Source organism: Polyangiaceae bacterium (assembly GCA_016715885.1).
Classification (GTDB): domain Bacteria; phylum Myxococcota_A; class Polyangia; order Polyangiales; family Polyangiaceae; genus Polyangium.
The window spans coordinates 922,745-1,004,212 of sequence record JADJXL010000015.1 but is presented as its reverse complement, the minus strand read 5'-3'; the positions used below and the strand labels follow the sequence as shown (position 1 = coordinate 1,004,212).

The window sequence follows — 81,468 nt, the reverse complement described above, 5'->3', positions numbered from 1 at the left end:
CGACGCACCTGAAATCACGGTTGTCGCGCTGACATGTCGCCCTTAGCCCAACTTCCGCAGTTGGCCAAGCCCGTCGTCGTCAGAATCGTGCTCACCGAACGCTGATTCCACGGAACAATGTGGGCCAGGCATGTGGCCTGAGCTGTTGTGCGCGAGTGATGCGTCGCCGATTTGGGAAGACCTTTGTCACCGGCCCTTCCAAACCATGCGTGTAGTGCCAACCGATGGATTTGCGCGGTTTTACGGAAGGACCATGATTGCAGCAAGAGATCCTGATGTATCTACGTCGCTCGCTGGTCAAGAAAACGGAACCACCCACACCTATTGGCGATTGGTTCGGTCCGTTCGTCGCAATGGCAGAGTCGTTCAACAGACGGTCGCGCAGCTGGAATCTCGATGCGCGGGAGCCGAGCGGCCGCGAAGGAGTTGGGCGCTCGAATGACGGGCGGCGCGAATCAAATGGAGTTATGGGAAGATAATCCCTTCCGCAAACCTTTGAAGATTCGAGCGGGATCTTGTTCGCCCCGAACGCAGTCGATTTCGGCGATGTGTGGCTCGGATGGACGCTCTGGAAGGCATTGCAACTGGATATGTTGTGCGCGTCGCATGCCCGAAGGGAAAGAGTCCGTCGCATGGTCCACGATGGCGGCGGTTTTGGTCATTGCACGACTGTGCGAGCCATCCAGCGAATTGCACATCGCCGAGGATTGGTATCGCAAAACGGCGCTCGAAGACATTCTCGATTTACCAGTGGAGCGGGTCAACGATGACCGGCTGTATCGCGCGCTCGACGAGCTTTTTTGCCGCACAAAGAAGCTTCATCGAGAAACATTTGCGCAAGCGACTCGGCGAATTGTTCTCGATTGAATATGATCTGCTGTTGTACGATGACGAGCACATATTCGAGGGGCTTGCGGAGAAAAACGAGCCTCGCCAAGCGCGGACACAGTCGCGATCACCGCTCGGATTGCAAGCAGGTTTGCATCGCGCCCGTCGTCACGCGTGAAGGACTTCCGCTTGGCTACGAGGTTTTCCCGGGAAACCGTAGCGACATGACGACGGTCAAAGAAATCGTCGAGAGCATGGAACGAAGATTTGGCATCGCGCAACGCGTATGGGCCGCGGATCGCGGGATGGGCAGCGAAGCGAATGAAATGGCTTGAATCAACGGGCAGACGGTATTTGATTGGCACGCCCAAAGCAGCGATGAAATCTGACGTGAGGCGATTTTGGATTCGGCGGGCTGGACGGCACCGTGACGGATTGAAGTTAAGCTGTGCTCGAAGGGATCCGAGACATTTGTATTGTGCCGGTCCGCAGATCGAGCGAAGAAGGAATCGGCGATGCACGACCGATTTGCGAAACGGATCGAAGATGGTCTCGAACGAATCGAGCGGCGGCCCGAAAGCGAGCCAAAAAGCCCGTGGATCGAAGCACGCTCGAACGCCAAATTGGGCGGCTTCGGCGGCAATGAACGCGCGGCCGGCCGCTATCGAATACAAATCGTTTACGATCCAACCAGGGCCGGAGGATTGAAACTTCAGAAAGCGCTGCACGACTGAATGAATGGGCCCGCGAAAGCGAGGGATGTTGTGCTGCGCACCAACGTAAACAATTGGTCGGCGCAAGAAATATGGCACACGTACATTCAATTGACGCAAGCGGAAGCCGCATTCGCATTCATAAAAACGACCTCTCGATTCGACCGATATGGCATCAGAAAGCCGAGCGAGTACAGGCGCACATTCTCGTGTGCTTTCTGGCGTATGCATTATGGAAAACGCTGGAACAGTGGCAGAAACGTGCAGGATTGGGCAACAGTCCGCGCACGATTCTCGAGGAGCTTCATCGCATTCAATGCGCGGACGTCATCATCCCCATCGCAGGAGAAGCCGGGCGCGAACTGCGGATTCGTTGCATCGTCCGTCCCGAGCCTGAACAGGCAGCCCTGCTCGACCGCCCGGGCTACGCCTACCCGAGCGCATCCGGACCCCACGCGTCGCGTAGATTTGTAGTGCCAACTTTGGGCCGTAAGTGCTTGAAATTATTGATTCGCCCTGGCCCAACTGCGGAAGTTGGGCTAGGTCCGGACGTAGGCCGAGGTGTCGGCGCGCACGTGCCTCCATTTGGCGACGGAGTGCCATGTGTCGCGACGACGCGCCCCTGACTTCGACGGAGTGCCAGGTGTCGCGACGACATGCCGCCCTAAGTCCGGAACTTAGGGCCGAGGTGTCGCGACGACGCGTCGGCCTCGAAGCTTTCGGCGGAGTGCCAGGTGTCGCGACGCCATGCGGGCCAGCGCGGACTTAGGGGCATTGTCGTCGATTTGAGATGCGAAATTTGGAGATTGTGGGCGCACTGTGTTACCGTCGTTGCACGATCGAAGGAGGTCGAAGTGAGAAAGTATCGAGTCAAAGCGGCATCGGATATCCGCATTACGTATGGGGTCGAACTTTGCGAAGGGCTGCGGATTTCCGGAGACGGATGGGTATGCGCCGTCGTTCGGAGGTGCTCAACAACGGAGCTCGATGCGGCGCACAATGCGCGGCGGGGCTTGCGCAAGCCGATGTTGCAAAAAGCGAGCGGCTTTCCGGTTTGCGCATTACAACACGGATCAGACGATTCGGATGATTCACGGGGCGGTGGGGATCGGGGATGGTGGACGCAAGAATGGTCCCATTGCGAAGCTTTGTTCCCCGAGGGTCTCGGGCCGGTGGTGGCGCCGTACGGATGCGGCAAATCCCGCCGACGGTGAAGCTCGTCGACGATATGAAGCGATGCAAGGTGCCTGGGAGCGAGGCATTCATAGCGGAGTGGCTACCGAAATTGAGATAGCGCTCGACCAGCTGCCAACGACGGCGAATGCGTATAGCCGCGCGGGCCAGGCGTACCTGGAGGCATTCGCGGACGAGGGTGCATTGGGGGGCGAGCATTACCATGCGGTGGACAAATTGATGGGCCTCGTGCGCGCGGTATTTCCGGAAACGACCGCGTGCGACAGGATTGGTGTTCCCGGTGATGGACGACGATAACGACAGCGACGACGGCGAAGGCGAGGGGGAGGGCGAGGCGTAGAGGCGTGGCATCGATGGTCCTCGCGGCCCTGGCTGGAGTGAAACCAATCGCATGGTCGTGAGGATGCGGGGGGGACGACCCGCTCGGCGCTAGTTGGACGCATGGTCGAGGGATTCCCGGCGAAGAAAGACTTCGCGCCCGAGCAATCGAATCTCGTCAATGGGCCTGCTCGAGACCACGATTTCTGTCGTCACTGTTACGAGACGGCCTTGCATAGCTAAAAACTCGAACTCGATGTCCTCGATCTCTTCACGATCCTCCGCATTGTCTTTCTTGAGCAGGAAGTAAGGAATAGGGATGCATATAAATCAATCGGCGGCTAGGAAACGTCGCGCCCACGGAGTCAAAGCGAACGCATCTTCGAGTGGTTCACCTTGACCGCCCAGTATTCTATCTGATCCCGATGCAATCCAAGGTGCGCCCGAACTGTTTCCACGAGCTTGGCCCACGCTCTCGAGCCGCGTTCTTCATCTTGCTGCACAAGATCATTCACGACATCTAGTGCCAGTTGTATCAGAACACGTCGCTCCGTGTTACCATAAGCGGGGTTTCCATATGCAGCCAGGTATCGATATAGGTGAGCTTCGCTGCGAAATTCCTCCGATAACTCATAAGCCCAGTCCTGCGTGTAGGAATCGCCCTGGGGCAACCCCAAGTCTTTGCAGATTCGCCGAATCGCGTTCGCTTCATGCTGTGCCATGACCTGCTCTCCTCTTGCTCAGTTTGGGTGGGCGGAACTAAAGGGGAATGCAGAGTCCCAAGTCAGTTCGGCAGGTATCGCCGGAGTTCGTCTACCGCACTCGATTCTAAACGATTTCTTTGACACGCCGAGGCAACTTGCCTTGCGACTCGTCGTAGTTGCTTACTGAAATCCTGGAGGCTGACCAGCTCCTCATGGACAACGCCGCCGCCGGTCCGATCTTCGATGCATCGTATCTGCACGTCATCTCCGTCTTGCCGTGTCAGCGTCAGCCAATAGGGGCCATCCATGAAGTAAAGATTGACCTCACGCTCGAAGCCCCGTTCGAGCTTCGCGAGCGCTTCGAGTCACCACGTAGTCACGACCACCGGGAAATCGCTCCATCCTTCTTCGGGAAATTGAGTGCCACCGAAATCGATGTACAAGATACCCGTTATCGAGCCCATCTTACTTTGGTGGAGGGGTTGCGTCGAAGATGATTTGCATGGGGTACTTGCGGAATCTTGACCCGGCGGCATCCATGATTTGCACGCGGGCAATCGGCGAGGGGTGGTGAGGTTTATGGTGACAGATTGTAGCTACCAGAAAATTCAAGATGATGCGGACGAGTCGTCGAGGTCGTCGTCTGCCTCCTCTTCAGAATCGTTTTCGTCGTCGCCGACGATCCCAATTCCGACGAGAACACCATCTGTGTCGAAATCGAACACCACATAGGGTCCTTTGTAGGCCCCCATAAGATCCACCAACGTGACGTTCTTCGCGTTTCGTAGAACTCCTGGATGTGTCGGCAGTTTTAGATACGCCGTCGTTGGACCAGTGATTTGAAGCTCGAATTTCTTCGTAGTCACAGCAGCATCCTTTTTCATACCTAAGGCGTCGGAATGACAGGCGTTCCTTTCCTCAACCCATTTTAGAACGGTTTGGAGAGTTAGCTTTCGACCAGATTGCCGGTAGACGACTGCACCACCTTTGCCAAAACCTGGAACGATAAGATGCCCGGCAGCATCTTTGACTGTTCCTGCCGGGAGACCGTTTTTCCTCGATAGCTTGGCCGAATACTTGCAATGCCTCCCGAGCTTCCTGGCCGATTCAAACCCGGCACGTTCTATGGCACGAGGTGCTGCATGAGCCATCTTGGGATCTTACAACCCGCAGGCCTGGCGCCCTAGCGACGGCCCCGACCGCCATATCATCCAACGGCCCAGGCGTCAAGATCGTCGCTGCCGTCAGGATCGCCTCAACGACCAGATTTTGCCGGGCGCGACTCCTGTCATTGCCCGCCTCCCCGCCAATCCGCGGCCGAAGCATAATCGTTTGGCGTTCTGGGCCAAACGCATGCCGCAAGTCACGTGCGAGGCCAGGGTCGTCCTCGATGATGAACGTCCTTCGGCCAGCGGCAGGATCGCCGGCCACGAGCTGATCGAATGTTGTAATGGGCGTGGAATAGCCAAGCTCGATATCCGGCGGATATACCCTAAATGGATCGTCCGTTCCCGGACCCGACGGATGTGGCGTTTCAATGACAGGTATTTTGATCACGTCACCATTGCCCGTCGTTCCGACATCGGTTGTCGGCTCTCCAGCACCCACGTCCGCCGCTTGTGACGGTGGCGCAGGTCGCGGTGTTGGTGCCGGCAATTGGTCGAATGTGATGTGAATGCCGAGCTGCCCTGTCTCTTCGACGCGCCACAATCGCCGCGCTTCTTCCTCGGTAAACCCGCTCGGATCCACGAATGTCAGCGGATTGTTGCGCACGTACGTATACGCCCCAAAGCTTTGCCCATTGTACACGTTCGCAATGATCGGATCCGTCGTCGTGAATCGCCCAATGCGTGGGTCGTATACTCTTCCCTTCATGTTCACGAGGCCAAATTCGTCGGCCTCCTCGTGCCCCGTAAATCCCTTTTTCGTTTTGCTCGTGAATGCTATCGGCGCTCCGCCCCAGTCCGGACTTCTACGCGCGCCGAATGCATCGTAGCTGCGCCGCTCATCGATGGCGCCATTCTCTTTCGTGGTCGTCTCGATCGACCCAATGTGATCGACATGCAGGTAGCGCGTTCCCGGTTCTTGGCCGCCGCGCGTCACAATGGCAATCGTGCGCTCCGGCGAATGCACGTGGTAACGATGCTCGATGCCGCTGGCGGTTTTCACCTGCTCGTAAAGGTCGTCGAAGTAAATGGTCTCCGTCGTCGACGTCGTTTTGCGGATTCGTTGCTGATCGCCGTCGTATCCAAACGTCGTCGCCTTTGCGCCTTGCGTGATCGTCGTCGGCAAATCGAACGGTGTATACGTAATGGCAACGCCTCCTGGCCGAGTGATTTGATTGCCGACCGCATCATGGTAGAAGTTATCGCCTGCCGCATTCGTAACGGCATGCGGATGCGTGGGATCAGTATACGACAGAATGCCCACGTCGCTTTTTGATACGAGGTTCCCATTGGGCGCATAGCCGTACGACGTGTCGCACGGTGCATTCGGGTTCTCGACGAGCCCGAAGTGCGCACACGTGAGCCGATTCAGCCCATCATACTGGAACCGCTCCGTCGTGTTTTGCGCTTGCAACGCATCCGTGCGGCTCTTCAAATTGAGCCGCTCATCCCACGCGTAAGCCAATTGCTGAATGGTCGCTGCACCCTTCGTCGTGGTGATGCTCTTCAGGGCGCCTTTCTCATGGTCGTATCCACGCGCCGTCGTCACGCCATTACCAAACAGCTCCCCCTTGTACCGGCCGGCTTGGTCGACGTCCGTCAACTGCCAATACGCATCGTTCGTATACGTGTCGCGCACGCCAATGCGATGACCGTGTTTGTCGTGCTCATACGTTACGCCGAACGGCAACGCGCCAAGCGGCTGCGGATATTGGAGCGCTTTTGGCCTCCCAACGTCGTCGTACGTCATTCGCGCCGTAAACGACTCTCCCGCAACGGAGAGCGTCATCCCTTCGAGCTGCCCTCGCTTCGAATAAGCGTACGTCTTGATTCCGTCGGGACTTTCGAGCATGCGCAACTGGCCAATTCCATTCGGCGCTGTATCCCACGTCCACGTCGTCGTCAAGCTTTTTCCCGCGTGCGTATCCGTGCGCGTTTGCACGCGCCCAAGTGCGTCCACGCCAAACGTGATCACGCGCCCGAGCGCATCTGTGGACGCGAGCAGGTCACCGAATCCATCGTTGACGAACATCGTCGTGCCGCGATCTCGGTCATCTCGATGAAGAAACCATCATACGAGGTCGTGGTCGTCGCGTTCCACGGTGTCGTATGTCGAGTCTCGCGCCCCAACGCATCGAATTCATATTCATCGAAGAGCAATTGCGCATCCGGCGTACCTTCGGCGATCGGGACCGAACGCTTTGCAATCTGACCGCTCAGACGATCGTATTCGATGAGCTGCATCTGCCGAGGCGTTTTCCCTCGGGTGCAGGCCGTGCGCATACGTGCGCATGGCGCGCCCAAGGCTGTCGAAAACGGTTTCGTCGTCCGCGCCGCCCGCCGTCGTCGTGCGCTGCTTCATGCGCCACTCGCCGCCGATGTTTTCACGGCTCAACGCTATCGTCGTTTGCGATCCATCCGGGCGTTTCTCGACTTCCAACCTGCCAAGGCCGTCGAATTGCCATTCGGTGACCAATTCATTCGGATCGATCACTTTTTGCAGCGCACCGAATCGCGCATCATGCTCCACCGTCGTTTCATGCTCAAGCGCATTGATGTGCTTGATCGGGAATACGCCTTCGTCATCGTAAACGGTCATTGATTCGCGATGATGACCGAATGCATCGTCCGCATCCACGGCTCGTAACGTTGCCGAACTTGTCGCGCTCATACACAACAGTCAGCTTCGTATCATCGATGCCGTCGCTGCTCGACGTGGATTCCGTTTCCACTTCGCCGTATGCATTCGTCGTGCGCGTGATTGTTCTGCATTGCGTCGCGCCCGTAGCCGAGCTGCATTCCTCTTGCCATTGCGGTTGCCCAAGAATCCACCGGGAGACATCATTCTTGACGGTGCGCGTGATATGCGTCGTCAGGTCGACGCCCACTGTGGATACGTCCACCTCGAGCACGTTGCCGAATTCGTCAAAGGCCGGTACATCCACGGTCGTATCGCGCAGCATCGTCGCGTTTTCATTGGCGGCCACGCCCTCAGCATATGCTTCGAGCGAACCTGCTCCAGAAAAAGCGCCTTGCATGCGGCGCGTATGGCGTTTCGTGGGCAGCGCGAAATACGTGCGCCCGTCATTCGTGGGAACGACGTCTGCGACAATATCGACGAAAGCCATTTCTACACGGCTCGGATTCGGCTCGTTTGGCAACGCCGGAGCCCACCGCCATTGTGATCTCACCTGCCCCGCAAACGGATACACCTTGCGCTCGCCGACGCTGACAAATGTCTCGTTGTCGTAAAACGTCGCCGTCGTCGCGCCGGTATCCAGGTCCGTCAGGATGCGCGCGCCGAATCCAAGGAAGCCGTAGCCTCGACGATCGTATCGTCCATCGCGATAACGCAAGCCAAACCGCCGCTGCCCACCTTGTCCGTCGTTGAGTGCATATTCGCGCACGACACGCCTGGAGCCCACCGCGCAATGCCGCGGGTATGCGCAGTCATTCGCCTGGTCCCCATGCGACAAATACAGATACGACTCCTTCTTCGGATCGTTCCTGGTGCCGTTCGTTTTCCATTCGTCCGTCAAGTGCCCATACTTGATGGACACATTCGGAATGAAGCCCGGATCCTCGGGGTCATGCTCGTTCATGCCATCGGAAAACCCCACGAGCACATCCGGGTCGGCTGCACGGTTCTTGAAAAGGTGCAACTCATTCCCCAGAAAGATCGCTACATCAGGGCACCATCACCATTTACATCGCCAATGCGTGGACCGTGCGGGTCCGCCAGCGTAATCGCATCGCCGAGCACAGGCTCGAATGGAATACCCGACTCGATCCGCTCGAAGGTGAACCCATTCGATCCGTGCGTTGCACGGAGAATCACCCAGCGCGGAATGTCGGGGCTGATGGCATCGACGAGCGGCATCAAAAGATCGCTTTGCCCATTCTGGTCGAAATCAGCGACGACCGCCAAATGGAAATAGGTGGTCTGCGGAATGAGCCCATCCCATTCGAGAGTATTTGCCGCCTTGTCTGCAAAACCTTTGCCCGTGTTGATCCACGTCCACAGTCGTCCCGAAGGATCGCCGGACGTTATGGCATCGGGCAACGCATCTCCATTGACGTCAACGAACAACGTGCGACCACCATTCGGAGGTACACGCAAACTCGTATCGTGCGATTCCCACGTCCCATCACTGTTACGGCAAAACACGTAATAGTTCGGTGCTCGTTGAAATGGCACTCCGCCTTGTTCAATCATTCCGGGCATGACCAAGTCCACGGTCCCGCTTCTGTCGATATCGACCGTGTGCATTTCGAGGTTGCACGGGTATCCGTTCAGCTCGTCGATTGCCGTGCCGATTTGTGCAAACCCACCAGGGCGCCATGCGTGCACATTCCACACGGATTGAGGCGCGTTTATTCCATGATCCGTGCATTGAATCAGATCCGATACGCCGTCGCCGTCGACATCGGCCAAATGCACCGCTCCTGAAGCGCCACGCAATTGCTTTGGCGCAGGGCCCAATGGAAACGGCCTTTGAATGCCCGTGTCGACTTCTTCGAATGTGCCGTCCGATTTCGATAAGAAGACGATGTGGTTGTTCCGATTGCCGTACACATCGTGCAAAAGGACATCCGCTTTCCCATCGCCATTGTGATCGATCGCCGTGCCGACCTCTGGTTGAAGGAGTCCCGGATCCGATGGTTCCGTGGGATCCTGTTGAAACGACCATTCTTGCAAGAACGCCACTTTTGTCGCCGCAAAGCCACCGCCTTGATTGCGTGCAACTCGCCATTCCGTGATCGGATTCGTCGGCGTCGACAGCGTCGTTGTATCGGGCACGAGAAAATCGTACATCCCATCGCCCGTGAAATCAGCCAGCATATAACTCGCGCGCCGCGACAGCGGCGCCGCTATCGTCGTCGCAACCTCCTCGAACCCCGTTTCAACCTTCGCATATTGAAACCTCGTCGGCGGTTTGCACGCTCCATTCGCACCGCATTCTTCGACCGACGTAAGCAGCGTCCGACCCGTCGTTTCGCTTTGCACATAATCAAAGCATATCGACGCACGAGATCGTCGTTCAGCAGCATCTGCGCTTCCTCGAGCTGTAGCGATTGCTGAAACTCCATTCCGGCCGAATACACCGTGCGTGCGTCTTCCTTGGCGGCATACACGAGCGCAACTGCACGTGTCGGCTCCATTCCGTCAAACGAGGTGTAGCGTATCTCGTCGAGCGCATACTCCGCGGTGTAGCCGTCTGCCTCCGCAAAGCAATACCCGTACGTCATTGCATTTCCGCGAGCATCGCGCATTTCGTTCGCGAGCCACGCACGCACGGCGCCCCCGAGCGCACACGGCCGGCTTCCTTTGGTTTTGCCATACTCGACGACATGCCCCGATGGCAAAAACGCCTCGAAGTAACGCGAGCCATCCTCGGCTTGATGGCCAATGATTTTCACGTGCGTATCAGGCCACGTGCGGTATTCAATGGCGTTTGCACTTTGCGAAACGACGACGAGCCGCTTGCCATCCATGCACAACGCATCATCCGCGTCGTACTGCACGGTGCGAAGTTCGCCGTCGATGGCCATCGTCTTCGGACAGCGCGTAATGGCACTGGTGCCCGACAACGAAAAGCCAATTCCGAGCACGCCGTCACCACCAGCACTGCTATAAGATAACTGCAAATTTGGCTCGACGCCGGTTCGCCCAGGCACGGAAACGAGCGGCATGGATAACGTTGTGTCACCCGTGTCGCTCACTCCGAATGATACCGACGTCGCCCCGGGGACGATCGTCTTCGATGCGATCGGCCGGGCTACCGGGAGCAATGGATGCTGGGGGATGCAAGCATGATTCTGGCTTATCGAAGGCGCATCCGTCGGATCACACGAGCATCCTGCTTGGGCGACAACACACGCAAGAAAGAGCCACAACGGGACCATTGATTGCGAAATACGCTGCATCTTGGATGCGAAAAACCAATGGACGAATGTCAATGCCGCCATACGCGCCCGTCCCCTCCGGCAACCGAGAGGATCGCGTTTGTAAGAACGAACCTAGCCTTGCAATATATGTGTCGGACAACCCGACCCGAGGGCAGGTATGCGCCCCGTGGAAAAAGCCGTCAAGTGCAGGCCGGACAGGATTTGTCCTATGTAGGGCCCCCGCTCATGCGCGTGTCGATTCCGTGGCGGTTACGCCTCTGTGGCCATTCAACAAGTCGACGTGAACATCGGCTGAAGCGTCAGCGCTTCCGCTCAATCACCCGCGTATACACCTCACGCTTGCTGCGTCCCGACACGAGCGCCACTTCATCCGCTACGTCCCGCGGTCGCCGCCCTCGTCCAAGCTCCGCATCGATGAGCCGATCCATTTCCTCGTCGCTCATCACCGGCGTGTCCACATTTTCCCGCGGCCCGAGCACGATCGTCACTTCGCCCAACATCTCGCGATCCCGCGTCAACTGCGCAAGTTCGCCCAAAGACCCACGGACAAACTCCTCGTGCACCTTGGTCAGTTCACGCGCGACGACCGCTCGACGATCGGGCATGATCCGCGCCAAGTCGGCGAGCGTCTCCGCCGTTCGCTCGGGCGATTCGAAGAGCACCACGACCTCCGGCGTCGAGCGCACCGTTTCGAGCGCTTCGCGACGGTCGACTCCTTTGCGCGGCAAAAAGCCCAAAAATCGAAACGCTCCCCCGGACAAACCCGACGCGACGAGCGCCGCGAGCACGGCCGATGGACCTGGAATGGGCACGATGCGCACGCCCGCGTCCGCAGCAGCTCGCACGAGATCCGTGCCGGGATCACTCACGACAGGCGTGCCGGCATCCGTGACGAGCGCGATGTGTTCGCCTGAAGCGAGACGCTCGATCACACGCGCAACGTCGCTTGCCGATGCGTGCGCATCGAGCCTGTCGATGGGTTTGCTCAAGCCAAGATGCGTGAGCAAGCCGCGCGTGCGGCGCGTGTCCTCCGCAGCGACGCGCGACACACGCGACAGCGTTTCGACCGCGCGTGAGCTGAGATCGCCAAGGTTGCCAATGGGCGTCGCCACCACGTAAAGCACGCCCGCGGTGACCTCGGCGTTCACGCGTCAGCCTTCGAGGCCCACGGCGTCACCAAGCTCTTCCTTGAGGTACGCGCGCAGCTTCGATGCAAGGCGCGCTTCGAGCTGCCTCACGCGTTCACGCGACACCCCGAACTCGTCGCCAAGCTCTTGCAACGTGACGGGTTCGTCCGCGGACATGCGTTTGTCGAAGATGATGACGTCTTTGCCCGTGAGCGTTTTGCGGAACGTGTCGAGCCGCTCGCGAACCATGCGATCCATCTCTTGCGATTCGAACGCCGCGTCGGGACCACTCGCGGACGAAGGCATGAGATCGATGCGTGAAACCGCACGACCTTCGCTGTCCCCTACGGGCGCATCGAGCGACGCTTCACCACTCGACAGGCGCCGATCCATGTCGACGACTTCGCTTTCGTCGACGGACAAACGCTTGGCAATTTCGGCCGCCGTCGGCTCGATGCCCATCGCGGCGAGCTTGGCTTTTTCCTTGTTGAGGTTGAAGAAAAGCTTGCGCTGCGCTTGGGTCGTTCCGAGTTTTACCAGGCGCCAGTTGTTCAGGATGAACCGCAAAATGTACGCGCGTATCCACCACGCCGCGTACGAGCTGAGCTTGACGCCGCGGTACGGATCGTAGCGTTTGACCGCCTGCATCAGCCCGATGTTGCCCTCTTGGATGAGGTCCATGATGTTCTTGTAGGCACGGCGATACTCGTATGCGAGCTTCACGACGAGGCGCAGGTTTGCCGTGACGAGCCGCGCTGCGGTCTTGACGTCTTGCGTTTCGACGTAGTGCCGCGTCAGCTTTTGCTCTTCTTCGGGCGTGAGCAGCGAATGGCGTTGAACTTCGCGAAGATAGGCTTGGAGAGGATCGGTGCGTGAGAGCGCGACATCGCTGCTGCGCGATGCAGTGATGGGCCGTGGTGCGACGACTTCGACATCGCCCACGTCCTCTGCACCGAGCTCCAGGTCGCCATCGACGATTTCTCCCGCGACTTCGATGACGTCGGGTTCGCCTTCGGACTTGTCGGCATCGTCCTCGTGAGCCTCCGCCGGCGCGGGCGCAGGTTCGGCCCGCGGCGCGGCTTTTGCCGTGGCAGCCTCGGCCTTTGCTGCGGCCCGTTTGCCTCGACCATCCGTCCCGTCCGCCGCTGCTTTCTTCGTTTTCGTGCGCGGCTCGCTCTTCTTCGTGGGCACCCGATTTACCTCTCGCAAACTTTCTTAGTACACGTTCACCCTCGCGCGCTAGCTGACCGTTCGCGAGGCCGCAGGAACGTGCTAGAGCGCTCCGTTCGTGAGCACGTCCGCGCCGCCTCCTGCCCCCCTTTCTGCCCAGCGCACGATCAGGCCCTGGTACCTGATCCTGGCCATGGTCAGCTCGTGGCTCGTCGGTGTCCGAGGCTTGTCGGATTCCTTCTCCACGCTGCTTTTCCTGCGGGAAAACAACTTGCCGGACATCCAGCCGCTCGTTCGAGGTCTCAGCGAATCGAGCGAACCTCTGGAAGCTCTGGGATACTTGCTCAATGCCGCGCACATGAGAGCGCTCGGTGAAGCGGCAAAAGTCGCCTTTCCGCTCACCGTGGGCAAACTCATCTTGTCGGTCCTGCTCGTCATCACGAGTGCGATGGCGATGAGTGGTCGTCCAGGTTCGCGCATGCTCGCAATCCAAGCGCACCTGGCCTACGCCGCGCTCGCGTCCGCGACGTTTTGGCTCTTGCGCGAGACTCGATACGCAGTCGTCGACGTCATGGGCAGCGTGCATCACCTCTTGCCCAAGCTGCTAGCGTCCGAGCCGCCTCAGACCGTGCAGCTCATGTCGGCGATGTTGAGCAAGTCGGCGATGCTGTGGCTGAGCCGAGTTTCGTTTGCACTCTTCGGCGTCGGAGCGCTCGTCCTTGGTGCACTTGCGCTCATGACGACGCGAACGAAAGCGTTCTTCGATGCGGTCGCAGCGGCGACCGAGGATGCCGAGGAGCCGTGAGCGAAATGCTTGGCAAGGTGCGGGTTTTACCGGACGATTTAGCCAATCAGATTGCAGCGGGTGAAGTCGTCGAACGTCCTGCGAGCGTCGTCAAAGAGCTCGTCGAAAACGCGCTCGATGCACGTGCGCGTCGCGTGCGCGTGGACATCGAAGGGGGCGGCGTGGTGCTCGTGCGCGTATCGGACGACGGCGATGGTATGCCGCGCGCCGATGCGCAGCTTGCGATCGTGCGACATGCGACGAGCAAGATTCAATCGATCGATGATCTTCGTGCGATTCAAAGCTTCGGGTTTCGAGGTGAAGCGCTTCCGAGCATCGCGAGCGTGAGTCGTTTTTCGCTTCGCACACGCACGCGAGCCGATGTCGAAGGAACGCTCGTACGCATTGAAGGAGGCGGCGTCGCGGAGGTATCGCCGTGCGGCGTGGCCGTCGGAACGAGCGTCGAGGTGCGGGATTTGTTTTACAACGTGCCGGCGCGGCGCAAGTTTTTGCGCGCGGTGAGCACCGAAAGCGCGCACGTGACGGATGTCGTGGAAGCCGCAGCGCTATGCCGTCCCGAGGTCACGTTCGTCCTTTCGCGCGACGGGCGCGTTGCGCGTGAATGGCTGCGCGCTGAAAGTCGCGAAGAGCGGGCGCGAGACGTATTTGACGACGAACCACTCGCCACGTGCATGGGCGAACGAGGGCCTCTTTCGGTGGAGGCATTTCTGTCGCGCCCCGAACGGGCTCGCGCAGGTGCGACGCGGTTGCTTTTTTTCGTCAATGGTCGTCCCGTCAAAGATCGCACTTTGGCGCGTATGGTTGCCAATGCTTATGGCAGCGTGCTCGATGCAGGTCGATATCCCGTGGGTGTCGTCCATATCGATTTGCCGCCGGATTACGTGGACGTGAACGTGCATCCGCAAAAAGCCGAGGTGCGTTTTGCGGATAGTAGAGCCATTCAAGACGCGCTCTACCAAATCATTGCGCTCCCGCTCGCTCGCGCATTCGGTTTGCCCGCGCCCGGAGCGCATGCGTGGTCGATGTATCAAAAAGGGCGCGAAGCTCGGGTGGAAGCAGCGCAATTGGCAGCGGCGGAAAAATTGGCCAATCCATTGGATTTACCGCCGCCCGTGAAACACGAGCCCTTGCCGGTGGGATCGACGGTACCGCTACCGTTCGGCGAGCGAAAGCAGCGCCCCGCCGAGGAAAAACCCAAAGGTTCGACGAATTGGAACGGCTCGGGCCGGGAGGTTGTGGATAAACCCAAGACCGATTCCAATGGTATTTCCGGACAACCTGCACGAGCGCTCGCCACGGTTTCTTCCGAACCCGATCCTTGGGGGCTCGTCGCCGACGTCCCCGGACCATTTTCATCGGCCACAACCAAAACGACGGAAACCGCTGCGCCTGCGCCGATCCCCGCAGCCGAAATGCCAGCAAAACCCATTTCTTATGCAGCCGCGCTCGAACGTCAAACGACGGATAGACCGGCCGCATTCGGCGCGCTTTCGTTCGTCGCCCAAATGCGTCTCACGTTTTTGGTGTGCGAAGGACCCGATGGTATGTACGTGATCGATCAGCACGCGGCGGCCGAACGAGTCACCTTCGACAGATTGCGCAAAGCCTATGAAACGCGAGCTGTGGCATCGCAGCGGCTGCTCATTCCGGAAATGGTGACCATTACGGCGGACGAAGCGGCCATCATCGAAGAGGCGCAAGACGATATCGTTCGCACGGGGCTCGACGTATCCCTGCGAGGCCCACGCGAAGCTGCGATCATTGCGGTGCCGCAAATTCTCGCGGGCCGAGCTTCTCCAGTCGTGCTTTTGCGAGATTTATTGGCCGAGCTTTCGCGCGTGGGCGAACGCGCATTTTCCGGTGCAGTCGACTTGGCGCTCGCCACGATGGCTTGTCATGGTTCGGTTCGTGCAGGCGATCCACTTGCGCCCGAAGAAGCGCAGGCCCTGTTACACTCGCTCGATGACGTCGACTTTGCAGGTCATTGTCCTCACGGTCGTCCGGTCGTCATGAAGATCCGTTGGTCGGAGCTCGAACAAAAAGTAGGGCGCCGGTAGCCTCGTTCGTGATTCTTCTTACTGCGTGCATCCGACTGCGGATATTGCAGCATCACGTGCGAAATCCGCAGTCGTGAATGGCGAAGCGATTCATTTTTGCGAATGAACGGCGTAGAATGGCATGTGTGGGGCAGTGGCACGCGGTGTGCTGCTCGACTCGGTCGACCTTTTCATCGAGGAGAACACCATGCGCCTTTCTCGTCTTGCGCTCACCGCGCCCGGCTTTTGTTTGCTGACGTTCGCACTTCTTGCACCGGCCTGTTCGTCGAATAACACCAATCAGCAGCCCTCGGGATCGGGGGGTGGTGCTGGCGAGGGTGGGTCGGGTGGATCGGCAGGTAATGGTGGCACGGGTGGGGGTTCGGACGCGTGTTGGCAGGCGCAAACGCTGCTCGATGTGACGAAGGCGCCGGGAGCTGGCGCGAATTACGACAAGCCCTCGCTATCTGGAGCGTGCACGGCCACGCATTTCGTCGTCGACACCAACGGAATGCCGCATTATCAATTCGTACCGATTACGCCAAATCCGCTGGTCGTGACGAATCAGCATTACGAAATTGTGCTCGAGCCGCAGATGGCGGCGACGACGACGGACCTTCCGCTTTTGGGGACGGTGGCTTTTGCGGTCAATGGTATGCCGATATTCGGGCCGAACGAAGGGGCCCAGCCGGCGGCCGAAGCGTACGGCGATCCTATTTACAATGGCATCATGGATCCGTGTTTGGGTCATACGGCGGACCGGTATCATTACCATTCGATGCTCGAAAAGTGCCTCACGCAATCGGGGCTCGTGAGTGAGCCGTGGACGAATGCCGATCCTGATGCGACGAAAGCATCGCCCGTTCTTGGGTGGGCGCTCGATGGTTTCCCCATTTATGGTTCGCGCGAATGTGCCGATACGGGGTGCAGTTCAATCGTGACCGTCAAGAGCGGGTATGCGCAGACGGGCAATCCGAAGACGAATGCGTGGGACGCGTACACGTGGAGCGAGCATCCAGGGGACAATGCGTACCTCGACGAATGTAATGGTCACACGGGGCCCGATGGCAAATACCATTATCACGTCACGGAGCAATTCCCGTATGTTTTGGGCTGTTTCCGTGGAACGCCCAATGGTGCGGGCATGGGGATGCCGGGCGGCGACGGTGGAATGCAAATGGGTCCGAAGGCGTGCATGAACGCCGCGGATTGCATGTTGAGCGACTGCCCGCAAGGGTCGATGGGTTGCACGTGCGGACAAACCCCGATGGGGATGCTCTGCATTCCAACGTGCCAAACCAATGCGGATTGTCCTCCGGGCCCAATGGGTATGCAGCTTTCCTGCCAAAACGGCGTGTGCGGACCGTGATGGTGTAGCCATGCTCGAGGATCACGCCATGCTGCGCCAATGGATGTCTCGGCTATTGCCAACGATAGGATTTGCCTTCGCGTTGCTCGCCACGCCGCATTGCGCGATACGAGAGCCGAACGGGGAAATTCCTTCGAATGCGATCGAGACGGCGGAACATGGCGTGGTCCTCTCGGCGGCGACGTGGACGTTGGGGTACGATACAGAGGGCGTCGAATTCGACTCGAATGGCGGTTTTTCGGTTACGACGAACCTTGGTTATCGCGTGCACGTCGATGCGGGGCACCTCGTTTTGCATCGCGTGGCGCTCGTGCCTTGCCCGTCGGAACCTATTGAAACAACTTCGTTTTTCGGATTGTCGATAACTTCGGCATTCGCGCACGAGGAAGAAACCGACCCGTCGTCGATGGAGACGCTTGCCATTTCGGACATGGTGCAGCCGAAAGCCAATGAAATTGGGGCGAATGCATTCGAACCTGCGCGTTATTGCCAAGTCTATTGGCTCGTCGCACGCGGCATGGAGGGTGCAGTGGCGAAGGGTGGGTTCGACATGTCGAATCGAAGTGTTTTTTTCGCGGGGACGTGGGAGCGTGGCGGCGCGAGTGGCCCGCTGCTCGTCGATACGTGGTGGCCAGCCGGAGTTTTCGTCAACCTACAATCCATCGCTGAGCCAAACGTATTCGAAGCCGCTGCCGCGGAACCGTCCGTGCATTTCACATGGATTGGTATCGACGTGGCGCTTGGCACGATCTTCGACGATATCGAATTCGAGGTGGATTCGGATGCGATCATTGCCGACACGATTTTGGACAACATCATCCTGGACGCCAAAATGACGGTCGATTTGCAATCTCCCTGATGCCACCATGTACCGCAAGTCCTCGTCCTCTGAAAAACGCGCCCTCGAGCACCCGCCCGACGGGGTCGTCACGCCACCACGACAGAAGAATTACGCTCGTCACGGCATTCTCGCGACTGCGCTCCTCCTTGGCCTGACGCTCGTATTGACCACCTGGTTTGCCTGGCGCGATGCCGAAGCATTGACGGACACGGTGAGCGAAGGGCAAAGCGAGCTGTATTTGCGAGCGTTTCACGATTTCAGCAGCAATCGCCGACCGGAACACGCATTCCAAGCGGTCCTCGATACGTATTCGGAAAGTGGTCTTCGAGGTGCCGGGCGATTCGATGCGGAAGGCACATTCGAGGTGATGGCGGGGGAATTTCGTGAGCCATTGCCGAAAGCGCTCGGTCGGCCACATGGTAGAATGCTCGCACGCATTGGCAATCTTTATCGCATCATCGTGCACTTGCCGCCCGGAGGGCCGCCGCCGACACGCGGACGACCCGATGGGTTTCGGCCTCCAAGGTCTCCGCCGCCGCATAAGCGTTTTCCTCCGCCGCCGGGATTCGACGGCAATCCGCCGCCTGGAGATGGACCGCCATTCGACGGGGAACCTGGCATGGCGCCCTTCTTTGCGATGGCGTTCGAATTCGAGCCGCTTCTTGCCACGGGTCTCACGCAGCGCGCTCGAATCACGTTTTTCTTGTCGACCGGCGTGGCCGCATTGCTTGCTTTGGCTGCCGTCGTGCTTTGGCGAAGGGCCGAACGCGAAGAGGCCCTCGGGACGCGCCTGGCACAAGCCGAACGGCTTGCATCGCTCGGGACGATGAGCGCGGTGCTTGCACACGAAATCAAAAATCCTTTGGCTTCGCTCAAGGGCAATGCGCAGCTTTTAGCTGAATCGTTATCGCCGGAAAGTCGATCCCGTTCGCAAGCCGACCGCGTCGTCGAAGCGGCATTGCGGCTTCAGGGGCTCGTGCAAAACTTGCTCGACTTTGCGCGTGGAGGTCCGATTGAACGTGCCGAAGTGGATCCGGCGGAGCTATTGTTTCTCGCCGCCGAAGATGCTGCACCTGCCATAGCGCTCGAATTGGATGATGCGCCTCCGATGTGGTCGCTCGATGCCATTCGCATGCGTCAGGTGCTCGAAAATTTGCTGCGAAATGCATTGCAGGCGTCCAAACAGGGAATGGTCAAGGCCCGGGTGTGCGTCGATTCGGACAACCTCGTGTACGTGGTCGAGGACGATGGACCGGGGTTTCCAGTGGAAGATTTGGAGAGTGTATTCGAACCGTTTTTTACGACGAAATCGCGGGGGGTGGGGCTTGGTCTTGCCGTCGCCCGTCGAATCGTTTCCATGCACGGTGGTACGATAAGCGCGAGAAACAAAACCGAAGGCGGGGCCGAGCTCAAAATATCGATTCCGCGAATGCGAACCAGAGAGGAAAGTGCCAATGGCGCGGATTCTCGTAGTGGATGACGAAGAGGGGCTGCGTGAGTTCTTGTCCGATACGCTCGAAGCTGCGGGGCACACGGTGGAGCGAGCTGCGGACGGAGAAATGGCGTATCGCATCCTTGGTTCTCGAGCATTTCATGTGCTCGTGACGGACCTCAAAATGCCAGGCATCGACGGCATGGAGCTCGTGCGTCGCACGCGTCGCGAGCAGCCCGAAATGGAGGTCGTCGTGCTCACGGCGCACGGTTCCGTTGCGGGCGCGGTCGAGGCCATGAAACTCGGGGCGTTCGATTACCTGGAAAAACCAATCCCCAGCCCGGCTGCGCTTCGATTGGTCGTCGACCGAGCGCTCGAACGGCGTGGTCTTCATGCGATCGAGGAGCACGTAGCCGAAGCATCCGCTCCCCCACGGCTCGGTTATGGGTCTCGCGTCATGCAAGAGGTCGAAACGGCGCTCCGAAAAGTGGCTCCGACGGACGCGACCGTGCTGCTCCTTGGCGAAAGCGGCACGGGTAAAGAAGTCGCCGCGCGATTCCTGCATGCGCACAGCAAGCGGGCCAAAGGACCGTTTGTCGCGGTCAATTGCGCCACGCTTTCGGAACAATTGCTCGAAAGCGAATTATTTGGGCACGAAAAGGGAGCGTTCTCCGGGGCGATTGCGAAAAAACGGGGCAAACTCGAGCTTGCGGAGGGGGGAACGTTTTTCTTGGACGAAATTGGCGAAATGAAGCTCGAGCTCCAAACGAAGCTTTTGCGCGTATTGCAGGAGCGGCGATTCGAACGTGTCGGCGGGACGTGCTCGATCGATGCAGACGCCCGCTTCATTGCCGCGACGAATCGTGATTTGATGAGCGAAATCCACACGGGGCGATTTCGTGAGGATCTCTATCATCGTTTGGCGGTTTTTCCGGTACGCATGCCACCTTTGCGCGAGCGACCCGAGGACGTATCGCATTTGGCCGACGTGCTCCTTGCGCGCATTGCGCGCGATCTCGGGCGCCCAGGTCTGTCGCTCGACGAGCGCGCGCGTGGGGCCATCGTTGCCGCAGATTTTCCAGGCAACGTACGAGAATTGCGCAATGCGCTCGAACGCGCCGCGATTCTCGCCGAATCCACGAAGCTCACGCTGGACGACATCACACGGGTGCTCCATGGTCCGAGCCATGAAAAGCCTGCGCCGGTCGCAACGGATGCTCCAACCATGGAGGAGGCGGAGCAAACCGCGATTCGCCGAGCGCTCGCACAATGCGGTGGGAATCGGAAAAAGGCCGCCGAGCATTTGGGAATTGGGTTACGAACGCTTTACGAGAAGTTGAAAAAGTACGGCATAAGATGACCCGAGCACGGGTCGTTCGCGACACGTGCCTTGTCAAAGCCCGCCGCATCGGGCATTCTGCGCGACTGTTACCCGCTCGCCATCGGAGAACAACGTGCAAAACAAGCGGTTTGGTAGCGACAAGGCCGGTCTCGAAACACGTTTCGACGCGCAAAAAATTGCCTTTTCACCCATCGTATTTCAAGCCACGCGCCTCTTGCTGAAGACTGGCTTGCTGGACATGGTCGAGGATTGCGGCACCGTGGGTATGACTGCAGCCGAAGCAGCCCAAAAGTCAGGTTTGTCGGTATATGCGGCGACCATCTTGCTCGAATGCGGTCTCTCCGCGGATTTGTTCAAGTACGAGCAGGATCGATTCGTCATTACGCCGCTCGGTGCGTTCATTCGGCGCGACGACATGACGGCAATCAACATGGACTTCGTGCATGAAATGTGTTTTTTGGGCATGCATGCGCTCGAAGAATCACTCGAGCAAGGCAAACCTTCGGGATTGCGCGTATTCGGGCAATGGAGCACGGTGTACGAAGCGCTTGCACACTTGCCGGAGCCTGTCAAAACCGCGTGGCTCAGGTTCGACCATTTTTATTCAGATGCTGCATTCCCCGCAGCGAGCCGCATTGTTTTCGAGCAAGACCCGCGCAATTTGCTAGACATTGGTTGCAATACGGGCAAATGGGCCATGCGGTGTCTGGCGCACTCCCCCGACATTCGGGTTTCGCTCGTGGACCTGCCGGGGCAAATCGAAATGGCAATGGCGAATCTTCGCTCGAAAGGCTTGGAATCTCGCGCAACGCCCTGCCCCACCGACGTGCTCGATCCGAACGCTGAATTTCCGGGCGGATTCGATGCCGTGTGGATGAGCCAATTCCTCGTGTGTTTTTCCGAAGAGCAGGTGAAGTCCATTCTCACGCGAGCGGCGCGGGCCTTGGGTGCTGGTGGGCGTCTTTGGATCTTGGACACCTTTTGGGATCGCCAGCGATTCGATGCGGCAGCCTATTGCCTCATCAATACGTCGCCTTACTTCACGGCCATCGCCAATGGCAATAGTCGCATGTACCGATTCGAGGACATCTTGGCCATTGCCCAAAGCGCTGGTTTCGAGCTGCAATCCGCACACGACAACCTGGGCATCTACCATTCCCTTCTCGAGTTCGTGCCGCGCATGTGAACGATGCGCCGCGGCAGCATTCGTCCCCAATGCGCAAGTATCGATGGACGAGCGCTGCGAGCGCGCGTATAACGCGAACATGCGTCGCCAAGCTCGACTTCTGTTCGCTGCCATTCTCGTTGCCGGATGTAGCTCGCCAGCGCCAGCACTGGTATCGGCGCCGGCGCCTCGCCCGGCGGAGCGCGCCCCGATCACGTCGGACATGGTGGCCGTACCGGTCAAGAAAGGGCCACCAGTGGCCCCCGTGCGCGATGTTCGAGACGTGTATTTCGGCAAGGAGGTTTTCGATCCCTATCGGTGGATGGAAACCGATTCCGATGAATATACCACCTGGATGAAGGGGCAGGCCGACTTTGCACGCAGTGCCATCGACGAGCTTGGAACGCGCAATGCTTGGTTCGATCGAATCACGGCGCTCGACAATGCTGCAGCTCGAGTTCGCGGGGTCGTGCGACGCGGCGGCATGGTTTTCTCGCTCGAAGCCGAACCGGGGCAGGACATCTACGCGGTTTATGTGCGAACGAACCTCGATGCGCCCAAGCGGATGCTCATCGATCCGACGAAATTCGTCACGGATGGCAAGACCGTGGCGATTGATTATTGGGTTCCGTCGCCAAGCGGCTCGCTCGTTGCATTCGGGATTTCCCAGAGCGGCTCGGAAATGGCCGTCTTGCACGTCATTGAAACAAAAACGGGCAAGGTTTTACCGGACGTCATCGATCGTGCTCGCTACGCAGGCCCATCGTGGCTCGACGAAAAGTCGTTCTTTTACAAGCGCGATCGGAAACTCCCGGCGGATGCGCCAGCGACCGAAAGATTCACGAAAGCGCGCGTGTATCATCACGTGCTCGGGACCGATCCCGAAAAAGACGTGGCGCTTTTCGGTCACGGCGTCGTTGCGGGTATCGATGTCGGTGACGAAGCGTTTCCCAATGTAGGTGTTTACGAAGGCAGCCCTTATGCGTTCGCCACGCTCTACCACGGGGTGCAGCCGGACATGACGCTTTACGTGGCGCCAAAGAAATCGCTCGCTGGGGCGAAAACACCCTGGAAAAAAGTCTTCGATCCTCGCGATGAAGTTACGGATTTCGATGCGAAGGGCAATCACCTCTATCTCATCACCCATAAAAATGCTCCACGCTCGAAGCTACTCCGCATCGATCTGGGCAAGCCTGATTTGGCGAAAGCCGAAACGATCATTGCCGAAAGCGAAGCCATCATCAAAGGCACGGGGCTGGCCAAGGAAGCGCTATACGTAAGGAAGCTCGAGGCGGGTATTGGAAAACTTTATCGCGTACCATTCGACACGAACAAACCCGAACCTGTCGAAACAGGTCTTGCGGGAACCGTGGCTGGATTGTCGACGAACGAAAATATCCCCGGTGCGCTCGTGCGCATCGAAGCGTGGACGGCTTCCCCCAAACTCGTGGCTTTTGATCCTGCAAAGAAAAAAGCCGACCCGACGAACATCATTCCTCCGTCGCCGGTGGTTTTCGAAAGCATCGTGGCGACGGAGGTAAAGGCGAAAAGCGCCGACGGAACGACGGTGCCGCTATCGATCATTCATCGAAGGGATTTGTCACGGGACGGGACAAACCCCACGTACTTGAATGGGTATGCTTCGTACGGTAACGTATATGGCCCCTATTTCGAACCCACGGACTTCGCGTGGCTCGAAAGAGGTCACATCATGGCCGTCTGTCATGCTCGTGGAGGTGGGGAATACGGCGAGGATTGGCATCGTGGCGGAAAGCTCGCTACGAAAATCAATACGGTCCTCGATTTCATTGCTTGTGCCGAATACCTCGTGCAGGAAAAATACACCTCGCCAGCTCATTTGGCGGGTCAAGGCACGAGCGCGGGGGGCATTTTGATTGGTGGTGCCGTGGTGCGTCGTCCGGATTTGTTCGGCGCTGCCGTCATGCGCGTGGGTATGGTCAATGCGCTACGTTTCGAGCAAATCCCCATCGGGCCATTCAATACGAGCGAATTCGGCACGGTCGCGACGAAAGAAGGTTTTGATATGCTCTGGAACATCGACGCATACCATGCCGTCGTGAAAGGCAAAGCGTATCCTGCCGTATTGCTCACGACGGGAATTACGGACCCGCGTGTTTCTCCTTGGCAAATGGCAAAAATGGCGGCACGATTGCAAGCATCCACGTCGAGCGACAAACCGGTGCTCTTGCGGGTCGATTTCGGCAGCGGCCATGGCATAGGCACCACGAAAAAACAGCGCGCCGAAGAGCTTGCCGACACGTATGCATTCTTGGAATGGCAGATAGGAAAGAAGTGACTCAAACGATTCAGCCACCGGCATCGCCGACCTTCTCCGCATTCGCGGATGCGCTCGCCATTGCGCGATACCACATCATGCTCGTGGCGATGACCGCATGCGTCGTCTTCGGATGGCTCATGACGGGCCGCTATCTGCCGCTCCTTGCGCTCGTGGTGGGCCTCGACTGGTTCCTCATCAACCTGATGAACCGCATTACTGATATCGACGAAGACTTGAAGAACGGAATTCGTGGCACCGAACGAGTCGCCCGGCAAAAGCGTTTGCTCACGATGAGCGCTGCCCTGCTCATGGGCGGCTCGTTCATTGCAACGCACCTCGTTTGGCCGGCGCTCACGCCTTATCGAATTGCCGTGCAGCTCATCGGGTTGGGTTACAATTACAACATCGTACCAACGCCGAAGGGTTTGTCTCGTTTCAAGGGAATTTACTTTCTCAAAAACTTCGGTTCGTCGGTGCTGTTCGTCTTGACGTGCTTTGTTTATCCGCTCGTGACGAACGCCGATGCTCGAATCATGCCTTGGAGCGGGATTGTTTTTCTTGCGCTCTTTTTCGTGCCATTCGAATTGACGTACGAAATTCTTTACGATTTGCGTGATCTCGAAGGGGACAAGCAGGAGGGAATACCAACCTATCCGGTCGTTCACGGTCCCGAACGAGCCCGCCAAATCATCGATTTTTTGTTATGGGGATCCGCGACGATGCTCGTTATCGGCATTGGCTCGGGAGCGCTGGGCGTCCGCGAAGGACTGATGCTCGTTGCACCATTCACACAATTTATATTTTATCGCCCGCGTTATCGGCGCGGATTGACTTCACACGATTGCATCGTGCTCACGCACCTTGGCACGGCACAGCTCGTCCTTTACCTCGTGGGTACCGCCATATGGCTCTGGGCAGGAATGCCGGCGAATATTTATTTGTGAATCAATTCGCAAGGGCCGGCTTTCTCGTCGAGATATCGGTTGCCGCAAAGTACGGTATCGCCACGACCGCGGTATGAATCCATAGTGGAACATCCGTGGGAGCCGTCGAAACGAGCAGTGCAAAAAAGAGACTCGCTGCAACCATGCGCGGCAACGCCACGGACATGGGAATGGCCCCGCCGCGGCGTTTTGCGAGAATGACCAGGGCGAGGACGCCGGCACCTATGACGACGAGCCCCCACAGAGACGCATCGCCGAGAGGCTTTCTCTGCGCCCATCGAAAAAAGCCCCACCAGGTCAATTGAATGATTGCGTGCGCCATGAGCGGCGCTGCGATAATCGTGGCAATGGCGCGCTCGAGACGCGCTTTTTCTCCGAACGTGAACCGGCCCGAAAGTGCAAGATCTGCCCCGATTGCAAAATAACCCCAGCCGAGGATTCCAATGATCGGCACCCCAAGATGCCCTTGCTCGGCCCATGACCAGAATCCTGCACGCACGGCAATGACTTCCACGAGCGACGCGTCGAATGCAACGATGGCGAATACGACGAGCGGTCGCAGCCGCGTAATGGAAGGCCAAACCGATGCTGCGACATCGCGCGCCGATAAAATGACGAGCGGCCAGATGAGCGGCACGAGTATCGGCACGCGATCAAGCCGCAAATGCCAATGGGTCGCATAATGATAAAAGTCGTATATAACGACGCAGGTTTCTTCACCCATCCATCCGGCAACCGCCAATGCGCCATAATCCGTGAGCAAATCGGGCATTGGCCGATGACGTGCCATGAAGGCCAGCGTGAGTAGCACGACGACGACACAAGCAACTTCGAAGACAGGCAGAGGCACGAGGGCTAGGTTATCACAAGCGGGCGGACATTTCTGCTAGGTTCGTCTTTCCCTATCAAGCCTTTTCGCCGCGATCCGCTTCAGGGTAATACGACCGACCCGCAATCGTCACAAGCCCCTCGGCAGGCTCGGACACCTCCGCCGTATCGGTCGGAAGCGGCGCCGGGGAATTCACTCGCAGGAGCGTTTGGACGGTGTCCGTCGGATTGTCGTAGCGGCGCGGAAATTCATGCGGCCAATGAAAGGCGGTTCCTCGCGGAACGGGCCGCCCTTGGAGCAACAAACCTCCACCCAATATCATTTCGTGCTCCGACACGATTCGATGCACGTGCGTCGGAATGCTTGCCCCAGACTTCAGCCGAATGCGACAAATGCTCAAATTGGGTCGATCCGCATCCATTCCTGGGACGCGAACGATTGGCCCCTCGTGAATCACATCCACCCAGCCAAACGGTTTTTCCTCTACGCGATAATGCATCTCGGATGCCCGGCGCGTCACTTCGAGCGCCGGGATGGCTTGTCCTGGCAATGCGCGTGGTTTTTCTAGACGCACCGTGACTGCTTGTACTTGCGCGCGATGCGTATCCCGTGTGGGCGGCGCGAGCAGGTATCGCGCAAGCGCATTGGCGGCATGCTCGAGCATCCGGAAGCGGCAGCTTTGCAAAAGAAAGTACACCTCGCCGGCGATGCGCGCATAATCCACGGTACCTTCGATGCCTGCGTCCGCCGTCGCCGGTCGCGTATCCAGGTACAGGAACAGCTCGATGAGCAGCGGTTGAGGTTCCTCGCGCTCGTGCCGGTACACGCCGACGATGCAATCGATCGACATGCTGGAAAGCGAAATGCAATCCAGCGGTCGGCCCTTGTCATCGAGAAGCTGCTTTTGGCTCATGGCTCGAGAGGCAGGACAAACGTAACAGCCCGAGCGGCATCTCGCCAGCGGCAAAACGACCGAGCGTTTACGGCGTCGGCCACACGACCCCTCGCGCTCGGAGGTCTGCCACGGTGTCGCTCAACGTTTCAATCGCGTCGCGCGGCGAGAAATCGATCTCTCGCACGGCTTTGCTCGCATCGAGGTACCAATAATGTTGCGCCATTTCGGCGCTCACTCGGTCGAGCGGGCTTTCCGTTTTCAGCTTCCGAGCAACCCGATCCATGATTTCCGCACCTGCCTGCGCGAGCAGCAAACTCTTGGGCGCTTTCATCGTGGGAGCATCGACACCGGAGACTCGAGCGAGCATTCCAAAGAAAACATCGAACGTCAGGTTTTTCGCGCCAAGCAAATAACGCTCGCCGGGACGTCCCTTGGTCATCGCGGCCGCCATCGTGATCGCGGCATCACGCGCATCGACGAAGGACAAACCGCCCGCAGGAACCATTGGCACGCGCTGCTCGATGAATTTGACGACATCGCCCGTGGACGAGCCCATGACGTCACCTGGTCCAAGAAGCAGCGATGGATTGATCGAAACGACTTCGATGCCTTTGCCATTTTGCTCGAGCGCAGCGCGTTCGGCATACAGCTTCGACCGATAATACGGCCAGCGTACGAGAATGCCCTGGGGCACCGGCGCCATCTCGTCGATGATTTTCGGTTCCGTACTGACGGCAACCGTGCCGCTCGTGCTTGCCAAAACGAATCGCTTTGCGCCTGCTGTGCGCGCCGCATCGAGCACTACTTTGGTGCCATCGACGTGCACTCGAAAAAGCGCATCGGCATCTTCGGGTTTTCGGGAAACTCGTCCGGCGCAATGAAAAACGCCTTCACAACCAATCACCGCTTTACGCACGGCATCGGCTGATAAAACGTCCCCCAGCTCGACGGAAACGGCCTTCGGTAAGTCCGTAGGCTGCTTGCGGCAGAGCGCAACGACGTCATGGCCACTCGCGAGCAAAACGTCGATCAGGTGACGACCCAGAAAACCCGTGGCACCGGTGACGAGGTAGCGGCTCATGCCAGATCAAATACCTTTTGGAAGGTTTGTAGCAGAGAGATGTCGTTCGACTTGACTTGTCCCGACATGAACTCCATTGGACTCGGTGTGTACGCCTCGCGAACGATTTTCATGAAGATATCGGGCGAGGTCTTCAGGACGCAATCGGCCTGGCCCGCACCCTCGGGTTTGCCCATGCGCGCTTCGCATTTCGCGGATTCTACGCGAAGCGTCCACTTCGCCTCGTTTTCGTTCCCAAGCGTGAAGTAATACGTCACCGGCGAAGTTACGCGACCTGGGACGAACTTGGTTTCGAGCTCCCGGAAAAGCACCACGAGCGGGTGTTCCTGCTTGGGCAACGCATCCTCGATCTGATTCAAATTGCGAATGTCGAGAACTTTGCCCTCCTTCAGCAAAACGACCGCTTGCCTCGCGAGCTCTGCGACTTTGCGCGACGCAACCGCTGTTTTCATGCCCGCCGTCAGACGCCGCAATTCGCCAACTTCGAGCGGCGGACCAATTCGCGCCACGATGTCGCGCCTTTTCAATACGGCATTCCCCTTCGGCAATGCTTCGTACGTGCCGCCCAGCCAAATCGGCAATATGTCGACCTCGTGATGCAGCGCCAAATGCCCAATGGCTGCACCGAATTCGTGGATTTGCCCATCGGTGCTGCGAGTTCCCTCGGGGAAAATGAGAATCGTCGATCCGCGATCGAGCAAGTCTCCTGCTTGACGGAGAGCCTGGCGCAGTCCTCCTTTGCGATCGAACGGCGCAAGATTCGTCAAATTCTCGAAATATGCTCGACGCCACTTGCCAGATTCGAAGAAATAATCCTGCGCAGCAAGAGAGACGAGATCCGAGCCGTACGGGCCCAGGGCATACTTGACAAACCCCATGTCGAGGTGGCTTGCGTGGTTCGACGCGACAATTGTATTACGATTGTGCGGAATGAAGGCCCTGCCCGTCACCTTCGGCCGCATGACGCGGTCATAAAATCCCTCTTGCGCCTTGCCCATGAAGCCCTTGACGAGGTCTGCGATGGGCTTCGGAATCTTGATCGATTCCTCCTCGTTTTCGGCCGGCTCCGCCCCCTGGATCTCGTGCGCTGCTTGCCCGCCGAGCTCCACGACGAGCGCCTCGACGTCCGCCACGGTATCGCATCGACCGAGTTTGTCCGTGTCGAGCGCTCGGCCTACCTGCGCTTCGAGCGCCGCGGCGAGCTCCATTGCCATGAGCGAATCGAAACGCAGGTCCGCGCGCAAATTCATCGTCGGAGATAGCTCGGCGGCCTTCTTGTTCGCAATCGTCGCAATCGCATGACGTACGGACGCATTACCGCTGCCTGTCGCACCGGACGCCGCCGGGGTCGCCGATGCATTCGCCAATCGCGCGAGAACGGTTTTGACTTCGTTTCGCTTGACCTTGCGCGTCGCCGTGCGCGGCAAGTCGTGATCCCACAGGTGCACGACCGACGGTTGCGCGGCTTTCGGCAAAGATTGAAATGCATCACGCAATGCTTTCATTGCCCGCTCGTGACGCTCGGCGCGCGATGGCGACGGCTTCTTGTCCGTGTCGTCCGACCCTTCCGATTCATCGCGCTCGGGTACGGCGAGACAGGCAACTCGCTCGCCGCCTTGTCCATCGTCGATGCCCACGATCGCCAATTCGCGGACATGCGGCGTGCCTCCAAGCATATTCTCGACGTCGTCCGGATACACGTTTTCGCCGCTGGTCGTAACAATGACGTCTTTTTTGCGACCGACGATGACGAGTTGCCCGCGCTTGTCGAATTTTCCGAGGTCGCCCGTGTGAAGCCAACCATCGGCGTCGATCGTGGCCGCGGTGGCTTCTTCATTGCCGGCATATCCGAGCATTACGTTCGGGCCGCGAGCGTGAATTTCGCCGACACCATTCGCATCCGGATTGGCAATTTTGATTTCGACGTTCGGAATGGGTTTGCCCACGGTGCCGGGACGCAACTTGGGCGACGCTTTCGCAACCGTGAGCACCGGCGCCGCTTCCGTCAAACCATATCCTTCACTGAGCGGCAAACCGAGGCCCCGGAATACGTTGGCCGTATCCTTCGGCAGCGCAGCCCCGCCAGAAATGAGATAACGCACGTTGCCACCGAGCGCATCGTGCACCGAGCCGAAGAACATACGGCCGAGGTTCATGCCGGCCTTGTCACCGAGCATTCGGTTGAGCTCGAGGCCCCAATCGAAAACGGCTGCTGCGGCTGGTCCTTGCTCCTTTACACGCGCGACGATGCGCCGTTCGAGCAATTGCCAAAGGGCGGGAACACCCACCATGGCGGTAATGCGGCCCTGCTGCAATCCCTTGGATACTCGCTCGCCGCTCAATTCCCCGACGTAAATGATTCGCGTCCCGCGTGAGAGCGGCAAGAGCATGCCGCACGTGAATTCGAAGGTGTGATGCAGCGGCAACACACTCAGCGCTCGATCGTGCTGCGCGAGCGGGAAAATGGGACCGAGCGCTGCGACGAGAGCCGTGAAGTTATCGTGCGACAACATGACGCCTTTCGGATCACCCGTCGTGCCGCTCGTATAAATGATGCTCGCAATGTCGCTGCCATTGATTTGGAGGTCCGGCGCCGTGAGCGACGCAGGCGCATCGGGGTCGGCAAATGTCGCAAGGTCGTACACCGTCAATTCCGGATGCAGTGCCCGCGCCCCGCGTCCACCCTTTGCTTCGACCGTAGCATCCCAAAGCGCCACTTTCGCGCCCGACGAGCGCACGATGTTACCAATTTGACGAGCCTCGAGCGCCGGATCGATGGGAACTGCAATGGCACCAGCGCGCAGAATGCCGAAGTAAGCAACGGGCCATGCTGGTTGATTGTCGCCGGAAAGAATGACTTTATCGCCGGGACGAACCCCAATGGCCGCAAGGCGAGCTGCCGTTTCCAGCATTCCATCGCGGAGCTCGCGGTACGTCGTGCGCGTAAGCCCCTCGTCCGTGAGCAGTTGCAATGCCACGGCGTGATCATGCCGCTCGGCAGCCTCGTCGATGATATCGATGAGCGTGTCGTATTTGCGCAGGGCCTTGAGCTCTTTGCGTTGTTTTTCGTCGATGAGCGGAAAAACCCACTTTTCGAGGCCCGGAATGTGAATTTCCCACATCCATTTGCGCCAATCGAGCTTTTCGGGTTCCCAGAAAAACTTTTCACGTTCCTCGGGGGGCATGCGTGCAATGGCGGCACGCGTGTTCGCACACGAAAACACCCAGTCTGCTTCGGCCGTAAATGGCAAGAAGAGATCAATCACGTCGCCGAGCTTGTCTTCGTTACGCGCGGCGCTTTCGAGCGCTTCGGAGACGGGTTTCAGCAAGGGTCTCACGGGTCCTGCGGCCACTTTCCCGAGGACGCCGCTGGCCGTACGCATTGCGTTCGCGATAGCGTGCGCGCCGCGCGACTGATATTGCTTTTTGGTCAAACCGATGGTGTCGAAGTGCGCTTTGACGTGATCGAGAAGCGCGCTCTTCTTGCCGTCCCGCACGAGCTGGCGCTTGTAGAGACTGATGAGCTCGTAATAACGATTCATCTTGCACGCATTCGTGTCGGTCGTGCCGTATTGGTATACGGGTGCGGCTTTACCCTCGAGCAATTCGCAAAGCGACGCGATCATGCCGCTCGTGACCATATCGCAAGGAATGATGTCGAGGTGCACGCGGGGATCGCCGGGTAATTGCACTTGACCCGAAATGGCCATGTAAATGAATGGGGCGCTCGTATTGACGCCCTCGTTCCATCCCGGCACCGGATACATGCTCGACGATTCGATGACGGCGGGCCTTACGATCGTAAAAGGTACGCCGCTCGCTGCGAGCACCTGTTCGCCGATGCTTTTCGTGTACGTGTAGATGTTGGTCCAGCCCCAGAAGTGCGCGCGCTCGGTGCCCGCTTCGATGAGTTGCCGTTCGATGAAGCGGCGTTTTACCTTGGCAAGCTCGTCTTCGAGCGCTTTGCCGCGACATGGTTCCTGTCGCGCCTGAAGGTTGGCCTTGGCTTCGTCGAGAAACGCGCTTTGGCGGAATGCGTCTCCACCGCGATGGCGTGCCTGCTTGATGAGGTCGAGGCATTCGTCGATTTCGCGCTGCGGATCCCAATGCGAACGATCGAGCGTGCGCTTTTCGATGCCCGCACCGAACCACGTTTCCCCCTGGGCACGCGGAAATGGCACTTCACGCGGATCGACTTCTTCGATGAGCCCCTCGCGATAGCCTGCAACATAGCACGTGCTCGTGTGCATGACGGGCGCACCCAAGCGTTTGGCAAGTGAAACGAGGTTCGTCACGCCGAACGCGTTGACCTCGAGCGCTTCGTCGAGCGGTGGGTTGAAGTCGACGACGCCGGCGACGTTGACGACCGCGTCGATGGTGCCGTCGATGCGCGCGAGAAGGTCTTTGTCGAGACCGCACTCGGGCATGACGATGTCGCCTGCGCAGGCCGTGATCTTTTCGGCGATCCACTTCTCGAACTCGGCGCCGGGATGCGCTTCGCGTACCGGATCGAAGCAGGGAGACGATGCGATTTGCGCCCAGAAACGTTCTTCGGCGGTTTGTCCGGCCTTGGGCCTGACGAGCAAGTACAAGTGGCCGATGTTGGGAAAGCGATGCAGGAGCATCGATACCCAGACCTTGCCGAGAAAGCCGGTGCCACCGACGACCACCAACCGTTTGCCGGCGAGGATGCGCGAAGGGAGCAGCGGGGTGACGTTGGCTTCTCCGTTCGTGTCCGTCTCGCTCATGTGAAATCGCCTCGTTTGCCGCGTGGAAAGGCCACCAAAAAGGCGCCTCGTGCTGTGCATGCCGCTCGCATGCAGCGCTCGGCGGCGAGAGGATTTCCGGTGCTTCGCCGATCAAGTCAAGACCAAAGCCGACGCGAACGAGGGTACGCAACAAACGCGGGCGGATTTGGTGATGGAGCCTCTCGAGATGGTGACCTTGAAACCGAAGGCGGACCGAGATCGCTCTAGGGCAAAACAAGCGCAACACGCAAGCGTTACAAATGGATTGACAACCGGGGCGAGCTGTGCATCGCGCGTCACGCGCCCAGTGCAGAACAGATGGGCTCGTGGATGGTTAGTATGTGCTCAAATTAAATGCATGACCGCTTGCTCTCGCGTGAGTCGGCGACGTTTGTCTTTACCGAGTGCGAGAAGAAGAAATGTTTACCAATGACAAACAGGATTGTACCATGACGCACTCATGCACAACCGGCTCGATCAATACACGAAAAACCTCTTGCGTGATGCGCTGAGCCTTGTGTGCAAATTGCCGGAGACCGAAGTCGAGGTGCTCGCGGCGACACAGAAAATCGATGTGTACGCAACGCCCGACCCCACGCGCGAGAATGAACGAAGGCAGCTTGGGCTACTGGGAGAACTGTCCTGCGAGCCGAGCATGTTCGAGGCGTTCAGTCTGACGCCGTGTCTCGCCCGCATGCGGCGCTGTTTGTCCAAGCAATTGATGTGGCACCACGAGCTGGAACGGCGAGCGCGGGTCGCCTCGAAGACGGAAGAAGAAGCGGAAGCAACTTCCGCGCAATTGCCAGAAATCGTGGCGTTTCCGAGGCTCGTCGTGGTTGGTCCCGGTCGACCGGAGACGGTGCTGTCCGTGTACGGCGGAAGCTTGGTTCGTCCGGGCGTGTACGAGCTCGTGCAGGGGTTGTGTACGTACGTCGTCGTCACGGCCGAGCTGCCTCGCACGCGTGAAACGCTGCTGTTTCGCTTGATGGGCCGCGGCCGAGTGCTCACTTTGGCGCTCGCCGACTTGAAGGCGCTCCCGAAAGACGCCTGGGAGCACAACATCGTCATGCCGCTTCTGATACACTTCCGCATCGACGTCGAACTGTCGGTTGCGAACGACGAGGGACCCATGAGTGCAGAGATCCGAGCGTGGTTCGAGGACTACAAAGACAAACTGCGACAAGAAGGGCGCGACGAAGGGCACAAGGAAGGACACAAGGAAGGGCACAAGGAAGGCGAACGCAGTATGCTCTTGCGCCAGCTCCGCATTCGTTTCGGCGAGGTGCCACCTTCGATCATCGCGCGCGTCGAAGCTGCCGATACGCGGCTGCTCGAGAAGTGGGGCGAGCGCGTCATCTGTGCACCGACGCTCGCCAACGTCTTCGACGACGCGAACTGAGGCATCCCATGAGTGCAGAGATCCGAGCGTGGTTCGAGGACTACAAAGACAAACTGCGACAAGAGGGGCGCGACGAAGGGCGCAAGGAAGGGCGCAAGGAAGGGCGCAAGGAAGGCGAACGCAACGCGCTGTTACGTCAGCTCCGCATTCGTTTCGGTGAGGTACCACCTTCGATCATCGCGCGCATCGAAGCTGCTGACACACGTCTGTTCGAGCAGTGGATCGAACGCGTGATCTTCGCACAAACGCTCGCAGACGTCTTCGACGACACCAACTAGGTTGCCTCGACAAACCGCCCTTCGACAGCTCGCGCTCACGCCCTGTGCGGCACGTGCACGCCCTTCTCCTCGGCCACGCGGATCGCCGTTTCATACCCCGCATCCGCATGCCGAATGACGCCCATCGTCGGGTCGATCGTGAGCACTCGCTCGAGCCTCTTCGCCGCCGCATCCGTTCCATCAGCGACGATGACCATGCCCGCGTGCAGCGAATTGCCAATGCCCACGCCACCTCCATGGTGAAAACTCACCCACGAAGCGCCACCCGCCGTATTCGCAAGCGCATTCAATATGGCCCAGTCCGCAATTGCATCCGACCCATCCTTCATCGCTTCCGTTTCGCGAAATGGCGATGCCACGGACCCACAATCGAGGTGATCGCGACCAATGACGATCGGCGCCTTGACTTTGCCGGTCCTCACGAGCTCGTTGAAGGCAACGCCCACCTTGGCCCGATCGCCCAACCCGAGCCAACAAATGCGTGAGGGCAATCCTTGAAATGCCACACGCTCTTGGGCGAGTCGAATCCAGCGCGCAAGGTCCGGATCGTTCGGAACTGCTTCGAGAACGGCTCGATCCGTCTCCAAAATATCCGCCGGATCCCCCGATAGAGCGACCCATCGGAACGGGCCCTTACCCTGGCAAAACAATTCTCGAATATATGCTGGGACGAACCCTGGAATGTCGAAAGCTCGCTCGCATCCGGCTTCCATTGCACACGTGCGAATGTTGTTGCCGTAATCGAATACCTCGGCACCGCATTGCGCCATTTCGAGCATCGCCTCGACCTCGACGCGCATCGATTGTTTGGCACGTGAAACATATTCTTTCGCATTTTTGCCGCGAAGCGCAGCCGCCTGTTCCAGCGACAAACCCTGCGGAATGTAACCCTTGAGCGGATCGTGCGCCGCCGTCTGCTCGGTCACGAGGTCCGGCACGACGCCCCGCCGTACGAGCTCGGGGAAAATGTCCGCCGCATTCCCGCAAAGCGCAATCGATATCGGTGCTCCCTTTTCAACCGACGCTTCGATGGCCGCAAGCGCTTCGTCGAGATTGTCGATACGCCGATCGACGTAACGCGTCGCAAGCCTTCGCTCGATGCGCGTCGGATCAATTTCGACCGCCAAGCACGACATGCCCGCCATCGTCGCCGCAAGCGGTTGCGCACCGCCCATGCCACCAAGTCCCGCCGTCAGCACCCAACGCGAGCCCGCGCGTCCCGTGCGCGTCGCGTGAGCATTGCGTGCCGCGACAAACGTTTCGTACGTGCCCTGCAAAATCCCTTGCGTGCCGATGTAAATCCACGAACCCGCCGTCATCTGCCCATACATGATGAGCCCGAGCTGTTCGAGCCGGCGGAAGTCGTCCCAGGTGGCAAAACGTCCCACGAGATTCGAATTGGCAATCAATACCCGCGGCGCATCCGGATGCGTGCGCACGCGACCTACCGCCTTGCCGGATTGCACGAGCAACGTCTGGTCGTCCTCGAGCTCTTGCAGCTCACGCACGATGACGTCGAACGCTTCCCACGAACGCGCGGCCTTTCCCGTACCACCGTAGACGACGAGATCTTCGGGGCGTTCCGCAACGTCGGGATCGAGGTTGTTCTGAAGCATTCGCAGCGCTGCTTCTTGAAGCCACCCTTTGCACGAAAGAGTCGTCCCACGAGCAGCACGAACCATGCGAGGACCGGATGAATGCGTCGACATCTTGGCTTTCGGGTGTAACACGATTGGCCGAAAATTCGACACGCCACGGGCACGTCGCGCGAACAAAAGGCCCGCTTCACGCGGGACTTTGATATCCTTTCAAGGAAGCCCTCGGACGCTCGCGACAACGCGAAGATCTTTCGCGCCCGTACCGTCGATCACGATGATTTCAGCGGTGAGTGCATGAGCGCAGAGCGTCCCAATCACCCAGCTCCCACGAAAACGGTGCTCATCGTCGGCTTGAGGCGCGAGGCGGTCGAACGAGCCTCCGAAGTGCTCGAGCCGAGCGGTGCTGAAGCGCGCCTGACGACGATGACCAAACTTCGAGAAGACACGGCGCAACTCAAGCCTGTCGTGCTGCTCGTCGACGCGTACCTCTACGACTTCGATCCACACGGGTTCGAAGCGCTCGCTCGTGATGCAGGAGCGAAGCTCGGCGTCGTGAAGGATTCAGCCGAGGCCGTGCATCTGCTGAAGCGCGTCGTGAGTGGAGCGAATCCGAGCGGCCTTTACTTGGCCGGTGAGCCGAACGCGACACAGGGCAAGCTGGAGCTCGACACCGCAAAGTACGACGCAAAAACGATCGAAGAGACCGTGGAGCGCATGGGAGCGAAGCGCCTCGAGCTCGACACCGCAAGGTACGACTCAAAAACGATCGAAGCGGTGCTCGAACGCATGGATGATTCGTGAACGATCCATCCTAGAGGGTGAACACGACGCTAGTACAAACCGCGAATCATTCGGCCGCGGGCGCGTGCGCTGGTTCCACGAGCTCGACGAGCACTCCGCCGGTCGCTCGTGGGTGAACGAACGCGACCTTGTGGCCACGAGCCCCCACGCGCGGCGTCTTGTCGATGAGGGGAACGTTGAGCGAGTCGAGCAGGGCGAGCACAGCCTCGATCCCTTCGACTTCAACCGCAACGTGATGCAACCCAGGCCCGCGTTTTTCCAAAAACTTTGCGAGTCCTTCATTGCCCTTCGGCTCGATCAGCTCGACGTTGCTCGATCCGACCGGCAAGAGGATGACTTCGGTCTTTTGAGAAGCAACGATTTCGCGATCCGTGCCCTCGATGCCGAAGACCTGTCGCCACTTTTCGAGCGCGTGGTCGATGTTGTCGACGGCAACGGCGACGTGATCGATTCCTTTGATTTTGAACATGTCCGCACCACCCTTCTCGCGGCTATCATGCGCGCTCTGCGCGTTTGCGCACGAGAAGCGTGCGCGTGATTTCCACGGCCTTTTCGAGAACACGCCCCGACGACTTGCCAAGCTCCGGCGTGAACAGATCATCGCCGCGTTCGAGCAGCACGCGAGCGGGCGTGTTTTTCAGGCCCACGATGCGCAGCGTGACGAGGCCCGCGTGCGGCCCTCGATCTTCTTTCGCGAGCACCGAGCTGGCGGCATAGAGCGTATCGCCCGCAAGAACACCGCTCGGATGCGCGCCATCGTCGAGGCCGAAATCCCAGATGGCATTGCCCGCCGTATCGCGGCTCGTCAGAGCCAAGACCCAAGCGAGCACCAGGCCTCCGAAGACGACGCGCGTCTTGGCGAACGAGTGTTTCTGGCAGTATCGCTCGTCGAAATGCAGGGGATGCGAGTTGCGGCAGAGTGTCGACAACTGCATGTGCTCGGCTTCGCTCACGGTTCGACCAACCTCGTGCGCGTAGACGTCTCCCACGGAAAAGTCTTCCCAGTACGTCGGAAAGGATCCGAGTGCTGGGTGTGAGGGCAAGTTTCGGAGCAGGTGCGCCGGTGCGCGAGCAAGCTCGTCATTGGACACGTCGTACTCGGCGACGACGGGTGGCGCTGCTTGGCTCGAAGGATCGACGGAACGCAGGGCACGAACAAGTACTTTGCGCTCAAACGAACAGACGATGTCGCCGCGTTGGTTGCGCACTTCGGTGCGAACGTGCACGACACCTTTTTCGCCGGTCGAGACGGGGCGCATGCCAATGACGCGCGAGCGAGCGCTGACGGAATCCCCTGGAAAACAAGCGTTGGGAAAGCGGACGGAGAGGTACGCGAGGTGCGCGATGGCTTGTTCGCTCACGTCATGCACGCTGAAGGACAAACCCAGATTGAGCAGGACGAGAGGGTGGACGGGTCTGTCCGGAAAACCGAGGTTCGTCGCAACACGCTTGCTCGCGTGGGTGGGAATCGCGTCTTGGAAGGACGCGGCGAAGAAGGCGAGCATTCCTTCGTCGATCGTGACTTCCCAGGGGTGTTCATACACGGCACCGGGAACGAAGTCGTCGTAGTGTCGGCCGTAACGGATCGTGTGGAGCATGCGAATCGTCGTTGGCAAGAGGGGGCGTTTTCGAGGGCGAGCATGACACAACCCACCGCATTGTGGTGGACGAGCGCCCCAAACAATCTCTCGACGACATTTCGCCCACCGGCGCGAGCGCTGATATGCTGCGGCGGCGACCGGACGAGCTCCGGGAACTCATTCGATGTCCTTCCAATCACGCGACTCGACCTTCCGCACGATACAGCAGCTTGGCGAGCTGTTTGGTCGCATCGTTGGTCTCCGACGAGCAGGCAAGCTCGATGAAGCAACCAAGCTGCTGCGTGACGGTGCAATCGTGCTGTTCGGGCCGATGTGGGACAGCCTTGGCCGACGTGAATCATCGGGAGCAGCGATCCTCTTGGGGACGCGCGAGAAGGTGTCGGCGTACGCGATGTTCATCCAGCATCAGGCGGAGATCGACGAGCTTCGAAGCGATGTTTGGAAGGCGCGTGATGGGTTTCGCCGCGCGCTCGAGCTGCATCTCGAAGCAACGCGACTCGGTGCGGACGTCGATGCGGCAACACGATCGGCGATTCGCATGTTGAAACCACGCGTGGATCTCGACCGGCTCACGAAGATACATCGAGCGCAGCTCGAGCGAATCGTGGGACCGACATAGCATTCGCGCGTGCTGCTGGTAGAATACAATTCTCGACATTCGAGCACGATTATCCATGACAAACCATTTGCCACTTTTCAAACTCGTGCGTTCCTCGCTTTTGCTGCTCTCGCTCCTGCTCGTTTCCGCATGCAAAGAAGACAAAGTGGTGACGCCAGCCCCGATGATGGCTGTTTCGGCTGTTTCGGCGGCGCCGTCGGCATCGGCACGCGCGGCGCCCGCCGCGGGATCTGCGCCCTCATCCTGTGGCGAAATGGGATGCACGCTTTTCGACACGCCCGCGGATGCTTTTGCATCGATACTGGCGGAAAAGCCGCTTGTGATTGGCATTGGGGAATCGCACGCGCCGAAGGGGGCGGAAGGGGTCGTTTCGAGCACCAAACGATTCACGGAAACCTTTCTCCCGATGCTCGTCGACGCGAAGCGGGACACGGTGGCCAGTGATATCGTGCTGGAGATATGGGTCGCCGAGGGCCAATGCGGGAAGAAAAAAGAGGCTGCGGTCGCGGAAAAACAGAAGCCGGTCACGCAGGGTCAAGCGAAAACGAATCAGAATGAATACGTCGCGCTCGGGGACGCGGCACACGCGCGCGGGATCAAACCGCATATTTTGCGTGCTCCATGCGCGGACTACGACAAAATCCTCAATGCCAAAGAGGACGCGGTCATCGTGATGCTCGAAATGATCGCCCGGCTCATGAACGAAAAAGTGACGGCGCTTTTGACGCAGCAGGCGGACGCGGGAACGGAAAAGATGGTTCTCACCTATGGGGGCGCCATTCATAACGATATCGTGGCGCGAGAAGGTCGCGAGAAATGGACGTTCGGGCCCGACTTATCGCAAAAGACGAAGGGACGTTACGTCGAAGTGGACTTGGTCGTCCCGGAATACATCAAAGACAACGACGCTTGGAACGCGCTTCCTTGGGTGCGGCACTTCAACAAAGATGCGCACCCGTCGAAGACGACGCTGTTTCGCCCCGCTCCCGGGTCCTTTGTGCTCGTCTTTCCTCGATCCTGACATTTGACGTGCATTCTCGTCGCAGCGCGGAGTAGAATGGTCCACGATGGAAAACGTCCTTACCGAATACAGTCTGGGCGAGCGCGTGCACCAGAGCGGGCGGACGATCGTGTATCGCGCGGTTCGCTTATCGGACAAGGCCGCATGTATCCTGAAGATTCCTCAAAACGAGCATCCGCCGCCTTGGGAGCTCGAAAGGCTCGAACGTGAGTACGAAACGCTCGCATCACTGCACATCGACGGAGTGATTCGGCCTTACGCGCTTGCTCGTTTTAGGAGTCGCCTCGCGCTCGTGATGGAAGATTTCGGTGGGGTTTCACTGAAACAGCTCTATGCGGCGCAACGACCGACGATCGAGGAAGTGCTCGACATTGGGAGCCGTGTTGCCCGCACGCTCGGGCAGGTGCATCAGCAGCGAGTGATCCACAAGGACATCAATCCGGCGAATATCGTACGAAATCCCCGGACGGGACAGGTCAAAATCATTGATTTCGGCATTGCACGTACGCCATTGCGTGACGCGACATTGTCACGCAGATCGGGGGTATTCGAGGGGACGCTTTTGTATATGTCGCCCGAGCAAACGGGGCGCATGAATCAAGCGCTCGATTATCGAGGCGACCTTTATTCGCTGGGCGTCACGCTGTACGAATTGCTCGCCGGGAGCACGCCATTCCGCTTCGACGATACTCTTGCGCTCATGCACGCGCACATCGCACTCGAACCGATGCCGCTGCACGAACGTCGTCCGGACGTACCGAAAGCGCTGTCGGACGTCATCCACAAGCTGCTCGCGAAGACGCCGGACAAACGTCACCAATCGGGGCGCGGAGTTGCGCTCGATTTGGAGGCCATTCGCGCCGAGCTCGGGGGAGCCGGGACGTTCGAAGGGTTTTTTGCTGGAAAACACGATATTTCGAGTCAATTTCAATTGCCGCAAAAACTCTATGGTCGGGAGGCGGCCGCAACTCAGCTCAGAACGGTTTTCGAGCGAGTCGCAGCCGGCACGACAGAAATCGTGCTCATTTCTGGATATTCTGGCATAGGAAAGACGTCGCTCGTCAGCGAGACGTGTGCACCCCTGGTCTCCGCGCGCGGCTACTTTGCGACAGGTCGGTTCGAACAATTGCGTCGCAACATTCCCTATGCGTCGTTGATTGATGCGTTTCAGGAAATCATTCGTCAGATTTTGGCAGAAAATCAGAACGAGCTCGACCGCTGGCGCGACAAACTCACTGCTGCTCTCGGGAACAATGCCCCCGTCATTGCCGAGCTCATTCCGAATCTAGAGTTGGTCGTGGGCAAGCAGCCACCCGCCGTGACGCTTGCACCCACCGAAGCTTTGAACCGGTTCCATTTTGCGTTTCAAAACTTCGTGCGAGCCTTTGCGGCGCGAGAGCATCCGTTGGTTCTGTATCTCGATGACCTCCAATGGGCGGACCTCGCATCGCTCAATCTCATGCAAAAGCTGCTCGCCAATCCTGAAGTGCGGCATTTGTGCGTCATTGGTGCGTATCGCGACAACGAAATATCGACCGCGCATCCGCTCATGGATATGCTCGAAGCAGTGCGATCCACTGGAACGCCGCTGACGTCGATCTCGCTCACACCACTATCGGTCCCCCACATCGTGCAATTGATCGACGATGCTCTGCATTGCGGTACGGAGCGAGCCGCGCCGCTCGCAACGCTGTTATTTCAAAAGACCGAGGGCAATCCATTTTTCCTGGGACAACTCTTGTCGACGCTCGTGAACGACAGGCTCATCGAATTCGATGCGGATTCGGGCGCTTATCGTTGGGAGGTCGAAAACATTCGAGCCTTTGGCCTCACGCGCGACATCGTGGAGCTCATGGTGGGCAAAATTCAGAAACTTGCCCCGCGGGCCCAAAAGGCCCTCGAGCTCGCAGCGTGCATTGGCAATCGCTTCGACATTCGACCGCTATCGGTCATTTTGCGTTGCCCGCCAACGGAAGCAGCCACCGCTTTGCAGCAAGCCATCGACGAAGGGCTCTTGGTTCCGTTCGATCGAACGCTCTCGCCCCTGACCCAAACGACCGACGATCTCGCTGATACGTTCACGGGCAGCGCGTTTCGCTTTTTGCACGATCGGGTTCGGCACGCCGCATATTCGCTCTTGCCCGAAAAGGACCGGGCGGACGTACACCTCGAGCTTGCCAGGTTTTTCTTGTCGAGCTCTCCCGAACCGACGCTCGACGAGCATATTTTCGATATCGTGAACCAATACATGCTCGGCATCGGTGGCATATCATCACGCGAGGAACGTTATCGAGTCGCGCGGCTCGCGCTCCGGGCGTCGCGTAAGGCCAAGTCGGCCGCCGCGTTCGAACCAGCGCTCCGCTATTCGATGACGAGCGTGCAGATATTGCCAGAGAATGCTTTCGACAAGGACCATTCGCTGGCCATCGAAATCTACACGGATGGTGCCGAGACCGAATACTTGAATGCGCACATGGAGGCAGCTCAGCAGCTCGCCGATGTGGCCATGACGCATTCGCGCACGACGCTCGAAAAAGTGAACGTGCTCGAAATGCGAATGTTGTTCAATCTTTCGCGCAACAAATTCGAGGACGTCATTCGAGATGGTCTCGACGCACTCGAGCTGCTCGGCGTTCAATTGCCCGGAAGCCCGACGCGGGAAGATTTCGACGCAGCGCTCGAACGCAATCGTGCGGTGCTTGGCAACCGACCCGTCGCGGATCTTGCACTTCTGCCCGAAACGAAGGCGGAATCGGATTTGGCGATCCAGCGCATCCTCGTCTTGCTGGCCGCTCCGGCGAAGACCGCGAATCCAATTCTCTTTCTATTGGTCGCTTGCGAGCACCTGCATCAATGCGTCCTTCGCGGTAACTCGCGCTTTGCGCCGATTGCATACGCCACGTACGGAGTGCTTCATGCAGGCGTTCTTGCCGACGCCAATGCCGCTCTTGCATGGGGTGAGCTCGCCGCCACGGTGCTCGAACGACTCAATGCACGGCAATCGAAATCGAACGTGTATCTGCTCTTGGCGGTGCTCATCAAGCCGTGGAAGGTACATGTACGTGATACGCTGCTGCTGCTTCGCGAGGGGCTCGCGGCGGGCATCGATACGGCGGAATTGCAGTTTGCCGGGCACTGTGCATCCAATTCCTGCACGTCTCCGCTCATTGCCTCGCTGCCACTCGACGATGTCCTCAAGAAACAAACGCAGCACGTCGAATTTCTGACACGCCTCAAGCACGACATGTTGCGGCTCTTCGCCAGCATTCCGCAGCAAACGGTACTGAATCTATCGGTTTCGTACGACGACCCCTCGAAGCTTTCAGGCAGCGCATTCGACGAAGACATCTCGACGCCCGCGCTGGTTCAAGCGAAGAACTTCTCGTCCCTGTGCGTGCTCTACACGTGCAAATCGATGCTCGCGTACATGTTCGGGCAGTATGCGCAGGCGGTGACATTCGCCGAACAAGCGGAGGCAAATCGGCACGGGTTGATGGGCCACCCGATGTTGATTCTCCAAAATGAATTCCAATCGCTTTCGCTCCTCGCGCATGCTCGAAATCTGCCAGAAGCCGAACGCGCAGCGGCGCTTTCAAAAGTGGCGCGAAATCAGGCCGAAATGGCAGGATGGGCGCGTAATGCGCCAATGAATTTCTTGCACAAATGGCAGCTCGTCGAAGCCGAAGGAGCTCGAACGGCGGGACGACCGGCGGAAGCCATGGAGCTTTACGAAAGTGCCATTCGAAACGCGGCACAAGCGAATTACCTTTACGACGAGGCCTTGGCTTGCGAACGAACTTCCGAAGCATGTCGATCGTGGGGGTGGACCCGAGCGAGTGAAGCGTATTTGGTCGATGCTCATTACGCGTATTTGCGCTGGGGCGCGACGGCAAAGGTGGCGTCGCTCGAACGCCAATACCCCGAAAAACTCGGCAGCAGGGCGCTTCTTCGCGACCTCGGAAAAACCGAAACGAGCAGCTCACAAACCCCTACGGGAACGAACGAAGTTCTCGAGCTGACATCGGTGATGAAAGCATCGCAAGCGATTTCGAGCGAAATCGTGCTCGATCGTTTGGTGCAATCCTTGCTCAAGATCATGCTGGAGAACGCGGGGGCACGCCGAGGGTTTTTCCTGCTCATGCGTGACGGGCGACTCGTCATCGAAGCAGAATGCGCGCCGGATCAGCCGGAAAAACTCATTGGGGGAATGACCCTGGCCGAAAACGAGTCTCGGATGTCGGCCGCGATCGTCAATTACGTCGCGCGTACGGGGGAAACCATCGTGCTGTCGAACGCCACGGTATCGGGGCATTTCACCAGAGACCCGTATGTCATGAACGTGGCCCCCAAGTCGATCTTGTGCGCGCCAATCGCCAATCAAGGGCAAATCACGGGCGTGATTTATCTCGAAAACAACCTCACCGAAGGTGCTTTCACAGCCGATCGATTGGAAGTTTTGCGACTGCTTTCAGGCCAAGCTGCTTTATCCATCCACAATGCAAAGCTATATGCAACCCTCGAGCAAAAAGTGGAGGAACGCACGCGCGAGCTGCGCGAGAAAAACGAAGAATTGCGCGCCACGCAAAAAGAATTGGTCACGAAAGAAAAACTCGCATCCCTCGGATCACTCACCGCTGGAATTGCTCACGAGCTGAAAAATCCGCTCAACTTCGTCAACAACTTCGCCGGACTCAGCGTACAGCTCGTCGACGAGCTGAGCGGCGAATTCGAACAGCAACGTGGAGTGATTGACGACGAAGCGCTCGAAACGATTACCGAAGCATTCGATCTTTTGAAGCAAAACGTCGAAAAAATCGAAAATCACGGCAAACGTGCCAATCGTATCATTTCCAGCATGCTCCAGCACTCGCGCAACACCGTGGGCGAGCGCGGTCCGACGGACATGAATGCAGTGGTCGCCGAAAACGTGGCTTATTCGGTTCAAGGCGCGCAAAACCGAGACCCGAGCTTCAAGTTGGACGTCATTACGAGCTACGATCCGAACGTGGGGCTCGTCGATGCCGTGGCCGGGGACGTTGGCCGCGTGGTGCTCAGCATCGTCGAAAACGCCTGTTATGCGGTGGCACAGAAAAAGCGAGCGCTCGGGAATGATTACCAACCCGAGCTACGAGTATCCACGACGGGCGAAGCCGATCACGTGGAGATCCGACTCAGGGACAATGGCACCGGCATTCGTCCCGACGCCGTGGACAAGATTTTCATGCCGTTTTTCACGACCAAGCCGCCGGGGGAAGGAACCGGGCTCGGTTTGTCGCTGAGCCACGACATCATCGTCGAGGGGCACCGCGGCAGCCTTTCATTGGACACTCGAACGGGCGAGTTCACTGAATTCATTATTCGTTTGCCCAGAAGCTTGAGGATCGAACAATGAAGCTTGGGCATGTGGTGGGCAGGTCGCTTTCAGGCGCATGCTGGCGACCGGCGGCGCGTGGATTCAGCGCACCCGGATGGCAAAGTAGCCCCAGCCTGGCATTTCGAGCTGCTCGGTGGGCGGGTCGGTCGTGAAGTCCACGATCCAGCTTTGGTTCGGCGTGGTCGATAGATTGACGCCTGCCGTGTAGGACTTCCCGTCGACGTAAAACGGATACGGAACACCGCCCGCGGGTCGCAATCCATCGATTTTCGTCGCAGTCGTCGGGTTGGCCAAACTGTCGATCTTGTAGGTCTCCCAAACCGGCGCAGCGGACAATTGCAATGCCGTTCTCCCCGTCGGGGCATTCGCTTCCATGAGCACGCGCGTGTAGACCGTCCCTTCTTTTTGATCGGCTGCGAAAATGGACCCGACGAACTTTCCCGTCCCGACGAGCGCCGACAAGTCGACGTTGTACGTATCGTCCCATTTCAACGCATCCGGGTCGAAACGCACCATGCACGCCGGTGTCGCTCCAGGTTGCCCATTAAATTCGCCTGCCGCGCTGACGACGCCCGAAGCCGCGTAAATCAGCCCATCCTTTCCGAGCACCGTATGGAACAGGCCCCCGCATGCGGTGGTTTCGTACGTCGTAAATGACCCCGCGTCCGCGTCGATGACGAGCATCCCCGAGCGGGTATACAGTGTTTCCAGCGCTGCGGGGTTGAAGTACTTGTACGACGCGAAGTATTTGTTTCCAATCTTGATGGGTGCTCGTTCTCGCCAAACGGTATAGGTCGTCATTCCCTCGGTCGGGTTGAAGGCGGTTGCGAGTTTGACGTCCTGCGTGATCATCATGTCCGTCGGGTTCAAAATGAAACCCTGCAGTGTGATTTCATCAAAGAAAAACGCCTGTGTTTCCGAATGGACGATGAACAGCGGCCAATTGGTCTCGGTGACTCCGCGCGCCGCGAAGCTCAGCGTGTCCGTTTTCACGACGGAGCCGTCGGTGTCGAGGCCATACTTTCCGATGTCCCCATTGCTCGAGTCCGCAATGAAAAACTCGCCCAGCTTCAATGACGGCCACAATGTCGGGTTCGGATTGGGGAATTCGATACTGTGCGCTTCATCGATCTTGCTGCCAGCGACCAGTCCGTCCGAAAATTTTACGAATTCCTGGCGCATCGTCAGGTCTTCAGAAAAGATGATTGTCGAAATCGCATAAGGCGGTGTCTTCGTGAGGCCCTCGGGCTCCGTGCCACAACCGGCGAGCGGCAATGCCAAAAGCACTGCAAAGGCGCAAGGCGCGAAAGTCCCATGGATGTCAAAAGCTCGTTTTTCCATTCTCGTTTTCACTTTCTCACAGTTCGCCCGTCACTTTGACGGAGAAGGCTCGACCAGGTTTCTGCACACCGAAGAAGTCGTACAATCGTGCATCGGTCACGTTGTCGACTTCCAACGTGACGCTCGTGCGGGAAGGCGTATTGTTCCAATACGTGATGCCGAGCGTATGGGATATTTGCGTAGGAATGACGGCTTTGAAATCGGGGTCGCCAATGTTTTCCCACGTGCGGAAGAATTCGTGTACGAACCGGCCGGCATAATAGGGAGCAACCCCATCGTCGCTCGTGAGTACTTTGCGCCATTGAAAGCGAGCGGACCAATTTGCAAACAGCCAGGGACGGTTCGGAATTCGTTCCCCGCCGAACTCTCCCGAACGATTACGAGCATCCTGCCACGTCGCATTGCCATCGACGATGAGCCAGTTTCCTGGCGAAATCCACTTCACCGCCGTTTCGACCCCCACGATGCGTGCACCGCCCACGTTGGCGTATTGTACGCCGTTGGCGTCGGCAAACGGCACGATGAGGTCCGTCACTTCACGCAAAAATCCGTCGGCTTCGAGGGTAAAGTTACCCGCCCGCGTTCGCCGGGTTTCGACGAGCACGCCTGCATTGCCGTTGTGACTGAATTCGGGTTTCAAACTTAGGTTCGGTTGAATGTAGAGTGAATCTCCGAAAAACTCTTCGATGTTGGGAATCCGCGTGGCGAGCTCGTAAGACGCTTTGAGCGCCACCTTCTTGTTCAATCGGAAACGCAAGCCATCGCCCACACCGAAGCGCCAACCGGACGTGTCGAGCGACTCCAAGCCGAAACCAGTTTTCACGTCTTTCGCATTGGCGTCGTAAAAATAGTGCTTCAATGTGAAAATATTTTGGAGTCGATCATCGTCGGCCGGACGATGAGGCCTGCCTTCTCGAGCGTCCGGTGGCCGCATATCGAATGCATTGAGCTCGTATTCGAGGCCGCTCACCAAGGTCCCAATGTCGCGAACGCCCGCGAGCAGGTCGATTCCGTCTTGTCCTCTGGTGGCTTTTTCCGTGCCCGTTCGACTGGTCATTCGAGCGGTGCTGGCGATCCGCAGCGTGTGGTCGGGACGAGCGCGCCATTCGACGAGCGCTCGGCCAAACATGCTGTTTTGCCAAATCGTGGCGTCATGCGGTTGAGAATCGAGCTCGCCGCCGACGCTCCGCTCGGCTACGCGATTGCCAAACCAATCGTAGGTCCACTTGGACGTGTCGAGGAAACGGATCGTCTGCCGCCCGAAGCTCGCTACGACCTCCGTCGATACTCGACGCGAGAAATCATGCTCCCATCGCAGGGTCGCCCCGAGCGACGACGCCCCATACTTGGCTTCGCCGATCGGCCGTGCCATGAGCACATCGTGCTGAATCTGTTTGTCGAAGTTGAGCCCAAAAAGCTGAAGCGACAGTCGTTTTGCCCAAGGTTTGTCCGCGACACCAAGAACGACCGAGCCTCCGTAGGACCGATATTCATCGTGAAATCGCCGCACGTGTGCATCCCGCTTGCGCCCCGTTTTATCGGCAACCATGACATCGATTCCATAATCGTTCCGCGATATGTCGAATAGGCCTGTCCCGCTGACGAAAAAGCCGCTCGGACGGTGATGATACCGGGCAGAAGCCGTTGCACGATGCGTTCCAAAAGATCCGCGCTGATACGAAATGTACGCATTCGAATCGTCGAGCCTCGTGGGTACGAGATTCACGCCGCCACCCAAAGCATCCGCGCCAAAACGAACGGGCAATACGCCGCGGTAAATCTCGATGCGACCCACGAGATTCACGGGAACGCTGGATATGCCGAACGGAGAGCCAGCGATATCGAGCGGAATGCCATCGAAAAAGAATCGTATTTGATTGTCGTAAAGACCGTTGAGCGATATTCGAGTGAACGAGCCGAGGCCTCCCGTGCGACGGACCACGACGCCCTCGACCCCCGACAATACATCTCCCAAGTCACGCGCTTGTTGTTTCGCGTAATGCGTATCGACCACCTTCACAGCGTCCGCCGAATCGCGAAGTCGACGTCCATCGGACGAACGCCCTTGCACGACCACGTCGATCGCGTGGCCAGTCGAGCCCACCGTCTGCTGCACAGGTGCCTCGCTTGGTGTCGAGACCCCCGGCGAATATTCATTTTTTTTGGGCACCTCGGGCTCGTCAGAAGCTACGCTCGGCGCGCTGTTCTGTCCTTGCGGCACCTGTGCCCAAGCATCACCCACGCACCAAAGCACCACCGCGACTGCCAAAATTGAATGCAGTCTGCTGGGCGCGCATCGATGCCTGGACCGCATTCGCAAATGCACACAATGAGGCATTTTGCCGCACACAATCATATCGAACACCAGTTCGGGCAGCAACGTCAAGACATTTCGCAATGTCTTCACATGCGAGAAACGACGCAATCCTCGCGACCCAATGATCTCGCAAATACGGATCACATGTAGCCACAGCTACACCATCGACGAGCGTGAATGCATTGCCTTCTTTCATCCAACGCTCGGACCCCTCTCCGACCAGCGTGACGCTACAACATCAACCGAGATGCAGAACCTCTGCACGCTCGGCACGTCGTGAACGTAATCGCGCAAGCCAACAGTGGCATTGCACTCGATGGATTTGCCGATCGCGCGGCAGCGTCCTGCGTAAGCTTTCGCTCGCGGGAGCCGGTGCCGTTGCACATGCGCGACGAAAAGTCAAGAAGAAGCGACCTGTAAGAGACCGTTACGACCGCACGGTGAAACCACCGCCCATTCAAATGCGATCAAAATCACAACACATGGCGTGGGGAGACTTTTGAATGAGCTGGAGTGGCCATCGATGATTTTGGTATAGTGATGGAGTTACATTCGTCCCGTCGAACCAAAACAACCAGGAGCTCGTTTTTGAAACCGACCGATATCGTGCGTATTGTTTGCCCCCGCTGCCACGGCAAACTCCAATTTCGAGGAACGCTGCTCGATGGCCACATCGATCGTGGCGAATTGCCTTGCGAACGTTGCGGAAGCACTTGGCGAGTGGAAAACGGGATGTGCCACCTCTTCGTGGAGGAGAAGGTCGAAGGAACCGATCGCATGATGCGGTTCATTTACAATTACTTCTCCGTGTTTCACGACATGTCCGTCGCGACGCTGCTGCCCTTGTTTCAGGTTGGGAGCCCGAACATCACCGAAGACGCATTTCGTAATGGCTACATGCCACGCCTCGACCTGCGCTCATTAAAGCCGCACAGCGATGGAAGTCCCGTCAGAATTCTCGAAGTGGGAATCGGCACGGGCGCGAATCTCCGGTACGTGCGGCACGATTTGCCGGCCCGATTGCCCGTCGAAATTTGGGGGGTCGACCTGAGCCCCGGTATGCTGTCGGTGCTTCAGCGCAAATTGCGAAGGCAGTGCGATAGCGAAGTGCGCCTCTTGATGGCGGATGCGCATGTATTGCCCTTCCCGGACCATTCCTTCGATCGCGTATTTCATGTGGGCGGCATCAATGGTTTCCGCGATGCGAAGCAGGCCCTTGCGGAAATGGCACGCGTCGCCAAACCCGGCACGCCCATCGTCGTCGCCGACGAACAGCTCGATCATTCGCAAAAGCCGAATTTGTACCACCAGGCCATGTTCAAAATGGTCACGTGGTACGACAACAATCCGCACGCTCCGGTCGACGCACTACCGGAAGGAGCGGAAGACGTGCACGTCGATCAGCTCAGCCTCTTTTTGTATTCGCTCGCATTCCGCATGCCCAGCGAAGAACGCCGGACGCAATAGCGCGATCACCGCGGCTATTCGTCGTCGTCGCAATCGCAGCTCGCGTTCATGATCACGTCGAAAAAGCCTTGCGATTCACCGCCGGTGAAATCGATGGTAGCACCATTGAAACGCGACGACGCGTCGCCGGCCAATACGGATACGAAATGCGCTACCTCGTCCACGGTCGAAATGCTGTGCGACGTCGCAAGACGACTGAGCACTCGGCGAAGCCGTTCGAGGCGCGCCTCGCCGAACGTTTTTTCGACGGCGGGCGTAAAAACGCCGCCGAATTTCAATAGATTGACGCGATAACCGTGCGGCCCGAGCTCGCGTGCCAAATGCCGCGTATACACGCCCAGCACTTCCTTGGTCGCAGCAATGAGCGCCGTGCCGGGCAGCACGGAATCCGTCATCCAGTTGGTCAATCCGAGAATGTGCGCTCCGGGGGCGAGCAGGTTGCGTTTGAAAAGCTCCTGCGTCCAGAACAAGAAAGAATGCGCCATGGAATCGAAGGTTTTGTGCACTTGGCGCGGCGTGATTTGATCCGCTTCTCGGGAAGCCAATCGTCCTACGGAGGCATTGGCAAGCGAATGCACCACGATCCCAATGCTCCGAGGGCCCGCGACCGATTGAATTTCTTCGACGCCGCCCAAAACTCCTTCGAGCGTGCCTGCATCCCCAATACGAAAATGAATCTCGTGTCCGGTTGCGAGCACGGCTTCCTTGACCCGATCGGCCTCGGATGGATGATTGCCTCGGTGAATGCCGAAAACATGCATACCGGGGTCACGTGCGAGCGCACGAGCAATGGCGCCGCCCGTTCCGCACGACGCGCCAAGTACGAGTGCCCATCGATCGCACGGAGTCTTTTGCGTCATGACGTTCGTTTTCCGCGACCTTCGTCCAAGAGCTTTTGCACCGTACCCGTCACGCGTTCGTGAAGCCGCATGAGCGCTTTGCGATCGGAAGGATCGACGGGACCCTCGGCTTCGAGGTCGATAGGTTTGCCGACATGACAAACGATTTTGACGGGAAATGGGAGCGTCATGGGCCAGGGCCCAGTGGCGCCGAATGCAAACCAAAGGGGGAATCCTCCTGGCCAACGAATGAGTTTGGCAATGGACGACGCATCGAAACGTTTGCCCCACTCGTATCCATTGTTGAGCCCGATGTAGGTGTCGTCGACGCCGGTTCCTGCTGTTGGAATGATGGGTAAGCGGTATTTGAGCGCCATTTTCAGGTAGCCGAGGCGATTTCCCCAATTGACTTTGTACCGCTCCCGAAAACTGCGACATCCCTCGATGGGGCCCGCGGGGGTGACCATGAGCGATTCCCCGCGAGCGAATACCGCTTCCAATTCGGGGCCATCGCCAGGCACGTACCCAAGCCCCTGGGGAAGCCAGCCGAGGACGGGCAATTCGACGACTTTTTGATGAATGACGGCGCGAGTTTCAGCGCCGCTACGTTCGTAAAGAAGGGACGCGAGCATGATCATGTCATGCGCGACGCCTCGACCGTGATACCCCACGATCATGGCAGGGCCCGAGCGTTCCACATTTTCGAGACCCCGAACCTCGAAACGATGATAATACCGCATCGCGGTCCAATACGATTGCCATGCGGCACGCGCCGCTGCGGGTCCAAGATTCATCTCGTTCCTACTTGAAAAAGAACAGCACCATACCCGGTGCCTGCGCCAACCGCGGCCATCAAAATACGATCGCCCGGACGAACTTTACCGCTACGCATGAGCCGATCAAGGCTCACGGGGACCGATGCCGAACCGACGCTGCCAATTTCCTCGACGACGGTCGGCGTCCGTTCGAACGGCACGTTCATCACCGCGAGGATTTTTTCGAGCATGCGTCCATTCGGCTGATGAGGTAAAAACCATTCGACGTCACGAAGCTCGATACCCGCCGCGGCAAGAGCGGCTTTCGAGCTCTTTGCAAGCGCATCGACGGCGACGTCGGTCAATTTTTCGTATGTCGCATCGAATTGCAAAAATGTCGGCGGCGATGACAAACCCGGGTGTTGCATCGTGACTTCGCGCCGCAATTCGGCCGAGCTTGCAAGGTGCGACGCGAGCAGTCCTTCTTTTTGCGTCGTCGGGCCGACGATTGCGGCCGCAGCCGCATCGCCCATGACCAGATACGGGCGGGGTTTTTCCACGGGGAGGTATCGAGAAAAGATTTCACCCGATACGATTCCCACAGGACCCAGTCCCGTGGCCACCGAACGCGATGCAATATCGAGCGCCGTGAGAAAGCCCGCGCATGAATTGTTGATGTCGAATGCATCGCACGTGTCGTGCAGACCCAATCTGTCGCAAACGAGGTGTGCAGTTCCCGGAATGAGCATGTCGCCACCGGTGGAACTAACGAAAATGATGCGACGAAGGTCCGATTTGGATATCCCGGACGCTTCGAGCGCCCGCGTCAATGCTTCGGCACCAATGTCGGCAGCTTTCGTGTCGGAATCGACCCAATACCGAGTTGCAATGCCAATCTTGCGCTCGACGTCGGCCGGGTCCTTCCCAGGCACTGCATTGCGAGCAACTTCCTCGGTAGGAACTCGACGACCGGCAAGGAAACTTCCCGTGCCGAGAATACGTGCGGGAATCATCATTACATACACCCTCGATCAAATGCTAGGTCGCTCATCACAAACTCGTCAAACAGCCCTGTCAATGTGAATTCAACTACACCATCGACACGTCCCGCATGGATACGTACCGTATCGTTGTCTTCACCGTGCGCCTTTCGTCCTTACTTCACGAGCGTAGGGTCAGTCAAGCATGATGTTGTGTAAGCAAGTCCCTGGCACGAGGATGCTTGACAAGGCTGGTCGCTGGCGTCTAGGATGCCATGGACAAAATGGTGAAGTATAGGCAAGCTCTCCGTGCGATGTCCGTGCTTTGGTGGCGGCCATTCGAGTTCGATGCGCTCAATCTCATGGTCGACGCCGTATCGCTCTCGTGGCCTGTGCAAACGTGGTATCGCCGCATGATCGAACGTGCTCCGCGTGAGCAAGTCGAGCACTTGCGCGAGCTTACGAAGCGCCCGCTCGACATCGACGCGCTCCTGCGGCTCCCTGAGAACACGTTTGGTCACCGATATGCGAAATTTTTCAAGGAACACTACATCGCTGCGGGTGGCCATGTGATGGCAGCCCCGGGGCTGGTGGAAACGTTCGAGCGCGATTGGGTCACGCAGCGTTTTTTCAAAATCCACGACATCCTGCATGCGCTCTGTGGATTCGGCATCGACGTGCCTGGTGAAATGGGCTTGCAAGTCTTCAATATGATGAACCTCCGCGAGCCGTATGGCATTGCGTCGGTCGCAGCGACACCGTACATGATGCTGCGTTATGGCCAGCCGGTAAAAATGATCAAAGAAATGGTGCGCGGCTTCGAGCTTTCTGGCAAAGCCTACAACCTTTTCTTTGCACCATTCGAAGAAATGTGGGAGCTCGACTTCGACGAAGTGCGAATGCGTCTGGGCCTGCACGAACGCAACGTTGCCCATTGATTCAGGATTTCGCTCGAGTCTCGATGCCATTCACGGCGGCACCATAGCTGCTGCTAGAGTCCCCATCGTCATTGTAGCTTACCGACGTACTCCATTTCGACCGAAATGAATGTGCGCTTCCTTATTAACTAAAACTAGGCCGAGAACCAAGGAGCCTGTCGTGTTTGCAAGACCGTCAATTTTGGATGCGATGGGGCGGCCTGCGTATTTGCTCGACGAGCATCTCGAGTTCGATCACGAACATGACAACCCATCAGGACGACCGAGTATCGGTGGGCGGGATGCGAGTGCTGAATTTGCGCTGCATCCATTGCTCGATTCGTCGACGGTCAAACGGTTGCATTCACTGCTCCGACGCGACGACGAACCGTCCGATATTTTCGACCTGAATACGGAGCATGTCGATTCCTGTGTGCACGTCATCGTCGAAGGGCGTGTGCGCCTCGTTGCCATTCCCCACAATGGGCCGCCTTTCGAGATTGGCCAATGTGGCCCAGGTCAATGGCTTGGAATCCCCAATGCCTTGCGAGCATTTGACGAAAAAAACACTGCCACACGCTGGTCGAGTCCCGCAGGGATGCACATCTTGGCGGAACCATTGGGAAAAGTCCGTACGCGCTGGATGCTCGTGTCCGAGCTGATCGAAGCCTTGTCGGATTACGCAACGCTCAGATGTTATGTACGACAAATTGTTGCCAATCGTTTCGCTCGGCGTCACGAGCTCTTGGAAGGCGTTCAACGTAACCCGATTTTGCGGCGCTTGCCCCCCGCATATCAGGAATATTTATTGCAGATTGGAGCATTCCGACGTGACACTCGGATGACGCCGAAGTTTCGATACCTTGCGGCCGGCACGTCACCGAAATGCGTTGCGTTGCTGCTTGCGGGAGAGAGCACTGTATATTTGCCCGGCGAATCGGCACAATTCGTCGGCAAATTCAATCGCTTTGATCTGCTCGGGTTGGACGCCATCCTAACGCGAGGCGAGGTCGGGCATGACAGCTCGACCGACATGGTCGCAATACCCCGCACCACGGACATCTATCTCGGGCGAAATAGCATTGCATTCGAATTTCAGTGGGACGCGTTATGCACCGTGCTCGAGCAATGCGTATCGACCCCTCTGCGTTTGATTCAGCGGCACAAGACAATTCGAAAAGGTTATCCAATGCCTGAGATTGTTTGTATTCAGGCAGAAAAAGCCGAGTTGGGTACATCGACATTGACCCAGGGCGCCGCGACCGCATTGGCCAACATGATCGACGGCAAGGTATGCATCGTCGACCTTGGCGGACTCGACAGGTTTCGAGGTTACTACGAATTGCGCGGCTTTCAGATGGTGACGCAGGAAATTCCACGACGCGCTGCAGCTTCCGGTGCGCAAGCTCGAGTCCACAACGCCAACGTGGTCCAATACGGTACGTTGCTTCCCACTGAGCTTAGCGAAAGGTTTTTCTCTTGGTCGACGAAGGTAGAAACCGTTTGGCCGATGAATCCCCATTCCGCAAGTGACGCGGAATTGCTCGTCGAGCTCATGACTACGCGCGATGATTTGCGCTACATCATCGTGTGCGTCGGACATTGCGATCAGGACTCTGCGTCCGTGGCCAGAGAATTGGCAAAACGGCTGTATTCGCGGAGCACGACCGTTTTTCATGTTACGGATGATGCCACTTTCGCAAATCCATGCGGCAACGTATTGCCAAGACGACTGGTTTGGATTGAGCGAATGACACCCGAATACATCGCTCGCAAGCAACTCGGATCGCACGAACGCATCAGCGACGCATTGAGTGGTGATGCTGCACCGTCGCTCATCAGCTCTCTTTTTCGGGCATCCACGCACAAGCCTCCGCAATTACCTCCCAAACCCGTGTACGACGATCATGCAGCCTTGCGACAAGTCGTACGCGTTCCCGACGACGCGGATGGCGTGAGGCTCCATGATGAACGTGGACCTTGCGCGCTCGTCGGCTCACATGCCCCCAATGTGGCGCTTGCAAGGGCATTTGCGAGAATTGCGCGCGTAATAACACGGCGAACCATTGGGCTCGCACTCGGAGGCGGAGGAGCGTGGGCGTATTCTCATGTCGCGCTCATTCAGAATCTTGAAGAACAGGGAGTCCCTATCGATTATATAGCAGGATCTTCATTTGGAGCGACGGTAGGAGGGCTCTACGCAGCAGGAGGGCTGCGTGCGCTCGAACGACTCATTGAAGACAATTCGCTCGATGCGGATAGCCCGACTTCGGCACTCGTCGCACCGCTGGCTAGCCCGCTGACGCGCACGACACTGCTTGCGCCAATTTCCACCGCTGCAATCGAATGGTTCGTCAATTCTCTCCTTCGAAACATGGGCTTAAATGGTGGCCAGCCCATTCATCTCGCCACGACGGAAATACCTTTTTATCCCATTGGAAGCAATCTCACGACGCAACGCGAATTCACTGAGCAGGACACGACCGTGGGCCGTGGCGTCCGGATGAGTAGTACCATGCCACCGGTCGCGCCAGCTTTGCGGAAAGATGGGCACGTGATTGTTGACGGTGCATTCGTGGCGATTGTACCAACTCGGCATTTACGCAACATCGGTGCAGATTTTATCATCGCGTCGCTCGCGATTCCTCCGGTGCCAGCCGGAACCGAACGGCCTAGCATCCTCAAACGTTTTACTAGCGTTTGGATGGGACGATTTTTCGATGCGCTCTGGGCCAATCAGCTCCTGACATGGAGAGCGGGGACCGATCAGGCAAGCCTACACGCCGACTACGTCGTAGACATGCGACCCCACGGAGCCAACGTATTCGATATGTGGAAAGGTCGAGCAATAGTCGAGCAGATACGCCGCGACTACTTTTCTGGCCCGCGGGCGACAGCCATCCTGAATGCTTGGAATGCGCACTGTCGAGGCAATGACGCGAAACGGCCTGACAATCGCAACGCCCGCCATGAACGATGGAAGGCGAGCTCCCCGGTTCAACAGGAGTGACAGGCTCTCGTAAAAGCCGCCTGCGACGCGCGAAACGTCCTGCGGAATGATCGCAATCCAACAGCCAATCCGGCTACTTGGTCGCGGGCGAAGTCAATGCCGCGGCGATACTCAGGCGGGCATCGTGTCCCACGTGCGGCCTCCGCGATAACGCAAGTGCTCCCACCGCGCGGTGAAATCGTCAATGGCCGCGAGAACGGCAGGATCTTGCGAAGCATGCGCAACCATCTTCGACGCGTAACGGAAATTGGACGTCACCAAGAACGGAAGCGCAAAATTCGACGTTGCATTGTATGGCACGTCCGCGTAACCACCTTCGACCTTGCCCGTGAGATTGGCCAAGAGATTCAGGGCGATCGTGAAATCGACCATCCGGTTGATCGGCCCAAGGCTCGTGATTCGAGTGAAGATATTGGGCACCCACACAGGTTTGGGCCGATTCGACGGTGGATAGGTATTGGCACCGAGGGTCAGATTGGCGCCAAAATAGGGAAGAATTTGAGCTGCAAGGTTATTCGAGAACGCGCCGTCGACGAATCGCTCCGAACCGCTGAATGTCGGCGGAAATAACGGCGGTGCCGATGCGGCGGCGCGCATGGCCGATACCGTCGGGCCGCGTGTGAACGCCACGCCCTCGCCCTTCGTGAGGTTCGTCGAATTGGGGTGAAAAGACACGTCGAGGTTCTGGAGGCACGTGTGGCCAAGATCGTGCTCGAAAAACGCATCGGCAATGCATGGAGAGAATATCCACAATGCCACCACGAGATCGAGCACCCCACTATCGCCACGCTCGACCAGCAAATCCAATCCTTCGAGCCCGAGCACGCTATAGTATCCGCCGACCATGGCCCCCGCGCTCGCACCGGTGATGACATCGATCGGGACACCCCGCCGGCTCAATTCCTGAATGATGAACACCGATTGCATCGACCATACACCACCTCCGGCCAATGCGAGCCCCGTTCGCCGATCCGTCAAAGCTCGAGCCCACACGCCCATTTCGCGCTCGAGCTCGTCATCGACGGACACGACGGGCAAATACGGATTCCATACTTGCGCAAGCGCACGCACTTTCACCAAATCGAGGCGCAATCGACAATCGCTCGCATGCGTGACTTTCGTGGGGTTGGCATTGACGTAATACAGCTCTTTGGCACACGGAAGCGGAGGCTGCCCGACGATGACCGTCTGCAGCATGCGGCAAGCTCCGACCGCCGGCGGCGCAATGTAATCCTCGGCATAGCCGAAGAAGAGCTTCACGATGATATCGACCGCGGCCGAAGCGACGCCATCGAGAAACACGTAGTCGAATTGGCCGCTGTACGAGGCCGCCACACCCGGCACGTCGACCGGATCGACAAATAGATAGAAAAGTGCACCGAGCCCAGAGCCTGGCACGTGCACAGGGGCAGCACTCGGAAGCTGCCCCGGCGGACACGCGCGCAGAACAATCACATGATCCGTGAAATTCATTACGATTTCGCGTGCCAAAAGCTCGATGAGCAGCGAGAGCGGCATATCGGGAATACCCGTGACGAACTGGACGATGCTTCCCTTGGCGCCAGCTTCAACAGGCTCGACGTATGGCGTCGGTACCGGGGCAAGATCCATCATGGGATGCAATGCTTGCCGAAAAGGTGTCGAAGACTCGAGCAATCCAAGGAAACTCGGCGCCTGCACTTCGATGTACGAGGCCTTCGTCGTCGCCGTGAGCGAAATGGAACGCGGCACCTTTTTGACTACGTCTTCGACGCCGACGAGACCATCGCGTGGTCCGCTCAGAATCGTCGCACCGTTGAGCTCGTAGTCCCCCGAAATCAGAATGTAAAACGACGTCGCTGGCGGCGCACCCGGCGCATTGTCTGGCACGCAGATCGAGTGCCCCGCCGCGACGTTGTGGATCGACGCCGTTGCCAGCATGCGCGCCAGGTCGAAACGACTCGTCACTCGAAACACGGACGTGTTGCGAAGATGCCGAACGATCTTATCAAATTCCAACGGATTATCGAGCAACGGCATGATCGGACTCCTGCGTATCGAGTGGTGCTGGTGGATAACACACTCCGCTCGGGACGGCCAAAGGATCCGACAAGCCAAAAGAAAATGTTGTGCTTCCGTCGGAATGCTGCGATCAACCGATGTGGGAAGGGGTGGCGCGTACTACGCGGATCCGTGCTGCGACGTTACGTGCACACGCGCAACGATGATCGCGTCCACGGTCATTGCACGAGAATCATGGATGAACGTGGGGGAAGGTTCAGCGTCGGACCCGTCACGCTTTGACCATTGAGCAGATTCGTCAAAGATCCATTGGGCAAACCACTCACCGAAGCTTGTGAGTCACCGCGATTGATTGCCACGTACACGGTCTCCATGGGGTGGACCATTTTGTAGGCCATCGTGTCGTTCGTCACCCAAACTGGCGTTCGATTACCGCGGCGAAGCGCAACGTGATCCTTGCGGATTTGGCCGAGCTTTTCGAGGTGTGCTTTGAGGAGGTTTTGGCCGGCCGAATAACCGGACCATTGCATGTCGCGGCGATTGTCCGGGTCACCCGCGCCGGGCAAACCAATTTCGTCGCCGTAATAAATGAGCGGCACGCCACGAGTGGTCATGAGCAGGGTGAAACCGTTCGCCATTCGCTCGAAGGCCGATTGTTCGCCGGGCAAACCAGGTCCCGGCTGGTTCGGCCAATTGGAATTCTTGCCGCCGGCCCAAGAATCATTGTAGAGCGGATTGTTTTGCGCCAGATGAATGACACGCGGCAAGTCGTGATTGCCAATGAACGTGCTCATGATGCCGTTGCCGTAATAAGCATCATTGCTGTTCATGAAGTTTTCGAGGTCTTGCATGCTGCCTTGACGCATGAGAACCTTCGAGCAAATTTCGGCGCGGTAGGGAAAGTCGAATTGCCCGTCGAGCTTGGTCAAGGGATCGACATACTTCTTGATGAGGCCCTTGTCCCCCGTATACGTCTCACCCACCATGTAAAAGTGTTTGCCGGTGACAGTGTCGATTTCGGCATTGGTTCGAGCTCGCAAATCGGTGAGCCACGACATGCTCATGTGCTTGAGCGCGTCCAGGCGATAGCCGTCGATACCCGTTTGTTGCCACCACCAAATCATGTTGTCGATGCTCCATTTTCGAGCATCGGCATTGTCGTAGTTGAAGTCCGGCAAGTACGGCGTAAACCAGCACCTTTCGGTCATCGCGCCTTCCCAGCCGCAACCATCTCCGCAAACGCAGTTTCCACCTTGACCATTGTCATTGGGCCAGAACCAGCTCGCATTCTGCTGATACACCTGCGCCGAGCTGTGGGCATGATTGGCAGCGTAATCAAGGAGCACGGTAATGCCCACCTTGTGCGCCTCGTCGACGAGCTCCTTCAGCTTGGCCATCGTCCCGAAACGCTCTTCGGTCTTGTAAAAATCTTTCGGCCAATACCCGTGGTAAGCGCTGTACTGATTGCCATCGTCGCCCTGACCGGATTGCTCGGTATTGTCGAATGGCACCGTGAGCCAAAGCGAATTGACTCCGAGCTTGCCAAAGTATCCTTCTTTGATCTTGTTGATGACGCCTTGCCAATCTCCACCGTGATAATTGGCGCCGGACGCTACATTGGGCACGGGCGAGCCGTTGTTCGATGGATCCCCATCGAGAAAACGGTCGACGAATACGAAGTACAAGACGGCGTCACGCCACGCTTCGATAGGGCCATCCTCGGGCAGCGGAGGAGGCTCGTCACAGGTCCACGGATCACACGTGGTCCCGAGGACCAAGCTGTTTTCTCCGCCAAACCCATCGTCGATCGTATTCGGATTCGTCGGATCCTTGATCCAATTGTTTCCATCGATGACGAATTTGTATTGCACCTGTTGATTGTAAGGAATGGGGACGACCGCCACCCAGTTACCACCGGATTTTGCCAATGGCACGCCGACGGTCCAACCGGTCGGCGAGAAATCGCCCCTCACTTCGACGCTGGTTTGCCCTGAATCCGGCAGCGAAAATTCATGATCGCACCGCTTCAAGCTATCGTCGCACATGGGGGGCATCGGCGGCCCGCCCCCTGCCCCGCCCTGCCCGGAACCAAAGCCGGTGCCCGTCGTTCCGCCCGATGGAGGAGGCCCCTCGCCAGGATCATAACCTCCAAGCCCATCGGGTGGATTGAATTGATTGAGGTCTTCGACGACGCAAGATGCGGCGCCCACAATGGGCAATGCCACGAGCGCCGATAGCGTAAGAAAAGTTTTTTTCGTCAAATTCATGTCATGCACGTCAGGGTGAAGGGTTGTGGCAAGCGCTGCCCTCGATGAGAAGCACGCGAAACGATAAATCGCCGAGCGGTACGGATTCGCCTTGGCCAAGACCAAAGACTTCGCCCGTCATTGCATCGACATATTGGCCCGTCGGTACGGCCCCGAGCGGCACGGGCACTGCAGTATTCTTACGCGCGAAAAGTACGACGACAGGATCGCCATCGCCTGCATCGCGCATGTATGCATAAACATCGGGACCCACGACGATGGGCACTCGTTCGCCCTTTCGTAACGCCGCGGAACAGCGTCGCAACTTGCCGATTTTTGCCACGAGCGCCCGCACGTCGGCTTGCTCTTTCGTAATGGCTGACGGATCGGGCATGACGCGACGCGAATCGGGATCACCCGCGCCCGCCAGCGCAAGCTCGTCCCCATGATAAAGCACGGGCAAACCGGGCAGCGTGAGAATGAACGTCAGAGCCATTTTCGTTCGCGCATACGGAGCTGATTCCGTAGGCTGAACGGGCGGATCATACCAAGGATCATTTCCCGCATTGCCGACCGCTTCGGAAATGAACCTCGACGTATCGTGGTTATCGATCATGCGCCCGAGAATGGCTCCGGAACCGGCGAGCGCGGCGTCATTTTGCACGAGCGTCTCTTCGAGCGCGGAAAAACCCTGACGATCGGCCGCAAAAACGTCACGAATGGCCCACATGAGCGGAAAGTCGAATGCCGACGACAAACCATGCGGGCCCATGAAATACCGAATGGATTCGATACCTTCCGAGCCCGCGCCCGTAAACACCTCGCCGAGCGCAAATGTCGCGTCTTCGCCGGCCACCTCACGACGAAGCGCATGCACGATGCGCCTCGTTGCAGCGCGCGGCATCATCGGTACGGCATCGATACGCACGCCGTCTGCATCGAATTCATTCATCCAAAAGACGGCATCGTCGATCTGCGCGCGCATGGCGCCGGAATGCTGAAATCGCACATCGGGCATGTACGGCGAGAACCAACACGTGCCGAGTTTTTCGCCCCAATCGCATCCCGGACTTCCGCACACGCAACCGTCCGGACCATCGTTGAACCACCCGGCATTACGATGCGACGAATATCGTTCATTGCGCTCGTACACGTGATTCGGCACAAGGTCGAAAATGATACGAATGCCATGTCGATGCGCCTCGGCCACCAATTCGCGGAGCGCCGCTTCTCCTCCCATACGCGGCTCGACCCCACGCGATTCGAGCGGCCAGTAGCCGTGATACGATTCATAGAGGCGCCCATCTCGACCTTCGCGAATTTCGATTGGATTCGTATATACAGGCGAAATCCATATCGCGCTGACGCCCAGCTCGTCGAACGTACCTTTTTCGATCTCCGCCCTCACTCCATCGAGCGTTCCACCTGCCCGAGAACCGGGCGTGGGCGGCGGGGCGAGCGTCGCTCCTCCATCGCCCCGAAAACGATCAATCATCAAATGATACAAAATGCCTTCATTCCATGACTCTTGCGCAGGCTCGACCCAAGCGACAGCTCGGGCCGGTTTGGCTTTCGCGGCGTTTTCGTCTTCAGCGATGAGCGTGAATGAATGCTTCCCTTTGGACAAACCACTTGCCACGACGGTGAACGTACCGTCACTCGCCGATGCACGTTGCGGAGCGATTTCGACTCCATTCACTTCGGCGCGAAGCGACTGCGAATCCAAGGGAGGACCATCTGGACGAGCGAGAAATACGCCGTCAATGGTCACTCGATCGCCTTGCACGTCGACATTGTCGATGCGTAATGCCGGCACGGAGCAATCTTCGGCGATGGCGAGCGATACTTCTTCGTCGCCGTGAAATGTCGTGAGCGGATTGAGCGGATCGCGATCGCGTTTTCCGCCTCGAATCAGCCGATAGCCATATTCGCCGGGCTCGAGGTCCAGTGGACGGAGAAACCAGCCATCGTCACGTTGTTCGAGCGGCTCGGATTCGGCCCAGCCGTTCCAACTGCCCTCGACGCGAATGTCGGTCGTGCCGCCCGGCTCGGCCCATACGACAGTCGCGCAATCGCGGCGCGGCGGCTCGGCGCCTCCGCAACCCAAGACGGCCCCTAGCGCGCAAACCCAGCCATGAAGAATGCGGAATCTCTGCATGACCGTCGATCGAGCATTAGCACAGCCCAGGCGCACGCGTCATGCGTAACGATTTGGTTTCACTCGGTTCGTTGAATGATGTGAAAGCCGTAGGGGGTTTCGACGATGTCGCTGAGGGCGCGTACTTCGAGCTGAAACGCCGCGTCGGCAAACGCCTTGACCATCGCGCCTCGTTCAAAAACACCAAGATCCCCAGCTCGCTGGGCAGCTCCGGGTTCGTCCGAGCACTCAGCAACGACGGCTTCCCACGCCGCTCCCGAACGTAATGCCGCGAGGCACTCTTCGGCGCGCGCGCGCGCTTCGTCGCGCGTGCGCGTGACGCTTTCGGGCTTCTGCATCGACTTTTGATGCATCACCAAAATGTGGCGCGCTCCAACACGCGTGGGCATTTTCGCCAAGCGTTCGCGTTCGCGCTCTTCGGCTTCTTCGCGTTCCGCAGCCCGGATGGGTCCGATCGTGTCCAGACCTCCGCCAACCCACGCAGGGCCCGTCGCCAAGGTCGTGCATGACGAACAGGCAATGGACAGGAGAATCGCGATCGGCGTCTTGGCCATGCGGCGGAACGTGGACCAACGCCCCGTAGAGCGCAAGTAAAACGCGAGCACGAGCGCTGGCACGAAGTACGATGGGCCCATGGCGCTGCTCGACGTGGTGCTCGGTTACGACTGCAACTTGGCGTGTACGTACTGCACGATCACGCAGGAGATGCGACTGCGAGCGCTGCCGACGGAGCGCGTGGCGCGAGAGATCGATCGGGCTGCGTCACGAGGCTTTCGCGAGGTTGCGTTCACGGGAGGTGAACCGACGATCCGAAACGATCTGCCGACGCTCGTGAAGTACGCGAAAAAGCGCGGTTTCGTCGATGTGAAGGTGGCGTCGAACGGACTGCGTTACGCGCACATGCCGTACCTCGAGATGCTGGCCAATGCGGGCGTGAATCAGTTTCACGTGTCGATGCATGCGTTCACGGACGACGCGTACGAAGCGACGGTGCAACGCATGGAAACAGCGGCGCTCAGGAGGCAAGCGATCGCGAATTTGGTCGAGCGAAACCTGAATCCTGTCGCAGACTTGATCCTGAAAGAGGACACGTACCGCGACGTGCGTGCGTGGGTGCTCGCGCTGGCCGAACAAGGCGTGAAGCAGTTTCGTTTGTGGCTCGTGTCGCTCACGGACGGCAACGCGAAAAATACGCATCAACTGCCGCGTTTGCCGCTCGTCGCGGAGAAGGTTCGCGAAGCGCTCGACGTTGCGCGAACCAGCGGTCTCGATGTGCGATCGCTCCACATCCCGCGATGTTTTCTGTCGGGATACGAAGAGCACGTGCATCATCCGGGCGCGGATCTCGTGACAGTGGTGACGCCGGACGATGTGTTCGACTTGAAAGATTCGCGCCTCTCGGGCGGCGTAAAACCGTCCGGATGTAGCGGCTGCAAGTTCTACGATGTTTGTCCTGGCCTACGAGCCGACTACATCGCCCTGCACGGAGGCGACGAGCCTCGCGCCGTCCGGGTCGCTTGATCCGCCGAAACATCAACGATTTTCAGCGTTTGCCGTGCTGACCGTCGTCATGCGGTCCGCCGCCGCAGAGGTCGAGCTCGTCGAGGCCTGCGAGCACGGAGAGCTCGACGGGATGGTACGGAGGACGCGGCGTGATGGGTTTGTCCACGTCGCCTCCGCGTTCGCGCACGAGGCGTGCGCAGAGGGCGAGACACCACTTGCCTTGGCAGAATCCGGTGCCGAAGCCGGTGTAACGCTTGACGGATTCGATGTCGCGGTAGCCACGATCCATGGCTGCCTCGAGCTCGTGAAGCGTGACGTCTTCGCACCGACAGACGAGGGTTTTCATGGCCGGGTCTCGAGGGCATCGTAGCGCCTTCGAGGCATCGTCCACAGGTGCCTGGCACCTTTCGAGAGGCTGAGGTATAGGGGGCGCATGCCGCAACGACCGCTCGTCCGTGCCAAGCAAAAAGTCCGTCAAACCCGCCGTCTCGCGCAGTGGCGTGCGAAGAAGGAAGCGCAACAAGCGCAAAATCCCGAACCGCGCCCGATGAAGCCGGCATCCTGAAGCCGCTTCATCGCCGCACTCCCCAACATCCCAAAGTTCTCGCTCTCCCCTCGAACTCCTTCGTTGCTTCGAGCCGATCACGTCGGCGACGAAGTCGCACGTTTCCTTGCACGTTTGCGTTTTCCGTTTCTCCACGGCGCGAATCGCCGGAGAAAGCCGCACGCGTTCATTTTGCTTGCCACCCGTGTGCAGTTGTGCATGCGCGTGAGATGAGGCGGAGAAGCTACGTGGGAAACTGATTGGCTTTGATGCTTGGTGCACCAAGGAATGTGCAGCCTTGACACCGACGTCCGTGGATCTGCTTGCATTTGGCGGTGCACGTGATTCGGCGGGGTTTCAACAGGTACGGATGGTCGGTTTCACCTTGACCACAGTGCACGCATCCGATGCCATCGCACCATGGCACCCTCCCTTCCGGCTTCTCGTGCTCGACTTCACAGCGTCGTTCCGTTTCTGCTCTTTTTGCTTTCGACATTGAGCGGAATTACGCGCGCCCACGGTGGCGGCCATAACGGAGAGCCAAAGGAGGGCGAGCCGCCTCCTCCCGGTGATTCGCCCTCGCCGCCGGGTCAATCGGTGTGCCCTACATCAGGCGCGCAATTCCCACCGGATTTGATTCAAACGAATGAACCGGCCAATGCGGGCGCGATCGAAGGCGTGTTCAGTGTCAATGCCGCGGGCGATCCCCGATATGAAATTCCGCTCGTTCCGGTGCCGGGACGGGCGGGCATGGCGCCGCAAATCTCATTGGTATGCGATGGCGCGGGAGACGGGCCGCAAGGAGTCGGTTGTTCGCTCCAGGGTTTTTCTCGTATTACCCGATGCCCCAAGAATCGAGCGCAGGATGGAGTGATTGCGCCGATCGCTTATGACGATACGGATGCGTATTGCATGGACGGCCGTCGATTGGTGCTCGTAGGAAAGGGCGGCGGGTTTGACGAATACCGTACGATTCCAGATTCCTTCAGCAAAGTGCAGGCATTCTTCCCGTCGGGTTGGGATTCATCGCTGGGCCCCAAGAGCTTCCGCGTGTTCACGAAAGATGGCGTCACCGTCGATTATGGGTCGACGGAGGACAGCCGGGCGCTCGCAAAGAATGGCGCATACCGCGCATGGTGGGTGGCGAGAACGACGGATCGAAGTGACAATTTCATAGAATACGCGTATTCCAACACGAAGAATACGACGGAGGATCCTGCGCAGCCATATACGAATGAATTGCTTCCCGTGCGCATATCGTACACCGGCCATGCAAATCTGCCCGCCACTCGAAGTGTCGATTTCCAGTACAACTTGCGACCACCTGCGGCCATTCGGACGACGTTTGCTGGCGGCATGGAGCTTCGCGATTCCAAACTGCTCACCGCGATTGAGATGCGCGGGCCTGGTAATGCACTCGTGCGACGGTATGCACTCGGCTATGGAGTCAGCGCGACGACCGGACGCTCGCAAATGGTTCAGGTATCCGAATGCGCCGACGTCGGAGGTCCGTGCAAGCCGCCGACGCGGCTCACGTGGAATGCGCCCCCTACAGGATTCGAGCAAGTCGCAACGGACCTGCCGATTCCGCAGTACGAGGGAGCGTCGGTCATTACCACCGACTTCGATGGGAATGCGATCGATGATATCGTGATGATCGACGGCGAACCATCTGGCGTCCCGGTGTCGCGCTTCTATACAGCGACGAACCGCGGTGCTACCGAAGGTTTTTTTGGGCATACCTATACAGCGGCGTACTTCCTGGATTTCAATCTGATAATCGACCGGCCTGTATATCGCGAACGCGCTACGCCCATTGACTTCGATCATGACGGTCGCCAGGACTTGTTCTTGCACGACGTCAATGGCACCTCGACGAACTGGCAAGTGCTGCGCACACTTCCGAATGACAATTTCGAGAAGATCAATACGGGGATCACGCGACCATTTCCTGGCGGACAGACCGCTCCCACTGGCCTGAAAGGTCCGGAAGCTTCGGCGCATCTGCTCGACATGGATGGCGATGGAATGGCAGATATCGTCACCTGTACGAAAGGAGCCGTCTTCTATGATTGGACGTACCGGGCATGGACGGAGACGGGGTTTTCTTCGACAACCGAAGCAATTCCGGTGCTGGGCATTCAACCCTGCGATTCGGAAGCATACACTGTTGACGTGGATGGCGACGGCAAAGCTGAATTGCTCGTGCGTGAAATGGTCCTATCCAACGGGACTCCACAGCCCCAAAATAACTATTCTGCAATTTCGCGACGTGATGCTGGCGATTATGTGTTCACCCTACAAAATATCGATGGGGTGCCAGCAGGTGGCGGCATGTTTTTTCTTGATGCAAATGGCGATGGTTTGTCCGATGCCGTGCAGACTGGTTACAGCGATCATCAATTGTGGGTTTTCATCAATACCGGTCGAGGGTTTCGCACGCGAGTCAACGCGATACCAGGCAATGTCTTTTCGGCCGACGAATTTGCACATTTGGCAACGGCGATCGACTTCGACAATGACGGGCGTCAAGACCTACTCTTGCCGATGAAGGAGGGCAGCACATCCTGGGTCATTCTTCGATCGAATGGCAACGGAACGTTTTCGCCCGTTCCCGCGGGCATTCCTTTCGACACACTATTTACGCAGGAGGGCGTGTCGCTCGCGCATCCTTTGGCACCGCGCGTATTCGAGGCCGATGGAGATGGAGCCAATGATGTCTTGCTCCCCATCGGAAACACGTTTCACGTGTTTCGTAACCGCGCAAAATTCGCCGATTCGCTTGCAACCATTACGGATGGAATGGCGCCCTACGACCCGAGCCACCCAGCATTTCGCCCGCAAGTGGCAATCGAATACGGTACGCTTGCGCAGTCCAATGCATACGACAAAGGCGAGGATTGCGAATATCCGATTCGATGCGTGGCAGGCTCGCGGCGCGTCGTCAAGGCGTACGAAAGGGACATGGGCGGCGCAGAGGCACGGCGATTCGAGCTGTTCTATCGAGACGCACGATATCATCGTTTGGGTCGAGGGCTCCTGGGATTTGCCGAGCGTGTCGTGCTGGATGTCGACAAAAATGCCGGACGGCTCGAGCTCTACGACAACACGACCTATGACTCGGTTTTCAATAGTTTTCCATTTGCTGGGCAACCATCGGAAGTGATTTCGTGGACGCCAACGCTCGATAATGACGATCTGGTGTTCGAGCTGTCGTTTCAGACGACGACGCTCCAAGTTGCTCCCACGAACAACGGCACTTCGTACTTCACATTGCCCGTGTCTACGCGCATCCGTCGCGAGCAAGGTCGAATCAACGAGGTCGTATGGGCAGTTGGTTACAAGGGAAGCCACGAGGGATACGCGCGGGATGCGTATTACGGCGCCACCGATACGACGCGTTTGTCCGACGCGATTCGCACGGTGCTGGACTTTGACCATTTTGGCAATGTCCTCGAGGAGAAAACGCTCTTCGGGCGCGAATTCACCTTGTTCGGCGGGAGCCTGGATTCACAAGCCGACCTCATCGACAAGTTGACGCGGACCTTCAAGAACAATCCCGCCAAGTGGCAGATTGGGCTGCTCAAGACCGATGAACAATGCAGTACGGCGAGCGGCGCGGGAGGCACCACGTGTCGGCTTGCGGAACACGTCCACGATGCCCTCGCGCGGCTCAAATCATCGACAACGAGTACACCAGGCGATGCGGATACTTGGGTGCGCGTAGCATTCGAACGTGATTCATATGGAAATATCACGAAAACCACAGCGCAAGATGCGTTCGAGGGTAAGCGCATAGCCTGCACGGCGTATGAGCCCGAAGGGGTATTTCCATATTCACAAAGAAACCCTGAAGGTCACATAACCTTTACGAAGTTTCATCCCGGCTTTGGCGCGCCTCTCGCGGGTATCGACCCGAATGGCCGGGTCACACAATGGGCCTATGACGAGTATGGTCGTGTCACGCTGGAGAAACGGCCCGATGGCACGGAAACGGCGACGATCGTGACGCGGACGCAAGACGGCGGACCGCAACAAGACCAATATGTCGTCCGTATATCCACGAGCACACCCGGGTGGGCGCAAGACTTGGTCGAGCTCGATCGCCTTGGGCGCCCCATTCGGCAATGGTCGCGCGGAACCACCATCGACGGGGTCCTCGGCCCCCGAATGCTCCAGGAGACCGAATACGACGATCGCGGCGAATTCGTCAAGCGCACGCTCGTGCCAATATGGGAATCTACGCTGCTCGCCGAGCGCAAGTACCACGCATTCGAGCGCGATAACCTTGGGCGCGTGACCAAGCACGTTTCCCCGTGGGCCACGGCGACCGAAACGCATTACGAGGGCACGAAGGTCCGTGTCGTTTCGCCGGGCGCGGGGATGACCACCACCGAAATCGATGGCCTGGGACGCCCCATAGAAGTCGAGGACGCCCTTGGCGGCATCACCTCGTACACGTACGGTCCATTCGGCTATGTACGAACCGTAACGGACCCCGGTGGTGCCGTAACGACGACATTACGCGATGCTGCGGGCCGCGTACGCACATTGACCGACCCCGACCGTGGCACGACCATCACACATTACAGCGGGTTTGGCGAGGCACGTTCGACGCTCGACGCGCTCGGCCGGCCGACGCAGTTTTTCTATGATCGCCTTGGCCGCATGGTACAGCGTTTCGACGTCGATGGTGAAACGCGTTGGACGTACGATACTGCCGCCAATGGGATTGGAGCGATTGCTGCTGTGCTGAGCCCGACCGGCGTCAATCGACGCTGGAGCTACGACACAGCGGGGCGAACCGTTGCGACGGAGCTAAACACGGGTAGCGAAACCTTTACGATCGGATTCGACTACGATCCACAGAGCCGGCTGTCAACGATCACCTACCCACCGGCCGATGGCGTGCCATTCGTGGTGGAAAACCATTATGACGACGCCGCGCACCTGGTTCGCGTGAATGAGGTAGACCCAACGGACGACTTGTGGACGCTCGCCGCCGTCAGCCGCAATGGCTTCATTTCCGGCGAGCGCTTCGGAAACAATGCGGTAAGTACAATCCGCGCGTATGACGAAGCGCGTGGTCGCGTCTCGACGATTTTCACCACGGGACAAGCGGTGATGCAAAGCTTGTCCTTCACCTACGACAGCCAGCAGAACCTCGAAACGCGCACCGACCATTTACAAATGCCTCTCGGCAGGGTCGAAACGTTTCAATACGATGCGCTGCAGCGGCTCCGCTGCGCGTGGTTCGATGGCCAGACGCCTTGTGCTCGTGAATGGAAGTACGCGCCGAATGGCAATTTCACATCCACCACCGCCGCGGGCACGTACACCTACGACCCCCTGCGCCCGCACATCGTCGACAATACGAACCTCGGATCCTATTTCCACGATGCGGTCGGCAATCAAACCAGCCGGCCGGATGCTACGGTCGAATACCGGGCATTCGATTTGCCCAAGCAAATCAATTGGCAAAACAGCGACGTGACGACGTTCGATTACGACGGCAATCGGAGGCGCATTCGCAAAACGTCGGGCGTCGTGGAATCCATCTTCATGGACGATCTCTATGAACGCGTCACGAATTTCCAAACAAGCGTCGTCGAGCACCGGTATCACGTGCGGTCGAGTGAGCGGACGGTCGCGGTCGTGACACGGTCTACAGGAGGAAAGAAAACGCAGTTTTTGCATACCGATCACTTGGGATCGATCGACGTCGTTTCGAACGAGAATGGCGGCGTGGACGAGCGGCGCAGTTACGATCCATTCGGTGCGCGGAGAAATCCTGAATGGGGCAAGCCCCCGGGCACGTTGGCGGCCGGTACGACGTTTGGTTTTACCGGGCACTTGGGGGACGAGGAGCTGGGGCTCGTCTACATGCGCGGGCGCGTGTACGATCCGAACCTGGGACGCTTTTTGACGGCGGATCCGTTCATTGCGAATCCGCTTTCAGGGCAGAACTGGAATCGGTATGCATATGTCGCAAACAACCCGCTGAAGTATACGGATCCGAGTGGGTTTACGGGGGAAGACCCCGCGGCTCCACCAGGGTTGCTCGATAACAATGGAAACCCTGTTGCAGGCGGCGGGTCCCTCGAGGTATGGGTCTTTGGGAAAAGCAGAAACGCCTGAACAGGCCGCCGAATTGGGCGCGTTGCGCGATCCGGGCGATTTGACTACGACGGGCGACCGACCAGCATTTCAGCCCGATGCGCCACCGAACGGGTCCGAGGAAGATACATCCGACGGGCTAGACATCATGCTCGACGTGCTCGGCGGGGCGTCGGGTGCATACGCGAACGATGTCATCGATTACGCGAAGGGCATGGTCATTTTCGCGACGTTCCCGCCAGGATACTTCATGTGGCAGGGGTACAACTTCTGGGGTGGCCTCGCCAATGGCGCAGTTCAAGGATATGAACAGGACGGCGTATTCGGCGCGCTGGCGGGAGCAGTCAACACGCTGAATCCGCTTGCGCTCGTCGGAATATCGCTCGCCGCAACGGTTGACTCGGCGGAGAAAGGCGACTATGCGAAGGCGGGTGAACATGGGTATCAGGCGGCGAAGGTTCTTGCAGGGATTGCGCTCGGGGCGATTGGGGCGGGGATCAAGTTGGGGTCTGCGAAGTCACCCGCGGGCCCGATTCGAAGCTCGAACTGGCACCCACGCGATATTAAGAATCCGGCATGTGCAACTGGATGTGAGCGGGCTGCTACACAAATCCAGAAACACATCGGTGGCGACATCAAACGAATTACCCCAATCTCGGGTGCACCGACACTTGGCGGATATCGAGGGCAGAATTGGGGATGGTCGCATCATGAAGTCGTTGTCAAGGGAGGCCGTGTGTATGATGCCTTTACCGGCGGCAAGGGTGCATCAATCGCGGAATACAAAGCGCTATGGGAGTACTCCGGCCACATCAACTTCGGGTTCTAGCCAATGAAAAACTTCCGTGCAGTATTCGAGGATATCCGGTCACGCACTGGAATGTACATCGCGGAGCCAACATATCAAGCCGTCTGCGCGCTCGTACTGGGCTATGATTTAGCGTGCGACGGTGGCGTGCTCACGGGATTCCGTGAGTGGCTGATCACGCGACTTCGTTTCGGGAACAATCTAACTTGGTCAACCCTAGTGCTTCACGCGGCCTTCCCAAATACGTCAACGCCGCACGAAATGGTGCGAAGCAATCCCATTAATGAGAAACATGCAATCGACGTGCTGTTCCGGCTCATCGTTGAGTTTGACGAGATCCGGGCGACACCCGACGGTGTGAGAAGAATATACTTCGAGTACGAGCGGTGGCTGAGAACGCAAGACTGGTACCGACCCGGCTCGCCAAGCTGGATGGATTGATCCATTGAACGACAAGGCGCAATCGATGGCGTCGGTATGAGGTGCAAATGAACTCCGAAAGGACAGGAGGGGCTTTCCTCCTTCAGGAACAGGAGCCCAAGAGACTGGTCGGAATTTTCGTCTCAACGACAACCGACCAATTTCCTGGCTGGATTTGGGGCGCATTTGGGGACCAAGATCCTCGTTGCAAGCATGGGCCCGTAACCGAAATAGCAGTCAGTCGTGATGTCGCCCTTCATTTGGCTGGCCTCCTGCAGGTGCTCGTTGCTCAAAATATGTGGCTGCGAGGTGAATCCAATGGCTGGGAATTCGTCGGCGGCACGCCGGTCACGTTTTCGGTTAGAATCGAAAACGGCACCAAAGGAATGGTGCTATTGTCATGGGAGACTGGAGGAGACGGTATCGCGTGGAATGAGAAAGAAGGCGAGGTCGAGTGGGGTCTCAGAGAGGACCGTGCGCTCGGACTAAGTCATGCGCTCATTTTTGCGCTAGCTCGCACGGCTGCGGGTATCGGTGTTCCATCTATCGAATCATCGTCCGCTTTCTCCTCGGCATAATCCGGCGAAGACGATCCGCGCGTATGACGAAGCGCGTGGTCGCGTCTCGACGATTTTCACCACGGGACAAGCGGTGATGCAAAGCTTGTCCTTCACCAACGACAGCCAGCAGAACCTCGAAACGCGCACCGGATCCGAGTGGGTTTACGGGGGAGGACCCCGCGGCTCCACCAGGGTTGCTCGATAACAATGGAAACCCTGTTGCAGGCGGCGGGTCCCTCGAGGTATGGGTCTTTGGGAAAAAGCGAGAAACGCCTGAACAGGCCGCCGAATTGGGCGCGTTGCGCGATCCGGGCGATTTGACGACGACGGGCGACCGACCAGCATTTCAACCCGATGCGCCGGCGAACGGCTCGGAGGAGGATACATCCGACGGGCTGGACATCATGCTCGACGTGCTCGGCGGGGCGTCGGGTGCATACGCGAACGATGTCATCGATTACGCGAAAGGCGCGGTCATTTTCGCGACGTTCCCGCCGGGATACTTCATGTGGCAGGGGTACAACTTCTGGGGTGGCCTCGCCAATGGCGCAGTTCAGGGATATGAACAGGACGGCGTATTCGGCGCGCTGGCGGGAGCGGTCAACACGCTGAATCCGCTTGCCCTCGTCGGAATTTCGCTCGCGGCAACGGTTGACTCGGCGGAGAAAGGCGACTATGCGAAGGCCGGTGAACACGGGTATCAGGCGGCGAAGGTTCTTGCAGGGATTGCGCTGGGGGCGATCAGCGGTGGAATCAAGCTTGGCGGAGGGAAAGGGCGAATACCGGATGGAGCCGTTGTTTGTCGTGGCGGTACCTGCACTGCCGAGCGATTTGCCAACGGTAGCGGTGTTACTCTTGATAAAGCTGGCCGGCTACAGGGAGTTTCGGTCAACACCGCGACCACTGTACAAGAGGCGAGCAGCAACATTCCAAACGGACAGCTTGGCGTTACAACTGCGGGCCAGATTCGCGCTGCAGGTGGCGAGGTTGTGGCAAGTCCGACCCCACGGAATCCCTATCATGCGACAATGTCCGGAATTACGCCACAACAGGCTGAGCAATTGTTTACACCGACCATTCTCAACCCCAGTCGAGGACGGTAACCATGCCTTGGGATCATCTCACAGAAGCAGACATAGCTCGGATACAGCAACTCTGTGACGCTGCGACGCCTGGCCCCTGGAAGGCCTACGTTGAAGATCGGGACCACGAGTCAGGCTCGAGCTTCATTCAAACAGGCGGTGCCGACATCGAGCTGAGCGGTGCATCGATAGCCGACTACGATTTCATCGCAAACGCTCGTCAGGACGTCCCGCGGCTCGTGCGCGAAGTGCGCTACCTTCGAGATGCGCTCGCTAAAGCAATGGGCCAATAGTCACCAGCTGAGCAAAGGTGTACCATAGCGGTCATCATCACGGATAATTGCAGCTAAGCTGCCTTTCGAGAGGTTTTGATGGGCGCGTTCAATACAGTCCGTGGGCAGGCCATCTGCCCAAAGTGCGACAAACCTGTAGAGGTTGTGGGGCAGTTCAAGTACGGCAATGTCAGGCAAGTCGAGTACCAACTTGGCGACGTGCTGCAATGGGGTGGCAACCAAACTGGTTCTCCAGGCATCAGCCATGTGGTTGTGGATGCCGTTGCAGAGACGACGTGTCCGATTTGCGGATACTCGGACGAATGGGACCTCTATGTTCATATAAGGCGCGACCAGTTGATTGGCCTAGAGACGGCGACGGGCGAGCATGATTTTGCCAAAGCAGGAAACACCTTCATCGTCTTGAAGCCGTGAGACGGCTACTGCTCGAACAAGTCCTCGTTAATGCTGCAGAATTGGACTTGCGGACAACGCCGTGAGGAGATGTAAATAGTATGGAGCTGTGGGGCACGGCATATTCGTTTCACGCGACGACCGTCACTAAGCTTGCTGGGTTGGTGGCAGCAAGTACCCATGATTCGGGAGGAGGAACGATTCGGATCGTATTTGATAACAACGGCGACGTTATCAAAGTTAACGCTACTGATCAAACCATTGAGGTGGTCATCAAGTGGGAGGTGATACTTCAACTAACGACACTTCTCCACGTATTGGTGCTTCAAAATAGGCTTCTGCGGTCTGAAGATCCTGTGCTTCCTGCGCCGACACATGATAAACGAATCTTCAACGTGTGGGGTAGAATCCGTGCGGGTTTTTTTGCATGCGGTTGGGCGACGACCGCGGAGGGCATCAGCTACAATCCCGCACTGGATCCAGAAGCTCCTGATCACGTGGAGATAGTTCTTAGCGAAGCGATTGCCGTGGAATTCATCTCCGCGTTGACTGAAGCGATCTCGCGTAACGGAATACGAAATCATCTCGAGCTCCGCCAGCAGACCGGTGGGTGACACCTACGGCCAGTTCGGGCGCTTGTGAACAAAATGCTTGTTCGACTGCTCAGCCCTGTGGGAGTTGGTCCCGGCGTCGGTGGATGAAACGACCCTACAACAACGAGGTAATGGCCAGCAGAACCTCGAAACGCGCACCGACCATTTACAAATGCCTCTCGGCAGGGTCGAAACGTTTCAATACGATGCGCTGCAGCGGCTCCGTTGCGCGTGGTTCGATGGCCAGACGCCTTGTGCTCGTGAATGGAAGTACGCGCCGAGTGGCAATTTCACATCCACCACCGCCGCGGGCACGTACACCTACGACCCCCTGCGCCCGCACATCGTCGACAATACGAACCTCGGATCCTATTTCCCACGATGCGGTCGGCAATCAAACCAGCCGGCCGGACGCTACGTTCGAATACCGGGCGTTCGATTTGCCCAAGCAAATCAATTGGCAAAACAGCGACGTGACGACATTCGATTACGACGGCAATCGGAGGCGCATTCGCAAAACGTCGGGCGTCGTGGAATCCATCTTCATGGACGATCTCTATGAACGCGTCACGAACTTCCAAACAAGCGTCGTCGAGCACCGATATCACGTGCGGTCGAGCGAGCGGACAGTCGCGGTCGTGACACGGTCTTCCGCGGGCAAGAAAACGCAGTTTTTGCATACCGATCATTTGGGATCGGTTGACGTCGTTTCGAACGAGAATGGCGGAGTGGACGAGCGGCGCAGTTATGATCCATTCGGTGCGCGGCGGAATCCTGAATGGGGCAAGCCCCAGGCACGTTGACGGCCGGTACGACGTTTGGTTTTACCGGGCACTTGGGGACGAGGAGCTGGGGCTCGTCTACATGCGCGGGCGTGTACGATCCGAACCTGGGACGCTTTTTGACGGCGGATCCGTTCATTGCGAATCCGCTTTCGGGGCAGAACTGGAATCGGTATGCATATGTCGCGAACAACCCGCTGAAGTACACGGATCCGAGTGGGTTTACGGGGGAGGACCCCGCGGCTCCACCAGGGTTGCTCGATAACAACGGAAACCCTGTTGCGGCCGGTGGGCCACTCGAGGTATGGGTCTTTGGGAAAAAGCGGGAAACGCCTGAACAGGCCGCCGAATTGGGCGCGTTGCGCGATTCGGGCGATTTGACGACGACGGGCGACCGACCAGCATTTCAGCCCGATGCGCCACCGAACGGGTCCGAGGAAGATACATCCGACGGGCTGGACATCATGCTCGATGTGCTCGGCGGGGCGTCGGGTGCATACGCGAACGATGTCATCGATTACGCGAAGGGCATGGTCATTTTCGCGACGTTCCCGCCAGGATACTTCATGTGGCAGGGGTACAACTTCTGGGGTGGCCTCGCCAATGGCGCAGTTCAGGGATATGAGCAGGACGGCGTATTCGGCGCGCTGGCGGGAGCTGTCAACACGCTGAATCCGCTTGCCCTCGTCGGAATATCGCTCGCCGCAACGGTTGACTCGGCGGAGAAAGGCGACTATGCGAAGGCCGGTGAACATGGGTATCAGGCGGCGAAGGTCCTTGCAGGGATTGCGCTCGGGGCGATTGGCGGTGGAATCAAGCTTGGAGGGGGTGGAGGTCGTCCGGCGGGACCCCCAAGAGCGGGCTACAATGGCGTGCAGGGCCCGGTACGATATCTCAACGAACGTACCACAAGACAGGGCACGCCCGGTGCGCGAGTGGAGTTTCCAGACAAGAGCGTTCTTGACGTGTCCCCAAAACGAGTAAAGGAATATGTTCCCAATACCAACCCGAATGCGCCACCTGGAACAATGCAGCGTGTGCAATTTGAAAATGCGCAGCCGCATTCGCACGGATTGAAAAGAGATCCTACACCACAGGACCTGGAGTGGCTCCGATGATACAGGCAGAACTGAACACACGATTGAACCAGGCCATCGGGGTATTCTTAACCGTGCTGCGCGCAGGCTGGCACCCTATGACAGCCCTGGCGCAACAGATGGCAGGTCGTGACAAGGAGGAGGTTCTTGCGGATTGGGCCCAAGCCAACTGGGAAATGATAGTGGAGGCCGCTGTTGCAGTAAATCCACAAACATTCATTGAACAATACGGCGAAGGTGCAGAATGCAATGCGCGAGGTTATAGGGTTTGGGAGCCAGATGCAGAGCCAACCCACGCAGTCCATTGCGTTCTGCGTGATGGAAACGGTATTTGCGACGTGTTGTTGGGTGAGTATGTACAGTTCCCGGATACCGGACTGCAACTGGATCGCTTTGCCAGCCGTTCAGCCAATGGTTGGTACCTGGAATGCCCCCCATTCGACCATGTTCTCTTGAGGACTGGTGGACGGGACGTGCTGGTGCCACTCAAGGACGTGCGGTTCACCCTAAAGAAAATCGAGTGAATGCATGAATCGTTCCCTGTTCGCGGATCTTCTATGCCCCTGCGGATGGCTGTGATCACGATGTAACACTGGCGCGCACATGGCGACAACTCCTGTTGCCGGGAGTTCTCGCTACAGCTTCTCGGCAGGGTCGAAACGTTTCAATACGATGCGCTGCAGCGACTCCGTTGCGCGTGGTTCGATGGCCAGACGCCTTGTGCTCGTGAATGGAAGTACGCGCCGAGTGGCAATTTCACATCCACCACCGCCGCGGGCACGTACACCTACGACCCCTGCGCCCGCACATCGTCGACAATACGAACCTCGGATCCTATTTCCACGATGCGGTCGGCAATCAAACCAGCCGGCCGGACGCTACGGTCGAATACCGGGCATTCGATTTGCCCAAGCAAATCAATTGGCAAAACAGCGACGTGACGACATTCGATTACGACGGCAATCGGAGGCGCATTCGCAAAACGACGGGCGTCGTGGAATCCATCTTCATGGACGACCTTTATGAACGCGTCACGAACATCCAAACGAGTGACGTCGAGCACCGGTATCACGTGCGGTCGAGTGAGCGTACTGTCGCGGTCGTGACGCGGTCTTCTGCGGGCAAGAAAACGCAATTTTTGCATACCGATCACTTGGGATCGATCGACGTCGTTTCGAACGAGAATGGCGGAGTGGACGAGCGGCGCAGTTATGATCCATTCGGTGCGCGGCGAAATCCTGAATGGGGCAAGCCCCCGGGCACGTTGACGGCCGGTACGACCTTTGGTTTTACCGGGCACTTGGGGGACGAGGAGCTGGGGCTCGTCTACATGCGCGGGCGTGTGTACGATCCGAACCTGGGACGCTTTTTGACGGCGGATCCGTTCATTGCGAATCCGCTTTCGGGGCAGAACTGGAATCGGTATGCATATGTCGCGAACAACCCGCTGAAATATACGGATCCGAGTGGGTTTACGGGGGAGGAAGCGGGCGCGGCGCCGCAACTGCTCGATAACAACGGAAACCCTGTTGCAGCCGGCGGGCCACTCGAGGTATGGGTCTTTGGGAAAAAGCGGGAAACGCCTGAACAGGCCGCCGAATTGGGCGCGTTGCGAGATCCGGGCGATTTGACGACGACGGGCGACCGACCAGCATTTCAGCCCGATGCGCCACCGAACGGGTCCGAGGAGGATACATCGGACGGGCTAGACATCATGCTCGACGTGCTCGGCGGGGCGTCGGGTGCATATGCGAACGATGTCATCGATTACGCGAAGGGCATGGTCATTTTCGCGACGTTCCCGCCGGGATACTTCATGTGGCAGGGGTACAACTTCTGGGGCGGAATCGGGGGCGCGGCGGCCAAGGCATACGAACAGGACGGTGTATTCGGCGCGGTTGCGGCAGCGCTTGGGCAAGTGGGGAACGCATTCGTCCCGCTCCTCGATGCGAAAAATGCGCTCGTGGGAACCATTGACGCGGCCGGAAAGGGCGACTATGCGAAGGCGGGTGAAGATGGGTATCGGGTGGCGAAGGCGATTGCGCAGATCGCTGCGGTTGCGATCGGCGGTGGGATTAAGCTTGGAGGGTCGAGAGGGGGCGGGGGCGGAGGTGCAGGTCGCGGCGGAAACAGGCTTGCACCCGATTCCTCTGCCGGAGGAGCGCACTCCACGTTCAAAACGAACACCCACGGCAAGGTTTCAGGATATGCCGAGTGGCGGCCGAACTCTCGAAATCCCTCGGGGTTCGACCAAGTGAAACGTGTTGATACGCAATACGCTAATCCGCATACGGATCGCGGAGTCCCTACACCACATGTGCATGAGAAGTCCGCACCTCTCGAGGTGAGACCAGCCAGGCCAGACGAGTTGCCAAAGTAGAGGTTTCATGTATCGCATCGTTTTGGTCATAGACGAGCACTTCGGGCACAGACTGATCGATTTGGCTCGGACTGCATATGTCTGGATCGTTCAGTCAGCGGAGAACGATCCCTGGGCACAACGCGTCTGGGACGAGCGTTCAAACAATGGCGATCCGTTGCTAAATGGGGTGACCACTTTCCAACACTGTAATGGCGATACCACGGACGACATGGTGATGAGATTGTTGGAGATGATAGACGAGCACCACGGCGAGTTCGCGCATGATCCACAATGGTCGGAGATAGAAGTAATCGGAACTTCTCTTACGAAAGCCATTGAGGATGAGGCTCGTATTTATGGAGTGGAGAGATGCACTATCACTCCAACGGGGTTCCGGCTCATCCGAGTAACATCCGATTAGAGCAGCGAAGGGTACGGTTGTTCTTTAGATGTCGCCGGACTTCGCAATGCCAATCCTCGCGACGCAATGAGAGACGCGCCCCAAACTGAAAATGGTCCCATCCATTTTCAAAGGTCCACGCATGCTCCGCGCGTGCCTCCACCCCGCCCGCCGCCACCGCGCAGCCCCGCCGAGCGCGTCCTCGCCGCCCCTGCGCCGCCGCATGGCCCTGCCATATGCGTCCTCGCCGCCCCTGCGCCGCCACGTAGCCCCGCCGAGCCCGTCCTCGCCGCCCCTGCGCCGCCGCATAGCCACGCCTTGCGCGTCCTCGCTACCCCTCCGCCGCCGCGTAACCCCGCCGAGCGCGTCCTCGCCGCATCTGCGCCGCCGCGTAGCCCCGCCGAGCGCGTCCTCGCCGCATCTGCGCCGATGCGCAATGCCACGGGAACGCGCTCGCCATGTCTCCGCAATGCAAAAGCGCGTTCAGGTCTCGCCGCCGTCGTCGCCGCCCGACGACGCGCGCTTGCGCAGACGCGGAAAGAGACGCTCGGCCGCGGCCTTGCCAAACTTCTTTTGCGCATCGAGCCAATTTTCTTCGTATGCGCGACGCAATGCAGCTTGCGCCAATTCGTCCTCGGCCTCGGCGAGCTTTCGAGCACGAAGCGCATTGTCCAAACCCTTCTGCGCGTCGTCGATAGCTACCGCTTTGGCCTCCAATTCGGCCTCGTACGACGCCAAAGGATGATTCTGGCCCAAATCACGAATGCGCCCGGCAATCAGCCGACACGATGCGGCCGATGTCGTGCCATTGCTCGCAACGAATTCGCTGAACCCACCCTCGGGATAAACGCGAGCAAATGCTCCATCGCCCGGCAT

At 58.3% G+C, this 81,468-nt stretch carries 59 protein-coding genes and 1 pseudogene (1 of these 60 running past the window's edge); 35 read left to right on the top strand and 25 right to left on the bottom strand.

Annotated elements, in window-relative coordinates; all coding sequences use genetic code 11:
* Positions 1-396 precede the first annotated feature (396 nt).
* The 4 genes from IPM54_17595 (at position 397) to IPM54_17580 (ending at position 3,032) form a co-directional block, all read left to right on the top strand.
* Positions 397-867 carry a hypothetical protein gene (locus IPM54_17595; protein MBK9261606.1) on the top strand — a complete coding sequence of 157 codons (471 nt, stop codon included), beginning with the start codon at positions 397-399 and terminating at the stop codon, positions 865-867.
* Between the two features lie 44 nt (positions 868-911).
* The gene (locus IPM54_17590; GenBank protein ID MBK9261605.1) at positions 912-1,163 is read left to right on the top strand and encodes a transposase; all 252 of its coding nucleotides are present in this window, start codon (positions 912-914) and stop codon (positions 1,161-1,163) included.
* Positions 1,164-1,343: 180 nt separating this feature from the next.
* Positions 1,344-1,562: a hypothetical protein gene (locus IPM54_17585; GenBank protein MBK9261604.1), complete on the top strand. Its 219-nt coding sequence runs from the start codon at positions 1,344-1,346 to the stop codon at positions 1,560-1,562.
* 1,251 nt (positions 1,563-2,813) lie between these two features.
* Positions 2,814-3,032, top strand: coding sequence for a hypothetical protein (locus IPM54_17580; GenBank protein MBK9261603.1), 219 nt, complete (start codon positions 2,814-2,816; stop codon positions 3,030-3,032).
* 386 nt (positions 3,033-3,418) lie between these two features.
* On the opposite strand, the gene IPM54_17575 is transcribed toward IPM54_17580, so the two are convergent.
* Positions 3,419-3,775 (bottom strand): hypothetical protein, encoded by a 357-nt coding sequence (locus IPM54_17575; GenBank protein ID MBK9261602.1) that lies wholly within the window; start codon positions 3,773-3,775, stop codon positions 3,419-3,421.
* 194 nt (positions 3,776-3,969) lie between these two features.
* On the opposite strand from IPM54_17575, the gene IPM54_17570 reads away from it, so the two are divergent.
* Entirely contained in the window at positions 3,970-4,254 is a 285-nt protein-coding gene (locus IPM54_17570; protein MBK9261601.1) for a hypothetical protein, read from the top strand.
* A gap of 111 nt (positions 4,255-4,365) precedes the next feature.
* Here the strand turns inward: IPM54_17570 and IPM54_17565 are convergent, their stop codons facing one another.
* The 5 genes and pseudogenes from IPM54_17565 to IPM54_17545 all read right to left on the bottom strand — a co-directional run bounded on the left by IPM54_17565 (position 4,366) and on the right by IPM54_17545 (position 13,151).
* Positions 4,366-4,908 (bottom strand): hypothetical protein, encoded by a 543-nt coding sequence (locus IPM54_17565; GenBank protein ID MBK9261600.1) that lies wholly within the window; start codon positions 4,906-4,908, stop codon positions 4,366-4,368.
* Positions 4,865-6,955: an RHS repeat-associated core domain-containing protein gene (locus IPM54_17560; protein MBK9261599.1), complete on the bottom strand. Its 2,091-nt coding sequence runs from the start codon at positions 6,953-6,955 to the stop codon at positions 4,865-4,867. The genes IPM54_17565 and IPM54_17560 overlap by 44 nt, the downstream gene beginning before the upstream one ends.
* Before the next feature lie 114 nt (positions 6,956-7,069).
* Positions 7,070-10,830, bottom strand: a pseudogene (locus IPM54_17555) (VCBS repeat-containing protein).
* A 302-nt stretch (positions 10,831-11,132) separates the two neighbouring features.
* Positions 11,133-11,981, bottom strand: a complete 849-nt coding sequence (rsmI, locus tag IPM54_17550; GenBank protein ID MBK9261598.1) for a 16S rRNA (cytidine(1402)-2'-O)-methyltransferase — start codon at positions 11,979-11,981, stop codon at positions 11,133-11,135.
* Positions 11,982-11,984: 3 nt separating this feature from the next.
* Complete coding sequence (locus IPM54_17545; protein MBK9261597.1) at positions 11,985-13,151, bottom strand: RNA polymerase factor sigma-32; 1,167 nt, start codon at positions 13,149-13,151, stop codon at positions 11,985-11,987.
* 97 nt (positions 13,152-13,248) lie between these two features.
* Between IPM54_17545 and IPM54_17540 the strand changes: the two genes are divergently transcribed.
* From IPM54_17540 to IPM54_17500, 9 genes are all read left to right on the top strand, one after another.
* On the top strand, positions 13,249-13,935 hold the full coding sequence (locus tag IPM54_17540) for a hypothetical protein (protein MBK9261596.1): 687 nt from the start codon (positions 13,249-13,251) through the stop codon (positions 13,933-13,935).
* Between the two features lie 5 nt (positions 13,936-13,940).
* A complete protein-coding gene (gene mutL, locus IPM54_17535; protein ID MBK9261595.1) occupies positions 13,941-15,992 on the top strand; it encodes a DNA mismatch repair endonuclease MutL in 2,052 nt (683 codons plus the stop codon).
* Between the two features lie 187 nt (positions 15,993-16,179).
* Positions 16,180-17,340, top strand: a complete 1,161-nt coding sequence (locus IPM54_17530; GenBank protein MBK9261594.1) for a YHYH protein — start codon at positions 16,180-16,182, stop codon at positions 17,338-17,340.
* Positions 17,341-17,350: 10 nt separating this feature from the next.
* Positions 17,351-18,199 carry a hypothetical protein gene (locus IPM54_17525; protein ID MBK9261593.1) on the top strand — a complete coding sequence of 283 codons (849 nt, stop codon included), beginning with the start codon at positions 17,351-17,353 and terminating at the stop codon, positions 18,197-18,199.
* A 7-nt stretch (positions 18,200-18,206) separates the two neighbouring features.
* Positions 18,207-19,661, top strand: coding sequence for a hypothetical protein (locus tag IPM54_17520; protein MBK9261592.1), 1,455 nt, complete (start codon positions 18,207-18,209; stop codon positions 19,659-19,661).
* On the top strand, positions 19,636-20,973 hold the full coding sequence (locus IPM54_17515; GenBank protein ID MBK9261591.1) for a sigma-54-dependent Fis family transcriptional regulator: 1,338 nt from the start codon (positions 19,636-19,638) through the stop codon (positions 20,971-20,973). The genes IPM54_17520 and IPM54_17515 overlap by 26 nt, the downstream gene beginning before the upstream one ends.
* Positions 20,974-21,193: 220 nt before the next feature.
* Positions 21,194-22,141, top strand: a complete 948-nt coding sequence (locus IPM54_17510; protein MBK9261590.1) for a class I SAM-dependent methyltransferase — start codon at positions 21,194-21,196, stop codon at positions 22,139-22,141.
* 79 nt (positions 22,142-22,220) lie between these two features.
* Complete coding sequence (locus IPM54_17505; protein ID MBK9261589.1) at positions 22,221-24,437, top strand: prolyl oligopeptidase family serine peptidase; 2,217 nt, start codon at positions 22,221-22,223, stop codon at positions 24,435-24,437.
* A complete protein-coding gene (locus tag IPM54_17500) occupies positions 24,434-25,363 on the top strand; it encodes a UbiA family prenyltransferase (protein ID MBK9261588.1) in 930 nt (309 codons plus the stop codon). Before IPM54_17505 ends, IPM54_17500 begins: the two co-directional genes overlap by 4 nt.
* A 1-nt stretch (position 25,364) precedes the next feature.
* Here the strand turns inward: IPM54_17500 and IPM54_17495 are convergent, their stop codons facing one another.
* The 4 genes from IPM54_17495 to IPM54_17480 form a co-directional block, all read right to left on the bottom strand.
* Positions 25,365-26,213, bottom strand: a complete 849-nt coding sequence (locus IPM54_17495) for a hypothetical protein (protein ID MBK9261587.1) — start codon at positions 26,211-26,213, stop codon at positions 25,365-25,367.
* A 55-nt stretch (positions 26,214-26,268) separates the two neighbouring features.
* Entirely contained in the window at positions 26,269-27,105 is an 837-nt protein-coding gene (locus tag IPM54_17490; protein MBK9261586.1) for a dihydroneopterin aldolase, read from the bottom strand.
* Positions 27,106-27,172: 67 nt separating this feature from the next.
* Positions 27,173-28,168: an NAD-dependent epimerase/dehydratase family protein gene (locus tag IPM54_17485; protein ID MBK9261585.1), complete on the bottom strand. Its 996-nt coding sequence runs from the start codon at positions 28,166-28,168 to the stop codon at positions 27,173-27,175.
* Positions 28,165-32,916 carry an AMP-binding protein gene (locus tag IPM54_17480; protein MBK9261584.1) on the bottom strand — a complete coding sequence of 1,584 codons (4,752 nt, stop codon included), beginning with the start codon at positions 32,914-32,916 and terminating at the stop codon, positions 28,165-28,167. The genes IPM54_17485 and IPM54_17480 overlap by 4 nt, the downstream gene beginning before the upstream one ends.
* A 460-nt stretch (positions 32,917-33,376) precedes the next feature.
* Here IPM54_17480 and IPM54_17475 point away from each other — a divergent pair, with 460 nt between their 5' ends.
* Together IPM54_17475 and IPM54_17470 are read left to right on the top strand one after the other, a co-directional pair.
* A complete protein-coding gene (locus IPM54_17475) occupies positions 33,377-34,315 on the top strand; it encodes a DUF4351 domain-containing protein (protein ID MBK9261583.1) in 939 nt (312 codons plus the stop codon).
* A gap of 8 nt (positions 34,316-34,323) precedes the next feature.
* Entirely contained in the window at positions 34,324-34,593 is a 270-nt protein-coding gene (locus tag IPM54_17470) for a DUF4351 domain-containing protein (GenBank protein MBK9261582.1), read from the top strand.
* A gap of 35 nt (positions 34,594-34,628) precedes the next feature.
* On the opposite strand, the gene hutU is transcribed toward IPM54_17470, so the two are convergent.
* Positions 34,629-36,302, bottom strand: a complete 1,674-nt coding sequence (gene hutU, locus IPM54_17465) for a urocanate hydratase (protein ID MBK9261581.1) — start codon at positions 36,300-36,302, stop codon at positions 34,629-34,631.
* Between the two features lie 183 nt (positions 36,303-36,485).
* Between hutU and IPM54_17460 the strand changes: the two genes are divergently transcribed.
* Positions 36,486-36,992, top strand: coding sequence for a hypothetical protein (locus tag IPM54_17460; protein ID MBK9261580.1), 507 nt, complete (start codon positions 36,486-36,488; stop codon positions 36,990-36,992).
* Positions 36,993-37,038: 46 nt separating this feature from the next.
* On the opposite strand, the gene mce is transcribed toward IPM54_17460, so the two are convergent.
* Both mce and IPM54_17450 read right to left on the bottom strand, forming a co-directional pair.
* Entirely contained in the window at positions 37,039-37,461 is a 423-nt protein-coding gene (gene mce / locus IPM54_17455; protein ID MBK9261579.1) for a methylmalonyl-CoA epimerase, read from the bottom strand.
* Positions 37,462-37,486: 25 nt separating this feature from the next.
* Entirely contained in the window at positions 37,487-38,596 is a 1,110-nt protein-coding gene (locus tag IPM54_17450; protein MBK9261578.1) for a MaoC family dehydratase, read from the bottom strand.
* A gap of 160 nt (positions 38,597-38,756) precedes the next feature.
* Between IPM54_17450 and IPM54_17445 the strand changes: the two genes are divergently transcribed.
* The 3 genes from IPM54_17445 (at position 38,757) to IPM54_17435 (ending at position 45,625) form a co-directional block, all read left to right on the top strand.
* Positions 38,757-39,212 carry a hypothetical protein gene (locus IPM54_17445; protein ID MBK9261577.1) on the top strand — a complete coding sequence of 152 codons (456 nt, stop codon included), beginning with the start codon at positions 38,757-38,759 and terminating at the stop codon, positions 39,210-39,212.
* A gap of 253 nt (positions 39,213-39,465) precedes the next feature.
* On the top strand, positions 39,466-40,233 hold the full coding sequence (locus IPM54_17440; GenBank protein ID MBK9261576.1) for a hypothetical protein: 768 nt from the start codon (positions 39,466-39,468) through the stop codon (positions 40,231-40,233).
* A 46-nt stretch (positions 40,234-40,279) separates the two neighbouring features.
* Positions 40,280-45,625, top strand: coding sequence for an AAA family ATPase (locus IPM54_17435; protein MBK9261575.1), 5,346 nt, complete (start codon positions 40,280-40,282; stop codon positions 45,623-45,625).
* A 63-nt stretch (positions 45,626-45,688) separates the two neighbouring features.
* Here IPM54_17435 and IPM54_17430 read toward each other — a convergent pair whose 3' ends face one another.
* Together IPM54_17430 and IPM54_17425 are read right to left on the bottom strand one after the other, a co-directional pair.
* Positions 45,689-46,948 (bottom strand): hypothetical protein, encoded by a 1,260-nt coding sequence (locus IPM54_17430; protein MBK9261574.1) that lies wholly within the window; start codon positions 46,946-46,948, stop codon positions 45,689-45,691.
* Between the two features lie 16 nt (positions 46,949-46,964).
* A complete protein-coding gene (locus tag IPM54_17425) occupies positions 46,965-49,118 on the bottom strand; it encodes a TonB-dependent receptor plug domain-containing protein (GenBank protein MBK9261573.1) in 2,154 nt (717 codons plus the stop codon).
* 687 nt (positions 49,119-49,805) lie between these two features.
* Between IPM54_17425 and IPM54_17420 the strand changes: the two genes are divergently transcribed.
* Positions 49,806-50,732, top strand: a complete 927-nt coding sequence (locus tag IPM54_17420) for a methyltransferase domain-containing protein (protein MBK9261572.1) — start codon at positions 49,806-49,808, stop codon at positions 50,730-50,732.
* Positions 50,733-50,746: 14 nt separating this feature from the next.
* Here the strand turns inward: IPM54_17420 and IPM54_17415 are convergent, their stop codons facing one another.
* From IPM54_17415 to IPM54_17405, 3 genes are read right to left on the bottom strand one after another with little or no spacing between them, the layout of a single operon-like run.
* Positions 50,747-51,592, bottom strand: a complete 846-nt coding sequence (locus IPM54_17415) for an SDR family oxidoreductase (GenBank protein ID MBK9261571.1) — start codon at positions 51,590-51,592, stop codon at positions 50,747-50,749.
* Positions 51,589-52,365 carry an acyltransferase family protein gene (locus tag IPM54_17410; protein MBK9261570.1) on the bottom strand — a complete coding sequence of 259 codons (777 nt, stop codon included), beginning with the start codon at positions 52,363-52,365 and terminating at the stop codon, positions 51,589-51,591. The genes IPM54_17415 and IPM54_17410 overlap by 4 nt, the downstream gene beginning before the upstream one ends.
* Positions 52,362-53,339 (bottom strand): ketoacyl-ACP synthase III, encoded by a 978-nt coding sequence (locus IPM54_17405; protein ID MBK9261569.1) that lies wholly within the window; start codon positions 53,337-53,339, stop codon positions 52,362-52,364. Before IPM54_17405 ends, IPM54_17410 begins: the two co-directional genes overlap by 4 nt.
* 281 nt (positions 53,340-53,620) lie before the next feature.
* Between IPM54_17405 and IPM54_17400 the strand changes: the two genes are divergently transcribed.
* Positions 53,621-54,244 (top strand): hypothetical protein, encoded by a 624-nt coding sequence (locus IPM54_17400; protein MBK9261568.1) that lies wholly within the window; start codon positions 53,621-53,623, stop codon positions 54,242-54,244.
* A 160-nt stretch (positions 54,245-54,404) separates the two neighbouring features.
* Positions 54,405-57,233, top strand: coding sequence for a patatin-like phospholipase family protein (locus IPM54_17395; protein MBK9261567.1), 2,829 nt, complete (start codon positions 54,405-54,407; stop codon positions 57,231-57,233).
* Positions 57,234-57,344: 111 nt separating this feature from the next.
* On the opposite strand, the gene IPM54_17390 is transcribed toward IPM54_17395, so the two are convergent.
* The 4 genes from IPM54_17390 to IPM54_17375 form a co-directional block, all read right to left on the bottom strand.
* Entirely contained in the window at positions 57,345-59,252 is a 1,908-nt protein-coding gene (locus IPM54_17390; protein ID MBK9261566.1) for a patatin-like phospholipase family protein, read from the bottom strand.
* Positions 59,253-59,452: 200 nt separating this feature from the next.
* Positions 59,453-61,501 carry a hypothetical protein gene (locus IPM54_17385; protein ID MBK9261565.1) on the bottom strand — a complete coding sequence of 683 codons (2,049 nt, stop codon included), beginning with the start codon at positions 61,499-61,501 and terminating at the stop codon, positions 59,453-59,455.
* A gap of 10 nt (positions 61,502-61,511) precedes the next feature.
* Entirely contained in the window at positions 61,512-63,638 is a 2,127-nt protein-coding gene (locus tag IPM54_17380) for a hypothetical protein (protein ID MBK9261564.1), read from the bottom strand.
* Between the two features lie 59 nt (positions 63,639-63,697).
* A complete protein-coding gene (locus IPM54_17375) occupies positions 63,698-64,192 on the bottom strand; it encodes a peptidyl-prolyl cis-trans isomerase (GenBank protein MBK9261563.1) in 495 nt (164 codons plus the stop codon).
* Positions 64,193-64,271: 79 nt separating this feature from the next.
* Here IPM54_17375 and IPM54_17370 point away from each other — a divergent pair, with 79 nt between their 5' ends.
* Positions 64,272-65,159, top strand: coding sequence for a radical SAM protein (locus tag IPM54_17370; protein ID MBK9261562.1), 888 nt, complete (start codon positions 64,272-64,274; stop codon positions 65,157-65,159).
* Positions 65,160-65,181: 22 nt separating this feature from the next.
* Here the strand turns inward: IPM54_17370 and IPM54_17365 are convergent, their stop codons facing one another.
* Positions 65,182-65,487 carry a (2Fe-2S)-binding protein gene (locus IPM54_17365; GenBank protein ID MBK9261561.1) on the bottom strand — a complete coding sequence of 102 codons (306 nt, stop codon included), beginning with the start codon at positions 65,485-65,487 and terminating at the stop codon, positions 65,182-65,184.
* A 618-nt stretch (positions 65,488-66,105) separates the two neighbouring features.
* Between IPM54_17365 and IPM54_17360 the strand changes: the two genes are divergently transcribed.
* From IPM54_17360 to IPM54_17310, 11 genes are all read left to right on the top strand, one after another.
* Positions 66,106-71,823: a VCBS repeat-containing protein gene (locus IPM54_17360; GenBank protein ID MBK9261560.1), complete on the top strand. Its 5,718-nt coding sequence runs from the start codon at positions 66,106-66,108 to the stop codon at positions 71,821-71,823.
* On the top strand, positions 71,801-72,631 hold the full coding sequence (locus IPM54_17355) for a hypothetical protein (protein MBK9261559.1): 831 nt from the start codon (positions 71,801-71,803) through the stop codon (positions 72,629-72,631). Before IPM54_17360 ends, IPM54_17355 begins: the two co-directional genes overlap by 23 nt.
* Positions 72,632-73,098: 467 nt before the next feature.
* Positions 73,099-73,608 carry a hypothetical protein gene (locus tag IPM54_17350; protein ID MBK9261558.1) on the top strand — a complete coding sequence of 170 codons (510 nt, stop codon included), beginning with the start codon at positions 73,099-73,101 and terminating at the stop codon, positions 73,606-73,608.
* Positions 73,609-73,784: 176 nt separating this feature from the next.
* On the top strand, positions 73,785-74,693 hold the full coding sequence (locus tag IPM54_17345) for a hypothetical protein (GenBank protein MBK9261557.1): 909 nt from the start codon (positions 73,785-73,787) through the stop codon (positions 74,691-74,693).
* 2 nt (positions 74,694-74,695) lie between these two features.
* The gene (locus IPM54_17340) at positions 74,696-74,965 is read left to right on the top strand and encodes a hypothetical protein (protein MBK9261556.1); all 270 of its coding nucleotides are present in this window, start codon (positions 74,696-74,698) and stop codon (positions 74,963-74,965) included.
* Between the two features lie 78 nt (positions 74,966-75,043).
* Positions 75,044-75,379, top strand: a complete 336-nt coding sequence (locus IPM54_17335; protein ID MBK9261555.1) for a hypothetical protein — start codon at positions 75,044-75,046, stop codon at positions 75,377-75,379.
* 80 nt (positions 75,380-75,459) lie between these two features.
* On the top strand, positions 75,460-75,972 hold the full coding sequence (locus IPM54_17330) for a hypothetical protein (GenBank protein ID MBK9261554.1): 513 nt from the start codon (positions 75,460-75,462) through the stop codon (positions 75,970-75,972).
* Positions 75,973-76,190: 218 nt separating this feature from the next.
* Positions 76,191-76,754 carry a hypothetical protein gene (locus IPM54_17325; GenBank protein ID MBK9261553.1) on the top strand — a complete coding sequence of 188 codons (564 nt, stop codon included), beginning with the start codon at positions 76,191-76,193 and terminating at the stop codon, positions 76,752-76,754.
* Complete coding sequence (locus IPM54_17320) at positions 76,730-77,851, top strand: hypothetical protein (protein ID MBK9261552.1); 1,122 nt, start codon at positions 76,730-76,732, stop codon at positions 77,849-77,851. Before IPM54_17325 ends, IPM54_17320 begins: the two co-directional genes overlap by 25 nt.
* The gene (locus tag IPM54_17315; protein MBK9261551.1) at positions 77,848-78,354 is read left to right on the top strand and encodes a hypothetical protein; all 507 of its coding nucleotides are present in this window, start codon (positions 77,848-77,850) and stop codon (positions 78,352-78,354) included. Before IPM54_17320 ends, IPM54_17315 begins: the two co-directional genes overlap by 4 nt.
* A gap of 206 nt (positions 78,355-78,560) precedes the next feature.
* Entirely contained in the window at positions 78,561-80,210 is a 1,650-nt protein-coding gene (locus IPM54_17310; GenBank protein ID MBK9261550.1) for a hypothetical protein, read from the top strand.
* 510 nt (positions 80,211-80,720) lie between these two features.
* Here IPM54_17310 and IPM54_17305 read toward each other — a convergent pair.
* On the bottom strand, positions 80,721-81,035 hold the full coding sequence (locus IPM54_17305; protein ID MBK9261549.1) for a hypothetical protein: 315 nt from the start codon (positions 81,033-81,035) through the stop codon (positions 80,721-80,723).
* Positions 81,036-81,075: 40 nt separating this feature from the next.
* Positions 81,076-81,468, bottom strand: partial view of a hypothetical protein gene (locus tag IPM54_17300; protein ID MBK9261548.1) — the 3' portion only. It continues 270 nt past the right edge of the window; 393 of the gene's 663 nt are visible here — the last part of the coding sequence; its start codon lies beyond the right edge, outside the window — the gene reads right to left on this strand; the stop codon is at positions 81,076-81,078.

Bases quoted from the DNA above. Each gene is read 5' to 3' on its own strand.
- IPM54_17420 (MBK9261572.1), top strand. From the start codon at position 49,806: ATGGAGTTACATTCGTCCCGTCGAACCAAAACAACCAGGAGCTCGTTT.
- IPM54_17440 (MBK9261576.1), top strand. From the start codon at position 39,466: ATGGGATGCACGCTTTTCGACACGCCCGCGGATGCTTTTGCATCGATA.
- IPM54_17570 (MBK9261601.1), top strand. From the start codon at position 3,970: ATGGACAACGCCGCCGCCGGTCCGATCTTCGATGCATCGTATCTGCAC.
- IPM54_17320 (MBK9261552.1), top strand. From the start codon at position 76,730: ATGGGGCAAGCCCCAGGCACGTTGACGGCCGGTACGACGTTTGGTTTT.
- IPM54_17370 (MBK9261562.1), top strand. From the start codon at position 64,272: ATGGCGCTGCTCGACGTGGTGCTCGGTTACGACTGCAACTTGGCGTGT.
- IPM54_17405 (MBK9261569.1), bottom strand. From the start codon at position 53,339: ATGATTCCCGCACGTATTCTCGGCACGGGAAGTTTCCTTGCCGGTCGT.
- IPM54_17530 (MBK9261594.1), top strand. From the start codon at position 16,180: ATGCGCCTTTCTCGTCTTGCGCTCACCGCGCCCGGCTTTTGTTTGCTG.
- IPM54_17365 (MBK9261561.1), bottom strand. From the start codon at position 65,487: ATGAAAACCCTCGTCTGTCGGTGCGAAGACGTCACGCTTCACGAGCTC.
- IPM54_17350 (MBK9261558.1), top strand. From the start codon at position 73,099: ATGAACTCCGAAAGGACAGGAGGGGCTTTCCTCCTTCAGGAACAGGAG.
- IPM54_17585 (MBK9261604.1), top strand. From the start codon at position 1,344: ATGCACGACCGATTTGCGAAACGGATCGAAGATGGTCTCGAACGAATC.
- IPM54_17325 (MBK9261553.1), top strand. From the start codon at position 76,191: ATGGCCAGACGCCTTGTGCTCGTGAATGGAAGTACGCGCCGAGTGGCA.
- IPM54_17400 (MBK9261568.1), top strand. From the start codon at position 53,621: ATGTCCGTGCTTTGGTGGCGGCCATTCGAGTTCGATGCGCTCAATCTC.
- IPM54_17515 (MBK9261591.1), top strand. From the start codon at position 19,636: ATGGCGCGGATTCTCGTAGTGGATGACGAAGAGGGGCTGCGTGAGTTC.
- IPM54_17475 (MBK9261583.1), top strand. From the start codon at position 33,377: ATGCACAACCGGCTCGATCAATACACGAAAAACCTCTTGCGTGATGCG.
- IPM54_17330 (MBK9261554.1), top strand. From the start codon at position 75,460: ATGGAGCTGTGGGGCACGGCATATTCGTTTCACGCGACGACCGTCACT.
- IPM54_17385 (MBK9261565.1), bottom strand. From the start codon at position 61,501: ATGAATTTGACGAAAAAAACTTTTCTTACGCTATCGGCGCTCGTGGCA.
- IPM54_17360 (MBK9261560.1), top strand. From the start codon at position 66,106: ATGGCACCCTCCCTTCCGGCTTCTCGTGCTCGACTTCACAGCGTCGTT.
- IPM54_17520 (MBK9261592.1), top strand. From the start codon at position 18,207: ATGTACCGCAAGTCCTCGTCCTCTGAAAAACGCGCCCTCGAGCACCCG.
- IPM54_17435 (MBK9261575.1), top strand. From the start codon at position 40,280: ATGGAAAACGTCCTTACCGAATACAGTCTGGGCGAGCGCGTGCACCAG.
- IPM54_17460 (MBK9261580.1), top strand. From the start codon at position 36,486: ATGAGCGCAGAGCGTCCCAATCACCCAGCTCCCACGAAAACGGTGCTC.
- mce (MBK9261579.1), bottom strand. From the start codon at position 37,461: ATGTTCAAAATCAAAGGAATCGATCACGTCGCCGTTGCCGTCGACAAC.
- IPM54_17490 (MBK9261586.1), bottom strand. From the start codon at position 27,105: ATGAGCCAAAAGCAGCTTCTCGATGACAAGGGCCGACCGCTGGATTGC.
- IPM54_17380 (MBK9261564.1), bottom strand. From the start codon at position 63,638: ATGCAGAGATTCCGCATTCTTCATGGCTGGGTTTGCGCGCTAGGGGCC.
- IPM54_17595 (MBK9261606.1), top strand. From the start codon at position 397: ATGCGCGGGAGCCGAGCGGCCGCGAAGGAGTTGGGCGCTCGAATGACG.
- IPM54_17310 (MBK9261550.1), top strand. From the start codon at position 78,561: ATGGAAGTACGCGCCGAGTGGCAATTTCACATCCACCACCGCCGCGGG.
- IPM54_17485 (MBK9261585.1), bottom strand. From the start codon at position 28,168: ATGAGCCGCTACCTCGTCACCGGTGCCACGGGTTTTCTGGGTCGTCAC.
- hutU (MBK9261581.1), bottom strand. From the start codon at position 36,302: ATGTCGACGCATTCATCCGGTCCTCGCATGGTTCGTGCTGCTCGTGGG.
- IPM54_17335 (MBK9261555.1), top strand. From the start codon at position 75,044: ATGGGCGCGTTCAATACAGTCCGTGGGCAGGCCATCTGCCCAAAGTGC.
- IPM54_17525 (MBK9261593.1), top strand. From the start codon at position 17,351: ATGCTCGAGGATCACGCCATGCTGCGCCAATGGATGTCTCGGCTATTG.
- IPM54_17470 (MBK9261582.1), top strand. From the start codon at position 34,324: ATGAGTGCAGAGATCCGAGCGTGGTTCGAGGACTACAAAGACAAACTG.
- mutL (MBK9261595.1), top strand. From the start codon at position 13,941: ATGCTTGGCAAGGTGCGGGTTTTACCGGACGATTTAGCCAATCAGATT.
- IPM54_17480 (MBK9261584.1), bottom strand. From the start codon at position 32,916: ATGAGCGAGACGGACACGAACGGAGAAGCCAACGTCACCCCGCTGCTC.
- IPM54_17510 (MBK9261590.1), top strand. From the start codon at position 21,194: ATGGTCGAGGATTGCGGCACCGTGGGTATGACTGCAGCCGAAGCAGCC.
- IPM54_17340 (MBK9261556.1), top strand. From the start codon at position 74,696: ATGCCTTGGGATCATCTCACAGAAGCAGACATAGCTCGGATACAGCAA.
- IPM54_17575 (MBK9261602.1), bottom strand. From the start codon at position 3,775: ATGGCACAGCATGAAGCGAACGCGATTCGGCGAATCTGCAAAGACTTG.
- IPM54_17415 (MBK9261571.1), bottom strand. From the start codon at position 51,592: ATGACGCAAAAGACTCCGTGCGATCGATGGGCACTCGTACTTGGCGCG.
- IPM54_17375 (MBK9261563.1), bottom strand. From the start codon at position 64,192: ATGGCCAAGACGCCGATCGCGATTCTCCTGTCCATTGCCTGTTCGTCA.
- IPM54_17390 (MBK9261566.1), bottom strand. From the start codon at position 59,252: ATGCCGTTGCTCGATAATCCGTTGGAATTTGATAAGATCGTTCGGCAT.
- IPM54_17560 (MBK9261599.1), bottom strand. From the start codon at position 6,955: ATGTTCGTCAACGATGGATTCGGTGACCTGCTCGCGTCCACAGATGCG.
- IPM54_17430 (MBK9261574.1), bottom strand. From the start codon at position 46,948: ATGGAAAAACGAGCTTTTGACATCCATGGGACTTTCGCGCCTTGCGCC.
- IPM54_17445 (MBK9261577.1), top strand. From the start codon at position 38,757: ATGTCCTTCCAATCACGCGACTCGACCTTCCGCACGATACAGCAGCTT.
- IPM54_17505 (MBK9261589.1), top strand. From the start codon at position 22,221: ATGCGTCGCCAAGCTCGACTTCTGTTCGCTGCCATTCTCGTTGCCGGA.
- IPM54_17565 (MBK9261600.1), bottom strand. From the start codon at position 4,908: ATGGCTCATGCAGCACCTCGTGCCATAGAACGTGCCGGGTTTGAATCG.
- IPM54_17410 (MBK9261570.1), bottom strand. From the start codon at position 52,365: ATGAATCTTGGACCCGCAGCGGCGCGTGCCGCATGGCAATCGTATTGG.
- IPM54_17315 (MBK9261551.1), top strand. From the start codon at position 77,848: ATGATACAGGCAGAACTGAACACACGATTGAACCAGGCCATCGGGGTA.